The sequence below is a fragment of the Ureibacillus chungkukjangi genome, assembly GCF_044795995.1.
GTDB classification, from domain to species: Bacteria; Bacillota; Bacilli; order Bacillales_A; family Planococcaceae; genus Ureibacillus; species Ureibacillus chungkukjangi.
The window spans coordinates 1,975,486-2,090,828 of the sequence record NZ_CP085009.1 but is presented as its reverse complement, the minus strand read 5'-3'; the positions used below and the strand labels follow the sequence as shown (position 1 = coordinate 2,090,828).

At 35.1% G+C, this 115,343-nt stretch carries 115 protein-coding genes, 2 pseudogenes and 1 riboswitch (2 of these 118 only partly in view); of the genes and pseudogenes, 96 read left to right on the top strand and 21 right to left on the bottom strand.

What is annotated here, in order from left to right; genetic code table 11:
- The 8 genes from LG296_RS10330 to proS form a co-directional block, all read left to right on the top strand.
- Positions 1 to 898: the 3' portion of an acetyl-CoA hydrolase/transferase family protein gene (locus LG296_RS10330; RefSeq protein WP_107933355.1), read on the top strand. 608 nt of this gene lie to the left of the window's left edge; 898 of the gene's 1,506 nt are visible here — the last part of the coding sequence; its start codon lies beyond the left edge, outside the window; it ends in the stop codon at positions 896 to 898.
- 214 nt (positions 899 to 1,112) lie between these two features.
- The gene (locus LG296_RS10325; protein WP_107933357.1) at positions 1,113 to 3,059 is read left to right on the top strand and encodes a translation factor GTPase family protein; all 1,947 of its coding nucleotides are present in this window, start codon (positions 1,113 to 1,115) and stop codon (positions 3,057 to 3,059) included.
- Positions 3,060 to 3,168: 109 nt separating this feature from the next.
- Positions 3,169 to 3,372, top strand: a complete 204-nt coding sequence (locus LG296_RS10320; protein ID WP_107933359.1) for a hypothetical protein — start codon at positions 3,169 to 3,171, stop codon at positions 3,370 to 3,372.
- Positions 3,373 to 3,757: 385 nt separating this feature from the next.
- Positions 3,758 to 4,039 carry a hypothetical protein gene (locus tag LG296_RS10315; RefSeq protein ID WP_107933361.1) on the top strand — a complete coding sequence of 94 codons (282 nt, stop codon included), beginning with the start codon at positions 3,758 to 3,760 and terminating at the stop codon, positions 4,037 to 4,039.
- A gap of 446 nt (positions 4,040 to 4,485) precedes the next feature.
- A complete protein-coding gene (locus LG296_RS10310; RefSeq protein ID WP_107933363.1) occupies positions 4,486 to 6,195 on the top strand; it encodes a methyl-accepting chemotaxis protein in 1,710 nt (569 codons plus the stop codon).
- 201 nt (positions 6,196 to 6,396) lie between these two features.
- Positions 6,397 to 7,230 (top strand): MBL fold metallo-hydrolase, encoded by an 834-nt coding sequence (locus tag LG296_RS10305; protein WP_107933365.1) that lies wholly within the window; start codon positions 6,397 to 6,399, stop codon positions 7,228 to 7,230.
- Positions 7,231 to 7,308: 78 nt separating this feature from the next.
- The gene (locus LG296_RS10300) at positions 7,309 to 8,304 is read left to right on the top strand and encodes a hypothetical protein (RefSeq protein ID WP_107933367.1); all 996 of its coding nucleotides are present in this window, start codon (positions 7,309 to 7,311) and stop codon (positions 8,302 to 8,304) included.
- A 679-nt stretch (positions 8,305 to 8,983) separates the two neighbouring features.
- A complete protein-coding gene (gene proS, locus LG296_RS10295; protein ID WP_107933369.1) occupies positions 8,984 to 10,420 on the top strand; it encodes a proline--tRNA ligase in 1,437 nt (478 codons plus the stop codon).
- Positions 10,421 to 10,734: 314 nt separating this feature from the next.
- Here the strand turns inward: proS and LG296_RS10290 are convergent, their stop codons facing one another.
- Positions 10,735 to 11,652: a cation diffusion facilitator family transporter gene (locus LG296_RS10290; protein ID WP_107933371.1), complete on the bottom strand. Its 918-nt coding sequence runs from the start codon at positions 11,650 to 11,652 to the stop codon at positions 10,735 to 10,737.
- A gap of 308 nt (positions 11,653 to 11,960) precedes the next feature.
- Positions 11,961 to 13,055: a 3-phosphoserine/phosphohydroxythreonine transaminase gene (gene serC, locus LG296_RS10285; RefSeq protein ID WP_107933373.1), complete on the bottom strand. Its 1,095-nt coding sequence runs from the start codon at positions 13,053 to 13,055 to the stop codon at positions 11,961 to 11,963.
- 442 nt (positions 13,056 to 13,497) lie between these two features.
- Here serC and LG296_RS10280 point away from each other — a divergent pair, with 442 nt between their 5' ends.
- Positions 13,498 to 13,656, top strand: a complete 159-nt coding sequence (locus LG296_RS10280; RefSeq protein WP_107933375.1) for a YjcZ family sporulation protein — start codon at positions 13,498 to 13,500, stop codon at positions 13,654 to 13,656.
- Positions 13,657 to 13,814: 158 nt separating this feature from the next.
- Positions 13,815 to 13,919 (top strand): YjcZ family sporulation protein, encoded by a 105-nt coding sequence (locus LG296_RS10275; protein WP_107933377.1) that lies wholly within the window; start codon positions 13,815 to 13,817, stop codon positions 13,917 to 13,919.
- A gap of 66 nt (positions 13,920 to 13,985) precedes the next feature.
- Here the strand turns inward: LG296_RS10275 and LG296_RS10270 are convergent, their stop codons facing one another.
- Entirely contained in the window at positions 13,986 to 14,381 is a 396-nt protein-coding gene (locus LG296_RS10270) for a hypothetical protein (protein ID WP_146223200.1), read from the bottom strand.
- Positions 14,382 to 14,859: 478 nt separating this feature from the next.
- Here LG296_RS10270 and LG296_RS10265 point away from each other — a divergent pair, with 478 nt between their 5' ends.
- From LG296_RS10265 to LG296_RS10255, 3 genes are all read left to right on the top strand, one after another.
- Positions 14,860 to 17,019, top strand: coding sequence for a DUF2339 domain-containing protein (locus LG296_RS10265; RefSeq protein WP_251399944.1), 2,160 nt, complete (start codon positions 14,860 to 14,862; stop codon positions 17,017 to 17,019).
- A 78-nt stretch (positions 17,020 to 17,097) separates the two neighbouring features.
- Positions 17,098 to 17,880, top strand: a complete 783-nt coding sequence (locus LG296_RS10260; protein WP_107933383.1) for an SDR family NAD(P)-dependent oxidoreductase — start codon at positions 17,098 to 17,100, stop codon at positions 17,878 to 17,880.
- A 195-nt stretch (positions 17,881 to 18,075) separates the two neighbouring features.
- Positions 18,076 to 19,224, top strand: coding sequence for a toxic anion resistance protein (locus LG296_RS10255; protein ID WP_107933385.1), 1,149 nt, complete (start codon positions 18,076 to 18,078; stop codon positions 19,222 to 19,224).
- 128 nt (positions 19,225 to 19,352) lie between these two features.
- On the opposite strand, the gene LG296_RS10250 is transcribed toward LG296_RS10255, so the two are convergent.
- Positions 19,353 to 19,793 (bottom strand): CotD family spore coat protein, encoded by a 441-nt coding sequence (locus LG296_RS10250; RefSeq protein ID WP_107933387.1) that lies wholly within the window; start codon positions 19,791 to 19,793, stop codon positions 19,353 to 19,355.
- A gap of 317 nt (positions 19,794 to 20,110) precedes the next feature.
- Between LG296_RS10250 and LG296_RS10245 the strand changes: the two genes are divergently transcribed.
- The 12 genes from LG296_RS10245 to LG296_RS10190 all read left to right on the top strand — a co-directional run bounded on the left by LG296_RS10245 (position 20,111) and on the right by LG296_RS10190 (position 31,913).
- A complete protein-coding gene (locus tag LG296_RS10245; protein WP_107933389.1) occupies positions 20,111 to 20,737 on the top strand; it encodes a cupin domain-containing protein in 627 nt (208 codons plus the stop codon).
- 182 nt (positions 20,738 to 20,919) lie between these two features.
- Positions 20,920 to 21,849, top strand: a complete 930-nt coding sequence (locus tag LG296_RS10240) for an alpha/beta hydrolase (RefSeq protein ID WP_107933390.1) — start codon at positions 20,920 to 20,922, stop codon at positions 21,847 to 21,849.
- 173 nt (positions 21,850 to 22,022) lie between these two features.
- Positions 22,023 to 22,340, top strand: a complete 318-nt coding sequence (locus tag LG296_RS10235; protein WP_107933392.1) for a PadR family transcriptional regulator — start codon at positions 22,023 to 22,025, stop codon at positions 22,338 to 22,340.
- A complete protein-coding gene (locus tag LG296_RS10230) occupies positions 22,337 to 22,870 on the top strand; it encodes a DUF2812 domain-containing protein (RefSeq protein WP_107933394.1) in 534 nt (177 codons plus the stop codon). The genes LG296_RS10235 and LG296_RS10230 overlap by 4 nt, the downstream gene beginning before the upstream one ends.
- Before the next feature lie 14 nt (positions 22,871 to 22,884).
- Complete coding sequence (locus LG296_RS10225; protein ID WP_107933396.1) at positions 22,885 to 23,784, top strand: ABC transporter ATP-binding protein; 900 nt, start codon at positions 22,885 to 22,887, stop codon at positions 23,782 to 23,784.
- Positions 23,774 to 25,015: an ABC transporter permease gene (locus LG296_RS10220; protein WP_181417973.1), complete on the top strand. Its 1,242-nt coding sequence runs from the start codon at positions 23,774 to 23,776 to the stop codon at positions 25,013 to 25,015. Before LG296_RS10225 ends, LG296_RS10220 begins: the two co-directional genes overlap by 11 nt.
- Positions 25,016 to 25,256: 241 nt before the next feature.
- Entirely contained in the window at positions 25,257 to 27,017 is a 1,761-nt protein-coding gene (locus tag LG296_RS10215; RefSeq protein ID WP_107933399.1) for an ABC transporter ATP-binding protein, read from the top strand.
- Positions 27,010 to 28,779, top strand: coding sequence for an ABC transporter ATP-binding protein (locus tag LG296_RS10210; protein ID WP_107933401.1), 1,770 nt, complete (start codon positions 27,010 to 27,012; stop codon positions 28,777 to 28,779). Before LG296_RS10215 ends, LG296_RS10210 begins: the two co-directional genes overlap by 8 nt.
- Before the next feature lie 149 nt (positions 28,780 to 28,928).
- Positions 28,929 to 29,855 (top strand): EamA family transporter RarD, encoded by a 927-nt coding sequence (gene rarD, locus LG296_RS10205; protein ID WP_107933403.1) that lies wholly within the window; start codon positions 28,929 to 28,931, stop codon positions 29,853 to 29,855.
- Positions 29,856 to 30,045: 190 nt separating this feature from the next.
- Positions 30,046 to 30,756, top strand: a complete 711-nt coding sequence (locus tag LG296_RS10200) for a cytochrome c biogenesis CcdA family protein (RefSeq protein WP_107933405.1) — start codon at positions 30,046 to 30,048, stop codon at positions 30,754 to 30,756.
- 75 nt (positions 30,757 to 30,831) lie between these two features.
- A complete protein-coding gene (locus tag LG296_RS10195; RefSeq protein WP_107933407.1) occupies positions 30,832 to 31,203 on the top strand; it encodes a response regulator in 372 nt (123 codons plus the stop codon).
- 218 nt (positions 31,204 to 31,421) lie between these two features.
- The gene (locus LG296_RS10190) at positions 31,422 to 31,913 is read left to right on the top strand and encodes a CcdC family protein (RefSeq protein WP_107933409.1); all 492 of its coding nucleotides are present in this window, start codon (positions 31,422 to 31,424) and stop codon (positions 31,911 to 31,913) included.
- Between the two features lie 56 nt (positions 31,914 to 31,969).
- Here the strand turns inward: LG296_RS10190 and LG296_RS10185 are convergent, their stop codons facing one another.
- Positions 31,970 to 32,401, bottom strand: coding sequence for a DUF2621 domain-containing protein (locus tag LG296_RS10185; protein ID WP_404427983.1), 432 nt, complete (start codon positions 32,399 to 32,401; stop codon positions 31,970 to 31,972).
- A 120-nt stretch (positions 32,402 to 32,521) separates the two neighbouring features.
- Here LG296_RS10185 and LG296_RS10180 point away from each other — a divergent pair, with 120 nt between their 5' ends.
- The 5 genes from LG296_RS10180 to LG296_RS10160 all read left to right on the top strand — a co-directional run bounded on the left by LG296_RS10180 (position 32,522) and on the right by LG296_RS10160 (position 34,471).
- Positions 32,522 to 32,740, top strand: coding sequence for a DUF1659 domain-containing protein (locus LG296_RS10180; RefSeq protein ID WP_107933410.1), 219 nt, complete (start codon positions 32,522 to 32,524; stop codon positions 32,738 to 32,740).
- A 30-nt stretch (positions 32,741 to 32,770) separates the two neighbouring features.
- On the top strand, positions 32,771 to 32,998 hold the full coding sequence (locus LG296_RS10175) for a DUF2922 domain-containing protein (RefSeq protein ID WP_107933412.1): 228 nt from the start codon (positions 32,771 to 32,773) through the stop codon (positions 32,996 to 32,998).
- Positions 32,999 to 33,067: 69 nt separating this feature from the next.
- Positions 33,068 to 33,196: a YvrJ family protein gene (locus LG296_RS10170; RefSeq protein WP_107933414.1), complete on the top strand. Its 129-nt coding sequence runs from the start codon at positions 33,068 to 33,070 to the stop codon at positions 33,194 to 33,196.
- A 124-nt stretch (positions 33,197 to 33,320) separates the two neighbouring features.
- Positions 33,321 to 33,923 carry an SCO family protein gene (locus LG296_RS10165; protein ID WP_107933416.1) on the top strand — a complete coding sequence of 201 codons (603 nt, stop codon included), beginning with the start codon at positions 33,321 to 33,323 and terminating at the stop codon, positions 33,921 to 33,923.
- A gap of 116 nt (positions 33,924 to 34,039) precedes the next feature.
- A complete protein-coding gene (locus LG296_RS10160) occupies positions 34,040 to 34,471 on the top strand; it encodes a CBS domain-containing protein (protein ID WP_107933418.1) in 432 nt (143 codons plus the stop codon).
- A gap of 127 nt (positions 34,472 to 34,598) precedes the next feature.
- Here LG296_RS10160 and LG296_RS10155 read toward each other — a convergent pair whose 3' ends face one another.
- Both LG296_RS10155 and mscL read right to left on the bottom strand, forming a co-directional pair.
- Positions 34,599 to 35,705 carry a methionine biosynthesis PLP-dependent protein gene (locus LG296_RS10155; RefSeq protein WP_107933420.1) on the bottom strand — a complete coding sequence of 369 codons (1,107 nt, stop codon included), beginning with the start codon at positions 35,703 to 35,705 and terminating at the stop codon, positions 34,599 to 34,601.
- 197 nt (positions 35,706 to 35,902) lie between these two features.
- On the bottom strand, positions 35,903 to 36,295 hold the full coding sequence (gene mscL, locus LG296_RS10150; protein ID WP_107933421.1) for a large conductance mechanosensitive channel protein MscL: 393 nt from the start codon (positions 36,293 to 36,295) through the stop codon (positions 35,903 to 35,905).
- Positions 36,296 to 36,401: 106 nt separating this feature from the next.
- Between mscL and LG296_RS10145 the strand changes: the two genes are divergently transcribed.
- Positions 36,402 to 37,148 carry a lytic transglycosylase domain-containing protein gene (locus LG296_RS10145; protein ID WP_404426983.1) on the top strand — a complete coding sequence of 249 codons (747 nt, stop codon included), beginning with the start codon at positions 36,402 to 36,404 and terminating at the stop codon, positions 37,146 to 37,148.
- Positions 37,149 to 37,195: 47 nt separating this feature from the next.
- Here LG296_RS10145 and LG296_RS10140 read toward each other — a convergent pair whose 3' ends face one another.
- Entirely contained in the window at positions 37,196 to 37,453 is a 258-nt protein-coding gene (locus LG296_RS10140; protein ID WP_107933495.1) for a GlsB/YeaQ/YmgE family stress response membrane protein, read from the bottom strand.
- A gap of 847 nt (positions 37,454 to 38,300) precedes the next feature.
- Between LG296_RS10140 and ilvD the strand changes: the two genes are divergently transcribed.
- The 8 genes from ilvD to leuD all read left to right on the top strand — a co-directional run bounded on the left by ilvD (position 38,301) and on the right by leuD (position 48,670).
- Entirely contained in the window at positions 38,301 to 39,971 is a 1,671-nt protein-coding gene (ilvD, locus tag LG296_RS10135) for a dihydroxy-acid dehydratase (protein WP_107933423.1), read from the top strand.
- Between the two features lie 452 nt (positions 39,972 to 40,423).
- A complete protein-coding gene (gene ilvB / locus LG296_RS10130) occupies positions 40,424 to 42,196 on the top strand; it encodes a biosynthetic-type acetolactate synthase large subunit (RefSeq protein WP_107933425.1) in 1,773 nt (590 codons plus the stop codon).
- A complete protein-coding gene (gene ilvN, locus LG296_RS10125; RefSeq protein ID WP_107933427.1) occupies positions 42,193 to 42,708 on the top strand; it encodes an acetolactate synthase small subunit in 516 nt (171 codons plus the stop codon). The genes ilvB and ilvN overlap by 4 nt, the downstream gene beginning before the upstream one ends.
- Before the next feature lie 97 nt (positions 42,709 to 42,805).
- A complete protein-coding gene (gene ilvC, locus LG296_RS10120) occupies positions 42,806 to 43,819 on the top strand; it encodes a ketol-acid reductoisomerase (RefSeq protein ID WP_107933429.1) in 1,014 nt (337 codons plus the stop codon).
- On the top strand, positions 43,819 to 45,363 hold the full coding sequence (locus LG296_RS10115) for a 2-isopropylmalate synthase (protein ID WP_107933430.1): 1,545 nt from the start codon (positions 43,819 to 43,821) through the stop codon (positions 45,361 to 45,363). Before ilvC ends, LG296_RS10115 begins: the two co-directional genes overlap by 1 nt.
- Before the next feature lie 174 nt (positions 45,364 to 45,537).
- Positions 45,538 to 46,635 carry a 3-isopropylmalate dehydrogenase gene (gene leuB / locus LG296_RS10110; RefSeq protein ID WP_107933432.1) on the top strand — a complete coding sequence of 366 codons (1,098 nt, stop codon included), beginning with the start codon at positions 45,538 to 45,540 and terminating at the stop codon, positions 46,633 to 46,635.
- Positions 46,636 to 46,650: 15 nt separating this feature from the next.
- Positions 46,651 to 48,060, top strand: a complete 1,410-nt coding sequence (leuC, locus tag LG296_RS10105; protein WP_107933434.1) for a 3-isopropylmalate dehydratase large subunit — start codon at positions 46,651 to 46,653, stop codon at positions 48,058 to 48,060.
- Positions 48,061 to 48,079: 19 nt separating this feature from the next.
- Positions 48,080 to 48,670, top strand: coding sequence for a 3-isopropylmalate dehydratase small subunit (leuD, locus tag LG296_RS10100; protein ID WP_107933435.1), 591 nt, complete (start codon positions 48,080 to 48,082; stop codon positions 48,668 to 48,670).
- A gap of 481 nt (positions 48,671 to 49,151) precedes the next feature.
- On the opposite strand, the gene LG296_RS10095 is transcribed toward leuD, so the two are convergent.
- Positions 49,152 to 50,540, bottom strand: coding sequence for an MFS transporter (locus tag LG296_RS10095; protein ID WP_107933437.1), 1,389 nt, complete (start codon positions 50,538 to 50,540; stop codon positions 49,152 to 49,154).
- Positions 50,541 to 50,734: 194 nt separating this feature from the next.
- Here LG296_RS10095 and LG296_RS10090 point away from each other — a divergent pair, with 194 nt between their 5' ends.
- Entirely contained in the window at positions 50,735 to 51,997 is a 1,263-nt protein-coding gene (locus LG296_RS10090; protein ID WP_107933439.1) for a helix-turn-helix domain-containing protein, read from the top strand.
- A gap of 149 nt (positions 51,998 to 52,146) precedes the next feature.
- On the opposite strand, the gene yfkAB is transcribed toward LG296_RS10090, so the two are convergent.
- Positions 52,147 to 53,256 (bottom strand): radical SAM/CxCxxxxC motif protein YfkAB, encoded by a 1,110-nt coding sequence (gene yfkAB / locus LG296_RS10085; RefSeq protein ID WP_107933440.1) that lies wholly within the window; start codon positions 53,254 to 53,256, stop codon positions 52,147 to 52,149.
- A 127-nt stretch (positions 53,257 to 53,383) separates the two neighbouring features.
- Positions 53,384 to 55,306 carry a right-handed parallel beta-helix repeat-containing protein gene (locus LG296_RS10080; RefSeq protein WP_107933442.1) on the bottom strand — a complete coding sequence of 641 codons (1,923 nt, stop codon included), beginning with the start codon at positions 55,304 to 55,306 and terminating at the stop codon, positions 53,384 to 53,386.
- 191 nt (positions 55,307 to 55,497) lie between these two features.
- On the opposite strand from LG296_RS10080, the gene LG296_RS10075 reads away from it, so the two are divergent.
- The 5 genes from LG296_RS10075 to LG296_RS10055 all read left to right on the top strand — a co-directional run bounded on the left by LG296_RS10075 (position 55,498) and on the right by LG296_RS10055 (position 62,752).
- Complete coding sequence (locus LG296_RS10075; RefSeq protein ID WP_107933444.1) at positions 55,498 to 56,328, top strand: DUF2785 domain-containing protein; 831 nt, start codon at positions 55,498 to 55,500, stop codon at positions 56,326 to 56,328.
- Positions 56,329 to 56,916, top strand: a complete 588-nt coding sequence (locus tag LG296_RS10070) for a hypothetical protein (RefSeq protein ID WP_107933446.1) — start codon at positions 56,329 to 56,331, stop codon at positions 56,914 to 56,916.
- A 233-nt stretch (positions 56,917 to 57,149) separates the two neighbouring features.
- Entirely contained in the window at positions 57,150 to 59,852 is a 2,703-nt protein-coding gene (gene acnA / locus LG296_RS10065) for an aconitate hydratase AcnA (protein WP_181417975.1), read from the top strand.
- A 251-nt stretch (positions 59,853 to 60,103) separates the two neighbouring features.
- Positions 60,104 to 62,305 carry a 5'-nucleotidase C-terminal domain-containing protein gene (locus LG296_RS10060; RefSeq protein ID WP_181417976.1) on the top strand — a complete coding sequence of 734 codons (2,202 nt, stop codon included), beginning with the start codon at positions 60,104 to 60,106 and terminating at the stop codon, positions 62,303 to 62,305.
- A gap of 180 nt (positions 62,306 to 62,485) precedes the next feature.
- Positions 62,486 to 62,752, top strand: a complete 267-nt coding sequence (locus LG296_RS10055; protein ID WP_107933448.1) for a hypothetical protein — start codon at positions 62,486 to 62,488, stop codon at positions 62,750 to 62,752.
- A 47-nt stretch (positions 62,753 to 62,799) separates the two neighbouring features.
- Here LG296_RS10055 and LG296_RS10050 read toward each other — a convergent pair whose 3' ends face one another.
- Entirely contained in the window at positions 62,800 to 63,093 is a 294-nt protein-coding gene (locus LG296_RS10050; protein WP_107933450.1) for a YxcD family protein, read from the bottom strand.
- A complete protein-coding gene (locus LG296_RS10045; RefSeq protein WP_107933452.1) occupies positions 63,081 to 63,545 on the bottom strand; it encodes a hypothetical protein in 465 nt (154 codons plus the stop codon). The genes LG296_RS10050 and LG296_RS10045 overlap by 13 nt, the downstream gene beginning before the upstream one ends.
- Positions 63,546 to 63,819: 274 nt before the next feature.
- Between LG296_RS10045 and LG296_RS10040 the strand changes: the two genes are divergently transcribed.
- The 3 genes from LG296_RS10040 to LG296_RS10030 all read left to right on the top strand — a co-directional run bounded on the left by LG296_RS10040 (position 63,820) and on the right by LG296_RS10030 (position 66,223).
- The gene (locus LG296_RS10040) at positions 63,820 to 64,083 is read left to right on the top strand and encodes a YhdT family protein (protein ID WP_107933454.1); all 264 of its coding nucleotides are present in this window, start codon (positions 63,820 to 63,822) and stop codon (positions 64,081 to 64,083) included.
- Complete coding sequence (panF, locus tag LG296_RS10035) at positions 64,083 to 65,528, top strand: sodium/pantothenate symporter (protein ID WP_181417979.1); 1,446 nt, start codon at positions 64,083 to 64,085, stop codon at positions 65,526 to 65,528. Before LG296_RS10040 ends, panF begins: the two co-directional genes overlap by 1 nt.
- Positions 65,529 to 65,644: 116 nt before the next feature.
- Positions 65,645 to 66,223 carry a hypothetical protein gene (locus LG296_RS10030; RefSeq protein ID WP_107933458.1) on the top strand — a complete coding sequence of 193 codons (579 nt, stop codon included), beginning with the start codon at positions 65,645 to 65,647 and terminating at the stop codon, positions 66,221 to 66,223.
- Between the two features lie 50 nt (positions 66,224 to 66,273).
- Here the strand turns inward: LG296_RS10030 and LG296_RS10025 are convergent, their stop codons facing one another.
- Positions 66,274 to 66,648, bottom strand: coding sequence for a nucleotide excision repair endonuclease (locus LG296_RS10025; protein WP_107933460.1), 375 nt, complete (start codon positions 66,646 to 66,648; stop codon positions 66,274 to 66,276).
- A 258-nt stretch (positions 66,649 to 66,906) separates the two neighbouring features.
- On the opposite strand from LG296_RS10025, the gene LG296_RS10020 reads away from it, so the two are divergent.
- From LG296_RS10020 to LG296_RS09990, 7 genes are all read left to right on the top strand, one after another.
- A complete protein-coding gene (locus LG296_RS10020; RefSeq protein ID WP_181417977.1) occupies positions 66,907 to 67,050 on the top strand; it encodes a hypothetical protein in 144 nt (47 codons plus the stop codon).
- 864 nt (positions 67,051 to 67,914) lie between these two features.
- The gene (locus LG296_RS10015) at positions 67,915 to 68,340 is read left to right on the top strand and encodes a thioesterase family protein (RefSeq protein WP_107933464.1); all 426 of its coding nucleotides are present in this window, start codon (positions 67,915 to 67,917) and stop codon (positions 68,338 to 68,340) included.
- Between the two features lie 615 nt (positions 68,341 to 68,955).
- The gene (locus LG296_RS10010) at positions 68,956 to 72,741 is read left to right on the top strand and encodes an ATP-binding protein (protein ID WP_107933466.1); all 3,786 of its coding nucleotides are present in this window, start codon (positions 68,956 to 68,958) and stop codon (positions 72,739 to 72,741) included.
- A 9-nt stretch (positions 72,742 to 72,750) separates the two neighbouring features.
- On the top strand, positions 72,751 to 73,518 hold the full coding sequence (locus LG296_RS10005) for a hypothetical protein (protein WP_107933468.1): 768 nt from the start codon (positions 72,751 to 72,753) through the stop codon (positions 73,516 to 73,518).
- A gap of 97 nt (positions 73,519 to 73,615) precedes the next feature.
- A riboswitch (SAM riboswitch) is annotated at positions 73,616 to 73,725 on the top strand.
- A 102-nt stretch (positions 73,726 to 73,827) separates the two neighbouring features.
- Positions 73,828 to 74,766 carry a homoserine O-succinyltransferase gene (gene metA, locus LG296_RS10000; protein ID WP_107933469.1) on the top strand — a complete coding sequence of 313 codons (939 nt, stop codon included), beginning with the start codon at positions 73,828 to 73,830 and terminating at the stop codon, positions 74,764 to 74,766.
- Positions 74,767 to 75,281: 515 nt separating this feature from the next.
- Positions 75,282 to 76,142: an MBL fold metallo-hydrolase gene (locus LG296_RS09995; protein ID WP_107933471.1), complete on the top strand. Its 861-nt coding sequence runs from the start codon at positions 75,282 to 75,284 to the stop codon at positions 76,140 to 76,142.
- A gap of 263 nt (positions 76,143 to 76,405) precedes the next feature.
- Entirely contained in the window at positions 76,406 to 77,680 is a 1,275-nt protein-coding gene (locus LG296_RS09990) for an MFS transporter (RefSeq protein WP_107933473.1), read from the top strand.
- A 72-nt stretch (positions 77,681 to 77,752) separates the two neighbouring features.
- Here LG296_RS09990 and LG296_RS09985 read toward each other — a convergent pair whose 3' ends face one another.
- A complete protein-coding gene (locus LG296_RS09985) occupies positions 77,753 to 78,622 on the bottom strand; it encodes a helix-turn-helix transcriptional regulator (protein ID WP_107933475.1) in 870 nt (289 codons plus the stop codon).
- Between the two features lie 156 nt (positions 78,623 to 78,778).
- On the opposite strand from LG296_RS09985, the gene LG296_RS09980 reads away from it, so the two are divergent.
- Both LG296_RS09980 and LG296_RS09975 read left to right on the top strand, forming a co-directional pair.
- Positions 78,779 to 79,099: a PadR family transcriptional regulator gene (locus tag LG296_RS09980; protein WP_107933477.1), complete on the top strand. Its 321-nt coding sequence runs from the start codon at positions 78,779 to 78,781 to the stop codon at positions 79,097 to 79,099.
- Entirely contained in the window at positions 79,096 to 79,635 is a 540-nt protein-coding gene (locus LG296_RS09975) for a DUF2812 domain-containing protein (RefSeq protein ID WP_107933478.1), read from the top strand. Before LG296_RS09980 ends, LG296_RS09975 begins: the two co-directional genes overlap by 4 nt.
- A gap of 42 nt (positions 79,636 to 79,677) precedes the next feature.
- Here the strand turns inward: LG296_RS09975 and LG296_RS09970 are convergent, their stop codons facing one another.
- The gene (locus tag LG296_RS09970; RefSeq protein WP_107933480.1) at positions 79,678 to 81,072 is read right to left on the bottom strand and encodes a hypothetical protein; all 1,395 of its coding nucleotides are present in this window, start codon (positions 81,070 to 81,072) and stop codon (positions 79,678 to 79,680) included.
- Positions 81,073 to 81,307: 235 nt separating this feature from the next.
- Between LG296_RS09970 and LG296_RS09965 the strand changes: the two genes are divergently transcribed.
- From LG296_RS09965 to LG296_RS09840, 26 genes and pseudogenes are all read left to right on the top strand, one after another.
- Entirely contained in the window at positions 81,308 to 81,679 is a 372-nt protein-coding gene (locus tag LG296_RS09965) for a VOC family protein (protein ID WP_107933482.1), read from the top strand.
- A gap of 493 nt (positions 81,680 to 82,172) precedes the next feature.
- Complete coding sequence (gene istA / locus LG296_RS09960) at positions 82,173 to 83,651, top strand: IS21 family transposase (RefSeq protein WP_306460167.1); 1,479 nt, start codon at positions 82,173 to 82,175, stop codon at positions 83,649 to 83,651.
- Entirely contained in the window at positions 83,651 to 84,370 is a 720-nt protein-coding gene (istB, locus tag LG296_RS09955) for an IS21-like element helper ATPase IstB (protein WP_107937917.1), read from the top strand. The genes istA and istB overlap by 1 nt, the downstream gene beginning before the upstream one ends.
- An 8-nt stretch (positions 84,371 to 84,378) precedes the next feature.
- Positions 84,379 to 84,552, top strand: coding sequence for a hypothetical protein (locus LG296_RS09950; RefSeq protein WP_404426982.1), 174 nt, complete (start codon positions 84,379 to 84,381; stop codon positions 84,550 to 84,552).
- A 188-nt stretch (positions 84,553 to 84,740) separates the two neighbouring features.
- Positions 84,741 to 84,893, top strand: a pseudogene (locus tag LG296_RS09945) (methyl-accepting chemotaxis protein); the annotation flags it as partial.
- 220 nt (positions 84,894 to 85,113) lie between these two features.
- Entirely contained in the window at positions 85,114 to 87,177 is a 2,064-nt protein-coding gene (locus LG296_RS09940) for a FapA family protein (protein ID WP_107937028.1), read from the top strand.
- Entirely contained in the window at positions 87,170 to 87,301 is a 132-nt protein-coding gene (locus LG296_RS09935; protein ID WP_268968905.1) for a hypothetical protein, read from the top strand. Before LG296_RS09940 ends, LG296_RS09935 begins: the two co-directional genes overlap by 8 nt.
- A 26-nt stretch (positions 87,302 to 87,327) precedes the next feature.
- Entirely contained in the window at positions 87,328 to 87,486 is a 159-nt protein-coding gene (locus LG296_RS09930) for an STAS domain-containing protein (RefSeq protein WP_235867694.1), read from the top strand.
- A 198-nt stretch (positions 87,487 to 87,684) separates the two neighbouring features.
- Positions 87,685 to 88,005 (top strand): STAS domain-containing protein, encoded by a 321-nt coding sequence (locus tag LG296_RS09925; protein ID WP_107937026.1) that lies wholly within the window; start codon positions 87,685 to 87,687, stop codon positions 88,003 to 88,005.
- A gap of 370 nt (positions 88,006 to 88,375) precedes the next feature.
- Positions 88,376 to 88,513 (top strand): annotated as a pseudogene (locus LG296_RS09920) (sulfurtransferase TusA family protein); the annotation flags it as partial.
- 72 nt (positions 88,514 to 88,585) lie between these two features.
- A complete protein-coding gene (locus tag LG296_RS09915) occupies positions 88,586 to 89,065 on the top strand; it encodes a DsrE/DsrF/DrsH-like family protein (RefSeq protein ID WP_146223226.1) in 480 nt (159 codons plus the stop codon).
- Positions 89,066 to 89,741: 676 nt separating this feature from the next.
- Positions 89,742 to 90,362 carry a cupin domain-containing protein gene (locus LG296_RS09910; RefSeq protein WP_107937022.1) on the top strand — a complete coding sequence of 207 codons (621 nt, stop codon included), beginning with the start codon at positions 89,742 to 89,744 and terminating at the stop codon, positions 90,360 to 90,362.
- Positions 90,363 to 90,899: 537 nt separating this feature from the next.
- Positions 90,900 to 91,163 (top strand): metal-sensitive transcriptional regulator, encoded by a 264-nt coding sequence (locus tag LG296_RS09905; RefSeq protein ID WP_107937020.1) that lies wholly within the window; start codon positions 90,900 to 90,902, stop codon positions 91,161 to 91,163.
- 657 nt (positions 91,164 to 91,820) lie between these two features.
- Positions 91,821 to 92,081 carry a metal-sensitive transcriptional regulator gene (locus LG296_RS09900; RefSeq protein WP_235867693.1) on the top strand — a complete coding sequence of 87 codons (261 nt, stop codon included), beginning with the start codon at positions 91,821 to 91,823 and terminating at the stop codon, positions 92,079 to 92,081.
- Positions 92,082 to 92,141: 60 nt separating this feature from the next.
- Positions 92,142 to 92,489, top strand: coding sequence for a rhodanese-like domain-containing protein (locus tag LG296_RS09895; RefSeq protein ID WP_107937016.1), 348 nt, complete (start codon positions 92,142 to 92,144; stop codon positions 92,487 to 92,489).
- A 25-nt stretch (positions 92,490 to 92,514) separates the two neighbouring features.
- Positions 92,515 to 92,811: a rhodanese-like domain-containing protein gene (locus LG296_RS09890; RefSeq protein ID WP_107937014.1), complete on the top strand. Its 297-nt coding sequence runs from the start codon at positions 92,515 to 92,517 to the stop codon at positions 92,809 to 92,811.
- A 48-nt stretch (positions 92,812 to 92,859) separates the two neighbouring features.
- Complete coding sequence (locus LG296_RS09885) at positions 92,860 to 93,423, top strand: sulfurtransferase TusA family protein (RefSeq protein WP_107937012.1); 564 nt, start codon at positions 92,860 to 92,862, stop codon at positions 93,421 to 93,423.
- A gap of 28 nt (positions 93,424 to 93,451) precedes the next feature.
- Positions 93,452 to 93,847 carry a DsrE/DsrF/DrsH-like family protein gene (locus LG296_RS09880; RefSeq protein ID WP_107937010.1) on the top strand — a complete coding sequence of 132 codons (396 nt, stop codon included), beginning with the start codon at positions 93,452 to 93,454 and terminating at the stop codon, positions 93,845 to 93,847.
- A gap of 116 nt (positions 93,848 to 93,963) precedes the next feature.
- Entirely contained in the window at positions 93,964 to 95,091 is a 1,128-nt protein-coding gene (locus LG296_RS09875; protein ID WP_107937008.1) for an MBL fold metallo-hydrolase, read from the top strand.
- Between the two features lie 97 nt (positions 95,092 to 95,188).
- Positions 95,189 to 95,416 carry a sulfurtransferase TusA family protein gene (locus LG296_RS09870; protein WP_107937006.1) on the top strand — a complete coding sequence of 76 codons (228 nt, stop codon included), beginning with the start codon at positions 95,189 to 95,191 and terminating at the stop codon, positions 95,414 to 95,416.
- Between the two features lie 95 nt (positions 95,417 to 95,511).
- Entirely contained in the window at positions 95,512 to 96,288 is a 777-nt protein-coding gene (locus tag LG296_RS09865) for a sulfite exporter TauE/SafE family protein (RefSeq protein WP_107937004.1), read from the top strand.
- A gap of 764 nt (positions 96,289 to 97,052) precedes the next feature.
- Complete coding sequence (locus LG296_RS09860) at positions 97,053 to 98,342, top strand: sensor histidine kinase (RefSeq protein WP_404426981.1); 1,290 nt, start codon at positions 97,053 to 97,055, stop codon at positions 98,340 to 98,342.
- A gap of 18 nt (positions 98,343 to 98,360) precedes the next feature.
- Positions 98,361 to 99,035, top strand: coding sequence for a response regulator transcription factor (locus LG296_RS09855; protein WP_107937000.1), 675 nt, complete (start codon positions 98,361 to 98,363; stop codon positions 99,033 to 99,035).
- 13 nt (positions 99,036 to 99,048) lie between these two features.
- On the top strand, positions 99,049 to 99,972 hold the full coding sequence (locus tag LG296_RS09850; protein WP_107936998.1) for a F510_1955 family glycosylhydrolase: 924 nt from the start codon (positions 99,049 to 99,051) through the stop codon (positions 99,970 to 99,972).
- Positions 99,973 to 99,989: 17 nt separating this feature from the next.
- Positions 99,990 to 100,724 carry a sulfite exporter TauE/SafE family protein gene (locus tag LG296_RS09845; RefSeq protein WP_107936996.1) on the top strand — a complete coding sequence of 245 codons (735 nt, stop codon included), beginning with the start codon at positions 99,990 to 99,992 and terminating at the stop codon, positions 100,722 to 100,724.
- 55 nt (positions 100,725 to 100,779) lie between these two features.
- Entirely contained in the window at positions 100,780 to 100,965 is a 186-nt protein-coding gene (locus tag LG296_RS09840; RefSeq protein ID WP_181418099.1) for a hypothetical protein, read from the top strand.
- Between the two features lie 236 nt (positions 100,966 to 101,201).
- On the opposite strand, the gene LG296_RS09835 is transcribed toward LG296_RS09840, so the two are convergent.
- Positions 101,202 to 101,534: a four-helix bundle copper-binding protein gene (locus tag LG296_RS09835; protein WP_107936994.1), complete on the bottom strand. Its 333-nt coding sequence runs from the start codon at positions 101,532 to 101,534 to the stop codon at positions 101,202 to 101,204.
- 278 nt (positions 101,535 to 101,812) lie between these two features.
- On the opposite strand from LG296_RS09835, the gene LG296_RS09830 reads away from it, so the two are divergent.
- From LG296_RS09830 to LG296_RS09795, 8 genes are all read left to right on the top strand, one after another.
- Positions 101,813 to 102,178, top strand: coding sequence for a hypothetical protein (locus LG296_RS09830; RefSeq protein WP_107936992.1), 366 nt, complete (start codon positions 101,813 to 101,815; stop codon positions 102,176 to 102,178).
- Between the two features lie 202 nt (positions 102,179 to 102,380).
- On the top strand, positions 102,381 to 103,010 hold the full coding sequence (locus tag LG296_RS09825; protein ID WP_107936990.1) for a YdhK family protein: 630 nt from the start codon (positions 102,381 to 102,383) through the stop codon (positions 103,008 to 103,010).
- Positions 103,011 to 103,268: 258 nt separating this feature from the next.
- Positions 103,269 to 103,514, top strand: coding sequence for a hypothetical protein (locus tag LG296_RS09820; RefSeq protein WP_107936988.1), 246 nt, complete (start codon positions 103,269 to 103,271; stop codon positions 103,512 to 103,514).
- Positions 103,484 to 103,792, top strand: coding sequence for a VTT domain-containing protein (locus LG296_RS09815; protein WP_107936986.1), 309 nt, complete (start codon positions 103,484 to 103,486; stop codon positions 103,790 to 103,792). Before LG296_RS09820 ends, LG296_RS09815 begins: the two co-directional genes overlap by 31 nt.
- A 129-nt stretch (positions 103,793 to 103,921) precedes the next feature.
- On the top strand, positions 103,922 to 104,971 hold the full coding sequence (gene spoIIP / locus LG296_RS09810) for a stage II sporulation protein P (protein ID WP_107936984.1): 1,050 nt from the start codon (positions 103,922 to 103,924) through the stop codon (positions 104,969 to 104,971).
- Between the two features lie 219 nt (positions 104,972 to 105,190).
- Positions 105,191 to 105,799 carry a signal peptidase I gene (lepB, locus tag LG296_RS09805; RefSeq protein ID WP_107936982.1) on the top strand — a complete coding sequence of 203 codons (609 nt, stop codon included), beginning with the start codon at positions 105,191 to 105,193 and terminating at the stop codon, positions 105,797 to 105,799.
- 186 nt (positions 105,800 to 105,985) lie between these two features.
- Positions 105,986 to 106,429, top strand: a complete 444-nt coding sequence (locus tag LG296_RS09800; RefSeq protein ID WP_107936979.1) for an ASCH domain-containing protein — start codon at positions 105,986 to 105,988, stop codon at positions 106,427 to 106,429.
- 430 nt (positions 106,430 to 106,859) lie between these two features.
- Positions 106,860 to 107,618 (top strand): SDR family oxidoreductase, encoded by a 759-nt coding sequence (locus LG296_RS09795; RefSeq protein ID WP_251399066.1) that lies wholly within the window; start codon positions 106,860 to 106,862, stop codon positions 107,616 to 107,618.
- Between the two features lie 255 nt (positions 107,619 to 107,873).
- On the opposite strand, the gene LG296_RS09790 is transcribed toward LG296_RS09795, so the two are convergent.
- Positions 107,874 to 108,743 carry a helix-turn-helix transcriptional regulator gene (locus LG296_RS09790; RefSeq protein WP_107936975.1) on the bottom strand — a complete coding sequence of 290 codons (870 nt, stop codon included), beginning with the start codon at positions 108,741 to 108,743 and terminating at the stop codon, positions 107,874 to 107,876.
- A 123-nt stretch (positions 108,744 to 108,866) separates the two neighbouring features.
- On the opposite strand from LG296_RS09790, the gene LG296_RS09785 reads away from it, so the two are divergent.
- Positions 108,867 to 109,526, top strand: coding sequence for a hypothetical protein (locus tag LG296_RS09785; RefSeq protein ID WP_107936973.1), 660 nt, complete (start codon positions 108,867 to 108,869; stop codon positions 109,524 to 109,526).
- 216 nt (positions 109,527 to 109,742) lie between these two features.
- Here LG296_RS09785 and LG296_RS09780 read toward each other — a convergent pair.
- Both LG296_RS09780 and LG296_RS09775 read right to left on the bottom strand, forming a co-directional pair.
- A protein-coding gene (locus LG296_RS09780) for an IS3 family transposase (RefSeq protein ID WP_404426987.1) occupies positions 109,743 to 110,866 on the bottom strand; the annotation gives its coding sequence in 2 pieces (ribosomal slippage) (positions 109,743 to 110,620 and positions 110,620 to 110,866; 1,125 coding nt in all).
- Between the two features lie 714 nt (positions 110,867 to 111,580).
- Entirely contained in the window at positions 111,581 to 112,009 is a 429-nt protein-coding gene (locus LG296_RS09775; RefSeq protein WP_107936971.1) for a HEAT repeat domain-containing protein, read from the bottom strand.
- A gap of 313 nt (positions 112,010 to 112,322) precedes the next feature.
- Here LG296_RS09775 and LG296_RS09770 point away from each other — a divergent pair, with 313 nt between their 5' ends.
- Genes LG296_RS09770 through LG296_RS09760 form a run of 3 tightly spaced genes read left to right on the top strand, consistent with a single transcriptional unit; the run spans position 112,323 to position 113,327 of the window.
- Complete coding sequence (locus tag LG296_RS09770; protein WP_107936969.1) at positions 112,323 to 112,652, top strand: PadR family transcriptional regulator; 330 nt, start codon at positions 112,323 to 112,325, stop codon at positions 112,650 to 112,652.
- Position 112,653: 1 nt separating this feature from the next.
- Positions 112,654 to 113,007 (top strand): DUF1048 domain-containing protein, encoded by a 354-nt coding sequence (locus LG296_RS09765; protein WP_107936967.1) that lies wholly within the window; start codon positions 112,654 to 112,656, stop codon positions 113,005 to 113,007.
- Positions 113,004 to 113,327 carry a DUF1048 domain-containing protein gene (locus tag LG296_RS09760; protein ID WP_107936965.1) on the top strand — a complete coding sequence of 108 codons (324 nt, stop codon included), beginning with the start codon at positions 113,004 to 113,006 and terminating at the stop codon, positions 113,325 to 113,327. Before LG296_RS09765 ends, LG296_RS09760 begins: the two co-directional genes overlap by 4 nt.
- Positions 113,328 to 113,443: 116 nt before the next feature.
- Here the strand turns inward: LG296_RS09760 and LG296_RS09755 are convergent, their stop codons facing one another.
- Positions 113,444 to 114,652, bottom strand: a complete 1,209-nt coding sequence (locus LG296_RS09755) for an MFS transporter (RefSeq protein ID WP_107936963.1) — start codon at positions 114,650 to 114,652, stop codon at positions 113,444 to 113,446.
- A 56-nt stretch (positions 114,653 to 114,708) separates the two neighbouring features.
- Between LG296_RS09755 and LG296_RS09750 the strand changes: the two genes are divergently transcribed.
- Positions 114,709 to 115,343 carry the 5' portion of an AraC family transcriptional regulator gene (locus LG296_RS09750; protein ID WP_181418098.1) on the top strand. Its footprint extends 280 nt past the window's final position, so the window shows 635 of its 915 coding nt (coding positions 1-635); it begins with the start codon at positions 114,709 to 114,711; its stop codon lies beyond the right edge, outside the window.

Here is a 115,343-nt window from a genome sequence, read left to right as displayed (position 1 = left end):
GGATATTGGCATTAAGTTTGATTCGGACAAAATAAAAGCCATTGTAATTTCTAATGAGCAGGATGCACCATCCCTAATTGTAGAGCCAGACGATGAAACGCAAGAGATGGCAAACCATCTGCTAGATTTCCTAAGAAGTGAAATCAAAGCCGGTCGTCTTACAAACAAATTAGCGCCATTGCAATCAGGGGTTGGTTCTGTTGCTAACGCTGTATTAGAAGGATTTAAAGATTCTGAATTTGAAGATTTAGTAATTTTCTCTGAAGTGTTGCAGGATGCAGTATTTAACTTAATAGATGCAGGTAAGGTTTCCTTTGCATCATGTACCTCTATAACGATATCCGAGGAACTGCAGAAAAAAGTCTATGGTAATATTAAAAATTATTCTGATAAGATTATCCTTCGGCCACAGGAAATTTCAAATCATCCAGAAGTCATCCGTCGTTTAGGATTAATCGCAATAAATGCTGCTTTAGAAGCTGATATTTATGGAAACGTAAACTCAACTCATGTTGGTGGAACTAAAATGATGAATGGTATTGGTGGATCTGGTGACTTTACCCGTAATTCTAGATTAAGTATTTTTGTTACGAAGTCCTATGCAAAGGGCGGGAAGCTGTCTTCAATCGTACCGATGGTTGCCCATCACGATCATACTGAGCATGATGTGCATGTTATAGTAACAGAACAGGGTGTTGCGGATTTACGCGGCTTGGCACCTAAAGAACGCGTTCCTTTAATTATTGAAAACTGTGTCCATCCAGATTTTAAACAACAGCTTTGGGATTATTATAACGAAGCAGTAGCTTTAACAGGTAATGCCCAAACACCACACAACCTAGAAAAAGCGCTTTCTTGGCACGTAAATGCAGCGAAAACAGGAACGATGAAGCTATAAGAATTATAAATCATAAACCCCTTTTTATTAATAAAAATTTAATAGAGGGGGTTTTTTATATCTAAATTTCAATTAAATGCATCTCCTTCATTAATATATGTATAAATAACTCAATCCCTAGGTAAGTATTCTAGATAAAATTCTATTTATTTAATCTACCATCAATTATTTGCTACAATCATGATATCGAACAACAGCTAGAAAGTGGGATTACATGTATAAAACTATTGGTGTACTTGCTCATGTGGATGCTGGAAAAACAACTTTTTCAGAGCAGCTGCTATATCATACAGAAAGCATTAAAGAAAGAGGCCGAGTGGATCATAAGGATGCATATTTAGATAATCATTCCATTGAACGCCAGCGTGGCATTACGATTTTCGCTGAACAGGGAAGGATTCACTACAAAGGCGATACATATACCTTGATCGATACACCTGGACATGTCGATTTTTCACCAGAAATGGAGAGAGCGATTAGTGTCATGGATTACGCTATATTAATCATTAGTGCTGTAGATGGAATAGAAGGGCACACTGAAACAGTATGGAATCTTTTGAGACAATATCATGTCCCTACCTTTATCTTTATTAATAAAATTGACCGTGAAGGTGCAGACATTGATGGTGTCATGGCGTCAATTCAAAAGGAATTATCAGAGGATGCCGTTTTACTTCAAGAGAAAATCACACTAGAGAATATGCCTGAATCTATTATTGAATGGATAGCAGAAAGAGATGAAGATTTATTAGAGCAATATATGGAGGGAGCGCTAGATGTCTCTGCATATTTCTCAGCATTCCTTTCAATGCTAAAAAAAGAACAAGCCTTTGTGTGTATGACAGGTTCTGCTCTTAAAGATATAGGAATAATGGAATTTTTTGAACAGCTGTCAATTCTAACTACAACTAATTTTGACAATAGCAAAACGTTCAAAGGACAAGTATTTAAAATTAGACATGATGAAAAAAATCAACGAATTACTTTCATTAAAGCTTTGCAGGGGACATTAAAGGTACGTGAAGAGTTTACATTTGGTGAGGAAACAGAAAAAGTGACTGAAATTAGATTGTATAACGGAACGCGTTATGAATCGGTACAAGAAGTAGAAGCCGGTGAACTCTTTGCGGTTAAGGGATTTACGAACCCTCAAATTGGAGACATAATCGGCTGTGAAAATTCTCCTCAAGGGGAGTTTGAGCTTGTGCCAACACTTCAAGCTAAGGTTGTATACAATTGCTCAGAGCATATCAAAGAGATTCTTCGCTATTTCCGTATATTAGAGGCAGAAGAACCTACTTTAAAGGTCGTATGGAATGAGAAGTTCCAAGAAATTAACGTACATGTAATGGGGATTATTCAATTAGAGGTACTTCTTGAAGTGACGAAAGAGCGTTTTGGAATTGATGTCCGTTTTGAAGAGCCCAAAATTTTATATATGGAAACAATTCAAAGTAGCTGTGTTGGTTATGGTCACTTTGAGCCGTTGAAGCATTATGCAGAAGTGCATTTGAAAATGGAGCCAGCTCCAAGAGGATCGGGAATTCAATTTAAAAATGAATGCCATGCAGATAATTTGTCTTTCGGGCATCAACGATTAATTGAAAAGCATTTATTTGAACAAGATCACCATGGTTTACTTACAGGGTATCCAATCACGGATATTTCCATTACCTTATTAACTGGCAGAGCACATAACAAGCATACAGAAGGTGGCGACTTTAGAGAAGCAACTTTCCGTGCACTGCGCCAAGGACTTGAACAAGCAGAGAATGTAGTATTAGAACCTTATTACCGTTATAAAATAAAAGCTTCCACAGAATTTATGGGGCGCATACTGACTGATATTCAACAAGCAAGCGGCACGTTTGAAACACCTACTATGACTGAAGAACAAGTTACTATCATTGGTAAAGCACCTGTATCGACTTTTATGAATTACAGTACAACTTTTGCAGCATATACGAATGGGAAAGGCGTATTATCACTTCAGTTTAACGGATTTGAAATATGTCATAACCAGGATGAAGTCATCGAAAAAATTGGCTATGAAAAAAACGCAGATCCCGAATATTCCTCCTCAAGTATTTTTTGCGCGAAAGGGAAGGGTTATTCTGTTCCATGGTATGAAGCTAAAGAAGCTATGCACTGTATTAAATGATGATACGTTGATTATTTTATCCAAAAGCTACAGTATTATTTAAATGAAGTATAAATGGAACAAAGAAAAACAAACTAATTTTGTAATTTAAAATTAGGAGGTTATTTCTATGAAACAAAACCCACAATCTGTCCCAGGAAGACCTAAAAAATTTGTTAGTAAAGAAGAAATGATTAACAATACAAAAGACAATATGCGCGAAGCAGAAATTAGCATGGAATTTGCTGGTGAAGAAGAGCTAGAGAACCTACAGGAAAAGAATGAACGTAGAAAGCATCAAATACAAAGAATGAAAAATGAACCACTAACTTAAAATTTCTAAGAGCAGTGTTAAATCACAATTAACGCTGCTTTTTAGTATTTAATTGATATAATTTCAATATCGACTAATTTGTTAAATATCAAAACTATGTTAAAATGGAATTAATTAGGAATGACTTTCGAGCTTTTCTATAGTTTTATTTTAATTAGCAATTTATTTCAATACACAAAAAACATTATAATTTAATTATTTTAGATAAAAAATAAAAAGTGGAATGTAAGTAAGTCACTATTTATGTTAAAATAATTGAATGGCATAACCACATTGTTTGGGTTGTTTTAATTGCTAATTGAATATAAGATATACTTTCATGGTCCTGTTATTTTCTTTGAAATAAGGACTCATCAGGAAGAGAAAGTTTTATTGGAGGCTTATGATGAACTATAAAATTATTAACAAACCAGTATTTGAACAAGCACAGGTTCGTTCAGTATCAGATGTTGAATTCACTGAAGAACAACAACAAGAAGGCATGAAATTAGCTGTATCTAAAGTAGACCCGACTCTTGCCCTTTATTTAATCGACTCTGAAGGGAAAAAGAAATTCGAAGTTCGTTGGGATGACTCTTCTGAACTGTTTAACGGCTGGTATTCTGCTTGGGATAACTTCACTTGGTGCTTAGGAATCGTAGAACCACCAAAAGAACAATCAAATTAATACTCGTATAAATGTAAAAGCTCCTACTTTCCAAAGTGGGGGCTTTTAATATGCTTTTTAATCTACCTCCTCTTGGTGTTTTCTATATAAAATTTCTCGTGCGTTTAATTTCTTATTAGAAAAGATTTGGAGTGTTCAAGGTTGGTTCTTATTTCGAAATAATAATTTTAAATTACCTATTAATTTTCTCTATAGGTGTTCGATAATACAAAGGTAGAAGTTTAGGTTTATTTATCTATAAAATTCAGATTATATGTTAATTAAATTTACCGATTCACATGTAATAGGTAGAAAAGAATGATGTTTTTTTGATTAATTAGTCAATTTAATGATGTGAATACTAAGGTTCTTAAAAGAGTTAGATTAAATTTTAAAACATGCTTTTAAGATACATCTTTTAGTAGTAAGATAGATTTTATTATTGAAGAAATAGAAGGTGTGAAAAAATGAAATTCAAAAATTCGTTAACATTCCAGCTTGGCATCATTATTGCAGGCATTCTCGTTGTAATGATTTTTATTACATCAGTTGCTACATACAAAACTGCTTACGATAAACTATACGATGCAGCAGGTGTGGAAGCATATGGCTGTGCAAATATCACGACGGGTCTTATTAATCCAGCGGAGCTAGTAAAAGCAATTTCTGGCGATGCTGCTGCAGAGACTAACATTAGTGAACAACTTAATTGGACAACAGCTCATAAAGAAATTTTTGAAAATCAATATATTATTGATTTAAATGGAAATTTAATAGCACTAGATGATAATTTAAGAGAACAAGGGTTTAAACCTGGCGATTCCTTCGAATATGACAAGAAAGCTGTTGAAATGCTTTTAGAAATGGGGCATCCTACATATTCTGACCCCTATAAATTTGCGGGTATTGAACGACTTACTGGTTATGCACCAATCTATGAAGATCATGATCCTTCAAAGGAAATTATCGCCATTAGTGCGATTGATTTTAATGCGGAAATTGTAACAGAACGTACATGGGGAGTTGTGAGTGGAGGAATTCTCTTAAGTCTAATTCCAATGCTTCTTGCAACAGTTGTAACCGCATTTTTAATTCGCCGTAAAACAAGACCAATTTCTCTATTAATCGCTCAGGCAAAAGAAATTACAGATGGCAACTTAACTGTTGAACCGACAACGGTTAAAAGTAAGGATGAGATTGGTGATTTAGCGAATACACTCAATGCAATGACTTCTAAGCTACAAGAAATGATTGCTACGATGAGCTCCACTTCTCATCAAATCACTGGAAATGCCAATGAAACTGCAAGCTCATTAACTGAAATTAATGATTCAATGCAGGTAGTAACGTCCAATATTGATGAAGTGTCGAGTGCAATGACGGATGGTATGCATCATGCGGATAATGCTTCCCATTCCTTAACTAGACTAGCTGAAGACCTACAAAGCATGAAGAGTAAAGCTGATAGTACAGTAGAAAACTCAAACAAAACAATGAAAATTGCAGCACAAGGTGAAGACCGCGCGAAGGAAATTCGTCTAGATATGGAAAAAATCCGCAACGGTTCTCAAGATGTTAGTAGTACAATTCAGCAGCTTGTTGAATCGGCGGAAAAAATTCAACATATTACAACAACGATTTCTGGAATCGCATCACAAACGAACTTACTTGCTTTAAATGCTTCAATTGAGGCAGCAAGAGCTGGTGAGCACGGGAAGGGATTTGCGGTAGTTGCCGAGGAAGTTCGTAAACTAGCAGAACAATCTAATACAGAAGTAAATGAAGTCGAGAAGCTAGTAAAAGATATTATGGTACGTATTGGCAATGTATTAGTTTCTTCTCAGGAAAACGAAAAATATATTGAAAAAGGTAGCCAGACTGTTCAATTAACAACAAATGCCTTACACAATATTTATACGGCCGTTTCTGAAACAGTTGAAGAGATTACTACAATATCTCGATTATTATCAACTGAAACTGCTAAGTCAGATGATATTGTTACAAGAATTCAAGAGTTAGCTCATTCAATTCATGAGATTGAAAATACGATGAATAATATTGCAGCAGCTTCTGAAGAAACATCTGCTAGCATTCAAGAAATATCGAATCGTTCTAATGAATCAACACATATGGCCGAAGAACTAGAGCGCTTTGTAAAAACTTTTAAAGTGAAATAGAAAAAATTAAGAAGTTTTCCAAAATTAGTAGTAGAATAATAGAATCAAGCATAAATAAAAGTGTACCGTCATGTAAATGATGCGTACACTTCTTTTAATATGAAAAAATACTAAGTCTTTTTACAAAAAAAATATAATGTAAAGCTAGTTTTTCAAATGGAAATTCTAGAAGATAATTAGAAGTATTAGGGGTGAAGCTATTTGATAAAATATCAAACTAATAATGTAACAGTTTTTCAAAGCGTACTATATAAAACCACATCCCTTGTTATTCGAACAGAAGATTGCATACTAGTAGTCGATCCAAATTTACTTCCAGATGAAGTGGTTGAAATTCGGCAGCATGTAGATAAATTCAAGGAAGATAAGCAAATTTATTTAATTTTTACTCATTCTGACTGGGATCATATTGTTGGTTACGGAGCTTTTGACGATGCAATCGTAATTGCTAGTGAAGAGTTTAATAAGAGAGAAGATAAAAATGAAATTGTAAATCAAATTTTTCAATTTGATGACCAATATTATTTAGATCGCAGTTATCCTTTACAATTTCCTTCTGTAGATATCCCAGTATTGGAGGATGGCCAAGAGCTCGTAATTAAAAATACGAAGCTTACTTTTTATAAAGCGGAAGGTCATACAAATGACGGAATTTTCGTAGTGGTAGAACCGTTAGGAGTCTGGATTGCAGGAGATTATTTATCGGACGTAGAATTTCCATTTATTTATGATAATAGTGAGAAATATGAACAAACGATTGGAAAAACGGATAAGATACTAAGCTCGCATAATATCAAACTGCTAGTTCCTGGTCATGGAACGGCTACTGATATAATGGAAGAAATCATCTTTAGAAAAGTACTTTCATACCGCTATATCCAAGAGCTTCGAAATACTATTAGTAACAATCTAGACCATGAGTTTTTAATTCACGGCTATAAATATAAGGAAGATCAGATAAAAAGTCATAACGATAATGTTGCATTAATTAAACAAGAGCTTCAACTAAAAGCAAAACAAACACATAAAGGATAGATGGATTTCTTTCTTTTGTACCCTCCCAGGCGAATGCCGCATAAACTATAGAGGTGTAAAAAGGGGGGTGTCCATTAAGTGGGAATTTACATCAACAAAGAGCACCCAGGAGTGTTTAGAAATACCCAACCAATTCCAGAACCAAATCAGGTTGAATTCCGGCGCGACTATTTGTCAGAGTTACTCGAGCAACAAATAGTTGAAAATCGAAAATTACAACATAGTTTTGTTCATATGCAGCTTTCACAAAATGATTGGAATCAACATCAGTCTATCCAATATAAGAAATTAGATAAACGAGTGAATGAGATTAAGGAGCATCAAGAGTATCAAGAAGCAATGGATCATCAAGTAATTGATTGGTTAGAAAAATTAGAAGACCAAAACAGCATCATGCAGCAAACCATTAATTACGACCAACGCATTCATAATGAGTTACTTCAGCAAGTAAACCAAATTGATCAAAATATTAAAAATGAAGTACTTCAGCAGGTAGCACAGATTGATCAACGAATTGAAAATGAGGTGCTTCAGCAGGTAAATCAGATTGATCAACGAATTGAAAATGAGGTACTTCAGCAGGTAGCACAGATTGATCAACGAATTGAAAATGAAGTGCTTCAGCAAGTAAGCCAAATTGATCAACGTATCCAAAATGACTTGCTCGAGGAAGTAAATAAAATAAGTCAATCTCAAAAGGAAATGGTTCAACAACTCAATGGTGTTGGTGATGAACATAAAGAAGTTGTGAAAATGATAGCAGATTTTACTGCGCTAAATGAAGCTTTAATTTTCCGAATAGAACAGGTTGTAGCTGCAAATGAAAAAATCGAACTTCACTTGGTAGATCAAAATGAGTTTAATCAGCAAATCGTAGCTCAAATGTCAAATATCGAAGAGACTCAAAAAGATGTATTAAACCGTGTCGATAATCATGAAGGTCTATTGGAGAAAATGCTACGACAGGTTGATCATCTACGAGCGGTTCTGTTTGAACGTACTAATTCCTTAGAAGAAAGAGTAGAAAAGGTTTTTCAAAGCTCCGCTGCCTATTTTCAAAAAATCAAAAACTAAACATAATTGAAACCACGAATGCTATCTTAAGCAGTCGTGGTTTTTATTTGAGCATATATAAATCGCGTAAACGCTCATAAATCCTCCTTATTCATATGAACCACCATTAAAAGAAAATATTTCACATAGATTGAATTATTTCCTTTAATTTGATACAGTATAAACAATATGGAATAATCTATGATGTGACCAAGTAGATAAGAAATGTGAGACAGAAAATATAGTAATTGCTGAGAGCTATATCACCGCTTCTTGTTGAAACCTATCACGGAGGTGCAAGCCAAACTTGCCGAGTCGTTTTCGTTACAAACGCTAGAGGGTAGTTGCGTGAAATGTCGCTAGCTAAGACTAAAAGCTTTGCAATTATCAAACTAAGGTGGTACCACGTCTATTTTGCACAAAGACGTCCTTGTCATAAGGACGCTTTGTGCTTTTTATTTGCTTAGAGCTAGGTATAATTACCTTAAGTCTATATACTATGAAGGTTTAACAATAGTAAATAAAACCAAAGCTTAGATAACTACCATAATTTGTGGCGAAATCACTGATAGCAAACATCAAAATTGTTTTTAGTGGATATGAAACTTTAAAGCTTTCATATCTGCACAGCACAAAACTAGGACAAATCGCACCTTAAAGGTATGTGAATTGCCAAGTTTTAATTTTAGGAGGAAAAAAGATGTCACAACAAACAAATGATTTTTCGAAATGGTACATTGACACAATTCAAAAAGCAGATTTAATGGATTACACACCAGTACGTGGGTGTATCGCCTTTAAACCAGATGGATATGAGATTTGGGAGCATATTCAAGGTGAAATGGATCGTCGTTTTAAAGAAACAGGTCACCGAAATGCTTATTTCCCAATGTTGATTCCAGAATCTTTCTTCCAAAAAGAAAAAGATCATATCGAAGGATTTTCACCAGAACTTCCTTGGGTTACAGAAGCAGCAGGGGAGCAATTAGAAGAGCGTTTAGCACTTCGCCCAACTTCTGAAACAATGATCGGTCACTTATATTCAGATTGGATTAAAAGCTACCGCGATCTACCAGTATTAATCAACCAATGGGCAAACGTATTCCGTTGGGAGAAGAAAACACTTCCGTTCATCCGTACTTCCGAGTTTTTATGGCAAGAAGGACATACTGCTCATATTGATGAGGAGGATGCACGTAAAGAAACAATGCAAATGTTAAATATCTATAAAGAAGTAGTAGAAAACTTCTTGGCTATTCCGGTATATGATGGTCAAAAAACTCCTTCAGAACGTTTTGCTGGTGCGGTTGATACGTATTCAATCGAAGCGATGATGAAGGATGGAAAAGCTGTTCAAGCTGGTACCTCTCACTATCTAGGTACAAAATTTGCTGAAGCCTTCGATATTAAATTCTTGAGCAAAGAAAACAAGCATGAATATGTTCATACAACTTCTTGGGGTACATCTACTCGTTTAATTGGTTCTGTAATCATGGTTCATGGGGACGAGCAAGGTCTTGTTTTACCTCCAACTATTGCACCAACTCAAGTAGTGTTAATTCCAGTAGGTCCATGGAAAAAGAACCCTGCAATTATAGAAAAGTTAGATGAAATTTATGCTAGCCTAAAAGCAAAAGGTATCCGTGTTCGTCTTGATGATTCAGATCAATCACCTGGCTACAAATTCAATGAATGGGAACTAAAAGGTGTACCAGTTCGCATTGAACTTGGACCTCGTGATTTAGAAAACAACCAAGTGTTATTAAAAGCCCGTGACGAAGCTGACAAACAATCAGTAGAATTAGGCTCTGTTGTAGAAAAAATCGAAAATGAATTAAAGGTAATGCAAACGCGTCTTTTCGAAAAAGCAAAAGCATTCCGTGATGCAAACTCTCATACACATATCGATTCTTTAGATCAATTAAAACAACACTTAGCTGATTCTGAGAAAAACGATACACTTCCAGGTTGGATTCTTGCTGGTTGGTGTGGAGATGATGCTTGTGAGTCAAATGTTAAAGATGAAACAAAATTCACAACACGTAATATTCCATTTAACCCTCCAACGGAAAAACATACATGCGTTAACTGTGGTAAAGACGCGAAACATACTGTTTGGTTTGGCCGCTCTTACTAAGGAATCTAGAAAACACTACTCAATTGGGTAGTGTTTTCTTCATATGCAAAAAAATATCCACCTATAATAGGCGGATATCTGAATTCATACTATAAGCTTTTTTCTTTTAACAAAGGGAATAAATTAGAGACATGATTAATGATTCTAATCTTTCTTGTGTCATTCATATCAACTCCCTTAAGATATATTTGAATTCTAGTTGCAGGAAAATTGAAAAGAATTACCAATAGTATGAATTACACTTATCAGTTTGCTTCGTGTTAGTAAATTGATACATTTGAAAATAAAAAACGTCCCATAAAAGGACGCTTTTTTTAAGTATATGAATTACATCGATGGTGCTCATAATCCTCAAGCTGTGCACTTACACGTTCTACTTGTATTGTGGCATGCTCAATATGGAACTCATCATGTAATATTTTAAGAGCATCCTTTATTACTTTATCATGCTCATTTCGAACAATTTCTAAGTGGCAGCTAACCGTTGGAAAGTCAGATGTAATACTCCATACATGAAAATCATGTATTCCTACAACACCTTGAATATTAAGCAGAGCATCTCGAATTTTTTTGACATCCATGTTCATCGGAATACCCTCCATTAAAATATGGAAGGAGATTGTTGTAATTTCTATACCGTTTCTTAAAATAATAATAGAAATAAGCAAGCTTGCTAGAGGATCTGCAATGGACCAGCCAAATAACAGGATAAGAATAGAAGCGATAATCGCACCAACTGAACCTAATAAATCCCCAATGACATGCATAAAAGCAGCTCGTAAGTTAATATTTTCGCTAGTATCGCCTCTAGTTAAAATAAAAGCAACAATAATATTAACAATCGCTCCGGTAATTGCTACAGCAAGCATACCAAGACTCGAAATCTCCTCAGGATTAGCAAACCTTTTAAAAGCTTCATAGATGATAACTAATGCAATACCAATTAGAAGAAGGCCGTTAAATAAAGCGGCTAAAATTTCTAATCTTTTATAGCCAAAGGTCATATTGCTATTCACAGCTTTTTCTCCCAATTTAAATGCAAGCAAGCCTATACCTAAAGATAATGCATCACTCAGCATATGGCCGGCATCTGAAAGAAGGGTTAAACTATTGGTTAATAGACCCCCTACAAAAACAACTACTACAAAGGATGCAATGATGAAAAAGCTTATAAGTAATGCTTTTTTATTTTTTGTATGATGATGATGGGTATGAGAATGAGAATGAGCCATAATTGTCCTCCATTATAGTTTATCGAAGAGAGGAAAGTAGCTAATGCTAGAATGAATTCATCCGCTCTTAAGAAACCTATTATTTTTGTTATTTATAAAAGGTATTCGGTTTATAAACTCTGTATGACTATTAATATAGAAAATGTGGTTAAAAAGATTTATTAAAACTCCATTCTAATAGATTGCTTCAGGATTAAACATTTGAGAGGGCTAGTTTTGTTTATAGGACATGTTCAATCGAACTCTATCATTTACTTAAATAAAAAAAGACCCAAAACTAATTGGGCCTTCTTCATAATTTAATTAAATTAATGATTTTTGTTTTGGAATGCGATCATAAAATCAGCTAAAGCCTTGCATGTTTCATAAGGCACAGCATTATAAGTTGAAGCTCGGCAACCACCTACTGAACGGTGACCATTTAATCCAACAAAGCCTGCTTCTTTTGCTTCTGCAAGGAATTGCTTTTCAAGCTCCTCATCTGCAACACGGAATGTAATGTTCATAAGTGAGCGTGACTCGTTGCTTGCATGACCAGTGTAGAAGCCATTGCTATTATCGATTACATCATAAATTAACTTCGCTTTTTCTTCATTATTTTTTTCGATGGCTTGTAATCCACCTTTTTCTTCCACCCATTTTAAAACCTCACCTAACATATAAATACCAAATGTTGGCGGCGTGTTATATAAAGAATTTGAATCTGCATGAGTAGAATATTTAAGTATTGTTGGAATGTCTGTTTTCGCATTTTCAAGTAAATCTTTTCGAATAATGACAATCGTTACACCAGAAGGTCCAAGATTCTTTTGTGCACCTGCATATATTATGCCGAAGCTGCTTACATCTATTGGTTTAGATAAAATATCACTCGACATATCTGCGACTAGTGGAACATTACCTGTTAGAGGGAAATCTTTCCACTGAGTACCAAATATAGTGTTATTCGAAGTTAAGTGTACATAAGCATCTGTATCACTAAATTGAATGTCATCCAATGCTGGGATATTGCGATAAGCATTGCCTTTAGTACTCGCAGCTTCTTTTGTAATTCCCAAAAGCTTTGCTTCCTTCCACGCTTTCTCAGACCAAGAGCCAGTTAAGATATAGCTAGCAGTTTGTCCTTCTTTTAAGAGGTTCATAGGCACCATTGTAAACTGAAGACTACCGCCACCCTGTAAGAAAAGGACCTCATAGTTATCTGGAATCGAATACAAGGATTTCAAACGTGCAATAGCATCATTATGTACAGCTTCATAATCCTTGCTTCTATGACTCATTTCCATAATTGACATGCCTGAGTTATTAAAATTTACTAGTTCTTTCTGTGCTTTTTCTAAAACTTCAAGTGGTAGAGCAGATGGACCCGCATTAAAATTGAAGGCACGCTTTGTTGTAATCAAATTGAACACTCCCTAGAAAATAATAAATTGATATATTGATTATATACCTTTTTTTGACTAATGGATTTGATTTTTTATAAAATGATGAATTTTTCGACATTTTAATTTTACTTGTGTTTATATCTAGTAAATTTGTTCATCAGTTTGGAAGGCTAACTTCTAATTTCCAGGTATATAAGTATCTAGTTTTACAAAGGAACGAAATAAATTCAAAAGCCATTTAAGATAGATTTATAACTTTTATGTTACAAATTACAAAATTATAGACATTTGTCCTGGCTTGACGGGTTGGTCATGGCATTTATTAATATAAGAAAATCTCATAAATTTTCTAGCTTGAAATGAAAATTCATTATTTTCAACAGAAACTAAACAGTTGTCCATATCCTATTTTTTATCGGCACATAAGATATAAATAGTTGAGCTGAAAGGAGGTTAAAACATGGGATACTCTAACGTAGGTGGAGCAGGCAGCTATTGCGGCGGTGGATCTGGAGCTGGTACTGGCGGATTCGGAAGCGGATTTGCATTATTAGTGGTACTATTCATCCTTTTAATTATCGTTGGTGCTTCATTTTTCAATGGTAGTGGTGGCTACTAATTATTAATGGAAATAAAGCAGGAAGTGGATTCTCATCTGTAGAATCCACTTTTTTCTTATAATTTTAATTTATTCCCTAAAAACTCAGCATTTGTCCCTGTCATAAAAAAGCCAATTACATAAATTGTAGGTATATCGAACAAAGGGGGAGAAAATGTATGCATTGCAACGGCGGTTTTTCTAAAAATAATAGCGAGTTCGTGTTAATCGTTGTGTTATTCATCCTTTTAATTATTGTTGGTGCTTACTACTTCGGCAACTAATCAAAGTAGGTGCCAAAAAATACGGATTTTAAAAAGAAATCCGTTATGTTGTAGGCAAAGTTGTTTTTAACGACTTTGTCTACTTTTTTTGTACGGTTTTATTCGTAGTAAGTCCACTGCTGGTTTCCTAATAAAGTTCTTTTTTAAAGTTCTTTGAATCCATTGTTTTGGATTAATTTGACACCATTCAGCAATTCTATTTGTCGTTAGTTTTTCATTAGGAAACAGACGTCTAAACTGTTTTACATTCCTTATAATTGCTTTTTCCACTAGCTCTTGGTAGCCACAATCCAAACATTGACATTTCAAATGAGTAATCTTAAAAAAAAATGAAGCACATTTCGCACAATTCAACCCTTTTTGTAAATTTTTATAATCATATACGGGTAGGTGTTGATAAGGATTCTCCTTTATATGTAGAGAAGCCAACATTTCACCAATTTTCTCATGATCTTCAGTCAACTTGGCTTGTTGAATATTAAGTTTTTTATAAAACGCTGAATTTGATTAGGGAAGAGAAAGGGCTTATCCATAGGGGCTTTATACATAAAAAATTCGGGATTTATGAAAATAACAGAAGCTTTAATGGGAATTGTATAATTCAATTTTTGTAGCAATTGACGAAGTAAGGATTCAGTTCTGGATAACTGAACAAAAGGCGCCATGCATTTCATAAAGCGGATGAACCCACAAGCTAGCTAAGAAACCTACAACTTGATGCATCCCAAACCCTCCACCTCAAAATGCAAGGCACCATTCACCAGGATTTTTAAGCCTAAAGCTTTAAAATCCATTTTTTTGTTCACATAGATTGGTCAGTAGCATAAGTTCAACTAGAGGTATCAATAATACTTTGTCTTAAAATCCAAAATTTGCCACACTATAACTTGAGTTCAGTTACAATGGAATAGCAATGAAAAATAAATAAAGGGGTACTTGAATGGAAAAAGAAACGGATAAGCGAATCGAGAGGTTAGAGGGAGAAGTTCGAGCGCTACGTCTAGAGCTAGATGAACTTAAAAGAGGGGGAAATGGTTTTAAAGAGGAAGTCATCAATACTCCTGATACTCCAAAACAAAACCCGCCGGAGGAAGAAGAAAATCATTTAATCAAATTAAATAAAGCAGCCTCCAAAAAAAACAAAAACCAAATTAATAAAAAAGATGTACCGCAACAAGTGCAATCTTCAAATCTAAAAAAACCTACACCACCTCCATCGAAGAAACAACGGAGCTTAGAAGAAATGATTCTATGGCTATTGCCGAAAATTTTTATGGTTATTTTGGTGCTGGGAGTATTATGGGGACTTAAAGTAATTAGTGACTTTGGATTACTGTCAAATGGATTGAAAATAGTGCTGGCATATTGTTTGTCTATTGGCTTGATCATAATCGGATTCATTTTGGATTTAAGAAAGCCGGATTCTTCCCAGATATTTACCGTCGTGCTGTATGGTGGAGGTTTTATCATCGGGATCTTAACCACTGCTGCTGGGGCCATACTGTATGACGTTTTAGGGTTGTATTTCGCTCTATTGTTAGCACTGGTTTATATTGGCTACGGGGTGACCATCTGCTATGTTAAGAAAAATCAAGTGCTTTCGATTTTCGTTATTTTTACATCCTTACTATTACCATACCTACTAGAATATATGGATTTCAATGGAATGATGATTTTACTTTATGTTCTAATAGTTTACGGCTTCATGCAATTCGTTGTTGTTAAATATAATCAATCGATTACTATGTATACGTCTTTTATCTTCTCTATGCTTGCTGTCCATATTATATGGGGCTTAAATGATGACAGTGCAGGCATGTACGTAATTAGCCTCATCCTTTTGAACATGATTTTGCTTCTTGTCTGGTGGGAATTATATAAACCTTTTAGCAAATGGAGAGCGATTCATGAAGGCTTCTTATTTAGTCTTAATGGGTTTACAATACTTTTGATTAATTTCATCGCGGATAATGCCACATTCCCATTACTGTTTTTAACGGCCATTTACTTTACCGTAGCTCTATTTGCTAATAAGCGGAATGAGTCGCGGATTGTTGATATTGCAGGAACTCTTTCCTTATTAAAAATCTTTAATATCATTATGGTGATTAATGCGATAGACCATTTAGAAATTGTACTTTTACCACTTAGTGCATTTTTGGGTTTAATGATTGGGCTAAAGCTTAATGCGAATCTCATGAAAATTTTGTATAGTATCTTATTTACTTTTTTTGTGATAGTCCATTTGATAGTAGATGATATTACGCCATTTTGGACAATGGAGCATTTAAATTACCTACTGATTTTCATTTACTTAATAGTTTTGTTCCTTTATTTAAAACGACTAACTATCTTGGAGTTTAATGAAGAAGGTAAAGCGAAATTAAATTTTTCAATTGATATATATCCGATTTTCATAGCACTATACTTCTTTATATACATGTATAATTTCGACACTACCTATATAGCTTATAATAATGCATATATCACAGCCATTGTACTGGCTGTTGTTATGCTTGCTTCATTATTTATTTCCGAAAAGCTTATTGGTAGAGTGCTTAAATATATTTTGATTTTCGCATTTCTAATAACCTCCATTAATCACATACCAACACATTTTGTAGAGGGAGTCGATATATGGTTAAATCTTTTAGTTCGTGTTGTATATGCATTAATCGTGATAGCGATTATTGTTGATATTTATATGAAGGGATATTTATATAAAACTTGGATTTCCCATTTGAAAATAGATATAGATGGTCTTTTAACGGTAGCTATGGTAGGAGCATTGCTGCTTTTATATTCTCTATTAAGTCAGCTGCAATTCGATAGTACTGTAAATTATTATCTCGTAGTCACAGGAAAAACAGTATTACTCTTTGTAACTGCAACGATGTCTCTGTGGATGAGTTCAACTAAGGAATTACGTAAAGTAAAAGCTTTGGGGTACACGCTTCTTGCCATTGCCATTTTAAAGCTTGTATTCTCAGATCTTGATTCTTTAAATCTAGTAATTAGAGCATTTTTATTTATGGTTATTGGCGGTATTGGGTTATTCCTATCAAGTAAATTAATATCTAAAAACACGAAAAATGAATGAAAGGTTCGAAAATTCACACAACATAGTCAATTTCTTATATAATTTAACTAGTATAGAAATTTAAAGGAGCTTTTGTATATGGATTTAGGACTAAGAGATAAGGTTGCGGTAATAACAGGAGCGAGCAAAGGAATTGGCTTATTTACAGCTTTACAGCTAGTAAAAGAAGGAGCTAAAGTTGCTATTGCAGCTCGAGGCGAAGAGTCGCTAAAAGAAGCGCAGGCATTTATCAAGGAGCAAACTGGCGAAGAGGTTTTGACTGTATCGGCAGATGTTTCTTCAGAAGCAGATTGTAAGAGTTTGATAGAAGAAGTAGTTGCTCATTTTGGTCAGTTAAATATAGTTATCAACAATGCGGGCACATCCTCCGCAAATTCGTTTGAGGACGTTGATACAGACTTATGGCATTCTGATTTAAATTTAAAGTTATTTGGAGCAATTCACTGCTCCAAATACGCTTTACCTTATCTAAAGGAACAAAACGGTGGTTCAATTATTAATTTAACTGCGGTTTTAGCAAAAACTCCGCCGGCAAATAGCTTACCTACAACTGTTAGTCGTTCAGCTGGCCTTGCATTAACAAAGGCGATGAGTAAAGATTTAGGAAAATATAATATCCGTGTAAACTCTGTTTGTATCGGCTTAATAAGAAGTCAGCAAATTGAAGACAAATGGCACAATGAAATGCCTAATGCTACTTGGGACGAGTATTCTAAGGAAGTGGGGAAAACCATTCCTTTAGGACGTATAGGTAATACTGAGGAGGCGGCAAAAGTTATTGCATTTTTAGCTTCAGATGCTGCTTCGTATGTTTCGGGCACTGCTGTTAATATTGATGGTGGTTCTGGTGCAGCCTTATAGTTGAAACTTTAATAATCCTGCTATTCATAAAAGCAGGATTATTAGTTACATAGCTGAATGTTGACGAATTTATTTAATTGAAACTTTTTCAATTCTATTTCGTATGTTTTTTATAAGCATTATTTGTACATCATTAATGTTAACTGTGTTTTATGTCTTTTATAGATATAACAATAAATGGAACGGGGGATTTCAATGTCAGAACTTAAAAACCCATTATTTGACGATTTGAACTCAAAAACAAATGTAGAAAATAATAGCCTTGCTGAAATACCACAGCAGCAGCTTGTGAGTAAGGAAGAATTATCTCAAATTAAAAAACGTCAGCTTGCTTTAAAGGAAGAGCCTCAAGTTCAGGCTCTAGCTGAGAAAATCGATGCTAAAAATCAAATTGCTGTATTGGAATTCGGTAAAGAAACCGCAACGGCAATCTCTAAGTTCTCAGATAAAATGCTTGCTTCTATTAAAACAAGTAAGCTTGAAAAATCCAGTGAGCTTATTAATAATTTAAATAAAATCATGGATCGTTTTGACCCTCAGGATTTTAAGGAAGAGAAAAAGGGTGGCTTTTTAAAACGTTTATTTAACAAAGGTAAAGAGCAGCTAGAAAAAATCCTGTCGAAATATGACACGATGAATAAAGAAATTGATGTTATATACAATGAAATCCAAAAATATGAGCTTGAGATGAAGCGAAATACAGTTGAGCTTGAGCAAATGTATGACCAAAATCTTAATTATTTCCAAAGTTTAAGCGAACACGTTGCAGCCATCGAAGTGAAACTGCAACAGCTTCAGCCGCTCATTCCATCACTTGAACAACGTGCAAATGAAGGCGATCAGCAAGCAATCATGGAGTTGGAAACGCTAAAAAGAAATATGGAACTCTTAGAGCAGCGCAGGTACGATTTAGAGATGGCACAGCAGGTATCCTTCCAGGCGGCACCTCAAATTCGTATGATCCAACAAGGAAACAATCATTTAATCGGGAAAATTAACTCTGCATTTGTAACGACAATTCCAATTTTTAAACAAGGATTAATACATGCAGTAACAATTCAGCGTCAAAAATTAGTGGCGGACTCTATGAATGAGCTTGATAAGCGTACAAACGAGATGCTTATTCGTAATGCGGAAAACATTCGTCAAAACAGTGTTGAAATTGCTAGATCTGCTGGTAATCCAAGTATTAAAATCGAAACAATTGAAACAACTTGGCAGACAATTATGTCTGGTATTGAAGAAACAAAACAAATTCAAGCTGAAACAGTTCGTAACCGTGAAGAGGGAAGAAAACGTATTGAACAATTACAGCTCGAGTATGAGAAACTAAAACGTATGTAATGAAAAATAGATTACCGTTCACATTTCAGTGAAGGTAATCTATTTTTTTCTTAGAATTCAAGTAAATAACAACACCCCGACCTATATTGGTCGAGGTGTGTATTTCTAGGTCCTTCTAAAACTAGATATTAGAAAAATCTTCTTCTCGGAACTGGGAAGCCTGTAAAACCAGTATTACCCATATTGCCCATAGTACCCATTGTTCCAGTAGTACCCATGTTACCCATGTTACCCATAGTACCTGTTGTACCCATGTTGCCAGTAGTACCAACTGTGTTCGTAGTTCCTAAATTACCTGCATTGAAAGGTGGAAAGAATTGCTGAGTTTCAGAAAACTCATTTACAGTTGATTGTGTTCGTGGGAAGAAATGCTGATTGTGCGTGTTGTGTCTGTTAACAGTTGTCGTATGAACTGGATGGTAATGTGGTACAACTGTGTTGAAAACGTTTGTTCTTACCACTTGTTGAGTTGGTGACACTCGTGCTGGTGCAACTTGTGTTGGAAACACATTTGGAGGACAGCAAATTGGATTATTACAACGACCTCCACAAGAATGACGATGATTCATGACCTTTTCCCTCCTCTTTTTAAATATTTAGTGCATTACTAATCTATTCAAAAGAGAGAAAGTGAACTAGATAAATTACCTATTAACGAAGAAGAAGTTGAGAAATTGATTTATCATTCTATAAATACAGTAATAATTTTCTTTTTGAGACTACATTACTTGTACAAGAACCTAAATTGAAAAACTACATATTATAATTGAGGATGAAGGCAGATTTAAGTCATATATATTGTTCGCAGTGTTTATTGCTACTTTGTATTCTGCTAGATTATAGGGGTTTGCTTTTTATTAATAATTCAACAAAGGAGAACGTACAGATGAGTTCATCAATTGATTTTTCTTCACCATCGATTCAATTTTCGTTTGACATAAACAAAAGCCAGCTATTTAAAAAGGATCAACATAATTTTATAAATGTTTTGGGTGTGAATGAATTAAACTCATTAAAAAATCTTTCAATGTTAGACACTTTTTTAAGTAAAGGAAATATTGTTGAGCCTCATTACCACCAAAATGCAGCAGAATTAGTATATTGTATTTCTGGTTGTGCCACAGTCTCTATCTTTAACCCATTTTTAAAGCAATTAATGCAATTTACAATTTACCCTGGCCAAGTAACAAATGTACCGCAAGGCTGGTGGCATTTTATTGAAGCACAGTCTGATCATACGCATTTTTTGGCTATTTTTGATTCGAATACCCCTGAAGTGATATTGGGGTCTGATCTTTTGAAATTTACTCCACCAAGTATCATGGCAAAAACATATTGTATAGATGAACAACAGTGGAAACAAGCAGTTGCACCAGTTAAGCCAGCAACGTTTATAGGATCATATAAGGATTGCCATCAAAATTACCACTATCAACAACCACATCAAACCCATACAACTCATTATTCAATGCCTATTAATCATCCACAAAAGAACTATCCGTTTTATTCATAGTAAAAAGGGCATGGGCGATCCATGTCTTTTATTTTTGTTTAAGAAATAATGGTTTAAGGGAAAGTTATCAGTAGAAGGTTTCATTTTTGGAAAATAAATTTGATAATTCCTATTATTTTACTTATAATTAATGCAAAGTAAATTGATAGGAATTGATTTTAAGTTTAAGGAGTGTGATTATAATGATGAATTTATTGGAGAATACAAGAAGATATTTGAAAATTGTCAACAAGCTTAGTCCCATACATACAAATACACCTGTTGAAGTTAGAAGATCCCGGGCAAAGACTAAGAAAACAAGGCTATGGAAAAAAGTATCGCTAGAAAAAATTGAAGATTTACAAATTGTTGTTCGGGATGGAGAACATATTCCATTAAGAATTTATAGTCCAGTTGGCAATGGACCGTTTCCAATCATTATTTATTATCATGGTGGAGGATGGGTTATAAACGATATTGAAACCTGTGATGCAACCTGCCAGCAGCTTTCAGCAGATACTAAATCAATTGTCGTTTCAGTTGGTTATCGATTGGCACCAGAAAATCCTTTTCCAATTCCAGTAAACGATGCATACGATGCTTTTCTATGGACAGCAGGTAATTCATCAGCACTAAATGGGATAGCAAATGAAATAAATGTGATGGGTGATAGTGCTGGAGCCAATCTAGCGACAGTTGTGACAATTATAAACAAAGAACTTGAAGGACCTGTAGCAATAAAATCACAGGTTTTACTTTATCCAGTAACTGACCTGTCATTTTCAACTGATTCGTATCACCTATATGCAGAAGGCTACGGGTTGCAGAAAAAGGATATGGAATGGTTTGCAAAATATTATTTGCAACAGCAAGAAGACAAAACCCATCCTTATGTAGCGCCGTTAAAGTCAGATAATCTAAAAGATTTACCTCCAGCCTTTATCATCGTTGCAGAAAATGATGTATTAAGAGATGAAGGAATAGCTTATGCACAAAAACTTAAAGATTTTGATAATCGTGCTCATTTACACATCGCAAAAGGTTTAGTACATAGCTATTTTACAAAAAATGATTATTTCAGTAAGGAAATTGAGGAAACAATGGAGAAGATAAAAGGATTTCTGGGAAGGTAAATTTGTTATATAGAAGAGAAGCAGATTCGCTTCTCTTTTTTTATGATAAAATCTGACAGTGCAAAATTAAATTTACATTTACTCCCATATTGACAACTGTATCGATTGCTGATATATTAACTATATCAACAGCCGATATATCGTTCGACAATATATAAGAAAGGAATTACAAAATGACACAAGAGCATCCTCCATTAACGGAAGGGGTTTATTATATTTTACTTTCCTTGTATGAGCCTAGACATGGCTATGGAATTATACAGCTTACAGAGGAACTGACAGCGGGGCGTGTGAAATTAGGGGCAGGTACGATTTATGGAGCGATAAAAACTTTGTTAGATCGCGGCTGGATTCAAACCTTTGAGGATGATGGACGTAAAAAAGAGTACATCATTACAGAGGAAGGAAAAAAAGTAATTGAATTAGAAATTTTAAGATTAAGGGAACTTTTTGAGAATGGTGTCCGTATAACAGGAGATGGCAAATTTTGAGAGAACGCAAATTGAAAATTCGTTTTTTTATTGATTACGAAAAAGAGGAAAAATGGGTAAATCTTATGGCTGTAAAGGGGTGGAATTTATACTCCTTTGGATTAGGCTATTATACTTTTGAAAAGGGCGATCCTGGTCAGTATATTTATAGGAATGAAATGATTCATAATCTGGGTGTGAAGGATGAGCGTGATGAGTACATAAATTTTTTGCAATCATCTGGAGTTGAACTCGTAAAGGTTTTCTTTAATTGGGCATATTTTCGGAAAAAAGCTTCGGAAGGTCCTTTCGAGCTATATAGTGACATCACTTCAAAGCTAGCTTATCAAAAACGAATCTGCAAGCTATTTTTAATTGCCTTTTTTATCAATGTAGTCGCTGGAATTAGCAATTTAATTCTTGAAGAAAAATTCAATCACTACACAGGGTTAGTGAATATTGGACTTGCCGTCATCTTATTAATCCCCTTGCTTAAAGTTCTAAGAAAGCAAAGAAATTTAAAACAACAGTTAACAATTTTTAATGATTAGGAAGGAGCTAGAAAATGACTTTAACTCTAGAGCATGTTGTGAAAAAGTATAAGGATTTCACAGCGGTAAATGGCCTGAATTTCACCATCGGAAGAGGTGAAATCTTTGGTCTTATTGGTCAAAATGGTGCTGGTAAAACTACTACGTTCCGAATGATTCTAGATTTACAGGATCAGACTTCAGGTACAATTACTTGGGATGGAACACCTATCAAAAAAATAAACCGTGATTATTTGGGCTATCTACCTGAGGAACGAGGTATTTTTCCTCAAATGAAGGTGGAGGAGCAATTACTTTTCTTTGGTGAATTGCGTGGTATGAAGCGTGATGAACTTAAAAAAGAAATTGATTTTTGGATTGCCCGTTTTGATTTAGAAGAAAAACGTCACGAAAAGGCAGAAACGTTATCAAAAGGAAATCAACAAAAAGTTCAATTGATAGCTAGTTTTATTCATAAACCTCAATTTTTAATTTTAGATGAACCGTTCAGTGGATTAGATCCGGTAAATAGAGACTTACTAAAAAATGCTATTCTATTATTAAAAGATAAAGGTGTCACAATTCTTTTTTCTAGTCACCAAATGGATAATGTTGAGGAATTATGTGATCATCTATGTCTACTTAAACGTGGTGTCTCTCTTTTCTCAGGAAGTCTGTTAGATTTAAAGAAGCAGTATGGAAAGACAAAATTAACGCTTCGCACAAATGTGCCGTTAAATGAATTAGAAAAATTGGCCGGTGTTAAAGGGGTTAAGGTTGATCGAGATGAGTATGTTTTAACCTTAGTTGACGAAACCTTTGCTGAATCTATCTTTGAGGTTGTCTCAAATGGACAATATATCGAAAAGTTTAGTCTTGATTATTTATCATTAGATGAGATTTTCAAAGATAAGGTAGGTGGTAATGTTGAGTAAATTAGGTATTTTGATAAAACAGCTATACAAACAAAAGGTTCGTGCAAAGTCATTTATGCTAATGACACTTTTATATGTTGCAATTATTGGTGTCATTATGTTCTGGTCAGATATTAAAGGAATCTTTGTAAATGAGGAAGCACTAGAAGTAGCATTGATAAATGAAACACCAGTTGAATTGGAATCGATCTTTTTAACTAATGAGGACATTGCATTCAGCTTCCCAGCAGATTCCAAGGAAAGCGTCTATAATCAATTGAAAGAGGAAAAATATGATGCTGTAGTAGTGGTTACAGAAGAAAACGAAACATTAACTGCTGATATCGCAACATATTCTCCTCTAAAGTTAAATGACCAATCAACTATTTCTTCTTTTGTTCAATATGCAGGGAAGATATACGGTATTCAGCAACTAAATCTAACAGCTAGTGAAGCTGACAAAATCTTAAATTCAGAAGCAATCATTACGACGACAAATTTAAATGAGGCTGTGGCTGACGGTAAAAGCGAAGACCAAAAGCAATCAGGAATTTGGGCTTCCTACTTTGTGGGGATTGTAATTTACTTCTTTATAATGGCATTCTTATCTATGATTACAACAGATGTGGCATCTGAAAAAGGTTCACGAGCTCTTGAAATGCTTTTAGTAAGTGTGAAGCCAAGCACGCATTTCCAATCCAAAATTATTGGGATTACATTGCTAGCCTTAACTCAGTTTACCATCATTTTTGGTTTCCTATTTGTCTTACTTCGCTTCTCAGATGGTGGAGAGAAATGGGATATGATTCAAACTATTTTAAATGAATTATCTTATAGCTACGTATTTTACGTTCTAGCCTTTTTATTCTTGACGATTATTTTATTCTTAATCATTGGTGCTTTATTTGGGTCACTTGTATCGAAGGTAGAAGAAGCCTCACAAGTAATGACTCCAGCAATCATGACGGCATTAGTCGGCTTTTACGTTATGATTTCAGGTGTAGCAAACCCAGATACGTTACTAATTAAAGTATTCTCGTATATTCCTTTAACTTCTGGAATGGTTATGCCAATGCGAATAGGCGCAACGGATATCTCTACAATAGAGCCGATTATTTCACTAGTACTATTAATCATCACAGTTATAGTATTTTATATAATCAGTTTATCGTTCTATAAACGTAGCGTATTAACTTATAGCTCTGGTGGAGTAATTCAAAAAATAAAAACAGTACTAAAAGTTACGACATAATTAAGTAAAACCATTTTATAAATTGCTTTAGACTAGACTGCAGTCGAATTCGAATTTTTCGGGTTTGAGCTGCAGTCTATTTTTATTTCTTCCTACTTTTGAATGAAAATGCTTCGAAATCTGAATTATTTTTAAAAATGCTCTTCACGTCTAATTTAATATTTGCTAAAATAGGTTGGGTTTGATAAGGACTGAATTTTTGAAAAATTAAGTACCTTTAAAGACAGAAGAAGGTGAATGAATGAAAGTATTTTTAAAATTGATTTGGTTTTTTAAGCTGAGGAAAAAGGAGTATTTAATCGGTCTGTCTATGCTTGGACTTGTGGCGATATTAAATCTTATTCCTCCAAAAGTAATTGGTTATGTCATTGATGAAATTGGAAATGGTGAGCTAACAACTCAATCTCTTGCAAAATGGGTCGGAATTATTATAGTTGTTGCTATTCTTATCTACATCATGCGTTATTATTGGCGACGTATGATATTTGGGTCTTCCACATATTTAGCCAAATTACTGCGTGAGAAGTTATTTCATCATTTTACAAAGATGAGTCCGTCCTTTTACCAGCAGCGACGAGTTGGAGATTTAATGGCTCATGCAACAAATGACATTTCTGCCGTTCAGCAAACAGCTGGAGGTGGCGTTTTAACTCTTTTCGACTCAGTTACTACAGGTGGATTTGTTATTTTAGCAATGGCTATAACTATTGATTGGCGTTTAACTTTAATTGCCTTAATCCCTATGCCATTGATGGCAATCTCAACGAGTTATTACGGAAAGCTTCTGCATTCTAGATTTAGAGAAGCTCAAGCCGCGTTCTCAGACTTAAATGACAAAACACAGGAGAGCATTTCTGGTATTAAGGTTATCAAAACCTTCGGACAGCAAGATGAGGATACAGCTGATTTCACTCGATTATCTAATGATGTTGTGGATAAAAATATGAAGGTTGCAAAAATCGATTCGTTGTTTGATCCAACAATCAGCTTAGTAATAGGCTTTAGCTTTATGCTGAGTCTAGGCTTTGGTGCGAAGTTTATATATGAAGGGTCTATGTCAATCGGTGATTTGGTTGCCTTTAATACTTACTTAGGACTGCTTGTATGGCCAATGTTAGCATTTGGTATGCTGTTTAACATCATGGAGCGCGGCTCTGCCTCATATGACCGAATTGAGCAGCTACTAGAAGTACCGGTAGAAATTGATGACAAAGAAAATGCATTGGATAGTAAACCAAATGGGGATATCGGATTTAAAATTGATGATTTCAAATTCCCTGGAGACCAAGCAAGTGCATTACACAGTGTACATTTTACCTTGAAGCGTGGGGAAACGTTAGGAATTGTAGGGAAAACCGGTTCAGGAAAGACAACGATCTTAAAGCTATTATTACGTGAATTCGAGGGCTATAATGGGGAAATTAGATTTGGAAACCACACCATTGATGATTATAAAAAGCAAAGGTTAAGAGAGGCAATTGGGTATGTACCTCAAGATCATTTTTTATTTTCAACGACAGTTTTTGAAAACATCGCATTTAACAACCCTCAAGAAAATCGAGAAGAGGTTGAGCAGATCGCGAAAATTGCCCATATACATGATGACATTTTACGATTTACAAATGGTTATGAAACAATTGTTGGTGAGCGGGGGGTTTCTTTATCAGGTGGACAAAAACAAAGGATTTCCATTGCACGTGCATTGATGATGAAACCGGAGCTTCTTATTTTAGATGATTCGTTATCGGCTGTTGATGCAAAAACGGAAGAAGCGATTCTTAAGTCTCTTAAGGAAGCACGAGAGGATTCGACAACAATTATTACATCTCACCGTTTAAGTGCAATTGAGCATGCCCATTTAATTATTGTAATGGATGATGGAACAATCGTAGAGCAAGGAACTCATGAGGAATTGATGGCATTACAGGGGAAATATTTCGAAATGTATCAATTGCAGCAGCTTGAAAGATTAGTAGAAAAGGGAGGAGAAGAAATTGAATAATAAGTCCGCCTTTTCTAGTAAAGAACAAACACAAATACTGTTCAGACTGTTATCTTATTTAAAACCCCATAAGAAAGCGGTTTTGCTAGCTTTATTTTTACTTATGCTAACGGTAATTGGAGATGTAACCGGCCCATATCTTATTAAGATATTTCTTGATGATCATGTAGCTACAAATAATTTTGAATTTGAGGCTATTATCTTATTAGCGGTTTCATATTTTATAATCCAAATACTGAATGTCATAATCTCTTATTTTCAGCTTGTAAAATTCCAAGAGATTGCGTTGAAAATCATTCAGCAACTACGTATAGATGTTTTTTCTAAAATCCATCAGCTTGGTATGCGTTATTTTGACGAAACTCCTGCAGGGTCAATTGTATCAAGAGCGACAAATGATACAGAGGCTATAAAGGAGCTATTCGTCTCGGTATTAAGCTCTTTTATACAAGCAGCATTTCTAATTGTAGGGGTATATATCGCTATGTTTTTATTAAATCCGATGCTAGCTTTGTATGCTCTCGTATTACTTCCGTTAATCTTTTTGGTTATCTACTTGTATAGAAAGTTTAGCTCAGTGGTATTTCTGACCATGCGTGAAAAGCTAAGCCAGTTAAATGCAAAATTAGCCGAAAGTTTATCGGGTATGGGAATTATCCAGACATTCCGTCAGGAACAGAGAATATCAGAGGACTTCGACAAAATAAATGATGAGCATTATGCTGCGATGATGAATAATATCAAACTAAATAGTCTTCTACTTAGACCTGTTATTGATTTAATATTCTTCACTGCTATTGTTCTGATCTTGACTTATTTTGGGATGGCTTCCTTTAACACGGCGATAGAGGTGGGAGTAGTCTATGTTTTCATTACGTATATTAACCGATTCTTTGAACCGATTAATAATGTAATGGAGCGTTTAGCATTCTATCAACAAGCTATTGTTGCAGCCTCACGAGTTTTCGCATTGCTTGATAATGAAGATATCGAGCCAAAACAAGAAGAAAGAGAACAAGTTATCTCGAGTGGATTAATTGAGTTTAAAAATGTTACTTTTAGCTACGATGGTAAAGCAAATGTTTTGAAAAACATCTCATTTACTGTGAAACCAGGAGAAACTGTGGCTTTAGTTGGCCATACTGGTAGTGGAAAAAGTTCAATTATTAATCTATTAATGCGTTTTTATGAGTTTGGTGATGGGGATATCTTAATAGATGGAAAATCTATTAAGAGCTATCGTAAAAAGGAGCTGAGAAACAAGCTCGGACTTGTACTTCAAGATCCATTCCTTTTTTATGGGACAATCGAAAGTAATATACGATTGTTTAACTCAAGCTTAACAAAAGAGCAGGTTATTGCTGCAGCGGAATTTGTGCAGGCTGATAAATTTATAGAGCAATTACCAAGTAAATATGACCAACGCGTATCCGAGCGAGGATCTACATTCTCAAGCGGACAAAGACAGCTAGTTGCATTCGCTCGTACAATTGCAACGAATCCTAAAATTTTAGTATTAGATGAAGCAACTGCATCGATTGATACTGAAACAGAGGTTGCGATTCAATCCTCTTTAGAAAAAATGAGAAAAGGGCGTACTACCATTGCTATTGCCCACCGTCTGTCGACAATTCAGGATGCGGAACTAATTTTAGTTTTACACCAAGGAGAAATTGTTGAAAGGGGAACTCACCAAGAGCTTCTTGCGCAAAATGGGTTATACCATAAAATGTATTTATTACAAAATGGGATAGTCGAATAATTTTCTTGAAGGGGTGTTGCTTTGAAGGTAACACTCTTTTCATTTATGTGTGTGTTAAATTAAACGATGAAAATACCATTTACTTCAAATTTCACGAGTACTATAATTGGCTTAGCTTAAAAAAGCAAAAAAATTAAGAAGGTGTCTAAATGAATATAGATCGTAAGGGGATTCTTTATGCAGTTGCTGCATATGGTATATGGGGTATTTTTCCGCTCTACTGGAAGCTACTGGCACATGTAGACAGTTTGGAAGTATTAGTTTCCAGAGTTATTTGGTCCTTTGTGTTTACGTATGTCTTTATAATTCTGATTAAACAAAGACAGTTATTATTAGAGGATTTAAAGTCACTTTGGAAAAATAAAAAATTATTCCTTTCCTTACTAGGTGCATCCTTTGTTATATCCTGCAATTGGTTTCTATATATATTTGCAGTAAATAATAATCACGTGGTTGATGCTAGTCTAGGCTATTATATTAATCCTTTAATAACGGTTGTGTTTGGTATGATTTTCTTTAAGGAGAAGCTTTCTAAATTACAAATAAGTGCCGTTATCGTAGCGTTTCTCGGTGTAGTATCGCTTACTATAGGTTATGGAGAGGTTCCTTGGATCGCATTGTTAATCGCATTTAGTTTTGCTAGCTACAGTGCTCTAAAAAAACAAATCACATTAAATGCAACTCGAGGCTTAGTACTTGAGACAATGCTTATGCTTCCCGTGGCAATAGTTTACTATATTTATATTATGTCTACTAATAAAATGTCCTTTCTACAAATTAATTGGGAGACGGATTTTATATTAGTCCTAGGAGGGATTGTGACAGCTTTTCCGTTAGTCTTATTTGCCAATGGAGCAAAATTACTCCCACAGTATGTAATCGGTTTTATTCAATATATGACGCCGACAATTGTTCTTATATTAGGTATTGTTTTATATCATGAACCATTTACAAAAACAGAATTAATATCATTCTCTTTTATATGGTTATCAATCATAATTTTTACTTTCTCAACGATATATGAATCAAAAAAAAGAATTCAAATTAAGCGAGAAACCGCTAATGTAGATATATAATAATTATTGAATTATTAGAATTTTGTATTGCTTTTTAAATGAATATGATATGATTTTATGTAATAAGTATTAACATCTATCATTTTCACATTTCTTACACATTTTAGACAAAAAATCTTCATACCCATTTCAAAGCATTTTCAGAGAAATTTTGATACTATGAAGACATTAATTGTAAGGAGAGTACACAATGAATACAGATGTAAATATCTTTTTGGCGTTTGGTGCGGGTTTTTTGAGCTTTATCTCACCCTGTACATTACCGCTCTATCCGGCTTTCTTATCCTATATAACAGGTATGAGCTATGATGAACTAAAAAATGAAAAGGGTATGTTGCAAAAACGTGCAATTTTACATACATTATTCTTTTTAATTGGATTTTCAATAATCTTTATTGCTATAGGATTCAGTGCTTCCTTAGCAAAAGAATTCTTCTTGAACTATCAGGTTTTAATGAGACAAATTGGGGCAATTCTCATTGTTGTGTTTGGCTTAATGATTGTAGGGTTACTTCAATTTGATTTTTTAATGAAGGACCGCAAATTTCAGTTTAAAAACAGACCATCAGGTTACTTTGGGTCATTATTAATCGGGTTAGCGTTTGCAGCGGGCTGGACTCCTTGTACAGGTCCAATACTCGCATCAATCATTGCGTTAGCTACTGCAAATCCAGAATCGGGTATTGGATATATGCTCGCTTATTACTTTGGTTTTGCTATTCCATTCTTTGTTTTATCGTTCTTTATCTCAAAACTTGGGTGGATTCGAAATCATAGTCAAAAAATCGTTAAAGTCGGCGGTTATATTATGATTGCTGTCGGGATTTTACTATTTTTTAATGGATTAGATTATATTATTCGCGTTCTATCTCCAATTTTTGGTGGATTTACTGGCTTCTAATCAAAATTATTTTACTTTTCCATTACTAATTAAAACAAAATAATAGATTGATTTATTAAAGAAGGGGAATGAAGGATGCCAACAGTATTAATAGTTGATGACGCACTTTTTATGAGAGTTGCTGTCGGTAATATGTTTAAAGAGTGGGACTTTGTAGTCGTAGGAGAGGCTGCTAATGGTAGAGAAGCGGTCGAACTATATGAAAAATATAAGCCAGATCTTGTTACGATGGATATAACAATGCCCGTAATGTCTGGATTGGATGCAGTTAAAGAAATTATCCCTGCACATCCAGATGCAAATATTATTATGATGACAGCTCTTGGGCAGCAAAGAATCATTGTAGAAGCTATAGAAGCTGGTGCAAAAGACTTTATCACAAAACCTTTCGAAAAAAATCAATTAAAAACGGTTGTCGATAATATTTTAGGCTATGACGAGCCTTAGTGTGAAAGTGTGAAAACCTGCTATAACTAATTAGCAGGTTTTTTTACGGAATTTGTTCTTTTGAGATGAAAATTCTAATTATGCTTTGTGTGGAAAAATATCTATAAATAAGGTATTATCAATACGATATTTATCTTGCCAACTATGATAGGATATAAAATAGAAATAAAGGTAATGATAATACTATTAGAGAGAGATTTACAGAGGAGGGAAGAGTTATGTTAGCAAATATACCTTCTCAATATTTCATTATTGGATCAACAGTTATGGCATTTTTAATGGGTCTATTTGTGATGTTTGTTCGTATTCGCTCCCAAAAGAAACCTGTTAACGCAAAAAAAATATTAATTCCTCCGATTGCCATGTCTTCAGGCGGGTTAATGTTTATTTTTGAAGAATTTCGCATTACACCTATTCAAATATTAGAAGCAGTTGCTGTAGGTGTTGTTTTTTCTACTGTTTTAATTGCAACCTCAAAATTTGAAGTGCGAAATGCAGAAGTTTTTATGAAACGATCAAAAGCATTTTTCTTTATATTAGCCGGTTTATTGATTCTTCGAGTTCTTATGAAAATATACTTATCAGATTCGTTTGATGTCGGTGAGCTAGCAGCAATGTTTTGGATTTTAGCCTTTTCTATGCTTTGGCCATGGAGAATTGCCATGTTATTCCGATATAAGAAAATTGAAAAAACGATAATAGCAGCGTAAAAAAACGGGACCTTCTTATTATAAGAGGGTCCCGTTTTAAAATTATGTAGTCTATATTACTCAAAATAATGTTCGTAGGGAGTAATGTCAATATTTAACTCATCTAGTTTTTTTCTTAAAAACTTATGGTCTCGCTTTGGAGTCGCAATAATATAGCCTCGGATTAATAAGTCATGAGTAATTGATTTAGCTTTTTCCTTTAAAGCAATTTCACCAATTTTGCCTGCAATTTTCTCCTTAGCAACCTGACGAAATAAATCAGGTACCGGACTTACTAGCTCATTTAGCAATTCCTTAGCGTCTTCTCCCCATAAATGTATGGTTTTATCTAGATAATAATTTTGCCAGTCTAAATCTGACCTGCCATCCTTTTTTGGCAACGCTTTTAAAAATTTGCGGAACATAAAGAATCCGCCTATTCCCATTAAGGTAATTAAGACGAAAACCCAAAATACAATAAACCACAAAAACCAACCTTCCAAATTCAAACCGTTCACCTCTTTTACTTCACTATTTCTTATTATAAAAGGAACTAGAAAAGTTTTCACTTTAAATGTCTCTTTTTTTGAAGAAAAAAGATATTTAATAAGTGAAAGGAGGTGATAGAAATGGCAGCATACAATTTTGAAAACGCAACTTTAAGACTTTCTTATGTAACTGGTGTTGATGAAAATGGAAAGGCAATCATTACTTCAAAGACGTACAGAAATTTACAAGAAAACGTTGAAGCAGCTGATGTTTTAGTAGTAGCGCAAGCTCTTTCTAGTCTTTCAAGCTATGATTTTTACTTAGCGAAAAAGATTTTAACAGAAGCGGTTGAAATGTAAAAATGACAAAAGGAAAAGGTGGCGAATTAGATGACACAGGTTTTAGAATTGAAATTTGATACGGCTAATGGCAAATCTATGACATTAACAGTTGATAACCCGAAGGAAAATTTAACGGGGGATGAAGTAGAAAATGCGATGCAAGAAATTATCAGCTCCAATATTTTTCACAATAATGGCGCTAGCTTAGTCGCTATTAACCAGGCACGCATAGTAGAAAGAACTGTATCTGAATTCGAATTTACTGAAGGGAATTAACTAGTTTGAATTTGCCGACAAAATCCATATTATGATTTTGTCGGCTTTTTTTTAAAGGAGGGAATGTTGATGGAGGAATGGGTTCGATTAATTCAAGAAATAGGTTTTCCAATAGTGGTTTCATTTTATTTGTTAAACCGTATTGAAACTAAGCTTGAAGCAATTCACACTGCACTCGTCACAATAAATCACCAATAATCAAATTAAACTATAGAGAATTAGAGTAAAACTTCACAAATTTGTTCGAAATGTGTGTAATTGATTGGTTGTACGATTTATAGTATTTCGATAAGATGGAGAAGGAAAGAGGAGTTGAATACTATTGAGAAAGAAATTAGCGGGTCTTATCGGAATACTTATTCTTTCAGTTGTCTTAAATGCATGCAGCAATTATAAATTTAAAGCAGACACAGAATATGTAATTGATGATTTTAATGTAACCAATCATAAAGGTGAAGAAGTATCCCTTGAAAGCTTGAAAGGGAAGCCGTGGTTAGCGATGTTTATCTTTACAAATTGTACGTCTATCTGTCAGCCGATGACATTTAATATGACAGAGATTCAAACAGAACTACAAGAACGTGGAGTAGAAGACTATAATATTGTAGGGTTTTCAGTAGATCCAGCAAACGACACTCCAGAAGTACTTTCTGAGTACTTAAGCCATTTTACTGTACCGGATGAATCGAAATGGAATTTATTAACTGGATATGACCAAACATGGATTGAGCAATTCTCTGTCAATTCTTTTAAATCCTTAGTTAAAATGCCAAAAGAAGGCGATCAGGTTTTACATGGTTCTAGCTTTTACTTAGTTGATGAAAAAGGGATTGCTGTAAAAAACTACCCGGGTACTGAAGAAGTCCCATATGATACGATTGCTATCGATATTGAAACTTTAATTGAAGAACGTTTAGGTAAATAATATTATTGAAATGGAGCTAGACTTTTAATAGTCTGGCTTTTTTTGCTCTTTTTTTAGAATAATTTAATGAAGATAACAGAAAATAAACAAGTCAAAATTTGATTGGAGGTAAAAAAATGAAAACTGTAAAAGAATTAATGTCTACTAATATCAAAGTGTGTGCACCACATGATTCAGTAACTGCAGCTGCGAAAATTATGCGTGATATTGAATGCGGATCTGTACCGGTTTGTGAAAACAAAAAGGTAGTAGGAATAATTACTGACCGAGATATCGTTATCAATGTAGTAGCAGATGGAAAAGATACAAACACTGTACATTGCCATGACTGCATGACAAGTGATGTTGTAACTTGTACGACAGATACTGATGTACATGAATGTGCACAAATGATGGCACAGCATCAGGTTCGCCGTCTTCCAGTTGTGGAAAATGGAGATATTGTCGGCATTATCGCTATTGGTGATTTAGCGAAAGAAAATATCTTTGCAAATGAGGCAGGAGATGCCCTTAGCGACATCTCAGAGCATTCTCGTTTAGACCATTAAGCACAATAAGTATGTCTATAAGTATCGCAGATTTGAAAATACATCAGGATAGTCTTCGTGCTTTCTGAAGGCAAATTTAAAATTAAAAGCGTGGTGCCCAGTTAGTGAGCACCACGCTTTAGTTTAATTAAAATTCTTTTCTTAACTGCTCGAACACCTGTTTTAGGTCAGCGATAATGTCTTCTGCTTCTTCCACACCAACAGAGAAGCGTAACAGACGATCATCTACACCTCGTGCCACTCGTTCTTCATACGGGATATCAGCATGTGTTTGTGTTGCAGGGTAGGTGATAAAGCTTTCAACACCGCCAAGACTTTCGGCAAAAGTGATTAATTGAATTTTTTGTAAGAATGGGTTCACCATTTCAGCATCCTTTACACGGAATGAAAGCATGCCGCCTTTGCCTGTATACAGCACATCGGTAACAAGTGGTTCTGTCTTTAAATAAGCAGCAACCTTTTTACCGTTAGCATCATGCTGCTTTAAACGCAGATGCATCGTTTTTAGTCCGCGGATGACTAACCAGCTATCCATTGGAGATAGTACCAATCCCATACCATTATGAGCAAAACCTAACTTCTCGCATAATTCTTGTCCTTTAGCAACAACTAATCCTGCTAAAACATCGTTATGACCAGCAATATATTTTGTTGCGCTATGTAACACAATATCTGCACCATGCTCGATAGGGCGCTGGAAATATGGAGTATAGAAAGTGTTGTCTACGATGAATAATAAATTATGCTTTTTACTGATGCTTGCAAATTTATCTAAATCAAATTCTATCATTAAAGGGTTTGTTGGAGTCTCTAAGAAAATTGCCTTTGTATTTTCATTAATAAGTCCTTCAACCTCTTCAATTGATGCAAAATAGACTGGGTTAATATTATAGGTTTCACCAAAGGTTTTTAATAATCGATAAGTACCACCGTAAATATCATCTGGAACGATGATTTCATCGCCTGGTTTGAATAGAGATAAGATTAGCTGGACTGCAGCCATTCCAGAGCTACATGCAAAACCTGCATCTGCATTTTCTAAATCGGCAATCCCTTTTTCGAGAATTTCTCGTGTTGGATTTTTTGTACGTGTATAGTCGTATCCTGTGGATTGACCAATTCCAGCATGCTTATAGGCTGTTGACATGTAAATCGGAGGATTAACGGCTCCTGTTTTAGGATCACTTAAGTTACCTAATTGAACTAGTTTTGTCTCAATTGAACGTTTTGTCACTTTGCTCACTCTTTCTTTTTGAAGATACATTCTACCAAATATTAAGATAAATCAATTTTTTTGATTATTATTCAATTTATCATGTTAAAGTGGCGAAAACAACACTATCAAGCTAGAAATAATTATATATACGGATAAATTCAATAATTTATAACAAAAAAGGTCAATAACCAGTAATAGTTAAACACCTTTTTATATTATGCTTGTTCTTTTTTTAGTAAGTCTCTAATCTCTTTTAATAGCTCTTCCTTAGCATCAAGCACAGGCGCTGCTTTTTCTTCGACAACCTCTTCTTTCTTTTTGCGGTTTATTTTATTAATGAAGCGTAGAGCCATAAAAATAGAAAAGGCGATGATTAAAAAGTCGATAATAGATTGTATAAACACACCTAATTTAATTTGTGCTTGACCTGGACCGAACATAAAGCTCTGTGTTAGATCTACTCCTCCGGTTAACATGCCGACAAGAGGCATAATAATATTCTCAACTAATGAAGTTACGATTTTGCCGAAAGCACCGCCAATAACGACCCCAATAGCTAAATCGAGTATATTTCCCTTCATGGCAAATTCTTTAAATTCTTTCCACATACATTTGCATCTCCTTGCATTTTCATATTTATTTAGTATAAAATGGTACTTCTTAATAATCTATTATTCTTTTGAAGAATTTATCGAAATATGTCTAAAGTAGTAAGTGGTTGAAGACAAATTTAAAGTGGATGTGGCCAAAGTGGTGAAAAATAATTACAAGAAGAAAAAGAAAAAATTAAAAAAGCCAATCCTAACACCAGGTGTGAAAATTTTCCTGATCGTTTTATTACTCCCCATCTCTATAACGGTTTATTCACTAGTCGTATTTGCTTGGGGTGGCATAAGCAATCTTCCTTTTATTCAAAACTTTTCACAAAGTGAAGTAGAAAAAATACAATCAGAATTCGATCTTCAAATCCCCGAAGAATATATTCCAATTTATATATCAGCAGCCAATACCTACAGTGTTCCTTGGACACTTTTAGCTGCACATCATCGTGTAGAAACTCGTTTTTCTACAATGAAATCGCTTGTTTCTCCAGTTGGGGCTGAAGGGCATATGCAGTTTATGCCATGTACTTTTGTTGGCTGGAGCCATCCGACCTGTTCTAATTTGGGTGAAGGAGATATACCAGAAAGTGAAAAAACGAATCCACAAACAATCAAAAAATATGGTGGCTATGGAGTAGATGCAAATGGTGATGGAGTAGCAGATCCATTTGACATTGAAGATGCAATTTATAGTGCGGCAAATTATCTCTCACGTGCAGGGGCATCTGAAGGGGAACTTAAAAAGGCAATTTTCAATTATAATCATAGTGATAAATACGTTGAGGATATTCTATTTTATTATCACCAATATGAAGAGGTTAGCGATGATCTTGTTCAGACTGTTTTTTATAGCAAATAAAGAAATCAACTGCAAAAGCGCAGTTGATTTCTTTATTAATTATTTAATTATGTTGCTTTTCTCATTGAACGCATAATCAAGCTTACGATAAAGATTAGTACGATTGCTCCGATTAAGGCAGGGAATACATAGAAGTCAGATACTTGCCAGCCCCAGTTACCTAATACGGCACTACCTATCCAAGAACCAACGATACCTGCAATAATATTACCAATAACTCCACCAGGAACATCTCTACCGATAATTACTCCTGCTAACCAACCTAATACTCCGCCAATAATTAAAAACCAAATGAAACTCATCATATGATTGTCAACTCCTTTTTCTTTATTAAAAGCGTGTACTAACTTATATCCTGAAAACTGCACTTCTAAACTTACTTTTCGAAAACGGACAGTCATTACACCTTTTCACTAAATAATATGCGCATTTTTTACTAAATGAATGCATTCAGATGTAATAAATGCATGAGATCATTTATTAATGTATTAAGAACGAATTCACAATTTGTTCAAAATATTTTGATTTTTTTAAACTTTGGGAGTATAATTTCTTCAAGCAGTACAAAAAATCTTATATAATGGGGTGTTTTAAATGAATATGAAAGTTATGAAAAAATTAAATCGCCAAGGATTTGTAATTGCCTTTCTTCACGCCGTCATATTGTTGAACCTCTCATTGGATATCTTTTACCTGAAATAATTATAAATTCCTCAGTCTAGCTATTTTTTAGCTAGACTTTTATTATTTTTAAATAAAATTCTTTTAAAAACTTCTTACATATTTATGATATTTCTAATACATATATCGAAATTTTTTTTGATTTGCAACTTTGAAAATTGTAATAAATTACTTGGTTAATAATAGAAAAATTAAAATTGTCAAATTTTCGAAAAAGTTTACTGAAACAGAAATTCTAAGTAATAGTAAGCATGTAAACGATTTCATATTTTAAAGTTTTTAGAATTGTCTAAATAATTCTAAATATTCTATTGACTGTAATGGCTTTTATGTACTATGATAGCAACAATTTAAGAAGTTCGTAATTTTAAAACGAACACAATCATGTGACTTAAGGGGAAGCTGATTGTAAATAATTAATTCTATCTATCTTTTGATAAAGTAATAGATATTCTGAGGGGCGTTTTAAATATGAGAAGTGACATGATTAAAGTAGGAGTTGATCGTGCTCCTCACCGTAGTCTTTTATATGCGACTGGAAAGGTGAAAGCAAAAGATCTTGGAAAACCATTTATCGGTGTATGTAATTCCTATATCGATATCATTCCAGGGCACGTTCACCTACGTGGATTTGCTGATGTGGTAAAGGAAGCTATTATAGAAGCAGGTGGGATACCGTTCGAATTTAATACTATCGGAGTCGATGACGGCATTGCCATGGGGCATATTGGTATGCGATATTCCTTACCAAGCCGTGAGTTAATTGCAGACTCTGCTGAAACGGTTATTAACGCACACTGGTTTGATGGTGTGTTTTACATACCAAACTGTGACAAAATTACACCAGGTATGTTAATGGCAGCTGTACGTACGAACGTACCATCAATTTTCGTATCAGGCGGACCAATGGAAGCAGGTACATCTGCTTCTGGTAAACAATTATCATTAACCTCTGTATTTGAGGGTGTTGGTGCGCATAAATCTGGTACGATGACTGCTGAAGAGCTATTAGATATTGAAAATAATGCTTGTCCTACATGTGGTTCATGTTCAGGGATGTTTACAGCAAACTCCATGAACTGTTTAATGGAGATGCTAGGTGTTGCTCTACCAGGAAACGGAACAATCGTTGCAACTAGTGAACAACGCTATGAACTCATTCGTGAAGCAGCTAAACAATTAGTTAGAATGGTAAAAGAGGATATTAAACCTCGAGATATTATTACGAAAGAAGCAATTGATGATGCCTTTGCTTTAGATATGGCAATGGGTGGGTCAACAAACACGGTACTTCATACATTAGCAATTGCTAACGAAGCAGAAATTGATTATAACCTTGAGGAGATTAATAAAGTAGCTGCTCGAGTTCCATATCTAGCAAAAATTATGCCAGCCTCTGATATCTCGATGGATGATATTAATAAGGCAGGCGGTGTTAGCTCGATCATCAATGAGCTAACTAAAATACCTGGTGCAATCCATCCGGATCGAATTACGGTTGCTGGACAGACAATGCGTGAGCTAGTAAAAGATCATGTCATTACAAATGATCAAGTAATTCGAACAAAAGATAATCCATTTAGTCCTGTAGGTGGTTTATCTGTTCTATACGGAAATATAGCTCCAGAGGGGTCTGTTATAAAAGTGGGTGCAGTTGACCCTTCAATACAAACCTTTGTAGGCGATGCAATTGTTTTTGATTCACAAGATGAAGCCCAAATGGCGATTGATAATGGCACAGTAAAAGCTGGCCATGTGGTAGTTATACGATACGAAGGTCCAAAGGGTGGACCAGGAATGCCTGAGATGCTAGCACCAACCTCTGCTATAATGGGGCGCGGATTAGGGACAAAGGTTGCCTTAATAACGGATGGTCGTTTTAGTGGGGCATCCCGTGGTATTTCAATTGGTCATATATCTCCAGAGGCTGCTGAAGGTGGTCCAATCGCACTTATAGAAAATGGCGATAAAATAATAATTGACTTACCAAATAGAACTATTAATTTGGATGTAGCAGATGAAGTGTTATCTGAGCGTCGTCAAAGCTTAAAACCATTTGAACCGAAAATTAAAAAAGGTTGGCTTGCGAGATATTCAAAACTTGTAACAAATGCTTCTAAAGGCGGCGTTATGAAAATATAATGCACACGTAGCAAATGTTTTAATGTACTAGTCAAACAAACTAAAACTAAAAATGTTGTAAGTGAATAGATAAATTCGATGATGAGGTAAAAGGATATAGAGCCTTGTATCTACCAGAGAGTCGGTATTGCTGGAAGCCGACGATACAACTATATCCGACATCCCCTCGGAGTGAGCTATTAAACGCTTTAAAGCCATTAGATAGCTCCGGGCATATTTCGAAATGCTCGTTATTAATGAATAGTGTACCTAATCTTGTTGCACAAAAGTGGTTTCTTACTATATAGTAGCCACTTTAGTAGATTGGTAATTCCCACTATTCGCGAGGTAGCTTATTTAGCTATGAACAAGGGTGGTACCATGAAAGTCTTTTTCATCCCTACGTAAAGGTTTTCTTTGCGTTGGAGAAAAAAGGCTTTTTTATTTTTTAAAATTAAGGGAGGAGTTAACAAATGGCTGCTAACGTATCCACAACGGATGAACAAAAAGATGCAATCGCAACAACTCAATTACAAACAGAAGTAACAAATAAACCAAGAAACGGTGCAGATGTTTTAATACAAGCTTTACATGACCAAAAGGTTGACATTGTTTTTGGCTACCCTGGAGGAGCTGTTCTACATGTATATGATGCATTGTATAGAAATCCGATTCGCCATATTTTAACCAGACATGAACAAGGAGCAATTCATGCAGCGGAAGGATATGCACGTGTATTAAATAAACCTGGTGTAGTAATAGCAACGAGTGGTCCGGGTGCAACTAACCTGGTAACTGGGATTGCAGATGCGATGATTGATTCAATACCATTAGTTGTTTTCACTGGTCAGGTAGCAACTAATGTAATAGGCTCAGATGCTTTCCAGGAAGCTGACATCATGGGCATTACAACACCTATTACTAAGCATAATTATCAGGTTCAGGATGTAAATGACATTCCACGTATTGTAAAAGAAGCATTCCATATTGCAAATACTGGTCGTAAAGGTCCTGTGTTAATCGACTTCCCTAAAAATATATCTGCTTCTGTTTTTGATGAAGCATTAGCTGAGTCTAGTAGAGAAGAAGAGTTGTATTTACCAGGCTACCAACCGAATACAAAACCTAATTTCTTGCAGATCCAAAAAGCAATTCAAGCGATAGGTGAGGCTAAGCAGCCATTAATTTTAGCTGGTGCGGGAGTTTTATTTGCTGATGCACGCCAAGAATTATCTGAATTTGCCGAAAAATATAAATTACCAGTTATTAATACCTTACTTGGTTTAGGAAGCATTCACGGTCAGCACGAACTAAACTTTGGTATGGCTGGTATGCATGGTGCGGGTGTAGCAAATGATGCAATCCAAAAAGCGGATTTACTTATTAATATTGGTGCTCGCTTTGATGATCGTCTAACAGGGGATACAAAGCTGTTTGCACCAAATGCAACTATCATTCATATTGATATCGATCCAGCAGAAATTGGAAAGAATATTCCAACTGCTATTCCGATTGTAGCAGATGCTAAGGAAGCTCTTACCGCTTTACTAAAGAAAGATTTTGAAGGGCCGGATACAACAGACTGGTTAGCATACTTATACGAAAAACAACATGATACACCATATTGGTATGTAGAAGATGAAAAGGAAATTTTACCACAGCAAATTATTGAGATGGTTCACACAATTACAAATGGAGATGCAGTAGTGACAACGGATGTAGGTCAGCATCAAATGTGGGCTGCACAATACTACAAACTAAATCATGATCATCAATGGGTGACTTCGGGCGGCCTTGGAACAATGGGCTTTGGCTTCCCAGCTGCTATTGGTGCACAATTTGCTAAACCAGATAAGAAGGTAATTACGTTTTGTGGGGATGCTGGTTTCCAAATGACATTACAAGAACTAGCCTTATTAAATGAGTTCAATCTACCTGTAAAGGTTGTTATCGTAAACAATGGGGCACTTGGTATGGTACGACAATGGCAGGAGTTATTCTACGATGGTCGCTATTCACAAAGTCTAATGCCAGTTCAACCGGATTTCGTGAAGCTAGCAGAAGCATATGGAGTAAAAGGATATCGCATTAACACGCTTGATGAAGCACACACAATTTTAGAAGAAGCATTAAATTCTGATGAGCCTGTAGTAATTGATGCAAGAGTTAAGCAATTAGAAAACGTATATCCAATGGTTCCTGCAGGAAAATCCTTGGATGATATTGTAGGGGTGAAGAAATTTTGAAGCGAGTAATAACAGTAACTGTACTTAACCAAAGTGGTGTTTTAAATCGGGTCACGGGTTTACTAATGAAACGTCAATTTAATATCGAATCTATTACAGTAGGTCACACAGAGCAAGCGAATGTCTCCAAAATGACATTTGTTGTACATGTGGCCGATGAAACAAAGCTTGAGCAATTAGTTAAGCAATTATCAAAGCAAATTGATGTTTTGAAGGTAAATGACATTACAGAAAAATCAATAGTTTTAAGAGAATTAGCTCTTATTAAAGTAGTTTCGCCAGCTAATCTCAGACATGAAATGAACTCGATTGTTGAACCTTTTAGACCTCAAATAATTGATACGTCTAAAAATGTTGTCACATATCAAGTGGTTGGTCAACCTGACAAAATCGATGCTTTTATCGAGCTGATTCGACCATATGGCATTAAAGAGTTAACGCGAACAGGTGTGACAGCATCTGTTCGTGAATCCCAGCCTATTGAAACACCGCAACTTTCTATTCTTAAGTAAGGTTACTTACAAGATAGTTGGTATATAAATCGATGATGCGTTTAAACGTGTTGTCTAGTATTAAAAAAATAGAAACCCATATTAGGAGGAAAAGAAAATGACAAAAATGTACTATCAAAACGAAATCAATGAGGCTCCATTAAAAGGAAAGAAAATCGCAATCATCGGCTACGGCTCTCAAGGTCATGCCCATGCACAAAACCTGAAGGATTCTGGATTCGATGTAGTAGTAGGGGTACGTCCTGGTAAATCCTTCGACCAAGCGCGTGAAGATGGATTAGAGGTTAAAACTGTTGCTGAAGCAGCAGCTGAAGCTGATATCATTCAAATCCTTCTTCCAGATGAGCGACAAAAACAAGTTTATGAGGCTGAAATTGCACCATACTTAGAACCAGGTAAAGCATTAATGTTCGCACATGGCTTTAATATTAACTTTGGTCAAATTGTGCCACCAGCTGACATTGACGTATTCTTAGTAGCACCAAAAGGTCCGGGTCACTTAGTACGTCGTACATTTGTTCAAGGTGCAGGTGTTCCGGCATTATTTGCAATCTATCAAAATGCTACTGGTGAAGCACGTGAACTAGCTTTAGCTTATGGTAAGGGTGTTGGTGCTGCTCGTGCTGGTATGTTAGAAACGACATTTAAAGAAGAAACTGAAACGGATCTTTTCGGTGAGCAAGCTGTACTTTGTGGAGGAACAACCGAATTAATCAAAGCTGGCTTCGAAACTCTGGTTGAGGCTGGATATCAGCCTGAGTTAGCTTATTTTGAAACTTTACATGAATTAAAGTTAATCGTTGACCTTATCTATGAAGGTGGTATGGAAACAATGCGTTATTCAGTTTCAGATACTGCTGAATGGGGAGATTATGTAACTGGACCTCGTATCATTGATGGGTCAGTAAAAGCTCGCATGAAGGAAGTATTAACTGATATCCAAGACGGTACTTTTGCGAAAGACTGGATTAAAGAAAACGAAACTGGCCGCCCTCGCTACAATGCATACAAAAAAGCTGGTGCAGAACACCAAATTGAAGAGGTTGGCTCTAAATTACGTGAAATGATGCCATTTATTAATGAAGGCAAGAAACAAGTGGTGATTAAGTAGTGCGCAAAATTGACATTTTCGATACAACACTTCGTGATGGAGAACAGTCCGCAGGTATTAATTTGAATACTGCAGAAAAAATCGAAATCGCTAAGCAGCTAGAACGTCTAGGAGTAAGCATTATTGAAGCAGGTTTTCCTGCTTCAAGTCCTGGCGATTTCGAGGCAGTAAACAAAATTGCAAGAACTGTTAAGAATTCAATTGTTACTGGTCTTGCTCGCTGTGTAAAAAGTGATATTGATACAACGTGGGAAGCTATTAAGGTTGCTGAACAGCCGCATATTCATGTTTTTCTAGCAACAAGTCCCATTCATATGGAATACAAATTAAAGAAGTCGCCAGATCAAGTTCTTGAACAAGCGGTAGAAACAGTTAAATATGCGAAAAAATTCTTCCCACTTGTTCAATGGTCTGCTGAAGATGGTTTCCGCTCAGACCGTGACTTCTTAGCTCGAATTATTGAAAAGGTAATCGAGGCTGGAGCTACGACTATTAATGTTCCAGATACAGTAGGCTATGCATCACCACAAGAGTATGGAGAGCTTTTCAAATTCTTGCGTGAAAACGTCCGCGGGGCTGATAATGTGAAATTTTCGGCTCATTGCCATGATGACCTTGGTATGGCTGTAGCTAACTCGATTGCAGCAATTCAAAATGGTGCTGACCAGGTGGAATGTACCATCAATGGTATTGGTGAACGTGCAGGTAATGCCTCACTTGAAGAGATCGGTGTTGCAATGCATATTCGAAACGACCTTTACCAGGTTGAAACAGGCTTGAACTTAAAGGAAATTAAACGAACTTCTCAATTGGTTAGTCGTTTAACTGGAGTTGTTATTCAGCCAAATAAAGCAGTAGTTGGTAAAAATGCCTTTGCACATGAATCAGGAATTCACCAGGATGGTGTATTGAAAAATAAAGAAACCTACGAGATCATCTCGCCAGAATTAGTTGGTGAGGGAGAGGTTCCTTTAGTTTTAGGTAAGCACTCTGGACGTGCTGCATTCCGTGATCGTGCGGAAAAAATGGGCTTTGACTTGTCAGATGATAAATTAAATAAAGCTTTCCAGGAGTTTAAAAAACTGGCTGACCGAAAAAAAGTAATTACAGAAGAAGACTTAATGACGCTCCTAACAGAACAGCAAGTATTAATAGAGGATGTTCCGTTATTTGAATTGAAATCAGTTCAGGTTTCTTATGGAACTGAAAACATTCCAACAGCTACTGCATCTGTCGTTACACCAGAAGGAGAGGTAAAAACTCTAGCTGCTACAGGGTCAGGTTCTGTGGAAGCGATATTTAATACACTGGAGCAATTAGTGAATGCTACGGTAAATATACTTGACTTCCGTGTGAAATCGGTAGGAAAAGGTAGAGATGCTTTAGGAGATGCACTTGTAAATTTACGATATAACGGCTATACATCAACTGGGCGCGATGCTTCTCAGGATGTTCTTGAAGCAACAGCAAAAGCCTATTTAAATGCTATTAATCGTCATTTAATCCAAGATAGTATTCGCAGCAAGGAAACTGCTGAGGTTTAAATTGTTCTATTACTAGATAACTGAACTTTCGATAAGATTATAGAGGCTTAATGTAATAGCATTTTCTTTTTTGTAATTCAAATCAACAAGAAAAAGCCATCAAAGACAAACTTTGATGGCATTTCTTTAAACGTACGCTTTAGCGTAAAACAGTATAGAAAGGTGTTTTTGCAGGTGGAAAAGAAAATTACAGTACTTCCTGGGGATGGCATTGGACCAGAAGTGGTTGCAGCGGCAATTAGAGTTTTACAAGTTATCGCAAAACGTTACAAGCATGATTTCCAGTTAGGATATGCTGCAATTGGTGGAGCGGCAATTGATCAGTTCCAGGACCCACTTCCTATTGAAACGATTGAGATGTGTAGGGAAAGTGATGCAGTTTTATTAGGCGCAGTTGGAGGACCCAAATGGGATAACAACCCTGCTGAGCTACGTCCAGAAAAAGGTTTGCTTCGAATTCGTAAAACCTTTGACTTATTTGCCAATCTCCGACCAGTTAAAGCATTCCCAAGCCTACTTGATGCCTCTCCGTTAAAACGCGAAGTAGCAGAAAATGTTGATTTGATGATTGTACGTGAACTAACAGGTGGAATCTATTTCGGAGAAAAGAATCGTTCAGAAGTAGAAGCAAGCGATTTAAATATCTATACTCGTGAAGAGATTGAACGCATCGTTGACAATGCTTTTATACTTGCAAAACTTCGTAAAGGCAAGCTTTGCTCTGTTGACAAAGCAAACGTGCTAGAGACGTCAAGACTATGGCGTCAAATTGTCGAGGAGAAGAAGGTGCAATATCCTGAGGTTATTGTAGAACATAATTTAGTAGACTCTGTTGCCATGAAGCTAATTACAAATCCAGCACACTATGATGTAGTAGTAACAGATAATATGTTTGGAGATATTTTAAGTGATGAGGCCTCTGTCATTACGGGTTCTCTTGGGGTATTACCATCAGCTTCTATACGTAGTGATAATTTCGGTTTATATGAGCCAGTTCATGGTTCTGCTCCTGAAATAGCAGGTGAAGGCATTGCAAATCCAGCGGCAACAATTCTTTCGGTTGCCATGATGCTTCGTTATTCCTTCAATCTTCAAGAGGAAGCCGCAGAAATTGAACGCGCAGTTAGTAGTGTATTTAACGATGGCTACTTCACGGCAGATTTAGTGAAGGATCAAAGTCGTGCGCTAACAACTGATGAATGGACAGATAAAGTTATCGCTGAGATCGATACTAGTTTTGTTGCAGATAGTATTATGGAATCATATATTTAAGGATTGGTGAAGATAATGGCAAAAAATATTGTAGAAAAAATTTGGGATTCACACGTTGTATATCAAGAGGCTGGAAAACCGGATTTACTTTATATCGATCTTCATTTAATTCATGAAGTCACATCTCCACAGGCGTTTGAAGGCTTACGTTTAGCTGGACGCAAAGTTCGTCGTCCTGATCTTTGTTTTGCAACAATGGATCATAATGTGCCTACAAAAAACCTGCCGACAATTAACGATCCGATTGCAAAAAAACAAATTATGACCCTAGCAGATAATGCCAAAGAATTTGGTATTCAGCTTGCTGATATTGGTCATCCAGATCAAGGTATTGTTCACGTAATTGGCCCTGAGCTAGGCTTGACACAGCCAGGAAAAACAATTGTTTGTGGAGACTCCCATACATCAACCCATGGTGCTTTTGGAGCGCTAGCATTTGGTATTGGAACTTCAGAGGTTGAGCACGTGTTATCTACTCAAACATTATGGCAATCCAAGCCACCGACAATGGAAATACGTGTAAATGGACAGTTAGGTATCGGTGTTGCAGCAAAAGACATAATCCTAGCAATTATTGCAAAATGGGGCATTGGGGTAGGTACAGGTCATATCGTTGAATATACAGGCGAGGCTATCCGTAACCTTTCGATGGAAGAACGTATGACGATTTGTAATATGTCTATTGAAGCTGGTGCAAAAGCTGGACTTATTTCTCCAGACCAAACAACAGTAGAATTCCTTCGTGAACGCCGTTTTGCTCCAAGTGCAGAAAGCTTTGATGAAGCAGCTAATTATTGGTTAAGCTTAGCTTCAGATACTGATTGTACTTATGATGTTGTTTTGGAAATTAATGCAGAAGAAATCGAGCCATTCGTAACATGGGGTACAAATCCTTCAATGGGAACAGGTGTATCCAAAACAGTACCCACATCTGCTGATTATACTTCGGAATCTGACAAATCCGCACTAAACAAAGCTCTTACTTATATGGGATTAGAAGAAGGTCAACCAATCTCCTCAATTGAAATACAGCATGTATTTATTGGCTCCTGTACAAATTCTCGTCTATCTGATTTACGTACAGCAGCAAATATCATAGAAGGTAAAAAAGTAGCCCCTGGTGTGAACGCTATTGTGGTACCGGGCTCTTATTCTACAAAAGCAGCTGCAGAAAAAGAGGGCTTACACAAAATCTTCCTCGACGCTGGCTTTGAATGGCGTGAATCAGGTTGCTCAGCCTGTTTAGGTATGAATGAGGATATCATTCCTTTTGGGGAACGCTGTGCTTCCACATCTAATCGTAACTTCGAGGGACGTCAAGGTGCAGGAGCTCGTACACATTTAGTTAGTCCTGCAATGGCAGCAGCTGCAGCAATTGAAGGTCACTTTGTTGACGTACGCAAATATGTAACGCAAGTAGTATAAGAGGTTAGGAGTGGGGAATATGGAACCTATTAATATCGTAAATAGTATCATTACACCGTTAGATCGAAAAAATGTCGATACAGACCAAATTATTTCAAAGGAATTTTTAAAACGAATTGAACGAACTGGCTTCGGGCGTTTTTTATTCCATCATTGGCGTTTTGATGCACAAGGAAATGAAAATTCAGATTTCGTTTTAAATAAACCTGAATATCAAGGCTCACAAATACTGGTTGCACAAGATAACTTTGGTTGTGGATCATCTCGTGAGCATGCACCGTGGGCAATTTTAGACTATGGATTCCGTGTAGTAATTGCACCAAGCTTTGCAGACATTTTCCATAACAACTGTTTCAAAAATGGCATTCTTCCTATTAGATTGACAGAAATAGAATGTGATGAAATTTTAGCCAAAGGTTTGGCAAGCCCTTATTCAGTAGAGGTTAATTTAGAGGCTCAGACGGTTGTGGGTTCAGATGGTAAGGTTTATAGCTTTAACATCGATCCTTACTACAAGCAAATGCTGCTAAATGGCTGGGATGAGATTTCATTAACATTCCAATATGAAGATTACATCAAAGCCTATGAAGACAAAAGAGTAGCTTTCTAAACATATAAAAGTCGATTCATTCTTTTTAGAGTGAATCGACTTTTTATATTAGTGGGGAAGGTTTAGCTATAGTCATTTAACGTATTTTAAGCCAATCTGGAATAGTGAAGTTGCTTGAAAGGAAGCAAAGTGGACCGGGTTAAGCCGATTCGGAGTCGCTACCTGGTTGAAAGGTGGCAAAGCGAATGGGATTAACCCAATCTAGAGCGGGTAGGAGTTTCAAAGGTAGCAAAACGGCTCGCATTACCCCAATCTGGAGTTGGTAGGAGTTTGAAAGGTAGCAAAACGGCTCGCATTACCCCAATCTGGAGTTGGTAGGAGTTTGAAAGGGAGCAAAGCGAACGAGATTACCCCAATCCGAAGTTGGTAGGAGCTTGAAAGCGAGCAAAGCGATCCGCATTACCCCAATCCAGAGCAGACAACTGTTCAACTGTAGCAAAGCCGCTCCCCGCCTATTCCCCCCACCCAAACACTCCACTTTCTAAAACCGGAGTGTTGTTGGATTGGATAGCTGTTTTTGTTTTTCGATATGATCGCGATATTCATTCATTAATTGCTTTTTTGCCAGCATCTCTAAATTTTTATCTGACGCAGGTTTTTCATAATTTTTATCTTCCTCTATTTCAGGATATGCCATTTTAATCAATGAATAAGGGAGTAAAGTTAATGTAATAATCACGAGTAAAATACTGCACGAAAGCAATATAATTTGTGCCGGGACAATATCATAAAGGATTCCGAAAACTAATGACCCAAGAGGCATTAAGCCCATAGCCATCATTTCAATAATTCCAAAGATTCTTCCTCGATAGTTTTCATCCACTTCCTTCTGTAGCATGACTCCAATTGGTGTATTCGTTAGAACGCTAAAGCAGCCGAAAAAGAACATATTAGCTAGAAAATAGACAAATAGCAATGTGCCTGAAAAGTTGAAAATAAGTGGGATGGACAATGTTCCTACAAGAACCGATAACCCTAAAATAGTACGTTTTGAAAATTGCAGGGGATACTTCACGTTTGACCTGCTCGCAAAGTAAATTGACATAAGCAGCATTCCAATCGCTGCAGCTGCTTCAACAAAGCCGATCAAAGAATACTCCATCTTCAATACTTCTACTAGTATGAAATTGCTTCCAACACTAACCGATGTGAAAAATAAATTTATCCAAAGAATAACGATAAGTAGACGTGAGATAACAGGCTTTGTTTTTAAATAAATGATTCCTTCCTTGAAGCTTTGTAGCATAGACTCTTCTTTTTTCGTGCTTTCATTTTTACTAGAATATAATTTGAAGTTCATCGTTGATTCCAATAGAAATGCAAGGGAATAGGAAATGATATTTATGAATAAAAACATTTCCATTGATACAAATCCAAACAGCATCCCTCCAACAATTGGTCCTCCAATGCCAGAAATGGACATGGACATTTGGTTAAAGGACATTGCTTTTTGAAGTCTTTCTTGATCGACTAAATTAGCGATTGATGCAGAGAAAGCAATCGATGAGAAAGTGCTGCTAATTGTATAGAAAACAGTTGTGATGTATATTGCAGTTATTGATAAATCAAATAACAGTGTATATGTGAGTAACCCGGTGATAGATAAAATTGAACCACCTTGACCTACGAGTACCACCAGCTTTTTAGGAAGACGGTCGACAAGGATCCCCGCAATCGGTGAAAGTAGAACACGCGGAATAATTGAAAAAATTAAATTTGCTGCAAAGCTCAGGGCAGACCCTGTTATTGATAAGATAAACATGCTCATTCCAAATCCATATACAGTGGAACCTAGTGAAGAAATCATTTTACTTATTAAGAAAGTATATAAATGATAGGTAGCCCGCCTTTGCTTTAATGCCTCTGACATAAAACCATCCCCTTTTAACGAATGTTTAATTTTATTAAACTCATAATATTCCACTCTTTGGAAAAAGGCAACACAAAAGTTTAATTTAATTTAACTTATTTGTAAAAAACAGAAATTTAGGTTACTATTTGTTTAACGAAACTTAAAACAGGCTGATTATTCTGATTTTTGTTGTGAAAAGGCGGGATAGTTATATGAATTCACTTGGGGAACGAATTAAACAATTAAGGAAACAAAAGAAGATGACATTAGCAGAGCTTGCTGGGGATCGTTTGACTAAAGGGATGCTCAGCTTGATAGAAAATGGCAAGGCACAGCCGTCTATGGAGAGTTTAAGATATATAGCCGAAAGAGTTGGAGTGGAGGTTTCTGCCTTACTTGATGATGGCAATATTGAAGAACTCCGAGAGCTACTTTTAGAAATCGAAACATTATTTAAATCTGTCTATTATCTACATCAAATAAAAGAAAACGAGAAGGTTGACGCTATTTACAAAAAGCTTTCTGCAAAAAAATCTGATTTGACAGGGAAGACATACGAAGAGATAAGATTGTTGGATTTCTATATTCGTTTGTCTGCTTTTTTAAATTATGAACAAGAAGAAGTAACAATGTTTGATGTGATTACTTATTATGAAAAAATTCATGCTTATAGTCGAATTATAGATTGCTATAGTTTTTTAGCAGGAGATGCCTTTCAGCAAAATGACTATAATATTGCGCTCGAATTCGTACTGGAGGCTGAACAAAGAATTGAGCCGTATAAACATTTAATCGATCATATTGCTTTGTTGGATCTGCATTATTTGTTAACGGTTCTTTATGCAGCGATTGATAATACAGCAAAAACACAGGAGCATCTTAACCTGGCATTAGAAATTGCCCATAAAAATAGAATATATTATCGATTAGATGATTTTTATCGATTTACTTTCATCCAGGCAATAGGTCAAGCAGATGAGGTAAAAAGTAAATATTACTTAACAAAATTAACGCAACATGCAGAATTTACCGAAGATAAAGTGGCTATCAGCGGTCTGGCATTTGCCTATGGGCATTATACGAACCTAATTGAAAAAGATTATAAAAAAGTGCCGAGCTTTAGCAAATATATAATAACGAAAAGATATGGTCCAGACGATGTTGAGGATGCACCGATTTTATATCAGATGGAAGAGACTTATTCATATTGGGCAATTGGCAACTACCAAAAAGCTTTAGAAACAAGTCAGTCAATTACTATTCCAGATTATATACATCATCCTGTTGATTTATCTATAATGTATCGCTGCTTTGCTGTACGTGCCCTTTGCTTCTATGAGCTTGGCGATAAGGAAGCTGCAAAGAGTGAAATCCTATTTGCCTATCATGGTGTAGCAGAATTTCCAAACTCGATATACAAAAAATTTATTCAAGAGGCTTATGAAAAAATACGATATGGTAAAAGGGGTAAGTAGGGAAAGACTTATTGTGGCGAATATATGATAGAGGGCAGAAGATAATTTGCAGTAACCACTATAGTAACTAAAGTTGCATGAACAAGAAAATGAAAAGGGTATCCAGATTTACTATACTGGACCCCCTTTTTTTATTGGCCGAGTTGTTTTTATTTAACTGAGCCACTTATAAACTCTGAATCCTTATAATACATATTTTTCACTAATACATTTGGTCCTAAGCATTTAACTGCAGGACAATGACAATTTAGTGATTTCGCTAAATCTGTTGCTAACCATTTGTCGAAAACATCTGGTAGTGAATCTTTTTGGATGTTACCAAGTGCGGGTGTATCACCAAAGTCTGTTACGATGACATCCCCATTAAAAATATTAACGTTCAGCCTTGAACGACCATCAGGATCATTTCGTAATGTGACATTTTTTGCGTTTTGTAAACGCGTTAATAATGCTTGATCTTCTTCACTTGGGCTACATGGGTAGAAGGGAAGTGTTCCAAACAGCATCCAAGTATTCTTATCGCGAATGTCTAGTAAATGATTAATTGCAGCTCGAGTTTCCTCCAAAGATAGGGAAGTAAGACTTGATGCAAAATCAGATGGATACATAGGATGCACTTCATGACGAGCACATTTCATTTCATGAACGATTTGGTGATGGATATGTTCGATATAAGGAATCGTTTTCTTATTCAACATCGTTTCAGCAGATACCATAACCCCTTGCTCTGAAAGCATACGAGAGTTTTCTATCATACGATCGAAAAGGGCAGCTCTTTGGTCGAATGTAGGCTTTCGTTCCATCATAGCAAAACCTGTTTCTACGAATTCTTCAATCGTTCCCCAGTTATGTGAAATGTGAAGTACATCAAGATAAGGTGCTATTTCAAAGTATCGTTCCCCGTCAACTGTTAAATTTGAATTCATTTGCGTTCGAACGCCACGTTCATGGGCATATTGCAAAATAGGTTTTACATAGTTTGCAACCGACTTTTTACTAAGCATCGGTTCGCCACCCGTGATACTTAATGTTCTTAAATTTGGAATTTCGTCTAATCGTTTTAAAATTAGCTCTATTGGAAGTGCAGTTGGATCTTTGGTTTGCAGTGTATACCCTACCGCACAATGTGCACATCTCATATTACATAAAGTTGTTGTTGTAAATTCAATATTTGAAAGTGTTAATTTCCCGAATTGCTCTACATCTAAATAAGCTTCCCAAGGATCGAACTTAGTCGTAATCTTTTCTAATGTTTTCATAGTTATTGATCTTCCTTTCCAAAACTACATTTTCTCATAACTCAGACCATTAGAAAACTAATTTCGCTATATTTAGAAGATTTAACTGTTAACGGGGATAATAGGTATTCTTTTCTAGCAGGAAAATTCAAGTATCTAATTGCTTTATAAAGCTATGATTTTCACTGTAATAGACATCTCCGTATATATTTTCAACTATAGTTTTACTAATTTCGATGTTAGAAAAATTAACTGCCTGCACATTAAAGCGAGATTTATTGTTTCTGATTACGCTATCTGAAACATAAACGGATGATTGATTTTGTGCAAAAATGTCGGAGAGTGTACCATCAGTTACCTGCACGCTCTTTAATTCAACAGTTGATTCAAAATCTATCCATAGCTGATGCTGGGCATGCTTTGAGATAAAACAATCCGTAAGAAATACTTCACTATGGTTTTGAATATAGAGGGCATTACGATTTCCATCAAATAATTCACTGTTTTTTAAAATGACCGAGCTATCATTTACCACCATTTGAGAAAGCTCATGATTGAAAATTTGACTATCAAATAAATACAAGCTTGAATTTCGTAATACTTTAACACCGTAGGACTTTCCGTTATAAATCTGACAGTTTTCAAATCGAGCATTGGATAGGTCGCAAATTTCGATTTGTACATTCAGGCTATCGTAAAATTGACAATCTATTGCAGTCAGTTCACATTCATTTACAATAAATAAGCTTTTTCCGTTAAAAAGCTTGCTTTGAATAATGTAGATTTCAACATTTGATTTACAAGCGATATGAGGCATCTCATTATCATAAAACTTACACATATCTACCTCTACCTTTGACTCGGACATTGCTAATATGCCATTTCCGACATTTTGGGTTAAAGTCGACTTGAAAATCGATAGCTCTGATTTAAATAAAGTGATTGCTGAATTTGCATTATGAGTAACTTCACATTCAACAATCGAACAATTACTATTGTCTTCAATACAAATCCCAACATGATAGCCGCCTGAAACCTCGCATTTTTTCATGGAACAAATCGATTTGTTTGCAATAGTTACTTGAGAGGAGCGATGTCCTTTTATCATGGTTTCGAAAACATTAACAATAGAGTTATCGCAAATTTGAATACCGATATTTTCTCCATTATGAATTTTACAAAACTCAATATTCATCTTTGAATCCTTTGTAACAACGACATTGGATTTCTTATTTTGAGCAATTTCACAATGGAAGGTTTGGGCTTCTGAATTTTGTGTAATCGATATTCCTGCATCCTTACCTTGTTGAATGGAACAGTATCGAGCTGTTAAAAGAGCTCTTTGTACGCAAATTTGTGTTTGAGTATTGTATTGAAGGACGGTAGATTGAATCGAAGCATCTCCTTCATGATAGATATGGATCCCCATACCATCGCCATGTTCAATTACGCTTTCGTGATCGATAAAGCGTGAATCCTCTACAACAATTTGCGCACTTGTATGATGATGGAAATGAACATTTCGCGATTGTACAAAGGAGCCATTTCTAATACATAATCCATGCTTTGCATAAGAGAACTCGCATTTTTCGATATAGACTTGAGATGATTCGGCTAGAATTTGAGTTTTACCGTTATGGTCAAAATTACAATTTTCGAAAATCACCTTACTATTATTAATGATGGAGAGTGCCATATCCCTTGCATGCTCAAAATTGCAATGATAGGCGTTGAGTTTTCCACCATCCACCGTTACATGAATATCATTTTTTCCGCCCTTGAAATGACAATTTTGAAGAACAGCTTCACCTTCAATATACATTTGTGCAGTAGGGGAAATCGTTAAGTTTTGCAATGTGACAGATACATTTTTTGGAATAATGATTAGTCCCTCTATAATCGTTTCATCATGTATATCTCCAGCAAGAACCATGTTTTTATCTAAATGAATCGATTCTTTATATAGCTTTGGTTTTAGTTGTATAAAGTTTCCTGCTTTTGAATGCTGTATAATCTTTTGAATTGTTTTTGCTTTAGTAAAAAGTCTTGAAAATAATCGATAAATAGTCACTAATGGGTACCTCCTCCATTTGAAAATCAATACTTCTATTCTCAGTAAAAAAGCGAAATCTTAATCGTATTTTTACAAATCTTTGAAAAAAATGGATAATATTTTTTCTGAAATCCTAATTTTCTTTTTTTGCTAAATGCCAAATAGAGGGTTACAATTAACTTTATTTGATTTTTTAGGAGGATATTTTGTTGAAAGCTACATTAACGAAGCTACTAAATATGAACGAGCTTGAAAGACAAGCATATATGAATGAAAATGCTGATCAACTGATTGCGGAAATGATCAAACATATTGGTTATCCAGAAGATGAAATGCGTGATAAATTAAATTACCGTTTATTCGTCGAGCTACTAGCTAGTCAATTATATTCACATGAACAAATGGCTCATATAGCATCATTACTAAAAGGGGAAGACTATCTATTTCTTTCCATCGGTGAACGTGATACTGATACTGTATTCACGCGTTCTTTTTCAGCCCTTTGGTTAAGTAACCTTCTCAATGTAGATAGACAGCTTCGATTTTTAAACGAAGAGGATGCTACATGCATTTTAGAGACAAGCTCACATTATTTAGGTAGGGAAAACGATGTGCGCGGTTTTGTTGGTGAAAAAGGTTGGGCACACAGTATTGCGCACGGAGCTGACCTGTCGAGTGCAATTATCTCGCATCCTTCTTTTAATGTTCGATTTGCTCCTGTAATTTTACAGGGAATAAAGAAAAGCTTTTGGAATGGAACCGTATTTGTTGATGACGAAGAAGAACGTCTAGTAACTGTTTTCGAAAATTTAATAGCAAAAGATTTCCCGGAAGAAGTTCTAATTGAATGGATTGAACAGGTATTTGATAAACTGCAGTTCTATTTAATGGAAGTTGGATATACACCAGAGTATTTTGCAGCAAGAACAAATACTCTTCATTTTATGAAAACTTTATACTTCACATTAAAGTTTTCTAAAAAATCACCAGAAATTATGGGGATAGTTTCACTATTTATAGCTAAATGGATGAAACAATAGATGAGTAGGGTGAAGAAAGCGGCAGGTGATAGTGTGAGAGGGAGATTCACTCGTGTATTAATTTTCACAGTTATCGTTATAGGCTTAGCTGTAGGCTATAATTTCGTTTCAGTTCACTTTTCAGGAGATGGAAAATCTTCTCCAGAAGAAGCACTACCTCAAGATAGTAATTATGAATGGATTGAAGGACCACGAAGTGAGAAGGAGGTAAGATATTTCTTCTTATATAATAGTGGGAATTTTGGGACGCAAGTAGTAACTAAAAATTTTAAAGGCTGGAGTTTAGGAAGTCGTACCTCATCACCATTACCAAAGGTATTAGACGAAAATAAAATAGCTACCGCTTATTCTGATAGTGAAGTATTATTTGGACTTATAAAGCCGGGTGGAGAAGTAGAAGTTACAGTTAATGGAAAGGGAACAAAACGAATACCATTAACTTCCTTATCAAAAGAAGTATTAGATAGATTAAATGTGGCAGGATATGAAATCTGGTACATAGATTTGTCAGAATTAACTGATTCCAAAAAATTTTTAATAAAGGTATTAGATGAAAATAATTCTTTACTTAATGAGTTATCAATCTGATACTAATTGTCCATAATTGATAAGGACGAATAGCAAGAAATCTTGAATAGATGGTTTTTTATTTTAGAAAAGTAAGCTATAATACTATTTGCATAGTAAATGGCTAGGTCATAAAAATAACTTATCACAAAAGATAATTTTAATGTAATTTACTTATGTATATAAATCGTTTATGATGATTTATGGAGAAAAGCTTTGCAAGCCTTTCAATATTAAATAGGGGGAGTACAATAATGGCAATTAACTTACACAATAGCCGTTCTTCATTTGAAGTGAATGGTAAAACATACAACTTTTACCGTCTTGCTGCAATTGAAGAAGCTGGCGTAGCAAACGTATCACGCCTACCTTACTCAATTAAAGTATTATTAGAATCAGTATTACGTCAATTTGATGACTATGTTATTAAAGAAGAGCACGTAAACAACTTAGCGAAATTTGGTGCTGGTGCTGACGCAGAAGGTGAAGTACCTTTCAAACCATCACGTGTAGTATTACAAGACTTCACAGGTGTGCCAGTAGTAGTAGACTTAGCTTCTTTACGTTCAGCTATGAAAGAATTAGGTGGAAATCCTGATAAAATCAACCCAGCAATTCCAGTTGACCTTGTAATTGACCACTCAGTACAGGTTGACAAATACGGTAATGCAGCTGCATTACAAGCTAACATGGACCTTGAGTTCGAGCGTAACGCAGAACGTTACAACTTCTTAAAATGGGCTCAAACTGCTTACGATAACTTCCGTGCTGTTCCTCCAGCAACTGGTATCGTACACCAAGTTAACTTAGAATATTTAGCGCCAGTAGTTCACGTTAAAGAAAACGTTGATGGCACTTTTGAAACATTCCCAGACTCAGTAGTAGGTACTGACTCACATACAACAATGATTAACGGTATCGGTGTACTTGGATGGGGTGTAGGTGGTATCGAAGCTGAAGCAGGTATGCTTGGTCAAGCGTCATACTTCCCAATTCCAGAAGTAATCGGTGTTAAATTAACTGGTGATCTTCCAAACGGTGCAACTGCGATGGACTTATCATTAAAAGTAACTCAAGTATTACGTCAACGCGGCGTAGTAGGTAAATTCGTTGAGTTCTTCGGTCCTGGTGTGTCTAAATTACCATTAGCTGACCGTGCAACAATTTCAAACATGGCTCCTGAATATGGTGCAACATGTGGTTACTTCGCTATTGACGAAGAATCTTTAAACTATATGCGTTTAACTGGTCGTGACGAAGAGCACATCGCAGTAGTTGAAGCTTACTTAAAAGCTAACAACTTATTCTTCGATCCATCATTAGAGCCTGTTTACACTGATGTATTAGAAATTAAATTAGAGGACATCCAACCAAACCTTTCTGGTCCAAAACGTCCACAAGATTTAATTCCTCTTACAGATATGAAAGCTCGCTACCATGAAGCAGTAACTGCTCCAATGGGCGTACAAGGCTTTGGTTTAACAGAAGATGAATTCGATAAAAAAGCTACAGTTAAATTTGCAGATGGCGATGTGGAAATGCCAACAGGTGCAGTAGCTATTGCTGCAATCACTTCTTGTACAAACACATCTAACCCATATGTTCTTTTAGCAGCTGGTTTAGTTGCGAAAAAAGCAGTTGAAAAAGGTATCCAACCACCATCATGGGTTAAAACTTCTTTAGCACCAGGTTCTAAAGTAGTAACTGGTTACTTAGAAGAGTCAGGTTTACAATCTTACCTTGACCAAATTGGCTTCAACACTGTAGGTTATGGTTGTACAACATGTATCGGTAACTCTGGTCCATTACTTCCAGAAATCGAAGATGCTATTAAAGAAAAAGACTTATTTGTAACTTCAGTACTTTCTGGTAACCGTAACTTCGAAGGTCGTGTACATCCACTTGTAAAAGCTAACTACTTAGCATCACCACCACTTGTTGTTGCTTATGCATTAGCTGGTACAGTTGATATCGACCTACAAAAAGATGCAATCGGTACTGACAAAGATGGTAACGAAGTATTCTTCGCGGACATCTGGCCTTCAACTGAAGAAGTAAATACTGTATTAAACAAAGTTGTAACTCGTGAATTATTCCAAAAAGAATATGAAACAGTATTCACAGCTAACGAAAAATGGAATGCAATTGAAACATCAACTGAGTCTTTATACACATTTGATGACAAATCAACTTACATTCAAAACCCACCATTCTTCACTGGTCTTTCTAAAGAGCCAGGCGCAATCCAAACTCTTGCAGGATTACGCGTAATCGCTAAATTTGGTGACTCTATTACTACTGACCATATTTCACCAGCAGGTGCGATTGGTAAAGATACACCAGCAGGTAAATACTTACAAGAAAATGGTGTAGCTATTCGTGATTTTAACTCTTATGGTTCTCGTCGTGGTAACCACGAAGTTATGATGCGCGGTACATTCGCTAACATCCGTATCCGTAACCAAGTTGCTCCTGGTACAGAAGGTGGATTCACTACTTACTGGCCAACAGGTGAAGTTGAGTACATTTACGATGCAGCTATGAAATATCAAGAACAAGGTACTGGCTTAGTAGTATTAGCTGGTAACGACTATGGTATGGGATCTTCTCGTGACTGGGCTGCAAAAGGTACATTCTTATTAGGAATTAAAACAGTTATCGCACAAAGCTACGAGCGTATTCACCGTTCAAACCTTGTAATGATGGGTGTATTACCACTTCAATACTTACCAGGTGAAAGTGCTGATACATTAGGATTAACTGGTAAAGAAGAAATCTCAGTAAACCTTACTGATAATGTAAAACCACGTGATATCTTAACTGTAACTGCTAAAGCTGAAGACGGTACTGTTAAAGAGTTCAAAGCTCTTGCTCGTTTCGACTCAGAAGTAGAAGTAGACTACTACCGTCATGGTGGTATCCTACAAATGGTACTTCGTCAAAAAGCTGCTGAATAATTATTTGTAAATAAATAACCGATAAGTTCATTTGAACTTATCGGTTTTTTTGTGTCTATTGGTCCTAGGTTAATTTTGCTAGTATTTTCTATTTTTAGGCTAGAACCGACTTCATTTTCAATAATTTTATAAATTCTTACATCAATTTACAGAAAATTAATAGATTTTTAGATTCAGATAGTTTAAACTATAATAAAATTATATCATTTCATAATTTTAAAAAAATATATTTTGTTGGAGGTTTTATTTAAATGAAATTTTCGAAAAGTAGCAAAATCTTTATCGCTTCAGCAACAACTGCAGCATTAGCTTCATCTGTTGTGATGGTTACACCATTACAAACTCAAGCTGCAGGTCCATTTACGGATGTAACATCTTCTGACTCCCACTATGAATCTATTTTAAAGTTAGCAGACTTAGGTATTATTAACGGCTATCCAGATGGTACATACAAATCACGAAGCCATGTTACTCGTGGACAAGTTGCAACAATTTTAGCTAATATTCTTAATTTAAAAACAGAAAACCCTAAAGATCCTGGGTTTACAGATGTTTCTAAATCACACGATCATTATGCTGCTATTGCTGCTTTAAAAGAAGCAAAATATATTAATGGTTATGAAGATAATACTTTTAAACCTAACGAAAAAATTTCGCGTGCGCATTTAGCAGTAATGATTGCATCTGCTCTAAAACTAGTTCCAAAAAATAGTGAAGCACTACCATTTAAAGATGTAACGTTATATGAAGAACAAATTAAAGCTTTATATGACTTTGGTATCACTGTCGGTACTACGGATACAACTTTCGATCCTGGTAACAATGTAACTCGTGGACAAGCTGCTTCATTCCTTTACCGTGCATTAGAAGTATATGATTCAACATTTAATTTATCAATTATGCATAGTAACGATACACATAGTGCTGTTGAAAAGGCGCCTAAGCGTGCAACAGCTGTTAAGGAATTCCGTACTAAAAATCCAGATGCATTATTACTGGATGCAGGAGATGCAAATACAGGAACTCTTTACTACAATGAACTTAAAGGTCAAGCAGATATCGCATTCATGAACTACATGAAATACGATGCAATGACATTTGGTAACCATGAGTTTGATGCTGGTTCTACACCTGAAGGACATCAAGCATTAGTAGACTTCATCAAAATAGCTGATTTCCCATTTGTTAGCTCAAACGTTGATTTCTCTGCAGATGCGAAATTCACTGGATTGTTCTCAGACTTAATCTCTAGTGAGCCTGAAAACGGTAAGATTTATAACGGTATTATTAAAGAAATAAACGGTGAGAAGGTAGGAATCTTTGGCTTAACGACTGCCGAAACTGCTGATATTTCTTCACCTGGAAGTATTGCTTTCAAAAACTACATTGAAGAAGCTGAAAAAGCTGTTAAAGCCTTCGAAGATAAAGGCGTAGATAAAATTATTGCGCTATCTCACTTAGGTTTTGATGATAATCCAGCAATTGATAACGATATTATCTTAGCTCAATCTGTTAATGGAATTGACGTAATTATCGGTGGTCACTCTCATACAGAATTGAAAGCGCCATATGTTGTAAATGCTAATACAACAGGTGTTGCTAAAGATACTACATTAATCGTTCAAGCTAAAAATGCAAGTGACTTCTTAGGAACACTTGATGTAACATTTAATGACAAAGGTGTCGTTGTAGCATATAAAGGTGGATTACTTGATTTAGGTAAATATGCTGATGATCAAGGTGCACTTGAACTGTTAAAGCCTTATAAGGAGCAAGTTACTAAGGTTGGGGGAGCTGAAATCAAAGCAACAGCATCTGAAGCTTTAGTAAGCCCTCGTATAACTGATGAAGGTAATACTGAACAACTAAGTGTTCGCAAAAATGAAACGGCTTTAGGTAACTTAATTACTGATGGAATGGTTACAAAAGCTCAGCAATTTACTGACAAAGAAGTAATCATGGCCGTGCAAAATGGTGGAGGTATCCGTGCTTCAATCGATGCTGGCGCTATCACAGTTGAGGAAGTTATCAAAGTACTTCCATTCATGAACACACTAGCGATTATGGATGTTACTGGAACTGAGTTAAAAGAGACGTTTGAAACAAGTGTTGGTGTATATCCAAACGAAAACGGTGGATTCTTACACGTATCTAAGGGAGTAAAAGTTCAATTTGACTCTTCTAAGCCCGCTGGAGAACGTGTTGTAAGTATTTCTTACACTGATGCATCTGGTAAAGAAGTACTGGTAGAAGATGCTAAAACGTATACAATCGCAACTAACGCATTCACTGGTAAAGGTGGAGACGGATTTAAAGCTCTTGAAAAAGCTTATGGAGAAGGGCGTATGACTGACTTAGGTCTTTCTGACTGGGAAAACTTCAAAGAGCATTTAGAATCAATCGGTACAATCACACCTACAGTTGAAGGGCGTATTGTAGACGTAGCAAAATAATTGGACGTAAAGGATCCGATATACAACTAGCTTAGTTGTATATTGGGTCTTTTTCATTGAGAATAACTCTATTTATAATAATCTTGTAAAAATTTATAAGTTTTAGTTGAAATAATTACTTACAATTAATAAAATAGTAATTATCATATAGGCTTAGTCTAAATACTTACAGGAGGAATTATGGATAATAATAGATATAGTATTTTAGCGAAGTTTCGTGAGGGGCATTATTTTTACTTAAACTTCAATAATCCTAGAATCTTAGATTGTTTAGAACAAGTTCCTCCACCACAGGGCCTATTAGCGCTTGCGCAGTGGCCAATCTATAAGCATGCAGAGATTGAGTTTTTTGTTGAACTGATCAATGGTAATATCAAATATTATCATTTGAAGGACCGACGTACAAAGGTTATGAAAACAATAAACCTCGACAAATCAGAATTATAAATTTAAACATAAAGAGAGGTACCACACTAGCTGTGATACCTCTTTTTTTACCATTCAATATTGGCAATAATTCCTGCATCATCATGAAGTTCAAGCATAATTCTAGCCGAAATGGAATCTCGATTTAATTTCTCATCAAGATAAAGTCGTATCGCAGTGATAAAGTTTACTGTGTTATAAAAGTCCATTTGACCATTCAAATAAGCTTCTGCAGTAAAACCTGCCATATCATCATACATTAACTCCACTTCAACATCGGTTGGCTGAACTTTTTTAAATTTTGCATGGAAATAACACAGTGCATTGATAACCTCTTGTTCAGATAATGTTATTTTTTCCAACTGTCCGTTACCTCTTTATTATTTTTACGTTTCATCATTTGATAAATTTTCATACAAATGAATACGATTAAAATAATGGCAGCTGCATTGATGGCAAAGCCTAAAATATTCCCGATAAGTCCCATATCAGAGAAAAGACTACCGAAGAGTAATCCAGCTAGACCCCCGATAAATAGGCCTTTCATCAGACCACCACTAGAAAATCCACCTTTAGATTGTGTAGCAGTTGATTTGTTATTTGTTGTTGTATTTGATTTATTAACAGTTGAATTTGTACCAGAATCATTATTTTGAACATTATTATTTGTTCCTGGGTTAGTGTTATAGCTTTTTTTACCTGATTTGTACGACTTTGCTTCGGCCGTTTCTACATGGTCTAAAAAAGGGATAACTGTACCAACACTTGAGAACGCTAAAGTGATGGCAATAAAAATTGCAGAAAGCTTTTTCATTTACTATATTTCCTCCATCCTTATAAACACAAATTCTGATTGTGCTTTTACTCTACAATTATATCAAAATATAAATAATATAAAAAATATTTGACATCGAATAGTAATCCGAGAAGTTTATTCGATATATTTTGAATCATCTGTACTTATTCTATACAAGGTCAATTATTCTAATATAGACCAACTAATAGTAATTCTTCCATTTTTGTAGATGAAAAAGTATGATAGAAAAGTAAATATATCTAGCATCAAATTATTGAAAGGAATGAATACATTGAAGGATGCACGTTTTAAAATTGCAAATCGAGAAGCCTTAATAGGCGTAGCTCTTGTTATCATAAATTTTGCTATTTGGTTTGGATTTGCTTACGGATTAGGTGAAGGCGACCCGAAAGAATATGATTTCATTTGGGGATTCCCGGCATGGTTTTTTTATAGCTGTATTGCCGGTACGATTTTTATGATTATTTTAATTTGGATAGCGATCAAAGTCCTTTTCAAGGACGTCTCATTCCATGACGAGGAGGATAAAGCATGATTCATTGGCAAGTTATAATTCCTCTTTTTGTCTTTTTAATCATTATTTTTGCAATAGGCTTTTGGGCAAACAAACAGGTGCGTAATTCAAGCTCGTTTCTACAGGAATACTTCTTAGGTGGCCGTGAAATGGGTGGCTTCCTGCTTGCTATGACAATGATGGCAACTTACGGAAGTGCATCAAGCTTTATAGGAGGTCCTGGTGTTTCCTATAATTTAGGGCTTGGGTGGGTGCTACTAGCCATGGCACAACTTCCAGCAGGTTACTTTGTACTAATGATTCTTGGTAAGAAATTCGCTATAATCTCACGTCGTTATGAAGCAATTACGCTTATCGACTTCTTAAAAAAACGCTATGACAGTAATATAGTGGTGTTTATTTCCGCCATCAGTATTATTGTGTTCCTATTTGCTTCGATGACCGCACAATGGGTTGGGGGAGCAAGGCTTATTGAGTCGCTAACAGGTTTAAATTACACGGTGGCTTTACTAATTTTTGCTGTAACTGTACTTGTTTATGTGGTTATTGGCGGCTTTAGAGCAGTCGCTTTAACAGATGCCTTACAAGGGACAATCATGATTATCGGAACAATCGTATTATTAATTGGAACAATTCTTGCAGGTGGGGGAATTGATAATATTATGGGCTCTCTTTTAAAAGAAAACCCTCAGATGCTATCACCTTTTGGTTCAGATGGCTCTCTTACACCTTTGTATGTATCTACCTTCTGGATTTTGATAGGGCTAGGTGTTATCGGTTTACCTCAAATTGCAGTTCGAGCTATGAGCTATAAGGATTCAAAAAGCTTACACCGAGCAATTCTTATTGGCACATTTGGTATAGGGACAATCATGTTTGGCATGCACTTAATTGGAGTACTGGCTCGTCCGGTAACACCGGGTATAGAAATTGCAGACAAAGTCATGCCGACACTGACTTTAGAGGTTCTACCACCTGTTCTTGCTGGGATAGTTCTAGCCGCTCCAATGGCAGCCATAATGTCAACGGTAAACGCTTTACTTATGCTTGTAAGTTCTACTGTCGTAAAAGACGTCTATCTTAATTTCATCAACCCTCAGGCGACAGACAAGCAAATTAAAAATAGAAGCTTTTGGGTTACAACAATTATTGGACTTGCAGTAGTGTTATTTTCATTGAATCCACCAGAGTTATTAATCATGCTCAATCTATTTGCCTTTGGTGGTTTAGAATCGGCATTTTTATGGGCAGTAGTATTTGGTCTTTATTGGAGCAAAGCGAATAAGTACGGTGCAATCTCATCGATGGTTGTCGGTTTAGTAATGTACATCGCCATTTATCGATTGGCTCCAAACGTTTTTGGGATGCACACAGTAACGCTTCCAATTATTGCATCCTTAATCACATTTGTTTTAGTGAGTTTAGGCACACAATCTAAATCTAGCTATAATCCAACTAAATTTTGATATAAATTAAATATTTTGTTTTCTTCTAAGGTATGTTAAGGTCTTAGTAATACAGATAGGACTTTCTTAGATGAAATGATCCGTAATGAATGATGGAGAAAGGGGTCGTTTCAAAAATGGCAAAGGATATTAAAGCTCAATATAATGGAATCATTTTACTGACAGGCTACTTACAGAGAGTGTTTGTTGCAGAAACGATATTAGAACGTGTAGGAGAACCATATAATCAAGAACGCTATGACATAGCCAAAGCTCTACTTGATGACGCCTACACAATCCTCCCAGTAGTGGAAGAAACAAAAACTGTATCTCAAGACCAAAAAAAGAAACTAGAGATAATTGCGAAGCACACAGGGGAGTTAATGAAAACATATTTCAAGCAAATGCCATTAACCTTTAACGAAAAACTAGCAATTGTGGGCTCATCTCTATATGCAGAGCAGCACGTTAATGCTGGGATTGTTAGACTTGGAGAACTATTTAACATTCAGGTAAATAAAGATTTCCACCAACGTGTTAAGTTTTATGAACAAAGAACGAAAATGATTGACTATCTTGTTTTTACGTTAAATCAAAAAGAAGAGTTAGAGGAACAATTCACCAAACCGATCGATCCATGGTTTGCGGATGTAATAAGAAATAAGGATTTAATTTTAGAGGACTTTAAACAAGTAGGGCAACTTTTAGAATTTTAAATAAAAAAGCTGATTGAAGGAGGTAGTAATAACTCCCAATCAGCTTTTTTTTATTCGAAAAATACTTTATCGACGTTATATTTAGCACGAAGGCTGTTAATCGCATATGTTTCGTAAATTTCACGTTCCATTGCATCATCAATTTCATAAACTTCAATTTTATAAATTTCGTTTCGATGGTTTTTCATTGGTGAAACGGTATCTTCGAAGTGTTTTTTGATGCGTTGACGAATTTTACGAGCCTTGCCTACAAATAGTACTTCATTTGCTTTGTTATAGAATAGGAAAAATCCACCTTTGTCACGAGTGATTTTATGGAAATCAATAAAACCATGGTAAGGTGTAATCGGAACATCTCCATCCTTTAACACTTGTTCACGCTGATAGATGATAACATCTGGTTTTGGTAATTCAATTTTAATCAAAATAGTTCACGTCCTTATTATGAATAGATTTCCATGCTACCACAAATACCAATGAATTGCTATAAAGGAAACAATAATCAATCGTTTTTACTCTCTATTTATTATTGACAACAAATAGAGCGGTTATAAATGAAAAATAGAGCTCCTACAGAAAGATGAGCAATCGACACTCAAAATTTTTTTGTAATGATTGTAATCTGGTTTTTCAGGGTAAGTAATTATTAAGGTAAACCTGGAGCTGGAAGGAATGAAGAAATTTTGAATACAAAATTAATCAGAACAACAACCAAAGAAGTACTACAAAAGAAAATTGCTGAGGAAAAATCAAAAGGTGCCATGATTTTAAAACAGGGCTACGAAAAGTGGCATAGATTACCTTATTTTCTTCGAGTTGTGAGATAAGGTAAAACGGTCGCGATTGTGTTTATATACGCAGTCGCTTCACCATTCTTCTTCACTTGTATTAGTTATTTTTAATCATTTAGGGTACGCAGTATTGTGTATCCTATTTTTGTTATACATAAGGATTGTGATGTTCATATTCATATTAAAAAGTAATGTACTTAAAAGTATAGTTGGTTTAAATTGAGACAAGCTCTAATTGAAACTTCGTATTCCTGTTCAAAGTATCTCTCTTCTTTTTATGACTTCTCTACTCAAAAGAACCTCTAATGGACTTCACTTTTATAAAATCGTTAATTTGATAATTTCCATGCCGGAATCAAAGAATGGAATTTAAAAATGAAGCTCATGAAAACGTGAATTATTGTATAAATAGCGAGTGTTATAAAGTAAGTTATAAGCCAGGTAAGAAGAGGTTCATCCAATAATAAGTAGAGCAATACCATTCCTACTGGGAAGGGTACTAGAATAATCAACCACATCGGGGCTCTTAGCGACTCGGTAATTGCGCCTAATGAGACTACAGAAATACCAATTATAAGTGCCAGAAAAACGGATAGGCCATTGCTGATTAGAAAGCTTCCAATGAAGTAAGATAGGGCAGTTAATAATATTGCCAAAAGAAAATCAAAATAATACCTCATCTGTACACACCTTTCTATTAAATGTTTTTGCACTATATATTTTATCATTATATTGATTGTAATAGGTATATGATTTGTGAATTTTCAGTCATTACACTACTTTCTTTGTTTATAAAAAACGCGCTGAATATGTTCTTAGCATGTTTATAATCCAACTTCATCAGGTTAATATACTACTATTCAAAAATTATTAAGTTATAATAAATACGAGGTGAGAGAAATGTTTGTTAGTGAAAAACAAATTGAGATTCGGTATGCAGAAACAGATCAGATGGGCGTAGTGTACCATTCGAATTACCTGGTGTGGATGGAGATTGGTCGAACACAGCTAGTGAAGGATGCTGGGTTTAACTATGCGGGGCTAGAGGAGCAAGGCTATATTTCACCAGTATTAGATTTGTCTATTCAATATAAAAAGGCCATGCGTTATGGGCAGGTGGCTACCGTGAAAACATGGGTAGAATCCCATACGAAATTAAAAACAGTTTACGGCTACGAAATTTTGCACGAGGATGGTTCCGTTGCAGCCACAGCAACTTCATTACATACTTTAGTTAAAAAAGATAACTTCCGCCCATATCCATTAGGCAAAGTAGATCCGGAATGGGATGCAAAATATCTAGAAATCGCACACAATAACGCATAAAAATTTTTCGCAAGGCTAGCATTTATTGCTAGTCTTTTTTATATGTGTTGGTCGGCTAGTTTTCATACATTGAAGTCGATGAACTGCATCGCGAGAGCATATTCGCTTGTGGATGCATTTCATGAGGTGGATGAACTGCATGGTGAGAGCAAATTGGATTAAGGATGCACTTCATAAGGTGGATGAACTGCATCGCGAGAGCAAATTGGATTAAGGATGCACTTCATAAGGTGGATGAACTGCATAACGAGAGTAAATTCGATACGGGATGCACTTCATAACAAGAATGAACTACATGGCGCATACAAATTCGCATCAAGATGCACTTCATAACAAAAATGAACTGTACCAAACGAGCAAATTCACACCAAGCTGCACTTCACAACATTAATAAACGCCAGCCCCCAGAAAACTCACTCCAAAATCTACTTCATATCCAGAATGCACCCCATTCCACCAGCAATCTCCACGCTATTGCCGCCTCATAACGCCACGCCATTCCCCAAACAGTTTTAACAACTTTCAAACATTTCGTGTCAAGCTACCAAGACGGAAAGAATCTTGTTATAATTAAGTTTATCTGTAAAATTCGAATCGAAAGGGAGGGGTGTAGTCATGGTGCAAAAAATGGAGACAATTGAGACGGTAAAATGCTTTATCGTCCTAACGAATACTGCTCGAGATGCCATTAAACAACACTTTCAGGATGAGCACTCCTTCTTTAAGCTACAAAACCCATTTGATATATATATAGAGAAGCAATCTGTCGAAGAGACTTCCTTATCCTTAACCCTTTACTTTGATAACCAACGAAATGAAAAGCTTAAAAAGAAATTTGACGAGCGGGTTGTCATTATGGACTGCGCTTTTGACCTTAAGAACGGTTTAGTTGCTAAAAGCTTCCGAACACGAGGGAAAAACACACCTGTTGCAACCAATCGCCGCCAACGAATGAAGATTCGACTTGTGCCATCGCGCATCAATGGCCATACATATCCAAAAGAATTTATTTCGACAATTGCGGAATTACCAGTTGCAAAGGAACGTTTTGACTTTATCAACAAACGTATTTCCAGCTGGGAGGGGTATTTAAAGGTTCAATACAAAAATGCTTCGATTGATGATATTGATGCGACCTTTAGCTCGATCCAATATAGCTCCGACTATTCCAAGGTCACTTTACGCTGCAACGGAATTGAAGAAAAGGAATGGAAGCAGTTAAAGGGTTTAAGTGCTTATGTTAAAGGCTTCCAGCGAGAAATTGGGGAGGTTGTTAAGGCTCATAAACAGGACCGAACAGTTGAAATTGAGCTAAATCCCAAAGTAGCAAAGCTTGCACGCTCTAATGACTTTGATTTCGCAACTGAACATATCACCTTTAGTAATGCTTCCACTAAATCACAGCTAAATCGTCTATTAAAGGGCTTTGAACGACTAAAAGAAGGCTTAGCGGCAAACCCGAATCTTGAAAATATTCTATTTGAGGATACGCCAAAGATCAGTGAACGAAAAACTGATGTAGAGATTGAATTCCACAACAATTTAAATGAATATCAAAGGGCTGCGGTTGCTGGTGCTATTTCAGCAGAAGATCTTTATGTTATACAGGGTCCCCCTGGTACAGGGAAAACTACTGTAATTTCAGAGATTTGCTATCAAAATGCCAAAGCGGGACTCAAAACTTTAATTGCGTCTCAATCGAACTTGGCCGTTGATAATGCATTAAGCCGTTTATTGAACAATAAAGATATTCGAATTCTTCGTTATGGACGTACTGAGAGTATCGAAGAAGAGGGTAAAAAATTCATAGAGGAAAATGTTTCAGAGTACTGGAAAAAGCAGACCTATGAAGCAATCACAAAGGAAATCGAGGGGCATAAATCAAAGGAACAGCAGTTAAAGGATGGAATCTCGAATGCTGAAACAGATATTGCTGACTTAAAAGAAATAGAAATTAAATTGCTAGAGGAAATCAAACTAAAAGAAGCTGCTAAGGAAAAATTAGCGGTCATCTCTGAAGAAATCACTCAGCTAAAAAAACAAATCATTCCACTAAAAAAAGAGCGTGAAAAAACGGAAGAAACGCTAGAAAAGCTTATAGAGTCACGCACTAAAATCTCTACACGAATTAATGAAATGAAGGAAAGCCTAAAAGCTATCGGTTCTGCTTCGACAATCGATGAACAGGTTCAAAAAGCAAAATCCAACATTCAAAAAAGTAATCGAATGCTGGAATATACTCAAGTAAAATCAGAGCTTGAAAAAATCGAAGCCCATTTAGAAGAAGCTAGAAAACAAAGTAAAAGCTTTGAAGACAGATCTAGCTCAATGGATTCAACAATTCAAGAGGTACAGGCCTTAAAAAAAGTACAAGATGTCGAGTCGTTTATAGAGAAGCATGAAATTCGTAGGGGATATGTCTTAAATCGCCTATTTTCTGACATGGAGAAAATTCATGAGCAGCTACTTGGCTACAAATCACTGAATGAAATATCAAGCCGCTTAGAAAAAGCCATTGATTTTAGCCAAACAACGCTCGCTATTCATGTACAAATGCCCGAGTTGCCGACAACTCATCATTATTCGCTCCAAGAGATTGATGAATTTTTAACAAAGTTAAGTCGTGCGTTTGCACAAAAGAAGATTAATAAAGACAATGGAGTACGTTCCATCCAAGGACTTTTCCTAAGAAAGCTTGCTATAAATCAAATCGCTCTTCGTTATCGTGCTTTAATCGATGAATCACTATTGGTATTCAACAAAATAAAAGAAGACATAGTGGATCAAATGATGCAGCAGGGCGGAATTGATGAGGGCTCGATGCTTTCATTAAAAACGAAGGAAGAAAATCTACTAGCTAGAAAATCTCAATATAAGGCTCAGCTACAAGCATTTGATTTTACAAAACAAGAACTTGAGTCCATTCCATCTGCTGCTGAGATACAAACTGTGCGTGAAGTTCTGGAAAAAGAAATAATAGAGCTTGAGCAAAACAAAGAAAAAATCGATGGTCTTAAAACTCAACTGTCGAAAAAGCAAGAAGAGCTACAAAGTGTGCAAGAACAAATTACAAATGGTGAAGCAGTTTTAAAGGAGTATATCGCCCAATTAAAGGAATACAATGCAAAAGGTATTCAGCTTGAAAAAGAAAGTGAGCTACTAGAAAAAATCACTAAGCAAAATCCAGAGCTTGAATTGGAAAAAACCAAGGAAAAATCCGAAGAAACAAAGCAACAAGTCCAAAAATTGCATAAAAAAATCGAAATGCTGCCAGTAGCACAGAACATGCAGCTTCAATGGAAGGCACTGCTTGAACAGGCAACAGAGCATGACTTGGACGAGATTCGTAAGCTTTATGTAAAACATGCAAATGTTATTGGGACAACCTGTGTCGCTTCAGCAAATAAAGAGTTTATGGAGAACTATCCGATATTCGATGTGGTTATTATCGATGAGGTATCAAAAGCAACGCCTCCTGAGCTTTTACTACCAATGCTTAAAGGAAAAAAAGTTGTACTTGTTGGGGACCATCATCAGCTTCCTCCATTAATAGGTGATGATACCTTCGAAGAAACACTGGAAACGGTTATTAAGGAAAGCGATACCTTTGAGGAGAAACGCGAATTAGAAAAGCTTCTTGAGGAATCTCTATTTGAACGCTTATACAAAAATCTTCCAGCTTCTAATAAGAAAATGCTGGCGATTCAATACCGTATGCATGAAAACATCATGAAAACAATTTCCCCATTCTATGAATATGAAAATGATTCATTACAATGTGGTCTTCCTGATTCAGATGCTTTACGCGATCACAAATTACAGAGTTCATTCATTAATCGAAATGAACACCTGCTATGGGTGGACATCCCGAACAAACAGGAATTCTTTGAGGAGCGCATGAAGGGTGGCTCTAGTTTACTAAATGAGTCCGAAATCAATGTTATTCGAAATATGTTACTTGATTTAAATGAGGCTACGGCAAAAGCTAAAGCTGAAGGACTAATCCTACAAGACGAATTAAAATCTGTTGGAGTGATTAGCTTCTATGCAGCACAGGTCAAACGCATTAACCGACTTATTGAACAGGAGCTAAGTCTGCCGCATCTACATATCCGAACTGGTTCAGTCGATAAATTCCAGGGGATGGAGATGGACGTGATATTGGTAAGCATGGTCCGGAATAATGACAACAAACACGGGGATATTGGGTTTGCCAAGGATTATCGTCGCTTAAACGTTGCCTTATCTCGTGCAAGAGAATTATTGGTATTAATCGGTAGTACAGAAATGTTCGTCAACCGTCCGAAAAAAGAAGAAACTCGTAAAATGTATAAAACGTTGTTAAATACAGTGAAATCTCAAGAGGGTTATCGAAATACAATTGAAAGCTTTATTTCATAAGGAGGAGCTATGGAAATACAATCCTTGCAACAATCACTTGAGTCAGAGCTTACAAAAAATTCAAAAGCATCCATCCTCCAAGCTGACACTTGGTGTGTTCCTGTTCATACTTTAAATGTTACGTATAAGCCCGTTGTTCGTACAAAAATGGATATTCTTATGAAGATGCTGTTTCTATCATTGAAGGATACTCAATTTGAAAGTGCCGAGCAAATCAGTGAAATTCTCCTTGTAGAGCAGCTTTTTGTAGAAGATTTATTATCTAAAATGCAAAAAACAGGATTGATTGCAAAAGTTGAATCCTTTTATCAGCTAACGGAGAAAGGGCAGAAGCAATTTGCCAATGGCGTCTTTGAAGAAGAACAGGATGAAACCGCAACGGAGCTTTTATACAGCCCGACACATAATAGTTTTTTAAATGGCGATCTTGAGGAGGTGCTTGAATTTGAGGACTTTCCGGAGCAAATTTTCCGATATCAGATTCAGCAAAATGAGCCTACATTAGAAGATAAATTAGTGATTCAAGAGCTACAAGCCATCAATGAAGATAATGATGACACTGAGGAAAACAAGCTCTTCATCACTTCGATTGATTCAGTCGAGGATGTTCAGGTAAATGACGTACCCTGTATCGAATTTTTGCTGTATGAGGTAGAGAAGGATTTGTTTACTTCACGTGTTTGGAATACATTATTGGATAAATGGGACGAGCAACTGGAGCAGCTCATTGGGGAAAATGAAAAATCAACCTGGCGTGATAAATTAGCTCAGAAATAGCAAGTGATTTCGATTATATATTTTAAATTCAAATTAATAGAAATATCGAATATTGCAAATATTTATAATCCATGTTAGTATTAGTTTAATTTCATCTATCTTATCAAGAGAAGCAGAGGGAAATGGCCCGATGAAGCTTCAGCAACCTCTAACATCGTTAGAAAGGTGCTAATTCCAGCAAGGCATATTTGTCTTGGGAGATAAGAGTGCGCGTATCGATTATACCCTCTCATTCTCACGCTGGAATGAGAGGTTTTTTATTGTCCAAAATAGAGTGAATTTGGCATGTAAAGAAATGGGGGAATATTAATGCCTATCAATATACAAAAGAATTTACCTGTAGGAGAAATATTACGTAAAGAGAAAATCTTCGTAATGGAAGAAGACCGTGCAAGCACGCAACAAATTCGACCTTTAAATATTTTGGTGTGTAACTTAATGCCTGAAAAAGAGAAAACGGAGCTACAGTTATTACGCTTATTAGGGAATACGCCATTACAAACCAATGTAACCTTTTTAAACACCGCTACATATGCATCAAGAAATGTATCAAAATCACATTTAGATACATTTTACAAGACATTTCATGAAATCAAGCATCGCCGTTTCGATGGAATGATTATTACAGGTGCTCCAGTGGAACGCATGGATTTTGAAGATGTAAGCTATTGGGAAGAGATTTCTGAAATTATGGACTGGGCTAAGCTGAATGTCACTTCATGTATGTATATTTGTTGGGGAGCACAGGCCGCTCTTTATAAACATTTCAATATTGGAAAGTTTGAGCTGCCAAAGAAATGCTCAGGTGTATACTCTCATGTTATTACGGATTTAACGGTAGACTTAGTGCGCGGATTTAGCGATGAGTATGTAGCACCACATTCACGTCACACTTCTGTTTCCTTAGAGGAAGTTCAAAATCATCCGGATTTACGATTACTAAGCTATTCTGAGGAAGCCGGTCCATTTATTGTCCAGTCCAAGGATACGAAGCATATTATGATTACTGGACATTTAGAGTATGACGCAACAACTTTGGCAGATGAATATATTCGAGACGTGGAAAAAGGCGACCCAGTAGATATCCCGGTCAACTACTTCCCGGATAATGATCCAAAGAAATCGCCTAAAAACACTTGGCGTGCCCATTCCTACCTGCTGTTCTACAATTGGTTAAACTACTACGTATACCAAGAAACACCATTCGAATGGCATTATATTGAGGATACAATTGAATTCCATATTTAATTTAGGGGAGCCATGTGAAAAGACACATGGCTTTTTAATTTGTAAATTTATATAAGCTGATAGACAGTTTAATCAAGTAAATGAAGAAAAGTGTCTTTCATAACAAAGCTGAAAGACACTTTTATTAAGTAAACAAAGACTAGTGTCTTTCATAAGCATGATGAAATACAGTTTTATCGAGTGAACAAGGATTAGTGTCTTTCATAAGCAAGATGAAAGACAGTTTTATTAAGTAAACAATGATAGTGGCTTTCATAAGCAAGATGAAAGACAGTTTTATCAAGTAAACGAATAATAGTGTCTTTCATAACGAAAATGAAATAAAGTTTTATCAAGTAATCGAAGGCTAGTGTCCTTCATAACCAAGACCAACATGAAAGACACTTCTTCAAGTCATCCAATCAATTTACTCTTATTTGACTGGAAACTCACAAATTTTTGGGTATTTCTTTATTAAGGATGAATAGCAAGTGTGATTAAAGAAAAAATACAATTGGAAGGAGGCAATATAAGATATGTCTGAACAGATGAATTATGGTGAAGATTACAAATATATTCCGATGACCTCGGTATCGAGTGGAAAGGGACAGGAAGTAAGACCGGATATATATTCCTTTACAACGCAGGTAGTTAATTTATGTATGATTGGTGAACCAAGCTCTCCGACAGGGTGGACATTGGTCGACGCAGGGATGCCAAAGTCTGTGAATACCATTATAAAAGAAGCTGAAAAACGTTTTGGCCCGGATGCACGTCCAAATGGTATTCTCTTAACTCACGGACATTTTGACCATGTTGGTGCAATAATCGAGTTGATTGAGCATTGGGGTGTGCCAGTCTATGCTCATGAATTAGAAATCCCTTATTTAACAGGACAGAAGAGTTATCCGGATGCGGACCCTACTGTTGAAGGTGGGCTTGTAGCAAGAATTTCTCCCTATTTTCCAAATGAGCCTATCAATTTAGGGCAGCATGTAAAACCTCTACCAAACGATGGTTCTGTGCCAATATTAAAGGAATGGCAATTGATACACACACCTGGGCATTCTCCTGGACACGTTTCATTTTTTAGAGAATCTGATGGAGCGTTAATTGCTGGGGATGCTTTTGTGACGGTAAAACAGGAATCCCTTTTTAAAGTACTTGTACAAGACCAGGAAATTAGTGGTCCACCTCGTTACTTTACAACGGATTGGAAGCAAGCCTGGTATTCCGTGAAAAAACTTAAGGACCTAAAGCCGAATGTTGCAATCACAGGACATGGTTTACCGATGGAGGGGCAGCAATTAGAAGATAATTTAGCTTTATTAGTAAATGATTTTGACAAAATTGCGATACCAAAGCACGGAAGGTATGTAGATGGCACTGAAAACTAATTTACTAAAAAGGATGTGAAAAACATCCTTTTTTCTATTTACTCGCCAAAATTTATCCCCCCTAATCTACGAATAACACCACTCCCTGGGTAATAGAATGATTTAAAAATACCCACACTCATCAAAAGTAATTTTATACCAATTTAATTCGTTTTTTTATTTCAAAATATCAATTACTTATACCTTTATCTTCTATGACTATCAAAGGGAGGGAGCCTCAACACAATTTAGCATTAAAAATAGATTTGAAAAGGAGTGAAGCAATGACAAATGAAGCGATTATAAAGTCTGCTACAAGAAAAAGAAATTTAAGAATCCTGCCATTTATCTTAATCTTGTATATCGTAGCTTATCTTGACCGTGTCAATATGGGCTATGCAGCACTTGAGATGAATGCAGAGATGGCTTTAACGGCGGAAGTGTTCGGTCTGCTTTCGGGAATATTCTTTATTGGCTACTTTTTCTTTGAAGTACCGAGTAACATGATTATGCATAAAGTCGGTGCACGTATCTGGATTGCCCGAATTATGCTGACATGGGGTATCGTTGTTGTTTTAACAGGATTTGTTGAGAGTGCGACACATTTATATATTTTAAGATTTCTATTAGGTGTGGCGGAAGCTGGTTTCTTCCCTGGAATTATACTTTACCTTACGTATTGGTTTTTAGAACGAGAACGCTCTAAAGCGACGGCAATCTTGATATTAGCATTGCCAATTGGCGGTTTAATTGGGGCACCACTTTCAACATGGATTATTGATACGATCTCATGGGCGAATATGTCAGGCTGGCGTTGGATGTTTATATTAGAAGGGATTCCTGCCTTAATTCTTGGGATTATCGTGCTATTTTACTTAACTAATCGTCCAAAAGATGCAAAATGGCTAACAGAAGAAGAGAAAAATTGGCTAGAAAAAGAATTAGAGGCTGAAAGAATTGCAAGCAGCAAGATTAATAAATCTACAAAACTATCAATGTTAAAAGACTTAACTGTATGGAAGCTATCTGCATTTTACTTTGCGGGTTATACGGGAATTTATGGGCTATCCTTCTGGGTTCCAACAATCATTAAATCATTATCAGAGGCAAATACTACGAATCTAGAAATCGGCTGGCTAGCAATGATTCCTAATATTGTGGCTATCCCAGCAGCTCTATTTGTTGGATGGAATGCCGATCGAACGGGTAGCCACAAAAAGCATTTATTAATCTGCCTAGTGATTGCATTAGTTGGATTTATCGGCTGTGCAAGCGTTTCATCGGTAGCGCCAATGGTTATCGTTTTATCCATTGCATCCTTTGGTCTTTATGGATTTGCAGGCTGCTTCTTCGCTTACTTAACATTCTTCTTTACAGAGTCTACAGCACCGGTGGGTATTGCATTAGTAAACTCCTTCGCTGCACTTGGAGGCTTTGTAGGACCGACGATTTTAGGTATGTTCACGTTAACTTCAGGAATGTTCTTGCTTGCAGGGATTATTGGTGTAGGACTATTAATCTTACTTACCATGAAACGGGAAAGTCCTTTATCCACTTAATGATTTGATAAGCAAATAAAAATGGGTAATCCGAATTTGTGGATTACCCATTTTTTATATTGAAGCATTAGTTCATTCAAACGTTAAATTGATAGGCTCCTCAGGTAATAGCTCATGGCCTGAATGAGTTGTAGTAGGTGTTTTTTCATCAACTACAGTAAATTGGAAATTATCTGCCCAAACTTTTCCTTTTCCAATTAAAAGAACTCCAAAATGAATGGACGTACTTTCTTCAGGTACATCTAGAACAATGGTATAGTGATTCCAATCAGAGGTCCCTGTTATAGACCGATTATGCATATTGTCAAAGGCAATTGAATCACCTGAACTGTTATCAATTCTCATCCAAGCACTTGCCTTTGTGACATCATCTGTCTTTAGAAAGCAGGATAGTTTGAGCCGTTTTCCCTGGTATTGTTTTGCTTGGAAGCCCTGCATCATTGTTGCAAATTGCTGATCGTTTACTTTTTTTATGGAATAAAGAACTCCTGATTTTGCGCCAGTGTGAAAGATGACAGGATCTACAGCCATTTCATAAGCCTCTGGATTACTTCCACTTAATGACCAGCCTTTTACATCTTCTTTTATACTCATTTCTTTTTCCTCCTTCATCATCTGAATTTCTCTCATTAGCTTTCGGAATTGTCCTGGTGGCAGTGAATAGACCTCTTTAAATGCTCTTGAAAAAGCTTCCTGTGATTGAAATTGCAAGGAGAATGCGATTGAGATAATCGATTCATTTGTTTTTATAAGAAGGGTAGCTGCTTTAGCTAAACGGCGCACTCGAACATATTCTCCAACGGTTAAACCCGTTTCCTTCTTAAAAATCCTTAATAAATGAAATTTTGAATACCCAACTGCTTTAGGGAGTCCATGTAAATTATCTAGTAAATGATTTTCAATAAATGAAATAGCCTGCTGAGTTAAATTGCTATAGTTCAACTACATCACCTCACTTCTGTATTAACTATAACTGATATTGAAATTAAATATTTGATTGAGATTGCTAAATTTTCCAATTATCAATTGTTTAATGTATCACTTTTTGATATATTATAATTAGATATATCAAAAAGTGATATAGTAGGTGGTGATTTTTTGAAGTCATTAGAACAACTAACAGATTCGGTATTTTACATCATGGCAGCACTTACTGAACCGAGGCACGGCTACGCAATCATGAATTTAATCGAGGACACAACTAAGGGGAGCTTTGTGATAGGACCTGCCTCTCTTTATACAATTATAAAAAAATTATTAAAAGAAGAACTAATCGTTTTGCATGATGACTCGGATTCAAGAAGGAAGGTATATGTCCTTACAGCTAAGGGCAGAGAAGTGTTAACGGAAGATATTAAGCGAAGAAAAGTAATGATTGAGCTTGCGGAAAAAGGACTAGAGGGGGACAAAACAATATGAAAAAAACAAAGTATATAATGTCTTGGGGTTTAGCCTTTGCAGAAAAGCAGGATTTAGAAAAGCTAAGCAAAAAAGCGAAACAAGGCTGGCGATTAAAAAGCCTTGCATTTGCAGGGTTTCGTTTAGAAAAAGGAGCACCTGAGCACGTTCAATATAGCGTGGATTATCGCTTATTAAAAGAAGGTGAAAAAGAGGAGTATTTAGAATTATTTTCACAAGCTGGCTGGGAGCATGTTTGTTCAAGCTATGATATCCATATTTTCAAGGCACCATATGGTACTACTCCTATTTACAGCGATACAGAATCAGCAGTCGATAAATTAGACCGACTTTTAAAGCCGGTTTCTTTAATTGGAAAGTTTATCCTTCCATTAACTATGATCTCTTATCTTTTAATGAATTTCTTAACAGGTCCAATTGAGCAATTTAGTAAAATCATCTTCTTAATATCAATGGTTTTTGCAGTGCCAACACTTATGATGGTTGTTGCGTTAATGCTGCGTAAAAAGAAATTAACGATAACAAAAAGCTACTAAAAAGAAATGTGGGCTATCCAGCTTAAGGATAACCCACATTTTTTATAGCAAGAACATCGCAACAATAGTCGTAACGACTAGACCGATTACTACAGGAATTAAATTTCGTCTAGCTAATTCGAATGGGCTGACATTACAAATGGCAGCAGCTGGAATCAATGCCCAAGGAACTAATGTACCTCCACCAACCCAGATTGCTGCAATCTGACCAAGTGCTGTAAGAGTTGCCGTACCTTCTCCAATTGCTGTACCAAACAGGTTAGCTATAGATCCAGCTAACGTAATTCCAGAAAAACCAGATCCATCTAATCCAGTAATTGCACCAACTGTTGTTAGAGTCATCGCAGCAACTTCACCTGTTAAAGGCACAATAGCAGCAAGTGCAACACCGAGGTCATTTACAATTCCTTGAGAGCCATTTGGTAAATATTCGCCAAGTACCGCTATAAAGCCCGAATCTCCTAAATAGAAGAAAGCCGCAATCGGGATTACAGGTCCAAATACTTTAAACCCAAATTGGAAGCCTTCGATTAAATAACTTGTCGTTTTCTCCAGTCCATCATTTTTATGAGCAAAGATAGCAAGCAGGATGAGAATAAAGACAGTCGTTCCACCAACTAGGGCAGTAGCATCTCCACCGGAAAGGTTAAAGACGGCCATTCCCACAACATCTAGCACAAATGCAACAGGTATAAGCACAGCAAAGAACTTACGTTGTCCTAAGCTTAATAATTTTGTATTAACAACCTCGTCTTTTTTCTCTTTATCAAATGTACCAAGCATTTCCATTTTTCCACGTTTCATATCACGTCTCAACATGAAAAAGGCAACAACCGTTGTAACAACACCCATTACAATAACAAGGGGAATGCTTGCAGTAATTACGTCAGATACAGGTATCCCAGCAGCATCTGCTGTTAACTTAGGAGCACCTTGGATAATGAAGTCAGAAGAAAGTGCAATTCCATGACCAAACAAGTTCATCGCCATAGCGACCCCCAGTGCCGGGAGCCCTGCACGAATCGCTACAGGAAGCAGAACTGCACCAAGTAAAGCAACTGCAGGAGATGGCCAGAAGAACCAAGAGATTATCATCATTAAAATCCCAATTGTCCAATAGGCAAGAGTTGGGTTTTTAATGATTTTAGTGAAAGGAGACACCATCACTTCATTGATTCCAGTCTTCATGAGAACCCTGCTCATGGCAACGATAATGGAGATAATGAGAATAGTAGATAATAGTTCATTGATGGCGTATATAAAGCTGTTAAATACCCCACTAATTGAAGCGGTAAAATCTCCCGTAGCCACAATAGCGATAACGAAAATCCCGATAATACAAATTAAAGACGTATCACGACGTCTGACCATAAACCCAATGATTAACACAATAAACGTCACATATATCCAATGTAACGCCGACAAATCAACACCCATAATTCATCCCCTCTGTTCGTTTACCCATAGAATATGAGGCGTATGACTAGATGGTGAGGAGGGGGATTAAGATAAATAAATTTTAAAATCAATAAAATATGTTATTAATTACCATCACTTCAAAGCAAATGTTAGGGTGAGAGTTAAAGGGCATTGTAATTCCATATTCGGAAGGAAAACGAGATATAAAAAGGGAACTATTTGATATACCAGATTAAATAAAGGAGAGAAGAGTATGAGTAAATCATATATTGAACAAGTACATTATATTAGAATTCCTGTAAAAGATTTAGAAATGTCTGCACAATGGTATAGAGATGTACTAGGGCTCCAGTTACTAAACAATACTGGGGAACTTGCAATTTTAAAAGTAAATGAAGGACCTTTTTTAATTATCCTAGTTCCTACCGAAGATGAAACATTTGCACATTTTACAATTGATAATAAACAAGAGTTTAGCATTGGCTTTACAAGTCCAGAATTATCTAAATTTCATCAACACTTAATTGATAATCAAGTTAAAGTCGAGGATATAAAAGAAGATAATGGTCATGCCTTTTTCCACTTTTATGACCCAAATGGTAATAGACTTCAAGTACACTGGTAAGCTTATAATAAATAAATTATCGTATTTCATTAACGGGTGCTTTAGAAATAAGAATGGGAACGTCCAAATCAGACGATCCCATTTTTTTTGCTAAAAAACAAGAATACTATTTAACAAAGCCTTGTATTAAAAAGTTTAAGTGGGAAAGTATTACTATATTGTTTGAACGAGTTTTACGAGTGGTAACCATTGACTTTTGTTGGAAAATTGGTTGACTGTCAACTGTTGCACGCCCTTAAAATATATCTAATCCAATATATGTTTCAAATTTTTTTGATATCTTTTTTATTATTAAAGATTATTTTAAAGATTATTTAATTTAAAATTCTGTATAATTTTTTCATTAAGCTTTCTGAGAGGGTGGTGTTGTTTAGTGCAAAATAGAAGTACAGAGTTTTGAAAAGGAAAAGTACATAACGTTGCAACTCAAGTTTCAACAAAAAAAGGCTTGCCAGCCTCACAATACTTCTCTACTGTAATTGGTGTCGAATCAATGCAGTGGAGGTTGAAAGGAATGCTGGCAATGCCTGAAATCAATTGTATCAAATTAATGAGGAATCAGAAATCCTTATCCATAAATAAAATATCAAAAACGCTAGGGATTAATTGGAGAACAGCAAAAAAGTATGCCGATGGAGATCAACTCCCCGAAGAAAGTAAAAAGAAAAAGTCTGGAATGATGTACGACGAGCAATGGGGAGAAATTGTAGGAGATTGGCTTTGGGAAGATCTTAAACTAAAGAAGAAAGATAGAAGGACAAACAAGGGGATATTTTCTGCACTTCAGAAGATGGGCTTCAAAGGGTCCTATCGGACCGTCTCTTATTTCATTAAAGAATGGCGAGAAGGAAGAGAAGACATTGAAGATGCAACAAAGGATAAAAACTATGAGCGTTTAATCCATCCTCCCTCGGAAGCACAATTGGATTTTGGATTAATGGGGGCCGTTAAAGATGGAATGTATGTAGATATTCATTGTTTAGTTATGACCCTTCCTTTTAGTAATAGCGCATTTGCAATTCCTTTACCAGGTGAAAATCAAGAATGTCTTTTGCATGGAATGAAGGTGATTTTCAAGCAGTTGGGCGGAGTTCCTAAGAAGATTCGTATCGACAATATGAAGACCGCTGTCGTCAAGCCAAGAAATAAGCATGAAGAGGCTGTCTTTACAAACGAATTCCTTCAATTTGCAAATCATTACGGATTTGAACCACAAGCGTGCAATCCCTATTCAGGAAATGAAAAAGGAAATGTGGAAAATAAAGTCGGCTACGTTCGCTACAATTTTATAACTCCTGCACCTGTCATAAAAGATTTAGATCACTTTAGCCAAATACTTGAACAGCAGCTAACGGAAGACCGACAACGCATTCATTATAAAAAACATGTTTCCTTACAGGAGTTATTGGAGGAAGAGCACCAGTATCTATTGGAGCTGCCCCAAGAAGAATATCCAGTTTTTAAACAAGAAGAAGCGAAGGCAAACAAGTATGGAGAAATCACTTTAGACAAAGCAAAGGTTTATGTTCCACGAGCCTATAATTATACAAAACTATCTGTCGTTAAGTATTGGGATCGTTTCAAGGTACTATCTCCTCATGGTGAAATCTTGTATGAGGATCATAGACCATATATGCACAAAAATCGTGAGATTCCATGGCAATCTATCATGAAGGCTTGGTTAGCTAAACCGCGTTCTGCAACCTATTCCCGCTTTTCAGCCTATCTCCCAGGCCGCATATATGAATACATCAATATCTCGAATCTTACGATTCGTAAGGAACGTTTGAAGTGGATCATCGGATTACTAGCTAATCATGATATGAATGAAATCAATGATCGATTTTATGATTTACTTGGCGGGCAATCAGACACATTAAAAGAGCCTGAGGACCATCCTTACGACATTGATTGGAGAAAGTATGATCAGCTTCAAAGCATCTCACAGACAGGAAACGAGGTGCAGCGATAATGAATCTAAAAGAGATGTGCAAAACGTTGAGGCTGGCGCATGTGAGTGATATTTATTCAGATATACCATGTGATGATCCAACCCAGTTTTTAGAAGCTCTGTTTCAAAAAGAACTACAGCTACGGGAGGAAGCAAAAGCTGAACGATTGGTTAAGAAGGCACGATTTTTACAGAAGAAGTCACTTTCGTCGTTTCAATGGAGTGAACATATTCACTTTCCAACACATATCGACTATAAAGAATTATGTACAATAAATTTTATCGCCCGTAAAGAGAATCTAATTTTAACAGGTGCCCCCGGCACCGGAAAGACTCATTTAGCTACGGGTATTGGATACGAGGCATGTAAACAGGGGCTTGAAGTTCGGTTTTATAGAGTTTCAGACTTAGCCGATGTATTGGAGAGAGCATGGAGCGAAGGCAAGCTATCACAGCTTCGGAATCGTTTTAAGAGTGTGGATCTAATCATATTGGATGAAATGGGGTACGTGCCTTTTAACAAGGAAGGGGCTGAGCTCCTCTTCCAACTCATCTCCGACTGGTATGAACAAAAAAGCTTGATCATCACGTCGAACTTGGAATTCAGTCAATGGAATCGCGTTTTCAGTGATTCTAGATTGACTGCAGCATTGGTGGATCGGGTTATACACCATGCCCATATTTTGAACTTTACAGGGGATAGTTTTAGGGTGACAAACGCATTATCAAGACAAAAATGAATACTCAGATGAAGGCTGGCAAGCTTGTGTATTTTTCTTTGCATTCTTCTGCACTTTTATCTTGCAAAACACAGGTGTTAAGCCTTTCTAAACAAATTGTTAATGAATTAGGCGGTAGTTTAACGGTAACCAGCATAAAGGATGTAGGAAGTACATTTAAAATTAAACTCAAAATTAACTAAGTTTTAATCATTTTTTTTTTATTCCCCAACATATACAATGCCTCTCATTTTAAGGGTAAATCTTGAATGCATCTTACGCATTTTAGATTTGTCCTTTTTTCTTATTCTTTTATGACATGCCGTGGAGACAAGCTATTCTATCTATAATCATTTATAAACTTAACATCGCTATTATGACAATAACATTCGCTGAACAATCCGCTGCTGGAACACAAAATGTTTCTGCAGCTGCAGAAGAACAATTAACCTCGATGGAGGAAATTCAGCCTCTTCTTTATCTCTATCTCAAATGGCAGAAGAATTACAAATCACAAATTGGAAGATTTAAAATATATAATTAGCCCCAAAAATTTATAGGTAAATTAATTAGCAATTTAGGGTTAGTATCTGAATAATAGGAACTGCTTCCTATTATTTAGATACATTACCTAGAAAAACTTAGGAAACATAGATAAGAAAATAGGAACGTATGGTGATGTTTATATGAAAATTGGTAAAGAGAGTACAGATATATTTAGCTACAATAGTCCACTAATCTAAAAGAGGGGAGGAATAGAATATATGGGGCAATCGATTACTTCTAAAGGGAAAAATACAAAAGAAGCATTAGACTTAGCGTTATCCCTGTTAGGTAAACAATTAACTGAAGTAGAAGTAGAAATCATTGAAAACGGGGAAAAAGGTTTTTTAGGTATTAAAACTAAGCCGGCTGTAGTAAAAGTTAAGGTGAAAGAATCAAATCTTCCAAATGAAGATGAGCCTAAATCAATCGAAGATTTTATTTCAACAATTGAAATTGATAATTATCAACAATCTACCCCTTTTAAAAATTCGCAAGAGCGTCTTAAACATGAAGATTTAAGTGGTAAAGCCTGGGTGAGGGATGGGAAAATTTTTTGTCAAGATGCTAAAGATAAGTATCCATTAATTAAACCATCAGAAGGAGTTCGAATTTATAAAAATGGAAAGTTAATTACCTCAACTGAAGTAATATGTGAAGCGGATGGAATTGAAGTTGAGCTTGTAAATGAAGATGTGTTACCTATATGGGAAGTTAAAATAAGTGCTGACAAATTGCAGGCATTTTTAGAAATAAAATCAGGTGTCTCAATTAGTCGTACATTAAAAGGTCAAGAACCTGAGCCACTAATTCACATTAAAACGATTGAAGTTCGTAAACCTCTCTATATTGAACCAAATGATGTGATTCGTAAATTAGAAGAACTAGGGATTGTTTATGGAATAGACTATTTGGCAATTAATTCCTCCTGTTCTTCTAGTGAGGATGGGACTTTCCTTATAGCAGAAGGTACTTCTCCAACAAAAGGAAAAGATGGTTACTTTCAACTTTATAATAATTTCGAAGTAAAAAAACAGTTGAAAGAAAGAAAAGATGGTTCAATAGATTTTAGAGATTTTAGAGAGTTTCCATCAGTTAATTTTGGCCAAATAATTGGTGAGGTCATTCCACCCGAAGAAGGGAAAGCTGGAATGAGTGTACTGGGTGAATTTATTGAACCTATGAAAGTAAATCCTCTTAAAATTAAGGCAGGAACAGGTGTCCTTCTTGTAGATGATTTAAAGGTGGTTTCAACAGAGTCCGGGTATCCAGAAGTCAAGATTAGTGGCCAATTAGCAACCGTTACTGTTATTCCAAAATTAGTACTCTATCAAGATGTAACTATTGAAACAGGTAATGTGAATTACTTAGGTGCAGTAGATATAAAGGCATCGGTTCAAGATGGTATGAAAGTAGAAGCAAAAGGAAATATCCTAATAGATGGAAATATTTATAGAGCGAAAGTATTGTCTGGTAAATCTGTTATTGCTAACAAGAATGTAATTGCAAGTCAATTAACAGCGGGTGATGGAAGTCTTATCAAACTAGAACTCTCAAATATATTAATGCGACTATCTGATGCACTATATAACATGAATGCAGCAATTACCCAATTAACTCAAGTATCAGCATTCAAAGTAAATTCACTTAAAGTGACCGGTCTTGCACCTCTAGTAAAGATTCTTTGTGATAGTAAATTTAAAGATATACCACTCCTTGTAAATGAGTATGTGAAAAAAGTTAGAGAACATGCAGAGCTAGATATCGAATGGAGAGAATTTGCAGAAAAGCTATATAGAGAGTTTACAAATCTTCATATTTCAACATTGAAAAGTGAAGAAGATATTGAAAATATCGCAAATCAAGCAAAAGATCTCTATTTATCCGTTGAAAGTGAAAACAAAGAGGATCTTCCTTTTATTAAGGCAGATTTTGTACAAAATAGTGAAATCTATTCAAACCGCGATATATTGATAACGGGTCAAGGAGTATATAGTTCAAATCTTTTTGCTAAAAGGAATATTATCGTAAAAGGATTTGTACGGGGTGGAGAAATCTACGGAAAAGATAGTGTAACGATAGGTGAAGTTGGTTACAAAACAGGATCCTATCTAAAAATTGCTGTTTCGAAAAAAGGATGTATTAAAATAAAAAATGCATCAGAAAATACTACAATTCAAGTTGGAGGACAATCTCATATTTTATTTAATAAAGCTAAAAATATCTATGCTAAATTAGATGAGCAAGGTATCTTGGTGGTATCAAAGGAGGAATTGAATGTTTAATTTTACTTTACAAAATGAGCCTGGTAGGTTGATTGTTAATTTAGAAGGAGATTTAGATATTGAAGCGACAGAAATAATTGAAGAAGAGCTAATAGTTAAAATACAGAATAGTTCTGGGAAGTAGAGCTAAACTTTCAAAATATAGACTTTGTGGATTCATCTGGAATTGGCTTACTTATTTCAATTATCACAAACTTAAAAGAAAATGATAGAAACCCTACTATTACGAATATAAGTGACGATGTAAAAACGGTATTTACATTATTGCAATTAGATGAAATCTTAGGTAAAGACGTTATTTCACTATAACAAAAATCTAAAGCATGGCTTTGCTATGCCTTTTTGAATTTATCTAAGAAGGATATTCATATTGAAATCGGTGATTAAGAGAAATATTCTTAAATCAATGAGTAATTAGTTATAATAAAAACTATTAAAAAGCCTTTTAAATGGTTTAATAATCACAAATGGGGAAATTAGTAAAATGGGTATTATGGAGGTGTGTAAATGAGGCTAAATATACAATTTCGTGAAATCGAAAATTTATTAATAGGTTATATTGAAGGTGAAATCGATATAAATACAGCGCCAATATTAAAAGATGAATTTGAATTGATTGTTTTGTCAGACGGCATGAAAATAGAACTAGATTTGTCGAAAGTAGCTTATATGGATAGTAGTGGTCTTGGAGTAATTGTTGCATTTTATAAGAAAGTAATTAGAGAGAAAGTTGATTTGAAGTTGTTACTATCTGAACGAATGATGAGAATATTTAAAATTACGGGTCTTTGTGAATTTATGGATATTGAAAAGAAAAGATCAAACTAATGTAAGGTTAGAATTATTAACGCAGATTAAAAACTGCCTCAACGTGATATTAAGTTGAGGTAGTTCTTTTTTCACCGCTAAAAACTTGTAAATAGCTTGTTAATTTATAAGTTTTAATTGAAAATCTTGATTAGACAATTAATTTCAAAGTTAGCTCGAAATAAAAAAATACGCGCACTTTACTTTCACTTATTATACCTGTGTGGGTATGTTATTGAGGTTAAAACCCTATTATTTTTTTAAAATTATATATACCTATATGGGTATTTGTTGTAGAATGTACAAGGAGGCTAAAGAATGAATAATGATAGATTATTAGATACAAAGTGACTTGCTTGCCCGATGCCAATCGTAAAAACAAAAATAAGCTATTTATGAATTACAATCAGGTAAAGTGTTAGAAGTTCATATAACAGATAAAGGGGCAAAAGCTAACTTGACAGCTTGGTCAAACTCTACTGGGAATGAGTTATTAAAATACGAAGAAGACAATAATGTTTTAAAATTTTGGATTAAAAAAAAGGTTAATAGATTAAAAAAACATACCCTTCTGGGTAATTTGAGAAGAAGGAGAGATTATATGTCTGAAAAGAAAAGAACAACAATCGTTTTATTTAGTGGAGACTATGACAAAGCAATGGCGGCTTATATTATTGCAAACGGAGCGGCGGCTTACGATCATGAAGTGACAATTTTCCATACCTTTTGGGGGTTAAATGCATTACGAAAAGAGGAGCCATTGACATTGAATAAAGGATTCCTTGAAAAAATGTTTGCAAAAATGATGCCACGTGGTGCAGATAAAATGGGCTTATCAAAAATGAACTTTGCTGGGATGGGGCCAAAGATGATTAAACAGGTAATGAAAAAGCACAATGCCATGACTTTGCCGCAATTAATTGAGATGGCTCAAGAACAGGAAGTAAAGCTTATTGCATGTACAATGACAATGGATCTTTTAGGTCTTCATCAAGAAGAACTATTAAATGGAGTTGAATATGCAGGTGTAGCCGCTTATCTAGCTGAAGCAGGAAACGGAAATGTGAATTTATTTATTTGAAAAAATTTTCCTAGACATCAATACGACTAATTAAATGCTTTTTTGGGGAAAGAGAATAGGCTTGGTCTTCATATATTTTTTAAACTTTTTAATACCCTGTGTGGTATAACGTGAAGAAATTTGATCATAAAATCAGATGAGCAATTAACTGCAAAAGCCAATTGTACGAACAAAAAACAATCAATACACCGGAATCAAAGAAAATTATAGATGTATAAGAAATAGATAAATGTAGGTTAGTAACAATAACTACTTAGTCAGCTATAGTAGTCCATATAGTGTTAGAATATAAGGACGAGGTAAAAGTGTTATAGTTCTTCATTAAAAAGTGTAAAAATGAGTTGCTATTCGACACATTTTTTTAACAAAACAACAGTTGGATTTTGAGTTTTGTTAAGTTAGAATTAATAAAAAAATCCACACAACTTAAATAAAGGGAGTAGAGGACTTCCAGATGAGTAGTGTATTAAAGGTATCTAAATTATAAGCTTGACCCAAAATTGTAGAACTTTTTAAAGAATTTTTGAGAAGAGAAATTAGAGTTATAATAATCTGTAGCTTATGAAATGTTAATTCAAGAAGGATTGATGTACTTCTTTTAGGGTATCTGAATCAAAGTACGTTACTTTCACAGCTTGCATAGAATATTTTGATAACTGTGAAGGGACTGAAGAAAATGTATTATCCTTATATGTATGTACATCAAAATCCTTACTATAGAAATATGCCGATGTATCATAATAGAATGATGTATCCGACTTATCCTAATATGGTTGAACCTACACATCATATTAACTCAAACTTTGCTTCCAATGGGAATGGGGGAAGAATGCTAAAAGATCAAGGGCCTAATCCATTTGTCATTAATATTAATGAAGCTACGAAACAAAATAATACGTATCGTACAGCTATATGGACTGGGCAACATTTACAGGTCACATTAATGAGTCTAAATCCTGGAGAAGATATCGGATTGGAAATGCATCCAGATGTGGATCAATTCTTACGGATTGAACAGGGGCAGGGAATTACTCAAATGGGTAGAGGTAGGGATAATTTGAGCTTTAAAAGAAATGTAGAAGATGATTCGGCAATCTTTATACCTGCTGGTACATGGCACAATTTAACAAATACAGGGAATATTCCATTAAGACTTTACTCTATTTATGCGCCACCTAACCATCCGTTTGGTACTGTTCATCCTACGAAAGCAGATGCAATGGCTGCCGAACGTGTAACTGTCCATTATAATGCAAATCCCGTTAAGTTTGGCAATATTCCTGGTGAATGGGTATAGGTTAACAAATATTTAGTGAATGAAGGATTAGAGAATATTATATAAGAATAGTTGAGGAACGCTTTGTGCAAGAATTTATACATTCTACGGATTGTGGCAGGTTATTCGCCAAAGAATGCATACGAAATCGTAGAGACAGGGGACGCATTGGTGAGTCTAAACTTTTCCATCTAAGTTAAAAGCATAAACATTCGAAAAAAATATTAGGGGTTTTGCCAAATGGGCAAAACCTTTTTTTATATTAGTTTATAAATAGAAGAATTTTAAGGATGAAGATAATAATTATAAAGTGTAATAAACATTTTTATCTATACTAATAGAGAGAGAAATATACATAATGGACTATTCTATGTCATTCGATATGTAGGACAAAAAATAATGCTCTCATTATGCAAGTTGTCACTTTTGTCACAAACTTCAAATCTCTCACAGAAAATAAACCTTTGGCTGATCTAATAGGCATCATTAGCGCTTGACAACATACCTTGCGGGGTATAATATGTTGTTATTAATAATCAATGTAAAGGGAGTTTGCAATTGAATTCATATGATGATAAAGTCAAAAATAGAGTGAAACGAATGGAAGGTCAACTTCGTGGAATATTGAAAATGATGGATGAAGGAAAAGATTGCAAAGCTGTCATCACTCAACTTTCAGCTGTTCGTTCAGGAGTAGATCGTGCAATAGGCTTAATCGTTAGCCAAAACTTACTTGAATGTATTCAAGAAGCAGACGGTGATGAACAAGTTTTAAATGAGTCAATTCAAGAAGCGGTGAATCTATTTGTAAAAAGTCGATAACTAGTTCGGCTTTTTATTTTCAGTAAATAAATACCCTATACCGTATATAAAGTGGAGAAAGAATAAAAATGTAGGGGAAAAATATGACAAAGAGAATTATCATTGTTAGCGGAGTGGCTGGTCGACGAACAGCTGCTGCTATTCTATGAAAGGATAAGTGAAAATGTAGCTATTATACTTGCGGAACCCGGGGGGGATTGAATGCCACAAGTTATTAGCAAAATGATTGATAATGCCACTTGTTATCATGAGGGTAAAAACCCAATTAACAGGGAAAAGAAAAGATGAATCTTATTGCATTTCCATTAGCTAACAGGGTCAATTTATTTCAAGGAAAGAGCAAGAATATATTTGTGAACGATTTTATCGAACGGAATCTACGAATATAACAATTGGTGAAGAATTAGGTTTAGCGATATCAAAAGAAATTTTAGAAAAGCATGATGGCACTATCCGTTAAATTTCAGGTGGATATATTTATACGTTCGTTGTAACAAGCATCCCCATTTCATCTAAATAAGTAAAGTATATTAATGCTATTTATATGGAGAATCTAAATTCGAAAAAATTTTTTTGTTTACTTGTTGACAATATACCTATATGGGTATATTGTGTGTATATCGGCAAGAGAAAAAGAACTTGAAGGAGGCGGCACAAGTGAATTCGTATGATGTTAAAATTGTAAATCGTATCAAACGAATTGAAGGTCAACTTCGAGGGATATTGAAAATGATGGACGAAGGAAAAGACTGCAAGGCCGTCGTCACTCAATTATCAGCTGTCCGTTCAGGTGTTGACCACACAATTGCTGTAATTGTAAGTCAAAACCTAAAAGAATGTATATTGGAAGCAAAAAGCAACGAGGCTGCCAATGATTCTGTACAAGAAGCAATGGAGTTATTAGTTAAAAGTCGTTAAAAAATTGACTTTTATTTTTCAATTAAAAAATACCTATGGTGGTATGTGAGGGGCGAGTAAATGGAAATTTGGTTGATTATTGCGATCGCACTTGTTTTTATCATTTGGCGTATGCTACCGGCTAAAGGAACAAAAACTATATCGACAGAAGCATTAAAAGGGACACTAAACGATAAAGATAAAGTATTTGTCGATGTACGAACACCTGGTGAATATAAAGCAAGAAATATTCGTCAGTTTAAAAATATCCCATTAGGATCAGATTTTTCAAAACTTCCAAAAGATAAAGAAATTGTGGTCATTTGTCAAAGTGGGATGCGTAGCGGACAAGCTTGCAAACAATTAAAAAAATTGGGATATGATAATGTCACAAATGTTCGTGGTGGCATGAGTGCCTGGAGAGGCTAAAAATTAATTTAGGAGGAAATTGAAAATGAAAGAAATGACAGCAAAAGAGGTTCAACAACGTATAGAAAATGGTGAAATGCTAAATCTAATAGATGTCCGTGAAGTGGATGAAGTGCAGGCTGGCCATATTCCTGGCATTACGAATATTCCACTTGGATTACTTGAATTCCGTTCACATGAACTTGATAAAAATAAACAGTATATTATGGTTTGTCGTTCTGGCGGACGCAGTGGTCAAGCGACACAGTATTTAGAAAGTCACGGCTTTGATGTAACAAATATGACGGGTGGCATGCTTTCTTGGGAAGGGAAAGTTGAATAATTTTTTTAAGAAAAATAATACCCTTATAGGTATGTGGAGGTTTTCGAAATGTCAATAAAAGCAGATGTAAACTTAGATTGTAAAGGACTTGCATGTCCAATGCCGATTGTTAAAACGAAAAAGGCAATGAATGATGTGAAGGATGGTCAAATCTTAGAAGTACAAGCGACAGACAAAGGTTCAGTTGCGGACCTAAAAGCGTGGTCAGAAGGTGTTGGCCACCAGTATCTTGGTACGAAAGAAGAGGATGGTGTATTACTCCATTACATCCGTAAAAGTGGAGATGACCATGAATCAGAAAAGAAATTTGAACAAACGATTACAAATGAAGAAGTAATCAATCGTACTGCGAACGGCGGTATTATTCTAGATGTTCGTGAAGAAGCTGAATATGCATTTGGTCATATCGAAGGTTCAAAATCAATTCCACTGGGCGAATTAGAAGACCGCTTAAATGAGTTAGATAAAGACCAAGAAATTTATGTGATTTGTCGTACAGGAACACGCAGTGATTTAGCGGCACAAAAATTAGCTGGAAAAGGTTTTACAAAAGTGGTAAACGTGCTACCAGGAATGAGTTCTTGGAACGGCGATTTATCAAAAAAACTTTAAATTTTAATTAAAATGGAGGAATATTATCATGTCTAACAAAGTAGCAATTATCGCAAGTAACGGTGGGTTGTTTGACGCTTATAAAGTATTTAACATCGCAACGGCAGCAGCTGCAACAGAAAAAGAGGTAGCCATTTTTTTCACATTTGAAGGACTTAATTTAATCCATAAACAAGCGATGCAACAACTACCGATGCCAGAAGGAAAAGAACATTTTGCGGAAGGATTTGCAAAAGCAAACGTACCGAGCATTCCGCAATTAGTTGAAATGGCGCAAGAAATGGGCGTAAAATTTATCGGTTGTCAAATGACAATGGATGTAATGAATTTAACAAAAGAAGACTTTATAGATGGTATTGAAGTAGGTGGAGCTGTAACATTCCTTGAATTTGCGAAAGATGCAGCACCAACTCTAACATTCTAATGGCAAAGTAGTTAATTCTGAAACACCAAATTTCAGATAATTAGGGAAAACTAGTGGAAGGGAAAGTCCTTCCACTTAAAAAAACGTAAATATAATACCTATGGGGGTAAGTAAATATGGCAGTTATGAAAATGACAGCAGCGCAAGTAGCTCGTAAAGTGATAGAAAATAAAGAGTTATTTATTTTAGATGTACGTAACAAAGATTCATTTGAAGATTGGAAAATTGAAGGACACAGCTTTGATTATTTAAATATCCCATATTTTGATTTATTAGATGGAGTAGACGAAATCTTACCGAAACTTCCAACAGACAAAGATGTATTAGTTGTTTGTGCAAAAGAAGGTTCCTCTCTTATGGTCGCTGAAATGGTATCAGAAGCCGGTCGTGATGTATTCTACCTTGAAGGTGGGATGAAATCTTGGAGTATGTATCTAGAACCAATTAAAGTTGGTGATTTAACAGGTGGTGGCGAATTGTATCAATTCGTTCGCCTTGGTAAAGGTTGTCTTTCTTATATGGTCATTTCGGAAGGGGAAGCAGCGATTATTGATGCTGTTCGTTTCACAGAAGTTTTCACAAACTTTGCAAAAGAGAAGAATGTAGATATTAAACACGTATTTGATACACACTTACATGCAGATCATATCTCAGGTGGTCGTCATATTGCAGAAGCAACTGGTGCTACTTACTACTTACCACCAAAAGATGCTGAAGAGGTCGTTTTCGATTACACACCTCTTGAAGATGGTTTAACAGTTAATATCGGTGCATCTCAAATTGAAGTAGGCGCTCTTTACTCACCGGGACACACAATTGGTTCGACATCATTCATTGTTGATAGCAAGTATTTATTAACAGGCGACATTTTATTCATCGATTCAATCGGTCGTCCAGACTTAGCAGGTCTTGCAGCGGACTGGGTAGGCGATCTTCGCGAAACCTTATATCATCGTTACCGTGAATTAGCAGAAGATTTAATCGTACTACCTGCTCACTTCATGATTATTGAAGAGTTAAATGAAGATGGGACTGTAGCAAGACGTTTAGGTGACTTATTTATAGAAAACCACGGTTTAAACATAGAAAGTGATGAGGAATTCCGTCACACAGTAACAGATAACTTACCACCTCAACCAAATGCCTATGAACAAATTCGTCAAGTCAACATGGGTAAAATTACGCCAGAGAATGACGAACAAACAGAAATGGAAATCGGTCCAAACCGTTGTGCAGTTCGTTAAAAAATTTAAAAATAATCGTAAAACAATACTTCGGCAAGGAACGAAGAGATTCTCTTTCTTGCAAAACTACAATTATGAATCAAAAGGAGAATGTTGAATGGATGTAAATCAAGTATTAGATGCAAAAGGATTAGCCTGTCCTATGCCGATTGTACGAACAAAAAAAGCAATGGACATATTGGAATCAGGTCAAGTTTTAGAAGTGCAAGCAACAGATAAAGGGGCGCTAGCCGACTTAACGGCTTGGTCTGCTGCAGCTGGCCATACTCTTTTAGAACATAAAGAGGAAGCGGATGTATTAACGTTCTATATTCAAAAAGGGTAAAAAATAGAAAGTGAGTTGTTCTGCGACTCACTTTTCTTATTAACTGAGAGACTAAAAAATTGCAAGGTTTAATTGAATAGAAAGAAGGAAACAACATGGATATAAGTTATGTGGTCCTCCTTTTCGTTATAGGGTTTATTAGCTCATTTCTTTCTGGGATGCTTGGCATTGGCGGTGCGATTGTTAAATACCCAATGTTATTAATGATTCCGCCAGTGTTTGGCTTCCAGACTTTAACAGCACATGAGGTTTCCGGTATAAGCGCACTTGATGTATTATTTGTATCGATTGCTGGTGTCATAGGATTTCGAAAGGGTAGTTATTTAAATAAATCGTTAATTACTGTTATGGGGATAACGGTGCTAATAGGGACATTTATCGGTAGTTTTGGATCAGAATATTTTACGGAAGCTCAAATAAACATTGTCTACGGAATATTAGCATTATTAGCAGCCGTTATGATGTTTATTCCAAAAAAGAAGATTGATGATATACCTTTAGAAGAAGTCACCTACAATAAACCTCTTGCCGGAATTCTCGCATTTATGGTCGGAATTGGTTCTGGTATTGTAGGTGCTGGTGGTGGATTCTTACTAATTCCAATTATGTTATTAGTATTACGGATTCCTACAAGAATGACGATAGCATCCAGCTTAGCGATTACGTTTATTTCATCCATTGCGGGTTCGATAGGTAAAATCTCAACAGGGCAAGTAGAATATGTAACTGCGGTTATTGTGATCATTGCCGGACTAATTGCCGCTCCGATTGGTGCTAAAATCAGTAAAAAAATGAATACTAAGATATTGCAAGGTATTTTAATGGTTTTAATTCTAGGAACTACGATTAAATTATGGATGGATATATTATAGAAAAAAGGCTTAAGGAATCTTAATTGCTTACAGAGAGAAAACAATAGGAGAATTGATTGTATAGATTTTCACTATATAGTTTTAACAACTTAAACGGTTGATTATGCAATTCTAGCTATTTTGTTGAACAATTAGTTGACTAAAACTCAGTGTATTTAATATTTAATTAATGAGTTAATGAAAAATAGACTAGCTACTTGTGAAGTTAGTCTATTTTTTATTAACTTTAAATTCCTAAAGTTCTAGATTTCCTAGAATCAATCTCCTGACCAACATTTGTATATTGTACACTTCATATGGATTAAGTTCTGAAACAAAATCGGTGGACATATGTCCAAAAATATAATTACGAATATAATTAGTATTTTGAATCAGTCCATAGATCTTTAATTACTTATCAAAAATAACTACATCGTCAAATTATATTGATTTTACCCCTAACCGGCTTTATAAGATTACCACGAATCACCCTTCTCAATGTATAAGATTCTAATATACCTATCTTGGTTAATTTTTCTAAAATAAGTTCAGAGAATGTCAACTTGTCCACTCCCTTAAAATAAATTTATTTTCAATCTATGTTTCATATTTTTTTCTTTTTAGTTATTATTAAAGATTATTTGCTTTAAAAATCTGCATAATTTTTTCATATTTTTAAATTATAATAAAGCTTTCTGAGAGAGTGGGTGTTTATATTGAATAAAATTTCAACAAAGTTGGCCCTTTACTTTTTTGCTGCCGTACTTATATTGGAGTTAATTCTAATGTTTTATCTTCACCGAAACATAATACATAGTAGAGTGGGTGAGGAATTTTCTAGATTGTTAGCAAATGGAGAAAATCATAGAGATGTATTAACTGAAAACTATTCTGAATCTACAATTAAACATATCGTATTGATGGAAAATAATAATAATAGAGAAGTAATGATTATTAATAGTGAAGGTGTTGTTATTAGCAGCTCTGATGAAAATAATCCAACATTAGAGAGCTATGTGCCATCAGTTATGAAGAAGAAGTCAAATTTAGATAGTATTTTAGTTTCAGACTATAAGAATTCACCCTATATCGTTAGTATACATCCTTATCAAAATGGTGAGCATTCTGGTTATGTACTAATGTATCAAAGTACAAATTCTATAAATCAAATGGTGAATGAGTTAACTATGCATTTTGGAATCGCAGGTGCAACGAGTGTTGTAATTATTCTAATTATTTACGCAGTCCTATCAAAAGTCCTTACAAGACCATTAATTAATATGAAAGAGGCTACAGAGAAATTAAGTAAGGGAGATTTCGAGGTAACACTTTCATATGCAAGTAAGGATGAACTTGGGGAATTGTCAGTTGCTATTCAGAAGCTTGCAAAGGATTTAGAACTCTTAAAAAAAGAAAGAAATGAATTTCTGGCATCGATTTCACATGAGTTAAGTACGCCTTTAACATATTTAATTGGTTATGCAAAAGTAGCTATGAGAAAAGAGCTAGATGAGAAAAAGCGAGATCATTATCTTTCTATTATTGCTGAAGAAGCTGACGGTATGAAGGATCTAGTTAAAGATTTACTTGATTTAGCAAAGATAGATGAAAATTCATTTACGGTTAATAAAGAAAACTTTTTGTCTCAGCCATTCCTAGATAATATATTTAAACTCGTAGGGCCTTCATTTTTGAATAAAGGCCTTAAATTAGATTTCGAAAGCAAAGAGAACTTTCAAATTTTCGCTGACCCTTTACGATTGCAACAAATCGTACTGAACCTTTTAGATAATGCATTGAAATATACCAACAATGGTAAAAAAGTACGGTTAGAGGCTTATAGTTTGAATGGTAGAGCAGTTATTTCAGTAAGTGATGAAGGTATTGGTATTCCCTCAGATGAAATTGAATTTATTTTCGATAGATTGTATCGGGTTGAAAAGTCTCGTTCTCGCATTTATGGTGGCTCAGGTATTGGACTATCGGTTGTTAAAGAGTTAGTTGAGGCACATGGAGGTACGATAGAAGTAGCAAGCAAACTAGGTGAAGGCAGCACATTTAAGTTAATGATTTAATTTGGAGGTTCTTACAATATGCAAACAGCTCTCTTAGTAGATGATGAACATAGAATGTTAGATTTGGTTGAATTATTTCTGATGCCACAAGGAATAAAGTGTATTAAGGAATCAAGTGGGAAAAATGCGATTGATATACTAAAAAAAGAGAAAGTACACATAGTTTTATTAGATGTAATGATGCCTGGAATGGATGGATGGGAAGTGTGTAATGCCATCCGAGAATTCTCCGATGTTCCAATTATTATGTTGACAGCGAGAACAGATAAAATTGATTTAGTAAAAGGTTTAAACAGTGGTGCAGATGATTACATTACAAAACCTTTTGATGAAAGAGAATTGGTTGCAAGAGTCCATGCAATTTTAAGGCGATCACCAGAAGAAGAAAAAGATCTCAGTATCCATTACAATGACTTTACTTTAGATACTGAAAGGTATTCCTTAAAATATTTTGATTTAAAAGTTCAGCTAACGTTAAAAGAGTTTTTTATTTTAAAGGCGTTAATATCTAGACCCAATAAAACATATACGCGTGAAGAATTGTTGGATTTAGCTTGGGAATACGAAACTGAAACTGATATCCGAACAGTTGATTCTCATATTCGGAATTTAAGGGACAAACTAAAAAAGGCAGGATTTCCTACTGATGAATTTCTAAAAACAGCATGGGGAATCGGTTATAAATGGAGTTAAGGGGAAAATGACAATGAAAATAATAAAAATCTTATTTGGACTATTATTGGTATCTATTTTCTTAGTAGCTTGTAATTCTGAACAAAAGTATTCATTCGAAAATGTGAAAAACGAAAAAATTGACCATGTTCATGGTTTAGGGTATGCAAATGGAGGAAATGAGTTCTTAGTTGCAACTCATAATGGCCTATATCAATTTGACAAAAAATCATGGAAGGTAGCTAATAGTCAAAAACATGATTATATGGGGTTTGCAGCAGTTAGAGACGGCTTCTATTCAAGTGGACATCCAGAGGAAGGTTCAAATCTAAAAAACCCCTTAGGACTTATTAAAAGTACAGGTAAAGGTGCTAATATGGAACAATTAGCCTTTTATGGGGAACTTGATTTCCATTATCTTGCAGTTGGTTATGATAATAATACAATTTATGTCTTTAATGAAACACCTACGGATAATTTAGAGGGTGGTTTACATTATTCAACTGATGAAGGAAAGACATGGACTAAAGTAGCCCTAAATGGATTTAATTCATCTTCTATTTCTAATTTTGCAGCACATCCATCAAAAGAAGGAATTCTTGTAATAGGTAGTAAAGATGGAATTTATTTATCAAAGGACTATGGAGAAAATTTTTCGGAATTAATTTTTAATGAAATGGTAACCTATGTAACTTTAATTGAAAATGGAGGAATTTATTCCACTATTGATGATATTCAACAAGTATATTTAAAATTATTTACATTAGAGAGTAAGGAAGTAAAGGATATTAAACTTCCGAAAGAAATAAAGAATGATCCAATCATTAATCTTGCAGTTAATCCAAATGAGCACCAAGAAATAACAATAGTGACAAATAATTTATCGATTTATCAAACAAAAGATCAAGGAGATTCATGGTATAGCCTTGCTGTACATGGAAACTTAGTACTTGAATAAGGTAGTGAATATTAGAAATGTATAGCTTTTTATCACAAATCAGTCAAGTCATCAGCCAGCCTATTTCTGTATATTTAAATTCATATGAACATCCCCCAATTATTATTGCGCTTCTATTAGGATTAATCGGTGCATTTGCTCCATGTCAACTTACAGGAAATATCAGTGCATTTACTCTGTACGGAAATCGTACAATACAAGTTGATAAAAATTGGGTAGAAATTTTTTCGTTTATAGGTGGAAAAGTTGTAGTTTATTTTTCAATCGGATTATTAGCTTGGATCTTTGGTCAATCCTTCGAGTCTAAAATAACAGAATACTTTCCTATATTTCGAAAAGCGAATGGTCCGCTTTTAATCTTAACTGGATTAGTACTTCTTGGAATTATAAGGTTGAGGTTTTTAAACAAACTTTTTAATTATGTCCCAGCGAATATTAAGACTGGAAAGTTTGGCTCTTTCTTGTTAGGGTCTAGTTTTGCAATAGCGTTCTGTCCAACGATGTTTGTACTTTTTTTTGTATGGTTAATGCCAACAGTTGTATCCACATCTTTTGGAATTATACTACCAGTCATATTTGGGTTTGCCACATCTATTCCATTAATTATTATATTGGGGTTAATTTGGTACTTTGATATAAAAGGTTTAATTATGAAAAAGAGTATTAAAATCGGAAAAATCATACAAAAGATAGCTGGTCTTCTGCTAATAATTATAGGAATCTTTGATACATTAACTTATTGGGGAATATAAAATAATAAAATCAAATAATGTAAAAGCTTAAAATGAAGGTGGAAAGAAAGTAGTCATGGTTGGAGACGGTGTGATTGATCCACCAGAATTAGCGGAAGCGGATCTAGTGATTGCTATTGGAACTCGAACAGAAGTTGCCATTGAAACTGCGGATGTTGTCTTAGTCAATAGTAATCCAATTTATATACTTAGTACCTTAAAACATTCCAAAGCTAGTCACAGAAAATGGTTCAAAATCTAGGCTGGACTGCTGGATATATTATCAATTCAATCCACTTGCTGTAGAAGTACCGTATAACGTTGTAGTCGTCATTACAACAGCAATTGGATTGGCCGTAATGTCTAAGTACTATTTTGCAATTAATGCACAACTTTTTAAGATTAATCATGATTAAGTATGAAATTGAAAAAAATTGCCTAAAAATTTTTAGGCAATTTTTTTAGTACCCTGTTAAGTTTTGGGTTACTCTCTTTTGATTAGCTAGCCATTGTTCTACAAACATCGGCGCATTTTCTGCAAGCTTCTGCACACTTCTTACAATGTTCATGGTGACTACTATGCTTTTCACATTCAATTGCACATGCTTCACAAATATCGGCACATAGTATACAGATCTCAGTAGCGAACTGACTTCCACGCGACATGGCAGACGCTGCATAACTGCAAATATCAGCACACTCTCGAGTAAGTCGGATACATTCAGCCAACATTTTGACATCTTTTTCTTTTAAACATGCATCATAACAATGATTACACTCAATCAAACAATCAAGACATTCTTCGATACATTCTTTAAATTGTTCATGCATTTTACCTACCTCCTTAATGTTTTGATACGATTGTAGGGTACCCCGCTAATGTATATTTAAACTTTACATTTTAAAATTGTTAATTCGAACACATTAGGATTAAATGAAGGCTTACTTATTTTTAACTGATATATCATTTACTAAACAATTCAAAGACATTATGCAGTAAAGTAATTAATTCGCATTGATACTTATGCGAATTTTTTATTATTAAAGTATTATAGTATCAAAGAATACAATATATAAAATGAATCCAAAAAAATAACGAGGTGAAGGTGTTGTGTGTTAATAATGATTTTATTGAACAGTATGCATATAAAATGTATGAGGAAATAAATAAAAGTTCATTATTTACAATCGTAAGAATAGAAGGAATAGAGGGAACATATTTAACTTCTCAAATATTAAAGAAACAATGGGATAGGAAGAATCTTATTACAAAGCTTATTCTCCAAGATAAATGTAATAACTGTTATGTTGTAAACCCCGATTCTTTTGGTTTAAAATTTGCCAATGGAGAAATTAGTTATAAAGAATATAAAAAATTACAAAAACGAGACGATTTTAAATGGATAAGTTTTTCGCTTTTAGGAATTAGTTTTCTATGTATAATGCTATATTTCCTATTAAAATTTTTTAACTAAGATGAACCATGCATAATCTAAGAATTTCGATAAAAACAAAGCTAATCTACAATATGTAGAATAACTTTGTTTTTATTTGTCATTTCAGCAAACGTAATTAATAAAAGAAGAAGTTATTCTGCATATTTTTTGCAAATTTAAAGTTTATACTACGAGAAGTAGGAAAAAATAAATAATGATAATTAATTGGGAGGAATTTATAATGACTAATAAAATTATGATAAGTGTTATTTCATTATCTGCAGCTTTAATGCTTTCAGCATGCTCAGGAAATAATAATGATGAGGCAAATCAAAATGAAACAGCTCAAGAAGAAACAAATGAGATGACAGGGCATGACATGGAGGGCATGGAAGATACTGATGAATCTGAAGGAATAGAGGACACAGATTATTCCTCAATGAATCACTCAGGAGATGCTGAAATACCAGAAGGATTAGAAGAATCAGCAGATCCTGCTTTTCCAGTTAGTAGTAAAGCGATAATTCAAGCTGATCACATGGAAGGCATGAATGGTGCTGAAGCTACAATCGTAGGGGCTTATGATACTACCGTTTATACTGTTTCCTATACTCCTACAAATGGTGGAGAGCCAGTAACAAATCATAAGTGGGTAATCCATGAAGAGTTAGAAGGAGCAGGAGAAGAACCATTTAAACAAGGTGAAGAAGTAACGATTAATGCAGATCACATGGAAGGGATGCAAGGAGCAACTGCAACAATTGATAGTGCAGAAGAAACAACAGTCTATATGGTAGATTATACTTCCACAACAGGCGTTGAAGTAACAAATCATAAATGGTTAACAGAAACTGAACTAGCCGTTGAATAATTCTCAACAAAGTACACCTTGAAAGTTTAAGGTGTACTTTATAATTTGAAATATTTAATTTATCTGAAATTAATTAATAGTTTCCGTTAAGATTGGTTCTTAAAGATAATTGAAATAGCTTTTGAAGGAACTGATTGAGTACGAATGATTTCCTCTTCATTATTATCTATGTCCCCTAGCTCAATCAGCACCTAATTTTCTGCGTGATCCTGATTATTGACGCCATCAACAAAAAAATTATGAAAATGAGTTGGTATTATGATGGGAATTTTAAGCCAAGCTGGCATTTTTTCTATCTTTGTAAGTATATTAATTAACATATTGATTAGTATTACTGGAGTTTTACCCAGTGCATTTATTACCTTTGCTAATCTTTCCTATTTTGGCCTGTATGGTGGATTTATAGTATCTATTATCGGAGAAGCATTAGGTGCAATTATAAGCTTTGTTTTATATAGAAAAGGATTAAAAAAATGGAGGTTAAAAAAAACTCAACAAGGTTAATTGAGAAAATAAAAAAACTTGAAGGAATAAATGCTTTTTGGATGATTCTATTTTTAAGAATTATGCCATTTATTCCATCAGGGGCAGTAACATTGGGAGCTGCATTTTCAAAAGTTTCCCTTAGCTTATTTGCAGTAGCAAGTACAATTGGAAAAGTACCCTCCATACTAATGGAAGCAACTGCAATTTATGGGTTAATGCTGATTGATTTAGAATTCCAAATTATTATTGTTATTCTAGTGTTTTGTTTTCTTATTTGGAAATTAAAACTCAAATAAAATAGGTAGGTAGTTAAAAATTTATTCGTAAATGCTCTTAATTTAATTTAATTGTTACTACTAAAATACGTATAATTATTAATATTTGAATCTAATAATTGTGAGTCAGGGAAGGATAGAAGTAACTGAATGTCTACAAAATTAAAACAGAATAAAAAGGCTAGTGCAAAAAAAAGAACTATACTAGTACTTCTATTATATTTTGCATTATTATTATTTTTCCTTTGGTTACTGGGTTTTCTATGGCTCATGTTTTTTAATGAATCTAATAAAAATGAAAACAGTGAAACTCTCGATGAAACTAATTTACCAGAAAAAAGTAATTCTAGTGAAGGTTCAAATTATTTTAAGAAACCTAATAATCCATTTGGTCAAAATACAGAAATAGAAATAGATAATAACTTAGGTTCACCAGAGCGAGATGAATATCAACCCTCAATGAAGACTCTATTTGAGAATAGAGAACTTAAATTTGAAAACATAGATGTTATTTTTGAAAATATGAAATCATCCAAAAGACCTGAAATGCAGGCTACTTTTGGAAAAGATGTCGTTTACATCTATCATACTCATAGTAGAGAATCATTTTTGCCCTATCTTAAAAATACATTTAAACCAGAAGAAGCTTATCATTCAATAGCCAATATTACTTTAGTTGGAAAAATGCTAGGTAGAGCATTGGAAAGTTATGGTGTAGGAACTAAAGTTGATACTTCAGATATAGTACAACTTTTAGAGACAAAAAATTTAATTTATGGAAATTCATATGATTTATCAGGAGAAATAGTAAAAGCTGCACAAAGTGAAAGTGGAGATTTGGACTATTTTATTGATGTACATCGTGACTCTTTAAGAAAAAGGGATACTTCAATTGAAATTAACGGTTTAAAGTATGCTAGATTATTATTTGTGGTGGGTACTGGACATGCAGATTATGAAAAGAATCTTGCGTTTGCAAATGAATTACAAACAATGTTAGATACTTTATATCCAGGATTATCAAAAGGAATTTTACAAAAAAGTAGTAGTCAAGGAAATGGAATATATAATCAAGATCTTTCTCCAAATTCCATCATTCTTGAAATTGGCGGTGTAGATAATACTGTTGAGGAACTTCATCGTTCTACTGAAGCTTTTGCTGAAGTGGTAAGTGAATTCTATTGGCGTGGTGAAGAGTAAGGTGACGCCAAAAGTTTTGCAAATATTAATTTTGAAGGATGTTCACAAAAGTTGGGCATCTTTTTTACCGATGTTACGAAAGATATAGAATCTTATGATGATTTTATTACTTACAGCATGTTTAACTTTTATCAATCAAGAAATATAGACACTGATAAAGAATGATAGTAAGAGAAAAAATTTAAAGGTTTTTTAAATTATCTAAGAAGGTGGAATTTAATGAAGTTATGGACGCTTTTTATTGTTTCGTTAATTATGTTGGTTGGCTGCTCTAATGTATCATCTGAAACAATAACAGATGAAAATTCAAAACCTGACATTGCAACAATTGAACATGTTACAGCTGAGATGATAACATACCACCACATGTACGATAATATGGACAGAGGAAATCATGATTATTCTGATAAGACTCTAGCGATTGAATCAAATGTGAATACAACTGACATCTCAAGAGGAGATGTTATTTCTTTTGAAAATGAAGAAAATGACCAAGACATATCTAGGGTGGTTGCTCTACCTGGGGAAAAAGTAAAGATCACTAAAGGACAGATTTATATTAATGGGCTTAAGTTAGACACTTTTTACGGTAAAGCCCATAGAACTGGTTTAGATAAAGAAAATTACTTTAAAAAGATGGACGAAGCTGGATCAGAATATAATGAGGAAGCGAAGAATGAAATATTTGAGCTTAATATGGAGGAAATAGAACTTTCTGATAATGAATATTATCTAATTGGGGATGATTGGTTTCGAGGTAAGAGGATCGTAGTAACAGAAGAACAAATTATTGGAAAAGTGATGGGATACACCAACCAACTGAATTAATAAATCGGCATCAATTTATTTTGATGCTTTTTTTATGGGTACTGATTGAGGTGGCTTAACAAAATCTGTAGATAAAGTGTTAGTTGTTCAATTATTTTAAAGAATTACTAATTGTATACTAGTTGTTATAATGTAAAATTAAGGAATAACCTAAGAAAGTAGATAATGATAAAAGGATGATAATAAATGAATAATAGAGTTCAAGATTTTTGGAATGAATTTTGTATAGCAACGAATCAATTTGAGATTAAATATAAAGATGCTTTTCAATTTGGCGCTTCCGCTGATTGGTTAGCGGAGTTGGTTGTACAAGGAAAGAAGACAGCAACGACTTCGGGTTATGTGTTTTATGAGCTAGAAAAGGCGCCTATTCCTGAAGCTGGGGAATATTATATTGTTTTAGATGGTCAGGAAGAGCCAGTCGCTGTTATTCAAATCCAATCTGTTGAAGTACTTCCGATGAATGAGGTTACTGAGGAATTCGCTTTAGCAGAAGGAGAAGGAGATTATCAATATTGGTGGCAAGCACATGAAAAATTCTTTACCGAATTATTAAAAGAGTATGATATAGAATTTTCACCAGATATGGTGGTGGTATGTGAGCGTTTTAAAAAAGTATATTCGAAATAAAAAAGTTAACTAATTTTAAATTCTAATAGGTTCTTTCACCATGTGGTGTCTGTCAAGAAAGGTTACGTTTTCGGGGTGTTGATGTCATGGTTGGCGTTACGACTCCAGATAATACTTTAAAATTTGTTAGTCTAAATGCGTTGCAACCCTATCATTGGGCGATTGCATATCCAGCAGAAGAATTGGAACATTATCAAAAATGATTATGTAAGAAGATTGGATAGGGAGAAAAGATTAAGAAAACTAGAATAAAAAACTATAAATCTTGTAACGAATAAGTAATTAAAGCTATATAAGTATCACACACTATAATTTTGGTGAAAGGAGGGCGGAAGGCTGCCTTAAACTAGTGGGAACGTTAGTTGAATAAAGTAACCAACTGTAGAATATTACATTATAAAGATAATCCATTTGAATGGGAGAGTTGTACTTGAGAATACTTGTAACTGGTTCAACCGGACAATTAGGTTCCGCTTTGTTAAAGCAATTAAAAGGTTTAGATTATAAAGTAAAAATAACTTCGAGAAGAAAACCTGAAGGAGTAGACTTCAAATGGGTTTATAGCGATTTATTATCTGGTGAAGGATTAGAAGAAGCAGTAAAAGATGTTGATGTAATTATTCATGCAGCTACTAGTCCGGTCAATAAATCTAAAGACATCGAGGTTATTGGATTTGAAAGATTTTTAAGTAAGTTGCATCATATAAAACTTTTTATTTATCCATCAATTGTAGGGATTGAGGAAATCCCCTTCAAGTATTATAGACTTAAATACAAAGCAGAAGAATTATTAAAGGATAGTTCTCTACCGTATACAATTGCTCGTGCAACTCAGTTTCATAGCTTCGTTGATAATTTACTTTTATCAAAACCTTTATTTGGAAGATATATAATCCCTGGAAGGATCAAATTTCAAAGCGTGGATGTAAATGAATTTGCCAGACATTTAATCGACTTAGTGAATAAAGGCCCACAAGGAAAATTAGATGATTTTTGTGGTCCGGATATAATGACATTAAGAGAAATGGCGGAGTTGAAAATTAAGATTACCAATGAAACCAATAATGTTTTAAGCATTCCTTTCTCAGGAAAACTATACAATTCTTTAATTGAAGGAAAAAATACAAACCCTATGCAAAAAAAGGGAATAATTTCCTACGAGGAGTATCTAAGGAATAAGCTGAATTAATGATGTTGTATTAAGTGGGATACTCTATTTAAGAATGGAATAATTACGAGCAAAAAGGCTTAGAGATAAACACTCTATGCCATTTTTTGGTTAATGGGTGCTTATTAAGTGAACTTAATCCCAAAATTATAGTGATGAATAAACCCTTTATGCTCTAATTATAATTACAGCAAGATGTGGAAAGTCTACATACTCTTTTGATGTTATTTTATATTTACAGTAATAAAAAATAATAGGACGGAGGAAAAAGCGACTTTAACATTCTAAATCAATCGGATGTTTTTTTATTGGTACGTAGAGATGATAGGATGAATCAAGCTGATGAACGTTCTCAAAAGCTTGAATCATTTCTATATCGGATTGTTCTGCTTCTAATTTGGAAATCTTTAAGAATCTAGCAAAGTCATTAGTAAGAACATCCCCTATATCCAGGATGTCACCAGAATATTGAAATTTAGCACAAAATATTGAAGGTATATCATTGGTAAAGTAATATGGTTTGTTAATCTGGATATCGTATGGAATACCGAACAAAACATTAAATTTTGTTGAATTCGGCTGACAATTTGAGTAAATAACATAGCAAGGGCCATTAATAGATTGATTAATATTATCTAATAGCATTCTCGAATGAGAACGAATTTTCAACTTATAATTTTCAGTTGCTAAATCAACTTCAAATGCTATCCCACAAACTCGAATTGCATTGAATTCTACTAGGGTAAAATCGGTGACTATATCACCATTTATGTTTTTAATCGGTTTCTTTACTACTAAAGGAATAGGAGATTCATTGATCGTCGTCGTGTTTTCTTTCAGTTTGCTAGGAGCTATCCCGTATTGTTTTTTAAAGGCGCGAGTGAAAGATGATGGAGTCCCAAAGTTAAGTAAATATGCAATGTCTGTTAACGATAACTTTTCGTTTTGAATTAGATTAACAGACTTATTTAATCTTCTAGAAAGTAAGTAGTTGTTAAATGAGTAACCAGTCATTGCGGAAAAAAGTCTATGAAAATAGAATTTCGAAATATTGAAGTGATTTGATACAGATTCTAATGATAAAGATTTTTCTATATTATCCTCAATATAGACTAATGCATTTTCAATTAATTCATAATGTTCCACAACGTCACTTCTTTCTATCTTTTTATATTATCTTTAGCTTAATATATGAAATCTAAAAAGTAATAATTCGGATTATCAAGGAGGAGAACAAATGGACAAATGGTTTGAAACGAGGGAGTTGAAATGAATTTAGTAGGAATGAATTTCAAGAAAATTGCAGGCTTATTTGCAATTTTGGCAGGAGTTTTATACACAGTCATTCAATTTATCCATCCACCTGAAAATTTAACTTTTGTTACTTCGAGTTCCTGGCAGATAGTTGCTTGTTTAAGCATTGCTATGTCCCTCTCCTTTATTATAGGAATTATTGGGATTTACATGAAACAACTTGAAGAGGTAGGCTGGATTGGTTTAATAGGATTTATATTATTCAACCTGTTTTGGTTAATTTCAATGACTTTTAGTTTCATTGAAGCATTTGTTTACCCGCTGATTATAAACGAGGCTCCCATGTTTGTAGAAGGAATGTTAGGACTATTTGACGAGAACAATAGTGAGGTTAATCTAGGTGTTTTCACAATATTGGCCCCTATTGCAGGAGTACTGTATATGCTTGGCGGCTTATTTCTAGGAATTGCAACATTTCGTGCTAATGTCTTTCCCCGCTTTGCTGGAATATTACTTTCGCTTGCTGCTGTAGTTACTTTGGCTACCGTAATCATTCCTCACCCTTATGATCGAATATTAGCATTACCGATGGGAGTAGTTTTCATTTGGCTAGGATATATCCTTTGGTATGAAACTAACATTGGGTTAAAAAAATTAAGACATAAAAATAAGTGAATCGATTTTTATTTAAACTTTTTCATTTGTATAGAAGAGGTGATGTTTAACAATCGGACGCTTTCCTTGAATAAGGAAAGCGTCTGTTTCCTTTTAAGGGCAATTTAACGGGATAATAGTTTTTAAATGAGTTTGGTGAGAAAATACAAGCTAAATTAAGTATTAGTATAACGAATAGAGAATTAACTGGAATGTCAACACTAAACTGGACAATCTTTATAAGGACCTGTTCTTGAATTCCACTGGCGATAAATAACCTAGTGTTCCGTGAATTCGAATGTTATTGAACCAATGAACATAATCATTAAGTTCAAGAGCGAGCTGTTCAAGAGAAGCGAAGTGTGCTCCGTTTGCGAATTCGGTTTTAAATACTTTGAACATCGCTTCGGCCACGGCGTTATCATAGGGACAACCCTTCATACTTAATGATCTTTGAATCCCAAATGTTTCTAGTGCCTCTGAAATTAGTTTGTTATCAAACTCTTTTCCACGGTCTGTATGGAACATCTTGATGTTATGTAAATTCCCTTTAATGCTGGCTAATGCTTGATACACAAGGGCTGCTGTCTTATTAGGACCGGCACTGTGACCAATAATTTCACGGTTGAAAAGGTCGACAAATAAGCATACATAGTGCCATTTTTTCTCAACACGGACGTATGTTAAATCACTTACAACTACAGCTAATTGCTCTTCTTGTTTAAACTGACGATGTAACTCATTTTTGATGGGTGCTTCATTACAGGTTTGTTTATACGGCTTGTATTGTGCCACGGTATACTTTGATACCAGTCCTAATTGTTTCATGATTCGACCGATTCGACGTCTAGAAACTACCATCTTCTGCTTCTTTAATTCTACTTTTAGTTTACGAGTACCATAGTTACTACGGCTTTCTTTAAAGAGTCGTTCAATCTCGTTGGAAAGTTCTACTTCCTCTGTGTTATGTGCTTCTTTTTCACTCAAATTGGCATGATAATAGTATGTGCTTTTGGCGATGTTGAGGACGTTACACATTGCTGATATTGAATATTTGTGAGCGTTATTTCGAATCACATCTATTTTCGTCCCATGATCAGCGCTGCTTGCTTTAAAATGTCATTCTCCATCATTAAACGTTGATTTTCTTTACGTAATTTTATTAACTCATTTTCTTCATCAGTACGGTTCTCTTTCGCAGTGAAGGCCCCAGTTTCTTGATGGTTTTTAATCCAGCGATCTAATGCAGATGGCGTGATTTCATATTCTCTACAGATATCTGCACGAGACTTTCCATTTTCATAAAGCTTGACTAATTGAAGTTTAAATTCTGGTGTAAAAGTTCGACGTTGACGTGACATAGTAGCACGCTCCCTTAGGTTAGTATGTTAAGTCTACTAGCCCTTATAGTATCTGTCCAACTTAGTGTAGCCGATTCAAACAAAATTTGAGTAAGGGAAGGGGGACTAATTCTACTTTAAGATTTTTGTAATAAGTAAGTAGTAAAATATAATTTTAATTTATAAATTAATAGAGGGTTTTAATTTGGAAATGAACTTTTTATATCCTTTTGAATTGATAGATAAATATATAAAAAATGCAGTCGTGTGGAAGTATTTGGCTCTCCATCATGAACTGACTATTCTTTCAAATAGGCGTAGTCAGCTCGCTCTTACTTTACTGGTAAAGTGAAAAGATTTCGATTAACTTCATGTATTGAAGTAGGAGGAATGTGTGAGGCACATATGTACAACGTAAGTGTAACTCACTGTTTGTGTGTTTTAAGGGATAATGAAAATAGTCCATTTAAGGTACTGTCGGCATGCGGTGTCTGTTAAGAAAGGCTTAGTTTTTGGGGTGTTGATGTCATGGTTGGCGTGACTACTCCGGATAATACTTTAAAATTTGCTAGTCTAAATGAGTTACAGCCCTATCATTGGATGAATGCATATCCAGCAGAAGAATTAGAACGATATCGAAAATGAGTGATATCTTTACATTTTAGAGAAAAAGAAAAGTCATTCACTCCACATATGGAATTGAATGACTTAACCCACCTATAGGAAAGGTGATTATTATAGTTTTGCCCAACGTTCCTCTAACCAGCTCATGAATTCCTCGCCTTTGTCACCTTCATAAGCATCATAGACATCTAGACGCATACGTTTTAGCTTATCTGCAAATTCTGCCACTGTATGGCCCTTTGGTAAGCTCTTTTTCACGCGAAGAAAAATCTTGTCCGTACCTTTGATAATATCAAAGCTTGCAGGTGTTGGTTTTTCTACATTCTCCCCAAACGCTACAAGAGTATCATATGCTGCTATTTGGACCTTGTAGACCGTATCATTGTGCATACGATTTTGTAATAGATCTATAATTTTGTCATGCTGATAAGCCGATAAAGTTTCGACTGCGGCTAAACGCTCGCGCCAGCTTGATGTATAATTGGCCTGTTTTTTTAAAGCTTCGTACTTCTCTGGTAGTACTGTTTCAAATTGTTTCAAGTAAGTGCACCTCTTTTTTTGACTAGAGGAAAAAATAAATTCTTCTTCTGCTTTCCTTATTATACGATGTCTGAGTGGAAAAAGCGAAGGATTGCTGAAATTGAATGTATCCATGTATCTGATTTATAAATTTTAATAAAATTATACATAAAAGTGTAAGAAATGATTTAGTTGCAGTATAAATGGCAATTCCTTTTATTATTTTAATTGACAAGATACACTATTCTGTATTACATTATACCAGTAATAAGTTTTACTTAATACCTGTATTACAGAGTACTGAAAAATTTAAAAATATAAATGGGTGAATAATTTGGAAAATATTACAGAAATGCTTAAGGGATTGCTTGAGGGATGTGTGCTTGAAATTATTAGTCGGGGCGAAACTTACGGCTATGAAATCACACAACAGCTTAGAGAGCTTGGCTTCACAGATGTAGTTGAAGGTACAGTCTATACGATTACCTTGCGTTTTGAGAAAAATAATCTGGTAAACATCGAGAAAAAACGATCTAATGTTGGTCCACCGAGAAAGTTTTATACCCTAAACGAAGCTGGCCAAGAGCAGCTTGAGAATTTTTGGAGAAAATGGAACTTTGTATCGAGCAAGCTAAACGAGTTAAGAGATAAAGGAGGAAAATGAGATGAACTTTTTTGAAAAAATAACTGGCAGCGATATGACGAAACAAATGAAAGAATTTGACGAACGAGCAAAAGTGTTACCAACTGATTATCAAACTGCTTGGAAAGAAATTATGAGCAATCTCTGGATTCATGGAGATTTCACCGGCCGCAAACTGATGCCGATTCTTGAGAGTGCCCTTGAATTACTTGAAGTTACTTCAGCAGACGGGCAGAGTGTTGAAGAAGTCCTAGGAGATGATATCAAGGGCTTCTGTGCAGCGCTCGTTGGAAGCGATGGAGCAAAAACGTATCGAGATAAATGGCGTGAGCAACTAAATAAGAATGTAGCCAGAAAATTAGGAGGACTACAATGAGTATAAAAAAAATCATCGAAGGCAGAAAAGAATGGAGAGCTCATGTTTCGCGTGTCAAAGCGCTTCCCCAAGACTATCAAATTGTCTATAAAGAGATTCAAAAATATCTTTTTAAAGTGGGACCAGTTGAGCTAAATGAAGGCATTGGCCCACTTTCGGAAATTATCAGCTTTTTCGAAGAAGGTGTCATTGCTGGGAAAAGGGTATTAGAAGTTACAGGGGCTGACGTCGCTGCTTTCTGCGATGCGCTAATTGAAGATTCAAAAACGTATGCTGATCTTTATCAGGATTCACTTAATAAAAAAAACCTAAGAGAATGAAAATGGGAAGATCTTTATTAAGAAAGAAGACCGATTTCTAAATTTAAATGAGAAATTGGTCTTCTTTACTGTTGTTTTTTTAAAAATTAATTAATTATCATGAATATGATTAAATTTTATGCATTTGTTCTATAGATGAGCCCCTTTTTCCAAGACAAAATTACAGTTATAGAAGCGATAAGTAAAAGTCCGGCCAAAACAGTAAAGCACAACATTATCAGACCAGAAGAAACTAAACCTGCAAATATAGCTAACAATATAATTCTCAAAAGTAGCCCAATCGTTCGGAATAGGCTATCAATTCTACCGATTATTTCATTCGGGATATTATCCATCAAGAAGGAGTTCCTGGCCACTCTTGCTCCACTATTACCTAAAGCTATAAAAAACATTAAAGATAAGTATGCTGGTATATTCGCGTAAATAATTAACGAGATTGCTAATGTGTATGTTAAGACACCGTAGACAATTGTCTTTTCGTCTCCTAATTTTCTAGCTACGATAGGAACCAATATACCTGCAAAAATGGCACCCAAACCGTAAATCATACCTTGAATTCCATATATATTTCCATCGGTCTTTAACACATCAGACAAATATACTGGGAACAAATAATTTGTAATCATTACGCCAATGTAGGGCATTAGCGAAGCGGATAAAAATATGAGCATTGAAGTTCTTTTAAGCATAAAGGTTAAACCCTCTGATGCTTTTATTGCCTTTTCATTTCCGATTTTTCGTTTAGTAGTTTTCGCATAAGGTAATTTTAAATAAAAATAGATTGCCAGCGCATAGGTGAATACATCAAGTAATAAGATAAATTGCAAATCCCACTTAATCAATAAGATACTTGCTGCTGCACCGGCAATCATGCTGGAAAGCTGTCCTTGTACCTCCATTGTTCCATTAAGAGCCTTATACTGTTCTCTATTAAAAATTTCCTGATTTAAAGCAAACATGGTTGGGTAAAAAAGGGTGTAATACAGATTTCCTATCAAATAAATGATTATATAATGCCATATTTCATAGTGATTAGCTATGAACCCAATGAAAGTGAAAATTAACAAAACAGATAGGCTAATTAATTTACTAAATATCAATAATCTTTTACGTGATATTTTATCTATTAGGGCTCCGATATAAGGTGTAATTAAAAAGCTTAGGATAGTCATGCCTATTGTGACGTATCCAAATAGTTTATTTCCATTTTCACTCGATACTAAGAGCCATGGGATAGCAATCATTGTTATACCTGAGCCAATAGATGAGGCAATATTTGCAAAGATGATCAATCGAAATCGAGAATCGTTATACAGTTTATTCATGCGTGTTCCCCCTAAAAATGCTTACATGTATTTGTTCAACTATTTCTAGTATAAAAATGAAAAAGGGGAACTACATCGTACAAATTGCTGAAATATTCAGCAATTTAAGCTACAATAAATTAAGAAATATAGATGATAAAGCAGAGGTGAAAAAAATGGGATTACATTTAAAACTACCAAACGTACAAATTTTCCAATTTGATGGTCACTCAAGTTGGAATGATCCCGCTCATTCACATCAGGACTGTTATCAGATTTCAATTCCATTTAACGGAAATACTATTGCTACCCTTAACCAAAAGGAAAAGGTTTTAAGCAGTGGAAATGCCATAGTTGCTAATCCAAATTCCACACACTCTCATGAATTCAATTCAGATAGTAGTTCATTAGTAATTTTAGGCTTAAATCGAGAGGGTTTTAATAATTGGTTATGTGATGAGAAAGCCCTGAAAGAAGAGGTTAATTTTTATGAGGATCAACAAATTTTTAGTAATGATGTAAAATTGCAAATGAAACAGTGGTTTACTCATTATATTTTGAAAGAAGATTATCAAAGTTCTTTTATGGATGACTTGGAGATTAGTATTTTTCAATATTTTTCTGCTCTTTTAAGAGGTAGTCATAATATCAAAGAACCTTTACAACTTGTCTCAGATAATCATTTTAATCACGTATTAGACTATATCCATTC

Coding starts and splice junctions, on each gene's coding strand:
- LG296_RS10325 (WP_107933357.1), top strand. CDS start 1,113: ATGTATAAAACTATTGGTGTACTTGCTCATGTGGATGCTGGAAAAACA.
- LG296_RS10320 (WP_107933359.1), top strand. CDS start 3,169: ATGAAACAAAACCCACAATCTGTCCCAGGAAGACCTAAAAAATTTGTT.
- LG296_RS10315 (WP_107933361.1), top strand. CDS start 3,758: ATGAACTATAAAATTATTAACAAACCAGTATTTGAACAAGCACAGGTT.
- LG296_RS10310 (WP_107933363.1), top strand. CDS start 4,486: ATGAAATTCAAAAATTCGTTAACATTCCAGCTTGGCATCATTATTGCA.
- proS (WP_107933369.1), top strand. CDS start 8,984: ATGTCACAACAAACAAATGATTTTTCGAAATGGTACATTGACACAATT.
- LG296_RS10290 (WP_107933371.1), bottom strand. CDS start 11,652: ATGGCTCATTCTCATTCTCATACCCATCATCATCATACAAAAAATAAA.
- LG296_RS10280 (WP_107933375.1), top strand. CDS start 13,498: ATGGGATACTCTAACGTAGGTGGAGCAGGCAGCTATTGCGGCGGTGGA.
- LG296_RS10275 (WP_107933377.1), top strand. CDS start 13,815: ATGCATTGCAACGGCGGTTTTTCTAAAAATAATAGCGAGTTCGTGTTA.
- LG296_RS10265 (WP_251399944.1), top strand. CDS start 14,860: ATGGAAAAAGAAACGGATAAGCGAATCGAGAGGTTAGAGGGAGAAGTT.
- LG296_RS10260 (WP_107933383.1), top strand. CDS start 17,098: ATGGATTTAGGACTAAGAGATAAGGTTGCGGTAATAACAGGAGCGAGC.
- LG296_RS10255 (WP_107933385.1), top strand. CDS start 18,076: ATGTCAGAACTTAAAAACCCATTATTTGACGATTTGAACTCAAAAACA.
- LG296_RS10250 (WP_107933387.1), bottom strand. CDS start 19,793: ATGAATCATCGTCATTCTTGTGGAGGTCGTTGTAATAATCCAATTTGC.
- LG296_RS10245 (WP_107933389.1), top strand. CDS start 20,111: ATGAGTTCATCAATTGATTTTTCTTCACCATCGATTCAATTTTCGTTT.
- LG296_RS10240 (WP_107933390.1), top strand. CDS start 20,920: ATGATGAATTTATTGGAGAATACAAGAAGATATTTGAAAATTGTCAAC.
- LG296_RS10235 (WP_107933392.1), top strand. CDS start 22,023: ATGACACAAGAGCATCCTCCATTAACGGAAGGGGTTTATTATATTTTA.
- LG296_RS10225 (WP_107933396.1), top strand. CDS start 22,885: ATGACTTTAACTCTAGAGCATGTTGTGAAAAAGTATAAGGATTTCACA.
- LG296_RS10220 (WP_181417973.1), top strand. CDS start 23,774: ATGTTGAGTAAATTAGGTATTTTGATAAAACAGCTATACAAACAAAAG.
- LG296_RS10215 (WP_107933399.1), top strand. CDS start 25,257: ATGAAAGTATTTTTAAAATTGATTTGGTTTTTTAAGCTGAGGAAAAAG.
- rarD (WP_107933403.1), top strand. CDS start 28,929: ATGAATATAGATCGTAAGGGGATTCTTTATGCAGTTGCTGCATATGGT.
- LG296_RS10200 (WP_107933405.1), top strand. CDS start 30,046: ATGAATACAGATGTAAATATCTTTTTGGCGTTTGGTGCGGGTTTTTTG.
- LG296_RS10195 (WP_107933407.1), top strand. CDS start 30,832: ATGCCAACAGTATTAATAGTTGATGACGCACTTTTTATGAGAGTTGCT.
- LG296_RS10190 (WP_107933409.1), top strand. CDS start 31,422: ATGTTAGCAAATATACCTTCTCAATATTTCATTATTGGATCAACAGTT.
- LG296_RS10180 (WP_107933410.1), top strand. CDS start 32,522: ATGGCAGCATACAATTTTGAAAACGCAACTTTAAGACTTTCTTATGTA.
- LG296_RS10175 (WP_107933412.1), top strand. CDS start 32,771: ATGACACAGGTTTTAGAATTGAAATTTGATACGGCTAATGGCAAATCT.
- LG296_RS10170 (WP_107933414.1), top strand. CDS start 33,068: ATGGAGGAATGGGTTCGATTAATTCAAGAAATAGGTTTTCCAATAGTG.
- LG296_RS10160 (WP_107933418.1), top strand. CDS start 34,040: ATGAAAACTGTAAAAGAATTAATGTCTACTAATATCAAAGTGTGTGCA.
- mscL (WP_107933421.1), bottom strand. CDS start 36,295: ATGTGGAAAGAATTTAAAGAATTTGCCATGAAGGGAAATATACTCGAT.
- LG296_RS10140 (WP_107933495.1), bottom strand. CDS start 37,453: ATGATGAGTTTCATTTGGTTTTTAATTATTGGCGGAGTATTAGGTTGG.
- ilvD (WP_107933423.1), top strand. CDS start 38,301: ATGAGAAGTGACATGATTAAAGTAGGAGTTGATCGTGCTCCTCACCGT.
- ilvB (WP_107933425.1), top strand. CDS start 40,424: ATGGCTGCTAACGTATCCACAACGGATGAACAAAAAGATGCAATCGCA.
- ilvC (WP_107933429.1), top strand. CDS start 42,806: ATGACAAAAATGTACTATCAAAACGAAATCAATGAGGCTCCATTAAAA.
- leuC (WP_107933434.1), top strand. CDS start 46,651: ATGGCAAAAAATATTGTAGAAAAAATTTGGGATTCACACGTTGTATAT.
- leuD (WP_107933435.1), top strand. CDS start 48,080: ATGGAACCTATTAATATCGTAAATAGTATCATTACACCGTTAGATCGA.
- LG296_RS10095 (WP_107933437.1), bottom strand. CDS start 50,540: ATGTCAGAGGCATTAAAGCAAAGGCGGGCTACCTATCATTTATATACT.
- LG296_RS10090 (WP_107933439.1), top strand. CDS start 50,735: ATGAATTCACTTGGGGAACGAATTAAACAATTAAGGAAACAAAAGAAG.
- yfkAB (WP_107933440.1), bottom strand. CDS start 53,256: ATGAAAACATTAGAAAAGATTACGACTAAGTTCGATCCTTGGGAAGCT.
- LG296_RS10070 (WP_107933446.1), top strand. CDS start 56,329: ATGAGTAGGGTGAAGAAAGCGGCAGGTGATAGTGTGAGAGGGAGATTC.
- acnA (WP_181417975.1), top strand. CDS start 57,150: ATGGCAATTAACTTACACAATAGCCGTTCTTCATTTGAAGTGAATGGT.
- LG296_RS10060 (WP_181417976.1), top strand. CDS start 60,104: ATGAAATTTTCGAAAAGTAGCAAAATCTTTATCGCTTCAGCAACAACT.
- LG296_RS10055 (WP_107933448.1), top strand. CDS start 62,486: ATGGATAATAATAGATATAGTATTTTAGCGAAGTTTCGTGAGGGGCAT.
- LG296_RS10045 (WP_107933452.1), bottom strand. CDS start 63,545: ATGAAAAAGCTTTCTGCAATTTTTATTGCCATCACTTTAGCGTTCTCA.
- LG296_RS10030 (WP_107933458.1), top strand. CDS start 65,645: ATGGCAAAGGATATTAAAGCTCAATATAATGGAATCATTTTACTGACA.
- LG296_RS10015 (WP_107933464.1), top strand. CDS start 67,915: ATGTTTGTTAGTGAAAAACAAATTGAGATTCGGTATGCAGAAACAGAT.
- LG296_RS10010 (WP_107933466.1), top strand. CDS start 68,956: ATGGTGCAAAAAATGGAGACAATTGAGACGGTAAAATGCTTTATCGTC.
- LG296_RS10005 (WP_107933468.1), top strand. CDS start 72,751: ATGGAAATACAATCCTTGCAACAATCACTTGAGTCAGAGCTTACAAAA.
- metA (WP_107933469.1), top strand. CDS start 73,828: ATGCCTATCAATATACAAAAGAATTTACCTGTAGGAGAAATATTACGT.
- LG296_RS09995 (WP_107933471.1), top strand. CDS start 75,282: ATGTCTGAACAGATGAATTATGGTGAAGATTACAAATATATTCCGATG.
- LG296_RS09990 (WP_107933473.1), top strand. CDS start 76,406: ATGACAAATGAAGCGATTATAAAGTCTGCTACAAGAAAAAGAAATTTA.
- LG296_RS09975 (WP_107933478.1), top strand. CDS start 79,096: ATGAAAAAAACAAAGTATATAATGTCTTGGGGTTTAGCCTTTGCAGAA.
- LG296_RS09970 (WP_107933480.1), bottom strand. CDS start 81,072: ATGGGTGTTGATTTGTCGGCGTTACATTGGATATATGTGACGTTTATT.
- LG296_RS09965 (WP_107933482.1), top strand. CDS start 81,308: ATGAGTAAATCATATATTGAACAAGTACATTATATTAGAATTCCTGTA.
- istA (WP_306460167.1), top strand. CDS start 82,173: ATGCAGTGGAGGTTGAAAGGAATGCTGGCAATGCCTGAAATCAATTGT.
- istB (WP_107937917.1), top strand. CDS start 83,651: ATGAATCTAAAAGAGATGTGCAAAACGTTGAGGCTGGCGCATGTGAGT.
- LG296_RS09950 (WP_404426982.1), top strand. CDS start 84,379: ATGAAGGCTGGCAAGCTTGTGTATTTTTCTTTGCATTCTTCTGCACTT.
- LG296_RS09940 (WP_107937028.1), top strand. CDS start 85,114: ATGGGGCAATCGATTACTTCTAAAGGGAAAAATACAAAAGAAGCATTA.
- LG296_RS09935 (WP_268968905.1), top strand. CDS start 87,170: ATGTTTAATTTTACTTTACAAAATGAGCCTGGTAGGTTGATTGTTAAT.
- LG296_RS09925 (WP_107937026.1), top strand. CDS start 87,685: ATGAGGCTAAATATACAATTTCGTGAAATCGAAAATTTATTAATAGGT.
- LG296_RS09915 (WP_146223226.1), top strand. CDS start 88,586: ATGTCTGAAAAGAAAAGAACAACAATCGTTTTATTTAGTGGAGACTAT.
- LG296_RS09910 (WP_107937022.1), top strand. CDS start 89,742: ATGTATTATCCTTATATGTATGTACATCAAAATCCTTACTATAGAAAT.
- LG296_RS09895 (WP_107937016.1), top strand. CDS start 92,142: ATGGAAATTTGGTTGATTATTGCGATCGCACTTGTTTTTATCATTTGG.
- LG296_RS09890 (WP_107937014.1), top strand. CDS start 92,515: ATGAAAGAAATGACAGCAAAAGAGGTTCAACAACGTATAGAAAATGGT.
- LG296_RS09885 (WP_107937012.1), top strand. CDS start 92,860: ATGTCAATAAAAGCAGATGTAAACTTAGATTGTAAAGGACTTGCATGT.
- LG296_RS09880 (WP_107937010.1), top strand. CDS start 93,452: ATGTCTAACAAAGTAGCAATTATCGCAAGTAACGGTGGGTTGTTTGAC.
- LG296_RS09875 (WP_107937008.1), top strand. CDS start 93,964: ATGGCAGTTATGAAAATGACAGCAGCGCAAGTAGCTCGTAAAGTGATA.
- LG296_RS09870 (WP_107937006.1), top strand. CDS start 95,189: ATGGATGTAAATCAAGTATTAGATGCAAAAGGATTAGCCTGTCCTATG.
- LG296_RS09865 (WP_107937004.1), top strand. CDS start 95,512: ATGGATATAAGTTATGTGGTCCTCCTTTTCGTTATAGGGTTTATTAGC.
- LG296_RS09860 (WP_404426981.1), top strand. CDS start 97,053: ATGTTTTATCTTCACCGAAACATAATACATAGTAGAGTGGGTGAGGAA.
- LG296_RS09855 (WP_107937000.1), top strand. CDS start 98,361: ATGCAAACAGCTCTCTTAGTAGATGATGAACATAGAATGTTAGATTTG.
- LG296_RS09850 (WP_107936998.1), top strand. CDS start 99,049: ATGAAAATAATAAAAATCTTATTTGGACTATTATTGGTATCTATTTTC.
- LG296_RS09845 (WP_107936996.1), top strand. CDS start 99,990: ATGTATAGCTTTTTATCACAAATCAGTCAAGTCATCAGCCAGCCTATT.
- LG296_RS09840 (WP_181418099.1), top strand. CDS start 100,780: ATGGTTGGAGACGGTGTGATTGATCCACCAGAATTAGCGGAAGCGGAT.
- LG296_RS09835 (WP_107936994.1), bottom strand. CDS start 101,534: ATGCATGAACAATTTAAAGAATGTATCGAAGAATGTCTTGATTGTTTG.
- LG296_RS09825 (WP_107936990.1), top strand. CDS start 102,381: ATGACTAATAAAATTATGATAAGTGTTATTTCATTATCTGCAGCTTTA.
- LG296_RS09820 (WP_107936988.1), top strand. CDS start 103,269: ATGATGGGAATTTTAAGCCAAGCTGGCATTTTTTCTATCTTTGTAAGT.
- LG296_RS09815 (WP_107936986.1), top strand. CDS start 103,484: ATGGAGGTTAAAAAAAACTCAACAAGGTTAATTGAGAAAATAAAAAAA.
- spoIIP (WP_107936984.1), top strand. CDS start 103,922: ATGTCTACAAAATTAAAACAGAATAAAAAGGCTAGTGCAAAAAAAAGA.
- lepB (WP_107936982.1), top strand. CDS start 105,191: ATGAAGTTATGGACGCTTTTTATTGTTTCGTTAATTATGTTGGTTGGC.
- LG296_RS09800 (WP_107936979.1), top strand. CDS start 105,986: ATGAATAATAGAGTTCAAGATTTTTGGAATGAATTTTGTATAGCAACG.
- LG296_RS09785 (WP_107936973.1), top strand. CDS start 108,867: ATGAATTTAGTAGGAATGAATTTCAAGAAAATTGCAGGCTTATTTGCA.
- LG296_RS09765 (WP_107936967.1), top strand. CDS start 112,654: ATGAACTTTTTTGAAAAAATAACTGGCAGCGATATGACGAAACAAATG.
- LG296_RS09760 (WP_107936965.1), top strand. CDS start 113,004: ATGAGTATAAAAAAAATCATCGAAGGCAGAAAAGAATGGAGAGCTCAT.
- LG296_RS09755 (WP_107936963.1), bottom strand. CDS start 114,652: ATGAATAAACTGTATAACGATTCTCGATTTCGATTGATCATCTTTGCA.